The organism is Bacillus sp. UNC69MF (assembly GCF_000746035.1).
In the GTDB taxonomy this organism is placed as follows: domain Bacteria; phylum Bacillota; class Bacilli; order Bacillales; family Bacillaceae; genus Bacillus; species Bacillus velezensis.
This window is the reverse complement of the sequence record NZ_KN050798.1, coordinates 284,259-369,167: the sequence shown is the minus strand read 5'-3', so window position 1 is coordinate 369,167 and position 84,909 is coordinate 284,259. Positions and strand designations below refer to the sequence as shown.

The following is an 84,909-nucleotide window of genomic DNA, read 5'->3' as shown; positions in this document are numbered from 1 at the left end:
AATTTGCTCGCGATTTCGTCTACTTTTCCCATGAATGAGGTCGTGAACTTGTCCAGTTCGGCTAATATCGTCTCCGGGCTGAATTTGCTTGCGATTTCGTCCACTTTTCCCATGAATGAGGTCGTGAATTTGTCCAGCTCTGCTAAAATCGTCTCCGGGCTGAATTTGCTCGCGATTTCGTCTACTTTTCCCATGAATGACGTTGTGAACTTGTCCAGTTCGGCTAATATCGTCTCCGGGCTGAATTTGCTTGCGATTTCGTCCGCTTTCTTCATAAAGCTTGCAGCGAATTTATCCAGTTCCGCTATGATTGTTTCCGGATAAAATTTGGATGCGATGTCATTGACTTTTTTCATGAAGGTGTCTGCAATGGAGTCAAGCATTGAAAAATCGTTTTTCGGCGAAGCAGGAGCAGCAGATGCAGAAGCTTTTCCGACGTCCGGCATATTCTTTTGCATTGCAGCCAGCTGTGCTGTCACCTTTTCGTTTAACGATAATTGAATAACATTGTTTTTTCCCGTCAGCGAATCAATGCCCGCTGAAATTCGGCCGACTGTTTTCATGACGTGATCTATGACGCGTATAGTGACAGAGTACCCGTTCTTTAACGCAGATTGCATATAGCGTTTGATACGTTCCATGGCAGGGGTCACTTCGTCTGACGCATACAGTGAAACGGTAAATCCTTTAAAACCGGCAGCCAGATCCCGCAATCTCTCAAATGCCGCTGTCGCGCTGTCTTTTGCTCCTATTTTAATGGTTAAAGACGCAGGCAGACCCGCTAATTGGGCTTGCACCTTTTGAATGACGGCACTGGCTCCGTCTTCAGCTGAAATAGAGATCATTTGTGCGCCCAGCTTTCTTTTCATAGAGCGCTGGATGCGGTCAATTGTTCTTAAAACAGATTTACTCTCTTTGCGTATATCAATTTCACTTTGGCGTTTTGTCATTTTCCTGTATTTCTCAAGCGCTCTGAAGCCATTTTGGATTTTCCTTATTTTCTTTGAAACCCGATCTTCCAATTCAAAACGGGCGGTCAGCTTTGCCATGATGTCGCTCCCCCTTTCTTCGCTTGTTTTTCAAGAATGTCCAGCTTGTAACCGATTAAACCGTACAACAGCGCCTTAAAATGTCTCGGTGCTTCATATAACTCTTTCAGTTCTGATGGAGAATAATGAAGCTCATGCATCGCGTAATAGAGATACACGGCTTCCTTATTCCCATCTTTTATCAGTTTTTTGCTTCTTGCTCCAGATCTTCTAATTCATCTTCAAAACCATTGATCTCAATCGCTTTATTCAGCCAATTTGCATACTCACCGCCGACTGAAAGCACGCGTTTTGCCACCTCGACCGGATCTGCCGTTTTGTAAGCGTCGCGGAGCTCCTTAGACCGGAAATCAGGGTAAATCGTAGATTCAACCGCGATCCGCGCATAGAAGCGCTGGCTGTCTAAGTCTTTTACGCGGCCTCTGCCCTTCACATTTTTATATGTCGTGCTTTCCTTCTCCAGTTCATCAATGCGCTCAGTCGTAATGGCTTTAAAAATAAAAGGCACGATGTTTCCTTTTTTATCGACAAAACGCTTTGAAAGCGGAACCCGAATCTCCTCAGCCTCGACTGTTTTACCTGGCATAAAGAATGATAGATCATATACTTGTTCGTTTTTTTCGCTCATGATGAAAACTCCCTTACTCTATTTTTTATAAAAAACAGGCCTGTAAAAAGGCCTGTTTCACTCATACCGATCTTAATTAAAACGTTTCAGAAAGCTTTTCCGGCACATCGAAATCTTCAAAGGTAAACGGCACTTCTTCTTCGAGTGCTTCTGAGTCTACGTCCAGTCCGGCGATTTTTGCAGAATCAAAGTTGACGTCATACAGAGTGACGCGTTCTGTTCCGCGGCCCGATGATTTGTCATCAAGAACGGCTTGCAGCGTAAAATACGGGTCGCTGCCTTTTTTGACGTAATCCATCATAAGGACGGCGAATTTGGATGTGACCTTATAGAATGTTGCCGTGCCCGTTCCGTTGGCGCCTGTTGTTTTATGTCCCGTCATGCGGCGGCCCATGATGTTTACTTCTGATTTGTTTTTTTCCACGTTTGCTTCAAACGTTTTAATATGCGCCATCTCTTCTCCGTCGAGAAATAAACGGCCTTCTTTTCCTGAAATTGTGTTTTGCGCTTTTAATGCCATCTTAGTTTACCTCCACGTTAAAGTAGAATTTTTCTGCCGCATCCACAGGCTGTACAGCGAGATCGATTAAAAAGCCGTCGCGGTCTTCATTCAGCCCGATTATAATGTCTTTGTCTGAATCAAAGTTGGCGATGCCGCCCGCATCCTGAAGCGTAGTCAAATATTGAATGATCATCGTTTTGACGAATTGAAGGCCGTCATTTGTCGCAGGAAGATCGCTGCCCGTGCCTTTTTTCGATTTAATTAAGGCTTTCAGTTCACGTGTCAAATCGTTATTCACCGCATCAAGCACACGGACGATTTTGTTTTTCGCGAACTTTTTGTTTTTCTCTGCCGTAAATGTCACCAATGAGTTGATATCTTTTTCAACGCTGACTGACTTATCACGGGCATCATAAGAGAAAAGGAATTCACCTTTGGAAAGACGTTCGATCACTTCATCATGGGTCAGGCGGTGCAGCACATCGACGGCGCCTTCGTATTCAACGAATGTTAAGGATTGATTAAATGCGGCGCTGGCACTTGCGCCTGCCACCCAGGCGGTCGCATCTTCAGCTTTAATCTCGGTTCCGTCTTCCAGCAGCACACCTTCAGTAACATTGATAATGCCTTCATAATCCCCGCTGTAATGGGCGGTCACCCCTTGCACTTTCTGTCCCTGCGCATCGCGAAGGCGTTTAATGAATGCGGCAAATGTCGCTTTCAGCTGATCGTTTTCCGCGACAGGAAGAGCGATGACATCGAAATTCTCCGTTTCAGCAGCAGCTAAAAAATCCGTATAGTCTGAGTTGACCGGTGCTTTATCAGTTCCGCCCGCGAGACGGATGCCTGCCTGCGGGTTTAACGTTTCCCCGGATTCTTCCTCAGTGCCTGTCAGCGGGATGGAAGCCGACAGTTCGCCCGTTCCCGTGAATGTGACATAGCCGTTTGCTTTTAATTCTTCGGCTTTTTTCACCGTTTGTTTGTCAACTTCCGCTTCATCCATGTAAGTGGTCACATCGAAAGCGGTCTGATCAAGGACGTTTTCACTGATGCGGATGATGATGTCATTTCCTTTTGAACCGCCGTACAAAGCGGTTGCTTTAACACCTTGTGAAAGATCGGCGCTCGCTCTGATTCCCTCTGTCAGACGGTACATCAAAACGGTTTTTGCTTTCTTTTTCGCCTCACGAAGCAGAATCAGTGACGGATCTTCAATACTGAGCCCCACTTTTTTATTCAAATCTTCAATGCTTGAAATGGAAACGAATGTTTTCGCTTCCCCCCAGCCGGATGCGACAGGAAGGGCGACAATCCCGCGTTCACCGATCGATACCCGCTCCTGGGCGGTTGTTTTAAAGTTAAAATAGATCCCGGCACGTTCTTTTTCTTTTCCTTGCGTAAATGTTCCGCCGTTCATTATTGCATGACCTCCTTGGTTAAAAATGCTTCAATGTAAGACTTGGCTTGCGCTTTTGTCATTTGTTTTTGCTTCACGCCGAATAAAGCCCCCTGGAGAATCTCAGGTTTTACGCCGAAAAGCTCCTTCGCGTGCTTTGTTAAATCCGCCGTGTCATAAAGAACCGCTCGTTCCGCCGCTGCGGCATTTTTCTTTTTATGTTGTTTCACTTTTCTTTCACCCCGCTGTTAATGTCCACATCCCGCAGTGCGGGAGATGTTTGTTTCTGATAGTAGTAGCGGCTCGTCCAGCGGATTGTGATCACTGCCTCGCCTTTGTCTCCGACTCTTGTTTCGATACGGCTGATGCGGACGAAATCACCGGTATCCTCCCCTGATTCCGTAAGCAGCGGAATCAGCTGTCTTGATTCTCTCACCGCATCAGCGATCCGGTCGGCTGTATAGAGCGCCTGCACCGAGTCGGCATGGAACAGCTTCACATTCAGACTGTACGTTTTCTTATAAGTGGAGACTGTATCATTTTCGTCAAAAACAAATGGGGGCGGAATGTATAGTGACGGCACCTGAAATTGTTCAGGCAGTTCATTTTCATATACGGGCACGCCGCACTGCTGATACAAAAAAGCGGCGATTGAACCGGTTTCGCGATTCATCCGATATCTCCCCCCAACGTGTTAAGCCACTGATTGAAACGCTTGTCCAGCGATTCGGCGAAGAGTGTTTCATACAAAAGAAGGGCTTTGTCCCAAAACCCATTCCCGCTGATCCACTGTTTTTTGAGCGCCATTCCCGTTGAAGCTGACGGATCATAGATGAACCGGGAGCCTTGAAAATACCCGGGCACCCATCTGACATTTTCATCTGAGACGGTCCAATGTCCGTCATTTATGAATGAGGCATACTCTACATTGGTGCCGATTTCAAGGGTCAGTCCCCCGTTTTCAATGATCCATACATGATCCTGCGCTCCTTTTCGGAAAGAAGACAGCAGGTTTTCTGTTTCAATTCCTCCCGAATGAACAAGCTCCTCCCTTACCATGTCGAGAAAATCCTCTCCTGACTGTTCCAGCCATTCGCCTGCCTGACGGGCAAATTCTCCGGATGATGCCTTTTGCAGCGACCGATTCCATTGCTCAAGGTTTTTTATGCTCATAGTCTGTCATCTCTCACAGCGATAACCTCCCAATGGTGCTGTCTTGCTTTCTTCGGCATTTCCAGAATATACGCCTGTCCTTCCCAAATGATTTTGTCATTGACACGCACAGCGGCCTCTTTCGGAAAATGAACGAGAAACCGCTGATATACCTTATGATCAGGCGCAAGCTGAATAAGCTGCTGCTGTTTTTCAACAAACAGACACGGCACGTCTTCAGCGTCGGGCACTTCCGGATAAGAAAAGACAGGCTGGAGCTTTTCGGCGGGAATCCCGAAGCGTCCGGCCTTCGGAACTGACACCGTCTCATGATAAATATCGCATCTGTCAGTGAGCAGCCGTTCGTAGCTCATAAAGGTCTCACCTTTGCGTTTGCAGAAACCGGGGAATAACCCGGCGTGATATATTCACAGAGCAGATGGTGAACCGCCGGTTTTCTGATTCCGCCTTCACCTGCCACCGTATACGAGTAGTCGCCTATCTTTTCAGATTGATAGGCGGAAGCGGCTGCTTCATTCTGGTTGATCAGCGCAAAATATTGAGAAAGCTTTAATAACGCAAGCTTAATCTTTTCGGGAAGCGGTGAGTAAATAGGGTCAGTGAACGAATGCCCCGCCATTCTGGCCGCTTCCGCCTCCGCCTCCAGAATGTCCTGTATTAGAAGCGGCTCCGGCCTGTTTTTGACTTGATCATAAACTGAATATGAAACAACGTCAGACGGCTGAATTAACATAACTGCCACCCCCGTCTTATTCTTTAACGTTTACGATTTTGGCGCTTGCATCTTCTTCTTCAAATTTGCTGTCAAGTTTAGCCGTCAGTACGATAATAAATTTGCGGCTGCGAATATCTTTATCTACTTCGATTCGGATATTCCGTGAAAAACCGAGAATGATATTTTTCGGGTGAGTCAAAATGATGTCAGACGCATCGTACTGGGAATCACCTTCTCCAACCGAGTACGGCTGCAGATTGGACACTCCTTTGACCGGAACGCCGAATGCTGAAGACAAACCGCCCTGCACCGCAAGATCCCCCAGATTGGTCTGACGGTCAGCCACACGGTCTTTCCATTCAATCTCCATGCCTTGAGATGTGTAAAATCTGAATTCCTGAGGCAGGCGCAAATATTTTGCCGGAATGGCTTTTAAGCCTTTTTTAAATGTGGCTCTGGACAGTTCTTCCCCGTTTCCGTCAATGACGTGAGATACAGTCTGCTTACGGATTCCGTCAAGCTGTGCCAAGTACGGATCAGAAGAAGATGTATCGCCGTTTACGACAAGCTCCTCAATATCGACTGCCGCCCGCTCCGCCAAAATCTGCATGATCGTCTGCTGCAGACCGTCTTTTTCAATATTATTTTCAAGCGTGTCATAGGTGATATTAATTTCCGCAATGACTTCTTTCGTATTCAGCTGCACCGTACTTGTTGCCGGAACGGTCAGCTGATCGTCAGTTAAGGCTTTTCCTTCCTCAGCGGCACGCAGAATACGCTGGCCGAAACCGATTTTTTCAAATTTCTGCGAGTCATTTTCCATTTGAATCACACGCGATTCGCTGAAAATAGTCGGCGTGTTCTGCACCATGCGGATAAATGCTGAAGCTTGTGCGGGGTTCATTAAACCGCCGCTTTTTAAAGCGGAAAGTGACATTTCCGCCTTTCTGATGATATCTTGATTTCTCACTCTACAGTTCCTCCTTCTGACTGGGCTTAAAGCAGTCCGCTCCAAATGGATTTTTTAACAGGCTCTTGGCCGCCCGTCTCTTCTTCCGGCTGCTTTGATGCGCCTCTTACTTTTTCAAGCGCTTCAATGCGTTTAATAATCGGCGCGAGCATGTCCTCAACAAGCGTTTTCAGCTTTTCTTCATCAGACGGCGCAGCCGCCCCGTCTTTGTCTTCCGTGTTTTGGTCCAAGCTGTCAAGCCGCTTTAAAAGCGGGTGCAGCGCGTGTTCAATCGATTCTCTTACGTCTTCTTTTCTCATCTTGTTCAAGTCCTCTCCCTTGCGGTTTCTTGATTTGCGGTCACGGTCGAGAAATTGCTTGACCGCGCCGAATAAGCCGGCTTGCTTTTCTGCCGGCTCTTCGTAAACGTCAGCGGTTCCCGCCATGCTGTAGCCCGTAATGATACCGGCTTTAATCTGATCCCATACTTCATCGGAAGCTTTGGTGACAAGCACCCAAGATCCTTTCCGGATCACAGCATTCCCGATTTCAAAGTCATCCGGGGCGACGTACGACTCCACCACCTCGCCGGTCCCGCCTTCAAAATTATGATTTGTATCGATGTTGCGGGCGTCCGCCAAAAAACCGTGAGCAGCCTTTTCAATCTCTTCAGCCGTCATATAATCGCCATGGGCATCCGGGACATCCGGCTCGTAAACGATGCCGTAAACAAGCTTCTGCTCATCCGATTCGCTTTTTGTAAACACCTGCACCTTTTTTTCAAATGACGGAAGGCCTCCGGCTGATTTTGTAAAAAAGAATTCCGTTTGGTTCGCCGCCTTATCGACATAGCTCACAAAACTGATGACGGCATTTCTCAATTCTCTCGGCACGAGATGTTTTCACCCCCTTTCAGGATTGCTCCTTTTTCCCTTTCAGCACCGGCCGGCTGTAGTACTCTTCAGGCCATTCCTCAAGCGTCTTGCCGAGCACTCTTCCGGCCAGATCACGGAGGTCATTAGGAGAGACCGCGCCGGCGGAAATAAATGGTGTAAGCACCTTCGCAATTTCAAGCGGATCGCGAAAATCAGGCCCTTTTAATGTAAGCTGTACATCGTGGAGACCCAGTTCAGGCAAAAATAACGTGTTGAGCTTATTAATCAGCGTTTTCCGCTCCGGCTGAAACACCTGCTCCTCCGTTATTTTCCGTGCCGTATCGGCGGTGGCTTTGTTGTATTCCTGCGCCTCGCCCGTATAAAGCGGCGGGAGACGGAAAGCGGAGCGGAGTTTATTTCTGCTTTTGTCGTCATATTCAAGAAACAGCGCATCATCCTGCAGAATTTCCGCAAGTGATTTAATTTCCACAGACACGGGCGTAATGTCTTCGCCTCCGTGAAGGTCTTTTTCCTTCGCAATGCCTTCCGCCTCAATCAGCAGAAATTTGTGGGCATTTTCCACCCCTTCCAGGTCATTCATATAATCCTGGAGTTCTTTGTACGATGCTTCTGACAGCATGCCGTTTTCAACCGTAATGGCGGCCGGCACGTGACGGCCCTGCTTGAAATACATAAAATTCAGTTCTTCCGCTTTCCGGGCGCCGTACAGATTGACGATATTGCCGACCCAGCGCGGAATTCCGTAAGTGCCGCTGCCGATTTTTAAGTGAATGGCTTCATTTGCCCGGTATTCTTCAGACAGGGTCTTTACGTATTCGCCGGTTCTCATGTCCATCATGCGGGGATCGCCGTATTCCTTAAAAAACACTTTCCGACCGTTCAGCATCTGAACATATTTACGGAACCGTTTTTGCCTTTTAATCGTTTTGGATGCGCCGTTTTCTTCATATGAAAATGTAACTTCAACGGGATCAGTCACACCGCAGACGCGCATATGTTTCACATCCAGATATTCAATCCCCGCTGGTTTTCCCGCCCCGTCCCGAAGCACTTCGAGAAAACCGTTGCCCGTTTTTTCACGGTCTTCTATCGCATATCCGAGGATCGTCTCGGCCGATTCATCAAAATGAAGACATTTGTAAAAGCTCTCCAGCTTCATCCAGTTTTTTTCGGCCCGGGCCTTTTTTGACGGGGAGCAATCTGGGCTATTTACATCAAAGGTGTATTCCACATCAAACCCAAAACCCGTAATATTGACCCGATACGCGTCAATGCACTGCTGAAGAATCGTCGAGTATTCGGCGATTGTTTTCAGTTCAATGAGATTATAGGGCGGTGAAATGATGTCTTCGCCGTACAGATCGGCAAATTGATCTTCGTTCATCTGCCTTGCCTGCGGCGCGGCCATTTTTGATTTAAAGACGGTGGCTCTAACGTTTTGATAGTTCGGCAACGCCTACCTCCTCCTTTCCCGATTCGGACGTCTCCGTTTTTGTGATGCATCTTTCAGATCCGCCGCGTCATAGTCATCCAGCGCATACCAAATGGCTGAAAGTGTGTGGGGATCAATTGAAAACTCATCTTCCGACAGAGCGCCGTTTTTGTTTTTTGCGTACGTTAAGTTCTGCAATTCGCGGATCGTATGTTGACAGCTGTCTGAGCAATAGATGTGTTTGAACCGTTTCAGTTTTTTTGTATACTGAAGTCTTGAGCCCGGAAACTTTTTGGCCGCAACCATGCAAAAGCCCTGCCTGCGAAAATATTGGATGCTTTTCGGCTCAGCCGAATCCGCTTTGATCAGCTCTTTTTGATCCGCCAATTCCTGAAGCTCCTCAGCTGTCTGATCATCGGTCATTTTGTTTTTGTAATACTCCCAGAAAATATAAAGCTCTTTTTGATCCGGATCGACGGCAAGCCGGATGACCGCATTGTATGACTCTTCAAAACCGAAATCCATGCCGGTCCGAAACAGGGGGCGCCTGATGGAAGCAATCCGCTCCGTTACTTCGTTGTGCTCCATGACCTGAAACTGCGGAAACACGCGGATGCCATTGATGCCGAACTGTCCTTTGCGGGCGATCCGGTATAAATCGGGATCGTAATGCCGTAAACTGTCCAGCTGCTTAATATAGCTTTTCGGCAAAAACAGATTATCGCACGCTGTGGAGTGGTGGTAATACGTATCCCCCTTAACGACGGTGCCTTTTTCATACAGCGTCTGATCATCCAATACGAAGCGTTTTTTTTGCTCATCACGAAAAAAATGCCGGTACGTCCAATTGGAGGTGCCGACGGGATTTGTGGTGCATATCATATGAAGCGAAAGCTCGGGATGGCGCAGACGCCCGATCAGCTCCTTAAAGCCTTCATACTTCACTTCAGAGCATTCTTCAATCCAAATCAGTGAAATATGATGAATGGATTTCAATTTGGCCGGGTTGTCCATCCCTTTAAACATAATCCGGCTTCCGTTTGAAAATCTCAGCTGCATCGGTGAAGACACGGCTTTTACGGCATGTCCCAGCTCAAGCTCCCCGATAATATCTTCAAACAAGGCAAACGTAGAATCTCTGTGCGTATCGAAAACTTCCCGCACGACAAGCGCCGTCCGCTTTTCACGAAGCAGCTTCAGGATGATTTTCAGCGCGGTATGATAGCTTTTTGACGAGCCGTAGCCTCCGACGAGAAATTGGTACGTTTCATTCCAATTGAACAAATAATCTTCAAAGCGCGGGTTGACCGCTTTTTCAATCATGACCGTTCCTCTTTCCGCGTAATGACAATGTCAATCGGCTTTTGGCTGTCTTCTGTTTTTTCCATCTTCTGCTGTGCCAGCTTTAATTTTTCATTTTCGATTTTTTGTTTAAATTGATCAGGGAAAAGGTCAAAGTACAAGGACAGCTTTTCAAGAGCCTTCATCTTGTCGGCAAGCTTTATTGCAATGCCCTCTTTTCCGAGTTTTGCTTCTGTGACGATGGTTCCGTCCAGAAGGTGCGAATCTTTAACGTCAACGTAGCTGATTTCCTGCATAATCGGCTTATCATTTTCGTCAAAGAGCGGCCCTGATTTTCCGAAGGCCTGAACCTCTTTTTTTCCGAAGGTTACATAATCGGTAATGTCGGCGAAAGCGATTTTCACATAGACTTGAAGAACGTCCATCGCTTCGACAAACACTTTATTGACCATTTCCTTTTTCATGCGGCTGATTTCTTTGGCGACTTTTTCGTTTTTTAACAGCCTGCTTCCCGTCACATGCGCGCTTTCCGGTGAATACCCGGCTTTTATCGCAGATTGGGTGGCGTTAAAGCTTTTCACATAATAAAGACAAAACAGCCGCTGGCGTTCGTTTAACTCATCACCTTCGCCCGGGTTATTTTTTCCGCCGCTTTCCGCGTTCTTATGAAGCGCCTCGTCCCAGCGCCCTTCTTTTTTCCATCTGCCGATCGTTCTTGCGGATACGCCTGATTTGCCGGCAAGGGCGCGATTTGTGATGCGGCCTTTATGAGACTGATAGATTGTAAATGCCTGTTTTCTTTTTGCGTTTTTCATGCTACGGCATCACCGCCACCTCCGACATGATTGTCTATAATAAAAAGCGGCTTCTAATCGGGCCGCTTTTTGTGATCGTCTGTTCACTTCTAGGTGGCAAACGTATGACAACTTATGAAGCAGGCGATTGATTTCTTTGTTCCTGCTGTTTTTGTATTTTTAGAAGCGCCCGTTTGACCGTCGTCTGTACGGTTGATTTCTTTACATTCAGCAAGGCGGCGATCCGTTCATATGAAAAGCATTCCGCTTTGTGGAGCAGCAGCATTTCTTTTTCTCTATCCGTTAAAACGGCTAATGCGTCCCGCAGTCTGATTCTGTCTTCTTCAGTCACATTCCCGGAAGGTTCAAACATCAGCGCCTGCGAATAGGTTTCTATGATTCTCGGATCTTTAATCAGCATTCTCTGATAAGCGTCTCTGCGGTCTATCGCTCTTCTTATGCCGGGCTGCCGGCCTTTTTCAAGCCATTCGATGACATATTCCACATCTGTAATGATCGTTCTGATGATTTTTTTATCTTTCAGTTCTTCTGAAGTAAGCACCGTTTCATCGGCTTCCTCCAGCTGCTTGTACCACTTTTTCGTCTCTTTCAGCGTGCGTTTATATTCAAATAGTAAGTCTTCCATGCAGATCCTCCTCTTTTTCGGAACAAAAAAAGGACACCAACCAATGCGCAGCATGTACGCGATTGATCAGTGTCCGCAGGCTTTCCGTCTTGGACGTATTCTGTTTTTTTCGATTAATTCAATTTAAAGCCGATTTCATATTCGACCCGGGCCAGATCCCCTTTTCGCGTTTCGACAAGCGTTTTGCCGTGCTCCGGCGCTTCGGCGAGCCATGCTTCCTTCTTCAGTCCGTCTATAATAATCACCCGAACCTTGCCTTCTTCCAGCTGGCTTTGTAATGTTGTATGTTCAATGTCAGTCAGTTTTTTAGGATTCATGTTTTACGTCCTCCGTTTTTTTCAGGATGTTTACTTCATGTATGAGACTTCCGAGCTCATTTATGAACGCTTCTTTTTCTTCAGAACTTTCTCCCCGGAGCAGGCGGAGAGCCGTTTCGGCCGCCTCAAAAAGTTCCGGAGCCTTTGCCATCAATGCCGCGTTGATCTGCTGAGAGTATGAACTTAAGTTGAAAACGGCCGCGATGAGCCTTCCGTTTGAATAAGGGAACTTCTCTTTATCCGCTTCGCTGTAAGCGGAATAAATGTAAATGGGTTTTTCTTCTCCGCTGTGTACGGCCCGCCATGGAGCGGGGCTGTGTTTTTCTTGCAATGGTTATCCTCACTTTCCATCAGCCTCATGCCATGCTTCAATTTGCTTTTCTATCCGTTTCGCCCTGAACAGCAGGCAAAAAAGCCATTTAATATATTTATACACGTGCATCAAGCCTCGCTTTTGCGTCTTGAACCATTCGCTCAAGACGTTTAATGACCGGCGTTAAATCAGTGCCTGTTTTGCAGTTCGGGCAAGGGTGAAAGACAGCGCCGAAACCCGTTTCCGTCACAATGACCTTCTTCGGCCCGCACAGCTTACACATTATCTCGCCCCCTCTAATCTGTGGTTTACGTCAAATGAATTGCCATTAATGATGACTAAATAATCGCTGCACATCTCATAAATTCTTGTGCCCAAGGCTTCATCAACCTGCACCAGTCCGTCACAGGCCAGCTCGCTCGAGATAAGAACCGGCTTATGATTTAAATAGCGGTAATTCACGACGGCGTACATTTGTTCAATCTGCCAATCGGTCGCCCGGGGTTTTCCGTTCAGCGGTTTGAACAGATCGTCAATAAAAAGCACATCCGCCTGTTTCATACGGCCAAGCTTTGCATCAAGCAGATCAAAATCATTTTTTAAATCCGTAAATCCCTCCACAAAAGGAAAATACAGCACGGGTGTCTGCTTCTGTCTCATGACATAATTGCTGAGAGCGGTCAAAAGATGGGTTTTTCCCGACCCCGGACGCCCTAAAAGGGCAATGCTGTTTTTCCGGCAGTTTTTAATCTTGTCGAAGTTTTCAACATATTCAAGGGCGCACTCATATGCGTCGACGACTGCCTGAGGCTTGCCCCGCGTGATAAATCCTTTGAAATCCAGCTTCCGAAAGGCGCCTGTAATCTCACTTGCGCTGAGGATGCGCTCTGCTTTTCGTTCGGCGGCGCAGCGGCACTTAACCCACACATCCATTCCCAGCTGGTTTTTGAGATAACCGCCCTGATCTTTACAGAGCGGACAGTCAAAGCGGCTTTCGTCTGATTCTTCCGGTCTGTCCGCCAGTAATGGACGTTTTCCGTTTTTCAGGTCGGCCAGTATCTGCTCGATCGTTCGTTTTGTCATGTATCGTATTCCTCTCTTTTTTTGTTGTGATTGTCCTTCCCGCAATTCGTGCATTCAAGCGGTCTTCCATATACTTGGCGCAATAGCTGAAAGCCTTGATCGTTTCAGCTGAAGATGTGCGCCGCTGTTCAAAAGCGGTAAAGCATTCGCCGAGCCATTTGATTGCTTCTTGTGCTGACGCACCGAGGGAAACAATACGGGCGATGGCCTGATAATCCCGGGGCGACGGGTATACGCTCCGCCCCTCCTGTGCAGACCTTAATCTGATAAAATGGGCGGCAATGTCGTTAATCGTTTCTTCAGCAGTATGATTTTTTGTTATATCTATTTCTCTCCGGACATTTTTGTCCCGGTGATCCGCCGATATTGTCCGGTCAGTTGCTTCCGGGCGGGTCAATGTCTTTTTCGGCGTGAATCTTTTCGAGTGCTTTACGGAGACGATGAGTCCGTAAGGGGCGCGGACGGTTTTGATATATTCATGCTGTTCCAAAACCTCAAGCCACCGTCTGACGGTTTTTTCGCTGACGGCAAATACATCGGCCATCTCTCTTGCTTTTACGGGCTTATGACCAAGGACGATCCCCCACTTTACACCGTCTTTTACGTGTTCCTTTGTCGTTGAGCTGATGAACCATAAAAACAGCCAAATGGCGGACCCTATTTTGTCATAATGTTCTGAATTCAGTAATCCGGAATAGATGAAAAACGGGTAGCTTTTACGATTCATAAGGGACGTCTCCGTTTGTCTTCAGACCTATATAGCGTTCATACTGCAATCGGTTATCAAATCGGAATACCGGAAGTCCGCAAGCGGTAAAAGATATCGAACCGCCTGCTTTTCCTAAACATCTCTGGTCAGCCGGATTGCTGCTGAAACGGATGATTATCGGCTGCATCTCTCACCCTCCTGATCAATTTTTTATCGTATATTGATACATTTTGTATCCTTATGATGTTGATTATATACGATACATTTCGTATCATCAAGACCTTTTTGATACTTTTTTTATCATCTCTTTATTTTGATACATTTTGTATCTATAATCATAAGTAACTTAGGGTGTTGAAAAAAGAGAGGTCATTCGGATGATAGGCGGAAGATTAAAGAGTCTCAGAGGAAAGAAAACGCAGGAAGAAGTCGCAAATCATATCGGTGTCTCGCGCGCCAGATATTCTCATTATGAAAACGGCCGATCTGAACCCGATTACGACACGCTGCAAAAGCTTGCGGATTATTTCAAAGTGTCGACTGATTATTTGTTAACCGGAAAAGAACCTTCAGATGAAGACATGTTTGCCGATCCCGACCTGCAGATCGCATATCGGGACATGCAGGACTTTTCCCCGGAGAGCAAACAGCAGGCCATTGAATTCATTAATTATTTAAAAGAAAAAGAGAAAAACCGCAGGCCGAAACATAAATAATCCGCTCTTTTCCTTTAAACTGCTTAACGTTCAGCCGATATAAAAGCTGAATGTTTATTTTTAAAAGAAAAGGGAATTGATTCAAAGTCCGATCAGGGCTTTTCTTTCTCGCTTAAAAAAAGAACATATGTTCGAAAGGGTGTATTCAATTGGGCGATTTTTTAACACATCTTGAGGAATACGTCAAAAACTTATATTGCCGCATGGGAATGACCGCCCCTCTCCATATTGATATGCAGATGATTGCCAAGGAGCTTGACATTTGGATTCATTTTGAAGATACGCACAGTATGATGCTGAAGCGGGACGGCATGTACAGCATCGTCCTGAATCAAAAAAAGTCACCCGAAGAGCAATGGCAGGATTTTGCGCACGAACTGTGCCATGTGCTGAAACATACCGGCAACCATTTTCATATGAACAAGCTGTTCAGGGAACTGCAGGAATTTCAGGCCAACCATTTTATGTACCACTTCTGTGTGCCGACCTTTATGCTGTTAAACATGGAGCTTCCCCAGCGAAGGAGCCATGCCGTTATTTTAATCGCAGCCGCTTTCCGGGTGACGGCATCATTTGCGGAAAAAAGGCTGGAGCTGTTTGAACGGCGTAAAGCAGGTATTCAATTTCAGAAGCGGCTCGCTTGTCTGTTATCCGACAAGCGGCCGAATGTGTATTATGAAAGCGGACAGACACACTTGCATGCCGCTGAAGAAAAAACGCCGTATTTTATTGAAAATTAGCGATACTCTGCCGCCAGAGTGTCGGCATTTTAAATCGCAGGAAAGGTTTTTTGCATCATGACGCTGTTCTCACCGTGCTGCCCGCCAAGCACTTCTTGCACCGTATAGCTCCAGTAAATATAAGAACGGGCCCCCTGTTCATTTATCATAAAAACCGGCCTTCACGGCTTCTACATACCGAAAAAACAGATCGGTTGGCGTATATTTTTCTCCCCGGCAGCCAAAATTACTGAACAGCGCGTGTCTCTGCGCCGTGCTCACTTCCAATTGCAGCCCCATTTTCCTTTTTGTCCGATTGACAATGTTGCCGGGATTTACACCTGCCAGCCGATCATTCTTCTCTGTCAGCTCGGCATCAAACCCCGCTTCACGCAGCAGATCACAAATCAGTCTTGCTTTTTCCAGATCCGCGCCCCCGACGAGTGTATTTGCCTTTTTCAGATCATGATACCCATGAAAAGCCAATCCGTAATGATGGGCGGTCACTTTTTCTAAAGCCAGGGGTTCGTCAAAACGTGTGCTTGTCAAATGGAGAGAACGGTTATCGCACCGCTTCGTTCCTTCAAATAAATAAATTGAGCTTTGGTCAGAAAATGCCCGCACCAGCTCACTGACACCCGGCTCAATCCTGCCGCCGTGGGGAGCGAGGACGATACATTTACTTCCCTCTTTTTCTTCATAAATAATTCTGTATTCCGATTCAGCAGCAGATAGGGCTGCGAAATTATCATATCTATCTTTCATGTGTAACATGCTCTCCTTTTCCAGTCAGCACCAGTTTACTCTACTCACCTGGGAATGGAAACCTTTTTATAGTATGATTTGATAGAATACGTATCAGGGGGGGATATATCATGGGGTTCATCAATGGATTGCTGGGCAATGCGTCGACAATATCGACGGCTGAAGCAAAAGCAGAACTGGCTCGTATTCTGCTGGAAGGTGAGAATGTCAACGCCGCATTTAAGCTTGTCCGAGATATCATTGTCTTTACGGATAAGCGTCTTATTCTTGTTGATAAACAGGGACTCACAGGGAAGAAAACGGAGATTCAATCCATTCCGTACAAGAGCATTTCCAGATTCAGCGTAGAAACTGCCGGCCGCTTTGACCTTGATTCAGAGCTGAAAATTTGGATTTCAGGCGCGGAGCTTCCCGCTGTCTCAAAGCAGTTTAAAAAAGATGAAAGCATTTATGATATTCAAAAGGCCCTTGCAGCAGTTTGTATGTAAGAAGAAACGGAAGCCCGGGGGGCTTCCGTTTTATTGATTACAGTTTTTCTTCAATTTTCGCCTTCGTTTTCGGGCCGTAAATTCCGTCTGCCGTTAATCCGCTGACGGATTGAAAACGTTTTACGGCATTTGCCGTTTTCGGACCGTAAACGCCGTCCGCCCCATGATTTTTTGCTCCTTTATCGGGATAAAAATAAAGAGCGGATAAAGCGTTTTGCACTTGTTTTACGTTTGTCCCTTTCGTCAGCGGTTTCGTCACTTTGATCACACCGGATGGAAGCGGATAGGAAGACACAGCCTGACTTTTTGAAGAAGAACCCGTCTGAGCGAGCTTGATCACTTGTCCGACTGTAATGTGATTCGGATCGGTGATATGGTTGATGCTTTGCAGCGATTTTACGCTGACACCGTGCGATGCGGCGATTTCCGATAAGGTGTCGCCTTTTTTCACATGGTATTCAGACGCGGAAGAAGCAATAGAGGCTTTTTTCGCCGGCATACTCCCGCTTAATTTTTTTTCAATCTTCGCCTTCACTTCATCCCAGCGGCCTTCAGACAAAATGCGGTGCGGGCAGTACTTTCCGTTCCAGTCCTGATGCTTTCTGATTCTGTCAATCCCCCAGCCCCGTTCTTTCAAAAGCTGCGCCGCGAACGCAATCGCCAGTTCTTCTGCGGCTCTGTACCGTTCGCCGCCTGACTTGCTGTAACAGATTTCTATAGCAATCGACTTTCGGTTTCCGGTACCGTTCGTGCCGTCTCCCGAATGCCAGGCATTCCGGTCCAACGGAATTCCCTGGATCACTTCTTTGTCATCAACCGCAAAATGATAGCTCGTTGATTCGCTGTTTCCCGTCATATAGCTGATTTCATTAGCGGCGGATGCGTCGTTTGCCGTGTTATGAATGGTAATATACTCCGGCGTCATCGGATTCGGACATTTTAACGCATATTTATCAGCCGATACGAGCCGTTTTTTCACTTCAATCCCCACTCTTCATCTCTCCTTATGCCTTTTTCATCAATAGGTGGCATTCGTAGGACAGATAACTTGAGCATATAGACCCTGCGTTCGGATAAAAATGGAATGGATACGCACGCAAAAAATAAGACCCTTCCACAGAAGGGTCTTTATGTTATGTTTGGTTGCGCGCGGCAATATGGAATGTGCCGTCCGCTTGGTTTTCCAAATGGCTTTCATGGCCGATCACCTGTGTAAAGCTGAACCCGACAGCAACAAGCAGCAATCCTGACAACAGTTTAGATTTCATATAGACAATCTCCTCTCTGGATTTGTTTTTGGGCGTGCACCATTTTTTCATAAAACGTGAGCGCTTTTTCAGGCTGTCCGTGTTTCATGTAAAATTTGGCAGCGTCATGCGCCAATTCTTCCACATACGGATACAGCATGTGTTCTTCCAGAAAATCAAACGTGTGCCTGACGGATGCGTTATCCATTTCCTTGCCGTATAACGCATGTAAAAATTGGAACAGATTCACAAACAATTCATCATTGTATTCGCGGGCGATACTGAGCCCGAGGCGGTATTGCTTCTCTGCTTCGGCTGTAGTGTTCTGTTTATAAAGAACCTGTGTTAATGAGTAAATAGAATGCGGAAGATTATCGAACTTTTCTGACCTGCAAATGGAAACGGATGTCTCAAAATATTCGGCTGCTTTAGAGAGGTCTCCCATTTTTTCGTAACAGTTTCCGAGATTATATAAGGCTGAACTGATAAGACGGGGATTGCCTTCTTGTTTTGCAAGATCTAAAGCAAGTTCTAAGTGGGGCAATGCTCTTTCTGGATACTGCATGTCATCATAATTCCCTGCAATAACGAATTCACATTGGATTCTGCGGACGTTGTACGTCTCATACGATTGGTACGTTTCAAGGGCTTGAACGGCATAACTCATGGAGACGTAGGTTTGTTTCAGGTTGTAAAATATCTCGGCCATTTTAAAAGCAAACTCAGCTTTCTCGATGTCATCAGAAACGAGTGCAAGGTTTTTTTCAGCCCGTTTGTAATACATCATGGCGTTTAGGAACATTTTCTGTTTAAATTCGTACATTCCTCGAAAAAAATTAAAGTAGTAATCAAGCAGTCCTGTCAGTTTATACTGGTTGCCTTCAATGTCTTCCAATAATTCTGAAAACTCAGGCTGAGAAGGGTCCTCTTTTAAGGGCTTGATGTAATCCAGCATGACACGGTGTCTGAATTCCATTAATGAATAATACAGCAGCAGATCCTGATCTTCTTCCATATCCTCGATCTCTCTCTCTACTTCACGTTTGACGCGCTCCGCCTCAAGGACGTGAAACTGCCGGATATGGGTATACCATTCATTAATTTTGAGCCCGACAAAAGAGGACGGAATAGTCTGCTTCATCCTCAATAAATCCCCCCTTTTGGAATGACCGAGATATGTCATATTTTATCATATTTGCTAGAAAAAGAAGAACGCAAAAAGACCGCAATTGTCGAATTTCGGATATCCGCAACGATTTATCTCCGTCACAAGCTTATTGCTTGTTTCTTCCGTGCCGTTGATATAGCATATCCTTGCAGCTTTTTATTCTGTATTAAATGGGGGTTTTCACATGACAGCACAAAATCAATTGGTCAGCCACTTTCTGTCACATCGAAACGTGACGATTGAGCTGGCGGAAAAAATCAGCCGCGAACATTACGATTACAAGCCGGCAGAGACATCAATGTCCGCTCAGGAACTTGTAAAACACATGGTTTATTCTTTTCTTATGTTTGCAAACGTCATTAACGACGGAAACGCATCAGCCATCCAGAACAAACCGAAAGAAGAAGCAGAAACAGACCTCGTCAAACTGGCTGAAACGTGTACTGAAAAAACGACAGACATCCTGTCACAGCTGACAGAAGAGCAGCTGAACCGCGAAATTGACCTGACCGCCTCTTTCGGCAGAAAAGTGACCGGCGCGGCTCTCCTTCAGCTTGCCATGGAGCATGAAATTCATCATAAAGGCAATCTTTTCGTGTATGTCAGAGAAATGGGCCACACGGAACTTCCGTTTTATCAGCAAAAATCATAATCCGGCCATCCGCCGGTCTGCGACATAACAGCAGGCTGGCGGATTTTTTGTTCTGTATAAAATTTTCCGAAAATTTAATTGATTACCGCCTCTTAATCATATATAATCTGATAAAAATAGTAGGATTATTCAGGAGGCACACAGATGACAGTAAGCATTGTGTTTATGGGTTTCTTTGTCGGAACGCTTGTCGGATTGACGGGTGTGGGAGGAGCGGCGCTTTTGACTCCTTTACTGATCGTTTTGGGGATCAACCCCTCAATCGCCGTCGGCACTGACCTTTTATATAACTCCATCACCAAACTGTTCGGTGTCGTTTCTCATTGGAAGCAGCGCACCGTTCAATTTAAACTTGTCGGTTACTTGGCGCTCGGAAGCATTCCCAGCGCAACAGCCGCCATCGGTGTTCTTCACTTGTTTCCCGCTTTTCACCAGCATCAGGAGCAGATTATCAAACAGGCGCTCGGCTACGTACTGACCCTTGTCGCCATTTCCATTATCGCCCGCCTTTTTTTCGATAAAAAACTGCGGCCGAACCGCTGGCAGCAAAAAACGCTTGAAGAAAAGCGGACACTCATGATATTGATCGGCGTCATTTTCGGCTTCATCGTCGGCCTGACATCTATTGGGTCCGGCTCGTTATTTGCGATCGCCATGCTATACCTGTTCAGAATGAAAACGGCAGAAGTGGTGGGAACGGATATCGCACATGCCTTTCTGCTCGTAACTGCTGCCGGTCTGTTAAACGCAAGCTTCGGAAGCGTCGATTACCTGCTTGTATTGAATCTGTTGATCGGCTCTGTGCCGGGTGTGCTTCTCGGCAGCTTCTTTTCGCCGAAATTCTCACCGCGCCCCCTGCAGTTTGTGATGGCGGCGATTATTTTAATCAGCGGAATAAAATTAATATAAAAAAGCGTCCTTTACAGGATCGCTTTTTCATTTGGGAAATCCCCTTAATCCAAAGCCAGCGGGGTGGGAATTTCTTTATCAATTAATCTCAAGAGTGCAAATAGTTGTCCGGTTTTCCCTAACATCATACCAAGTCCCGAATGATCATTTCTTATTCCATTTTGCCAGCCATTTTTCAATAGGGTTTCTTTAAAATGGTTAACCCATATATTAATTGTATTCTCAATCTCTTGCTTGCGATTTTTAAAGAGAGATAAATCCTTAATAGCGTGAAGTACATCTATATTCCCCATCGTTCCATGGCATAATGAGTAGCCCTGACGGTGGGAATTTCCATTCAGCAATGTGTCATCTAAAGACTCATTAATATACCCGACGTGAATACGCCCGTCTACATTTTCATATATCCTGCTTCTTCCAAGAAGAATACCGCAAGACCCATGACACCACATTGCGGAAGAATAATCCGACTCATTTTTTCTGTTATCTCTCCATTTATTTATTTTAATATCAAAAAATCTATCTTCGTATTTGAGAGCTGATTCAATCAGTCTGAGTACTTCTTCAGATGCCTCAATATGCGCATAATATTCAGATAGTGCATAACAAATCCCAGTAATACCGTGAGAAAAACCTGCTAAAACAATATTCTTATCCGCGTCAGATTTCCAAAATGCTTCATTTCTATTTTGAATCGCTCTTTTGCAAATTTCTTTACAAACTGCCCTTGCCGTATCTTCCATTAATTCAGTCCGATAATACTTGCCAAGCTGAATCACAACCTTTAATATACCTGCGAGTCCGCCTATAAAATCAGTATGTGTTATTTGCGCGGTTTCCTGACGAAGTTTCTCTAAGTATGCTTTACACATACTATTCACTTCATTTTCCGAAAAAAGTCCGGTATCTCTCATTTTATTGACAAAATAGATATAAGAACTTGACCCGTAAAAAGCGGAGAAATTTGTTTTATAAATGCTGTGCTCATATATTTGATTAATTGAATTTACTATTTTACAAAGAATCGGCTTGACTTTTTCATCATTATAAATAAAATCATAAGCTGAAAAATAATGCCCTACTCCAGCTAACCCATCGTACAGCCCAAAACTCAGCGGGCCTACGGATAAAGTGCCATTGGGAGCCGAGACTATTGATACCCATTGAAGATATTTCTCCGATTCGATTGCTTGTTTTAATATACAATCTGTTTCTATTTGAATCAGCTCTTTGATTTGTATGTCATTTTTAAAATATCCAGGTGCAAAATCATCAATTTGATTTTTGCAAATGATATCCAAATTAGCCGCTGTAGAGCTTAAGGACATATTTATTAAGCTCACTTGCTGGTGCATGTCTTCTTCTGACATATTCTCTAAGCGAGTTAAAACTTCTTGTTTAGCGCTTTGTTTCATAATTCCTGTATCCGCCACGTATATTGAATTTGAATAAACCCTTTTTTCACTAATAGGAGCATTAAAATAGGGTATATCACCGATCATCATATCATTGATCTCAAATGGACTGATAGAATCAAATACATCATATTTTGTATAAGCATCCTTAATAAAAGATAAAACCCTTATCCTTTCTCCATAATCTTTTAAATACATAGGATGGAGGAGGGTTTCAAGAAATGAAGCGTAAACATATGTAGGTCTGACAATAATTCTAATGGGGGCATAATTTAAATCGCTTATAAGGTTCCGTATATATAAATCTTCTTTCAAAATAAAGTATATTCTTTTGAAACCTTCAATAAACTCTCTTTCAAATTCAAAGCATTCTGCTACATTATTTTTGTAAACAGGAAGGTTCCTTCCCCTTTTAAAGAGATATTGTTTCTTTCTCATAGAAATTTTATCTGTTTTTATATGAAGCACTTCTTCTTTTTCACCTTTTTGATTTTCTGTATTTATCAAGCCTCCTATATTAGTCAAACCGTTATCTTCCGGAAAACTCATATAGTTAAAAAGTGCAGATTTTAATATTGTTTTATTTACCTGTGCTGATGCCATTAAATTAACATTTTCCTTGTTCTCCTCAGAAAAAAAGAGGCTGCTTTGAAACAGAGTCTCAAGATCAACCAACACCGGTTTATCACGACATGCTATGATATTTTCAAAATGAAAATCTGACCCTTGAAAAGCATAAATAAATCCTAAATGCATTCCAAATTGGTAATAATAATTTCTTACCTGTTCAATATTATCGCACGGTTCAGCCTGTATATACTCTTGCCACCCGTACTCACCTTGATCCAAGGATAAAGGTGTTTTTAAATTAGTTTGATAATACTGATTGACATAATCAATGACCTTTTCATAAAAAACATCAATTTCCAGTGAACGGGGTTTATAAACGAGTTTGTTATTTTCAAATTCAATAATAACAACACTTTTACCGCCATTATGAACATCCCCTGCATTCATATTAATCTTTCTCATTTTTCCGAACGAAAGATTGAATTTTTGTTGGATGTTTTTATAGTCATTAATCCAATGTTTAATGATAGATATAGTGAAGCGTATAAAATCAGAAGTGGATCTGGAGATTAAATCTTGCAATACAGGATAATTATTGAGTATTTCTTCAACAAATGCGGAGTTTTTCAGCCTTTCTGAGAATATATCATAATTTTTAGATTCATTTTTTTCATCAAACTCGTCAAAAGTTTGATGAAACTCATGGATAAGTGTTTTCCCCGCCAAATAGTATATTTTTTTCTTATAATTAATTAATATCGATTCAACAAGACATCCCTTATCCAGCAGACTTTCGGATGGTATTCTATCTATTTCTTTAACAATCTGAGCTTTAAAAATACTTATATAATACTGCGCAAAACCTTCGAAATAATCCTCTTCTTTAAAAATATTTAACATAGAGTTTTCATAAACATAGTTATCCGAATTCTGTGTTTTGTTCACATTTATCACTTCCTTATATATTCTTGACTGTCTTTGACAAAAGAAAAAGAATATGTACGCATATACATATTCTTTTTCGGATATGTTTAGTCGTTACATGGACTGACAATGGACGCACACTTTGTCGTCGGACAGCCTGCTAAAGAGATTGGTATTGTGATGGTTGTCGGCGTTACGGTCATCGGGGTTGCATCTGATCCCCCTGCAAGGTTTTTTAATTCTTCTTCAGTCATTGGAGTCAGTGCTTGAAAATCTTTTTTCATGTTAATTCCTCCTATTGTTTGAGTTTTTTATAAATTTCAGTCGTTACATGGACTGACAATAGACGCACATTTAGTTGTAGGACAGCCTGCTAAAGAGATTGGTATTGTGATAGTTGTCGGTGTTACGGTCATTGGAGTTGCTTCCGATCCCCCCGCCAATTCTTTTAATTCTTCCTCAGTCATTAGTTCCAATGCTAAAAATTCTTTTTTCATTAAAAATCCCCCCGATTTGTTTTTTATACTTGCCTTTGCGGACATGCGCAGCCTACTGTGATAGTTGGACAAATATGATTTGTGATTGGATATGTTGTTATTGATACTGAGTTTTGCCCTCCAACAAGCTCTTTTAATTCTTGTTCTGATGTTTCATACAACGCGCTGAAGTTCTTTTTCATATTTCATATCTCACCTCCTTTCAAGTTAATAAGTCTGCTGCAGCTGCGATTCATATTTGGCCTTAATGGTCTTTAAGTTTCCATTTTCAATCTCGTAGACAGATTCGGAAAATTCGAGCCATTCGGTTCTATGAGTAATAGAAATTACAGTGATATCCTTTTTGTAAATGTTATTTAATATTTTTAATTCTGTATCCTTATCCAAATTGCTTGTTCCTTCATCTATAAAAAGAATTTGCGGATTTTTCGCTAATACTCTGGCTATTGAAATTCTCTGCCGCTGTCCACCTGATAAAGTAATACCGTTTTCTCCAATCATGGTATGATAACCCATGGGCATTTTTATAATATCCTCATGAATACATGCTTCTTTTGCAGCTTGTACAACTTCTTCCATTGTTATTTTTTCATTGAAATATTTTATGTTATTTATAATAGTGTCATTAAACAGATTGACATCTTGAACAATATAACCTAACGTTTCTCTCAGCTTAACCATATTAACGTCCTCTATTTTGAATTCACCGTAGCAAATTTCTCCTGCTGTTTTTTGATAAAGGCCGGCAATGATTTTAATCAAAGTAGACTTTCCGCTTCCGGTTTTTCCGATTAATGTGATTTTTTCTTTCGGCCGGATCATTAAATTTATATTATTCAAAATATAATCGTTTCCGTTGTAGCTGAAATCAATATTTTTCAAGCTGATATTATGAGCGGCCGGGTTAAATAGTTCATTGCTTTTATCATTGACTTCCTCATCTTTTTCATCCAGTACAGCCTCAACCCTGTCTACCATTTCTTCAACTAATTTAATAGACTCTAAACTGCCGATAATTGATCCCAACGGAGACATAAACCGTCCGGCAATGTTAGAAAAGGCAATTACCGCGCCTAGCGTAAGGCCTATAGATGCTGCTGACCAGGTACCCACAATTAAAATAAGTAATGGCAAAGATAGATTGATTGCATTGGAGACCGCACCCAGTAAGGATGAATAATTCATTCTTTTTGAGAAATAATCTAGTTGATGATTAAAGTTATAATTTAATTGGCTTTCAATATTCCTTGTCTCTCCTATTGTTTTTATAAACGTCATGGATCTTAAAATTTCAATTAGCTGGCTCTGAAAATTTGATTGACTATTTACTTCCTGTTTTGTGAACATTTCAATTTTCGGAAGTAAAATTTTAGTACTCATCACCTGTATACCTGCTCCCAATAAAACTATAAAAGCTAAAATCGGGGAATAAACAAACATGACTATGAAAAATACAAATATAAGACTGATATCTAATATCAAAGTAGACGCTAACCTGGAAATGACTTCACGAATCACAGCAATGTTATGGATTCTAGTTGAAATATCCCCAGCGGTATTCGCCTCAAAAAACTTTAATGGAAGACTGAATATTTTATGAATTATTTTATCAGTCATACTCTTATTAATTTTTAATTGCAGTTTGATAATAAATTTCATTCTGATTAAGGACAGACTAAAGAATAATACAATTGAAACAATAACAATCATAAAAAGCATTGGTATGGGAAGACTTTTCTCATTCCCGTCAATAAATGAATCAATAATATATTGAGTCAAAAAAGGGGTCATTAAGTTTAATGCTTGAAAAATAAAAGTGAAACTTATAATAAACCCCAATATTTTTTTATCTTTCAAAAGATATTTTCCGATCTTTCTAAATGAAGACACATCTTTTAATGACGAAGCAGACTTATCCTTTCTCTCTCGTTCGTTCTTTCTGATTAACATAATAGAAATGCCATTATAGAAGGTTTTGAACTCTTCTAATGTGATTGTCAGTCTGCCGGACGAAGGGTCTATAATTTTAACGCTATCTGTGCCAAATGCGTCGACAACTACAAAATGATTATGATTCCAATGAACAATTAGCGGATGGTTTTTATTTAACTCTTTAAGCTGCGTTATATTGTCTGTGCTGAATGCTTTAAATTCATAATCGAATGTTTCAGAAATCTTTTTCATTTCAATTAAATCAGTGCCGTCTCTTCCGATAATTTCTTTATTTAATTTTAATTTGTTAGGATTGATTTTTATTCCCTCTGCCCTGCTCAAAACCATGGCTAAACAAGTAATACCGCAATCAAATTGATTTCTTTGAAGAATAACCGGAAGTTTTCTTTTTCTAATTTTCATAAAAGTCTCCTAATGTATCCACACATCCTATTTCAAGATTAAGAATATTCGGCAATTTCACGTCTGCTGCATACAGCATTCCATATACGATTCCCGCCAAACCAAGCATTAAATTAGGCGTTTCAACATCCCTTCCCACTCCGCATTGGTAGAAACCTATATTTTTGTCTTGTACACTTTCCAAAATCAAGTTTTTTCCGATATTTACAAATTGACTTTCGCCAGTCTTTTTTCCATACTCGATCAATATTAAAGCATTCCCCATGTCCCCGTGACAAAGGCTTTGCTCTCGGCCAAAACCGTCATAAAAAATGTTAGAAACGGCTTTATTCAGATCTTTTTTGGCCTCTTCGGCAATATCAGGGTGTTTTGAATCTTTCAATTCTAATCTGCTTAATAGAATTCCAGGGGATCCATGGCACCATGCAGATGTTGCAGCTTCATTTACCGGTTTTCTCAGATCAAGCCAGTTACCGTTTACTTTTTTTGAATTTTCAAAAGCAAGTCCTTTTCGAATGTACATACTTATATCTTGATGTTTTGAATGTTTCTCGAGTAATTGAAGGGCATATATCATTCCAGCGTTTCCATGAGAAAAACCCGTTAAAGGCTTATTTGCAATACCTTCCCAAGTGACAAGATTCCCATCAAGAAAGGTCGCTTGTTTCATTAAGAATGAACCGCATTGTTCAGCCAATGATAAAAAGAATGTATCATTCTCTATTTCAAACGAACGTACCATTACAATAAGAGCCCCCGCTGTGCCCCCGATTATATCCAATTCTTTATCATAAGGAAGCAAAGATGGAATAAGCTGAGCGATTTGTTTTGCATCCTGTTTATATTTTTCGCGTTTAGTATACATATAGAAATTCATTAAAGTATATACAATTGAAGACACTCCGGAAAAAGCACCTACAGACATAGTGCTGTCTTCGTCCGGTTTCATCTCAATATCAATAAAACGAGAGATGACATCTTTCATAATTTTTTCGGCTATGTCCAGATATTTTTCTTTTTTCGTGACACGCCATAAAGCCAAGTAGGTAAAAGCCATCCCGGAAAGCCCGTCGTAAAAGGTATCACCCATAACAGACAAGTTCCATTGAATTTCATCGACTCCAATAGGAGTAGCGTTAAGCCAAGAATACGAACTTCCTTTATCTGTGTGTGCTTTGTAAGATTGATTATAAATATAAGCGGCCAATTCCTCTGCTTTTTCTATTAAGATACTTTCTTGGTTACTACTGAAAACATTTACATATTGTCCTGGTTCTTTTGTTATAAATTCTTTCAAAACAATTTGCCGGTCATCCTCCGAAGCAAGCATGGACAGTTCGATAACATAGAGCTGAAACTTTAAATCGTCTTTTGATAAATTTAAAATTCTTTCTTTTACACTTTGAGCTGGTGTTTTCGGAAAGTAATTTTCAATTTTCTTATTTTTTGAGCTTAGTAAGTCTTTCTCATTCAATTTCACTTTGAAATAAGGTATATCATTATTGATTAAATCGTTGAACTCATATTTAACAATGGATTGATATTCATCTTCTGGCTTTGGTCTCTCCCATATTTTTGATAAGAAAATTTCTCTATCAATAGAGTTGTGTAAAAATCTAGGATGAAAACTTAATTCTAATAAAGCAGAATACTTTATTGTCGGTTTTGATATAAACCGAACATATATCTTATTTTCGCTCTTTTCTATTATGCGGATCAGTTCCGAAGCATGTTTTAATATAGTCATATATGCTTTTGAAAAACCTTGCTTCAGTTCTTCGACATAATCTTTTGCATATACAAATTTATTCTCAAGCATAGGGTGATTATTAGCTGTATCAATTTCGACATAGTCTCGTTTGACCGACATTTCTGCTGTCTTTAAATTGATAAGCTGAGGAACTTTAATGATCGACTTTGCTTTCCCTTTCCGGCCTATTCCGCTGATGTCGGCTTTGCCCCCAAAGAAGAAAGGAAGCAGTCCTAATGCTCTGACAGATTCATGAAGCTGCGTTTCAGCTTTTTCATAAGCGTCCATCCCATCCTTTTTTTTCTGGTATGCAGGATGAAATAAGGATTCCAAATCAATGAGAACTGGATAGCTCCCGTTGGCAATGAGATTTTCCGAATGAAAATCAACGGCTTTCAATGCATATAACAAACCGATTTGAGCTCCTGTACGCTGATAAAAGTTTTGAATATCTTTTAGACAATTGCAAGCTTTAAAAGATATAAATTCAGTCCATCCATATCCGTCTCTGCTAAGCACATTCGGAGTACTCAATTTTATATCATGATCTCTAATTTTCTCATTCAAAAATTCAATTATCTTTTTATATAATAGATCAATTTCTAAACTTCTCGGCTTATAAATAAGCTTGCCTTCATTTAATGTTATTTTAGTAACCTTTCTACCATCAGAATGAGAATCACCCATTCCTACTTCAATATCCCTTAATTTGACTTGTTCTGAAAAACCAAATAAAGAGAGCAGTTCAGGCTGGTCCTTTTCAAAACGCGAGATAAATTCCAATATGAATTTTTTAAATTTTCTCAGTTCGTTTCCGATCACTCTTAATAAGACTGGATATTGTTGAAAAAAGCTTTTAAGATACTCCGGACTGCACAAAAGAGTTTTATTATAATAACCATATTTTTCTTTAGGAGTCTCCCCTGCCAAAAAACCTTTTTCCCGATTCATATTCATATCCAATACAAGTGTTCTATAGGATACTTTTAAAATAATTTTTTCTAATTGATTTGAAATACTATGATGAAAAAGAGCCGGTTGTTCCAGCAGATAGTCATAAGAAGGAAACTTTGATTTTTTAAGTAGATCATTGAAGTAAGAGGACACTTTTAACGCAAAAACGTGAAACATGATTTCTTCATTTACGTCTTCTTTTTTAATAGCTTGGTGAGCGATCCCTTTTTTTAGGTTTTCGAAAACATGAACTGTAAAAGCGGATTTATGTAGGGGGGTTTGATATAAGTTTTTCACTTTATCAATTGATTGAATGGATAACACATTATGAATGCTTTCCTGGGCCATTTGAATATCATTCTTATAGATTAATTCTAAGTTTTGATCAAACAGATTCTCATTTTCATCAAATTGAGAGACAGCAGCTTTTTTTTCTTTACTTAATAGAATATTAGTTAGCGAATTCATTTAATATTCATCTCCTTTTAAAAAAGAGGGAGACAGCTGGATCTCCCAGAGCATTGGAAATCTATTTTCTTATTTTCGGATTTGTTTTAACACCAGCAAGTGTGAGTAGGACAAAGACCGCATTCCCAAGTTAACGTACAAAGCTTACCATCATTTCCTTGAGAAATCCCCCGCTGTTCTGCGCCTCCTCCTCCGCTGATTTCATTTAAAGAAATTTCCTCAAGTTCTTCTCTTAAATCACCGGCAAAACGATACATTTTCTCATTCATTAATATTCCTCCCCTTGAGTTTTTGAAATATATTGGATTTGAATCCATATATTTCTATAAATCTATGATAAACGATCTTTTACCTATAGGCACCGAAAAGTCATATTCGGAAAAGCGCTTTTTTTTTGCGCGTTTCCGAAGTATAAGTTATAAAGAAAATCGGGATTAACTGTTCCGTTAATCCCGATTCACTTACTCATATATAGTTTTCATAGAAATTAATGAATATCGATTTGCTTTGATCAGTGCCTCTGTTCTGGATTTTACTCCGAGCTTGTTGTACACACCAGTAAGAATGTATTCAACCGCTCTTTGACTGATCAACAGCTTTGCTGATAATTCCCGGTTTGTCATTCCCTCCGCTACGCCCGCTAAGATATCTTGTTCTCTTTCATTTAAAGTAATATCTCTTATTCTATCTTCAAGCTTATCAATGTTGAACGTATTTGCTTCTGTTCTTCTTAATTGTTTAAAGAGATGAGTAGGAATAATGGTATCTCCCTCAATGACACTTTCAATTACTTTTATCATATGCTCTTCTGTTGAAGACTTACTTATGAACCCGGAAACACCAACTTCAACCAAAAGATTGAAATGGACAGAGATATCAAAACCAGTATAAATTATAATTTTTTGATCGGGACTCTCTCTAAGAATCATTTTTGACAATTCCATTCCATTTAACTCCGGCATATATAAATCAAGTAAAAGTAAGTCATACTCGTAATGCTTAAGGTGATTAAGTACTTCTTTACAGCAAGACAATATTGTTACTCCCATTTTATTGCTTTTTTCAAGAATGGCTTTTGTCCCTTGAGCAACACCAATATGATCATCAATTAATAGAATCTTTATCATGTCAGCGCTCCCTATTCATTTTTCGTACTTATTTCAAACCTTAACAGCAATCCTTCATTTACGCCTGAAGATATATTATGAATTCCATTCATACAATTTATACGCTCTTTGATCCCTGTCAGCCCAAAACTGTTTGTTTTTGAATTTACTTTATTCCAATCAATGCCGATTCCATTATCTTCGTAAACAAACATAAGACTTGTTTGTTTTTGAATCATCGTCAAAACAATATAACTGGCTTTTGAGTGTTTTACAGCATTAGTAAGCAATTCTTGAACAATCCGGTAAATGTTTATTGTGATATCTTCTGTAAAAATAGAATCATCTTTTACATCTACAAAGAATTCAATATCAAGCTGATAGTTGCTTTTATGTTTATCAATCAGGACTTGAATGCTTCGCAGAAGTCCCATCTCCATTAAAAAAGGTGGTCTTAAATCAAAACATTTTTCTCTTATATACTGGATATTGCCCAGCAAAATTTCTCTTATGTAATAAATATCCTTGTATTTCTCAACATGATACTCTAATTCTCTGCATACAAATATCAGCTCTTGAATGATAGAGTCATGAATATCCTGTGCAAGCTTGGTTCTCTCTATTTCTGAAATAGAAAATAAAACCTTAGAAAGTACAGCCGACTTACATTTATGTTGATTGTCTATGATAATTTCATCAATTTTTTTTTGAATTAATAATTTGTTCTGAAGTGCAGATGCTGTGCAGAATGCCAGCATTCGCAGCCAATCTGCTTCGTTTTCACGAATCTTTATAGGGTGTCCTTTATGTGATAAATGAATAAAAACAAATGTATCACACTTCTCCCCGATAAACAGAATTGATCCGCTGGCGGTTTCACGTATTTCTCCTATTTTAAAATTTGAAATGTTTATGTTAGGAACCTGAATGTGATTTCCTTTCAATTTTAATGTTTTTTTGTCAAAGTTTATAAGAGCAATCTGCTTTCCTGAAAACACACTTTGTATTTCATTGGTTAGTTCTTTTATCAATTGATCTGCATCGGATCCCTCTTGGCATAATTCTGAAAAACGGAACAGGCTGCGAAGATATGTCTTATTTCTGTCATCATAGGTAAAGCATAAACAACTACTGCCGAATATACTTAGAACAAAAAATAGACTATACTGTTTAAACTGTAATTGGCTGTCTGTTATAAGCAAAAGCATAAATAACAATAATAAGGAGAAAACAAAAGCCCTTGCAAACTGCTCCATATTAAGCTTCACCCAATTATCTTTCATTTGTATCCAAGCCCCTTACTAAGGAAAATAAGGGAATCCCTTTGAATCCCCTTAAAATGAAAAAGTTACTTTACACTTATTAAAATATAAACAGCAAAGGCAACAATGTATACCAGAAATGATCCAGTCATAAATTTTACAGGTTTTCTTGAAAAGTTTAGTACTCCTCTTAATCCGTCATTCAAAATCATTCCGAAAAAGGTAACCAGTGTAACTCCTAAAGCGAGCATTGAAATCACAAAAATAACTTGCTCCATTTATACTCATCCTCCATTTACATTCTGTTTTTTTTCGAATATACGTATAATCCTGATAAGGACACCAAAACATACAGCCCCATAATCAGTAATCCCCAAACTAAAAGAATTGAATCGGAATATCCCATATTACTTTCAAAAATTTGAATACTGAAACGATAAATAAAAGAAAAAGGAAAGACTATTGAGACATCACTTGCTAACAGTATCGTCATTATTAAAAAGGAAGCTACACCGGTTATCATGACAACCACTATATTTTTACTTAAGAAAGCAATTAAAGCTGCAATCGGAATGGTTAGCAGGCTCAAAGTAGTAGAAGTAAAAGATGTCGCTATTAATCTTAATAAGTCGCTTGCTGAGACATCTTCCCGAAAAAAGAAAAACAAGGTGGATAAGTGAATAATATGATTAACAGCTGAAATTAAAAACAAAAATAGAAAAGCTGCAGCTAGCTTTGATAATATCAATTTGAATTTATGATACGGATATGACATCCAATTCAGCATTGTCCTGTTTTTAAATTCTAAATAAAAATAAAAACCTGAAAAAATAAAAATAACAGTTGGAAAAAGGATCGAATACTGATTAAAAACAAACATATAAAATTTGTTCCAATCTGTATTTTCGTTCATAGCCAAAAGACCGATTCCGTTTATGAGAAATGGCAAAAAGCTTAGAAAGAAAATAACATAAATTGATTTCAGTCTTTTAAGTTTTAGAAACTCGTTACGCACTAACAGACTCATGACCTTTCTCCTTTGCCAGCAGTTTTAAATAAAGATCTTCCAAAGATAGCTTAAATCCGTCAATAGATTCCTTGTTAAATCCACAAGAATTTAATTTCTCTTTCATTTCCGACGGATGAATTACTGAAATAAACTCGAATTGCTGTTTATTCCTTGAAATAACATGATCCGCAAATTTCTCAATATCCGCCCAATTAATACTCGCTTCAGCTGGAATTTTGTATAAATAAAGATGTTGCGTATTTTTCATAAAGGCTGACTCGAAAATAATCTCCCCCTTATTCATAATAAGCAATTCATCGGCCATGAGATTAATCTCACTTAAAAGGTGACTTGAGATAACGACTGTGGTTCCATTTTTCATTACTTCTTGGATCAGCATTTCACGTACTTCTTTAATACCATATGGATCTAAACCGTTCGTCGGCTCATCCAGCAAAAGCAATGCAGGAGCATGCGCAACTGCTCTGGCAATTCCCAGCCTCTGTTTCATTCCTAATGAAGTTTGCGAAAACAGCTTATCTTTATGTTCAAAAAGTCCAACCTTTCCTAAAATCTCATTTATTTCTTCATCAGAAGCTGATCTTTTTAAATAGTTAAGATGTAATTTAATATTCTCAAAAAGAGTCAAATTTTCATAAAAGCCAGGAAATTCTATAATACTTCCGATAGACTGAATCACATCATTATTTGGATTGCGATATAAGTTATTTCCCTCAAAAATCACTTCACCTGAAGTTGGAGGAAATATGCCTAAAAGAACTTTAAGCAATGTCGTTTTTCCTGCACCGTTGGGACCTAATAAACCATATATTTTTCCTTTTTCCAATGTTAAATTTATATCATGTAAAATTTCTTTCTTTTTTATAGAAACATTGATACCTTTGGATATTAAAGCTGGATCAGCCTTTCCCACTTTTCATCATTCCTTTCCGTCTTGTTCTGTTTATAATATAAACTTACGAGGTTAAAAAGAAGATATAATCAAGGTTAATTTGCGTTTAAATTTCTCAACATAAAAAATACGTGAAGCCTCTACGGCTTCACGTATTCACTGCTGTTTGGATAAATTATAAAAATCGTTCCGTTTTGATTGCTCTTTATTTTATGTTCAAGCCCCATTTGTTTAAGCATCATATTAATGATCGATAAGCCAATCCCGGCGCCTTTTCTTTCAGATTTATTATTCATTCCCGGGCCCCTATCCTCAATTATGATTACGGGTTTGTTTTCAATTAGCTTTGTCTGTACGGAAACGTATTTTCCTGAATGAGCATGGCGCAAAACATTTTGAAAAATGTTATCAAGAATTCTCTTCAACCAAGTCTCGTCTATTTCCCATACGATGTTTTCCTTCAGATCAATATCTATTGTAAAGTGCTCTTTCTCAAAAATCGGATACCAAGCTGTTAACGAAGAACGTATTATCTTTAATATGTCACAACTCTTTTTATGAAGCGGCAATTTACCTGCGGCAAGAAGAGAAAATGATGACAAATTGTCAATCAGTTCGCCCATAAACGTTATTTTATCGTTTATGATCCCTAAAGAATGCTTTCCATTTTCACTGCTTATTTCATTCTTTAATGTAAATGTATGCCCTCTTATAACCGTAAGAGGGGTCCTTAAATCATGAGATAAATCAGCAATCAAGTTTTTTCGGATTTCGCCTTCTTCGCGCTCTTTTTGTCTGCTGTTCCTTAGTTCCTCAACCATCTGGTTGAATGAATATTCCACTTGGCCCAGTTCATCCTTCTGTTTAACTGTTACAAATTCCGGTATGCCGTCATTATCTTGTTTTTTCATATGATACCCCAAAGAAATTAACCTTTTTTGTATTTTCGCAAAAAACATCCATGAATTAATCACAAAAAGTGAACAGACAAAAATCAAGGCGATAAACCATATATAGGAATACTTAGCCCTCATAACCTCCCATTGAGATCCTATAATTGAGCGCGGAGTTTCTAAAAATGCATATCCGCTATCTTCACTCCCATTTACATAAGCACTCAGCAATAAATATTTCTTTTCGTTTTGTTCTATCATTTTAATCAATTCGCTAAGGTGAATAACCTCACCCTTTTTGGCCAACCGTTCTGAGTTAGAAAACATCACCTTTCCCTTATCATTTATCCATACAATATCAGAGTGTTTATATTGCTTCATGTGCGGGAAAGCAGACGTAATTTCCCGATTGGATTTCCCTGAAAAATCTTCCACATCAGACTTCCAATCACTTTCCAACTTGTTTGGTTCATAGTGTACTTGCCCTTGGTGATCAATCAAGTATGTTAATGTGACATAGTATAGAAAATTCACGCCTAAAAAGGCTATCGGAAAAAACAAAATTGAGGCAACGATATTAATAAGGTATTTGGTTGATAATTTCATTGTTTGATCCTGTATCCAATCCCTCTGATTGTTTCAAGAATTTCCGGCTCATTTGGATTGATCTCGATTTTTTGCCGTAAATGCCGGATATGTACCATCAACGTCTTATCCCCTTCGATATAAGGCTGTTCCCAAATATTTTCATAAATTTGTTCCTTTGTTAATATTTGATTGGGATGTCTAAGCAAAAGCAAAAAAATCCTTAACTGCTTATCAGTTAAAAATATTTCCTCATGACTTTGATGATTTAAAATTCTTTTTTCTTTCAAGTGAACACTTAAGTGTTTTAGCTTCAATTCATGAATGGCAGTCTTGTCAAATCTTCTTAATAATACTTCGATTCGAGCAGCCAGTTCATCGGGATGAAAGGGCTTTGTCACGTAATCATCCGCAAATCCTAAGCCTTTCAGCTTATCTTCCAGACCCGTTCTGGCTGTTAAAAGCAAGAGCGGGATCTGCGGATGTGTTTTTTTCATCCTTTGACCGATTGTAAATCCGTCTAAACCGGGCATCATTATATCAAGCACGATCAGATCAGCCTTTTCTATATATGTTTCGTAATTATAGGAAGAAGTGAGCCATATAATCATATAGCCCCGATCTTCTAAATCACCTTTTACAAATTGGCCAATTTCTTGGTCATCTTCAATATATAAAATGTTATTCATTAGGACCCCCTCTGAAATATGTGACTGAAAATCAATCTTCCATAATAATTATATATATTATAAAAATCTCCTTTATGTAAGGCACCATTCCATTATTATAACTTATAGATACTCACAATTCATCAAGGGGCAAAACGATAAGTCAACTCGAAAAGGCGGTCTGTTGTCAGATCGCCTTTTCCCTTATAATGTCACACCGGACTTAAAAATTGCAAGCTCCCGAAAATCGTTTTTTTCGTTATTGACGAATTCTCCGCTTGCAACTTTAATAATGTATTGAATAAAATCTCTTACAATGTGATCTTCTGTTGTTTGGTCTTCCGCCAATCTGCCCGCGTTGTAATCAATCCAATGAGGCTTTGATTGAGATAAATCGGTATTTGTTGATACTTTCACAGTCGGGACAAATGTGCCGAACGGCGTGCCTCTTCCGGTTGTAAACAAAACGATGTGACAGCCCGCCGCGGCGAGCGCTGAAGAAGCGATTAAATCATTGCCGGGCGCACTGAGCAGTGTCAATCCCTTTGTTTTCAGTGTTTCACCGTATGTCAGCACATCAGAAACCGGTGCAAGACCGGCTTTTTGGGTGCAGCCGAGCGACTTGTCTTCGAGCGTTGAAATGCCGCCTTCCTTATTCCCTGGTGACGGGTTTTCATAAATCGGCTGCTCATGCTTCATAAAATATTGCTTGAAATCATTGATCAATCGGACTGTTTTATGAAACACTTCTTCACTCGCCGCACGCTGCATGAGAATCGTCTCAGCGCCGAACATCTCAGGCACCTCCGTTAAGACCGTGCTCCCTCCCTGTGCAATCAAGTAATCTGAAAATCTCCCTAATAAAGGGTTTGCGGTGATGCCGGAAAAACCGTCCGACCCGCCGCATTTCAATCCGATGCTCAATTCTGACAGCGGAATCTCCTCACGTTTATCTCCCTTTGCCGCAAGGTGTATCTCTTTAAGAAGCGCAGTACCCGCTTCAATTTCATCTGTGACAGCTTGTGATTCGAGAAATTTCACCCGATCTCCATTCACTTCAGAAAGCGTTTCCTTAATCGCCGCAAGCTCATTATTTTCACAGCCGAGCCCTAAAACCAGCACACCGCCAGCATTTGGATGACGGATGGCGTTCATCAGCATTTGTTTCGTATTCTCATGATCATCGCCAAGCTGGGAGCAGCCGTATTGGTGCTTTAAAACCAGCACATTGTCAAAGGGCGCAATGTCTTTCGCCTCTTTTACGAAGCGCTGCAGGATTTTCTCAGCGACGCCGTTTACGCAGCCGACTGTAGGCACGATCCACAGTTCATTCCGGACGCCGGATGTACCATTTTCTCTTCTGTAGCCTTTAAATGTCCGGTTCTCATTTGTAAAAGGATTGTCCTCGAAGCGCGGTGAATACGTGTATTCTTGCACATCGGATAAATTTGTTTGCAGATTATGGGTATGAATATGCTCGCCGGCCGAAATCCGCCTTGTCGCACGCCCGATTGAAAAACCGTATTTAATGATGCTGCCGTTTTCTTCAATGGTTTGCAGCGCGATTTTATGCCCCCGCTTTACAGGATCCTTCACTTCAATCGTCAGTCCGTCTGTATGCAGCCGCTCCCCTTTGTTAAAATGGCGCATGGCGAGAAGCACGTTATCGTTTTTATGGATTTTTATGACCTCTTTCATTTCACTTCCCCCTTTTTTCCGCAGCATTCATGTAACGCATGCTTCATACCCCGCTTATGAATGACAGACAGAAAAAAAGCCGTTCGTTCAGTCAGCCCCGGAAGATGATTCAGATTCTCCCCCCACAATCGCTCTTCTCCTAATATGGCAGATGCCGCTTGAAACATATCATCTTTGCAACGGGACCGCGCCATTTGAAAACGGTTAAGAACCTCCTCGCCGTCTGCCGGTTTGTTCGGTCCGTTCCAGTATGAATAGATCATGGCGCTGAACGAAAATACCAGCTTCTCAGGTAGCCGGCCCTCCTGTTCGATATAAGCCTTCAGCGTCGGCAGGTTTCTTGTTTTGAATTTCGCGGCGGCGTTAAGGGTAATGCTTTGCAGATAATGGTGGATATAAGGGTTTTTAAACCGCTGTAACACATCTGCCGCGTATTGGATGACACCCTCCATTTGCAGCACAGGGAGGATTTCTTCATTGATCAGCTCTTCAATGAATCTGCCCGTCACCTCGTGCTCAGCCGCTTCCCGGACGGTTTGCAGTCCGTATAGTAAAGCCACTGGCGCCAATGCCGTGTGAGCGCCGTTTAAGATTCTCATCTTTTTTGTCCTGTAAGACGTAAGGTCAGACGTGATCAGTGCGTTCAGCCCGGCCTCAGCAAAAGGAAGCTCATTCTGAAGCTGTTCCGGCCCTTCTATCACCCACAAATAATAATGCTCACCAACCACAAGCAGACGGTCTTCGTATCCGAGAAAATCGGTAAGTTCTTCCGCGGTATCAACAGGAAATCCGGGAACAATCCGATCCACGAGGGTATTGCAGAAGATGTTCGCGTCATGAATCCATTGAGTAAAACCAGGTTCCAGCTCCCACAGCCCGGCATATTGAAGCACGGCTGCCTTCAGTTTCCGTCCGTTTTCTTCGACCAGTTCACATGGAAGCACAATGCACCCTTTCTCGGCGTCACCCGCAAATGCCTTATAGCGGAAATAAAGGAACGCCGCTAATTTCCCGGGGAATGTTTTTTGAGGTCTATCCTCAAGCCGGTCGCCTTTCTCAAACGTGATTCCCGCTTCTGTCGTATTGGAAATGATAAAACGAAGCTCATCTTGTGCTGCCAGCCGTTTAAAGGAATCATAGTCAGAAAAAAGATCAATGCCGCGGCTGATGGATTTGACGATCATGTGTTCTTCAGCCGGTTTTCCGTCCTTTATCCCCTGCAAAAAAAGCGTAAATAAACCGTCCTGCTCGTTTAAACGTTTGATTTTCTCAGAGCCTCTCGGCTGTACGGCGACAACGCTTCCGTTAAAATCCGTCAATTGATTCAATTGATCGATCTGCCAGTCAGCGAAAGCCCGCAAAAAGTTGCCTTCACCGAACTGAAGGACTTTTTCAGGATATTGAATGTATTCGCCGCACATCTTTTTATTCAGCTGCTGCAAGCTGTCCGCCTCCTTCTGTATTTATGCACACGTTAACATTTCTCCGTGTGAAAACCCGGATATTCAGACGGGCCGTTATGTGAGTTTTTTAATGGAATCTCTTATGATCACCTCGGTGTTTTCATATATTTTTTCCGCCGCCGTATCCGGGTCGGCGATTAGCGCCAAAATCTTCTCTGCGCCGAGTATGCTGATGTTTTCAACCGGGCGTTTTACTGTCGAAAGCCTCGGCGTCATGTATTGGGAAATGCCGATGTCATCAAACCCGATAACGGATATATCTTCCGGAACGTTCAGGCCTTTGGCGAAAATGGCGTTCATCGCCCCGATCGCCATATCATCGTTTGAACAAAAAACAGCCGTAGGAGGTGATTGAAGCGCCAAGAGTTTTTCCATCGCCTGACTGCCGCTTTCCATATCATAGCGGCCTTTTACACTGTATTCATGCTTAATCGGGATAGAATGATCAATTAAAGATGTCAAATAGCCTTCTTTCCGCTGAGAAGTTGACCTGAATCCTTCCTTTCCCTCAATGATCGCAATATCTCTGTGTCCGTTTGCGATCAGGCAGTCGACCGCCTGTCTGGAGCCTTCTTTATCGTTTGACAGGATATTCGTGATGCTCCGGTCATCAATGTCCCGGTTCAGCACAACAAGCGGGATGTTTTTCTCGCGGATATAATAAATAAATGAATTATCACTGTCGCTTTGGCTCATTAAAATGATTCCGTCATATCTCATGGGCGTAATGGTTTCAAAGCTTTTCAGGTCGTCAATCGCGCGGACGAACAAATTGTATTCCTCACTGATTGTGCGGTTTACACCTTTGATGGTATCGGAAAAAAAGCTGTGTGAGGTTCCGTTTGTGATGCTTGTAAAAAACAGTCCGATCGTATGGGACTTTTGCATGGCAAGGCTTTTTGCATTTACATTCGGTGTGTAATTCAGCTGTGAAGCGAGCTCTAATATTTTCTGTTTTGTATGCTCTTTAATGTAGGGGCTGCCGTTAAGTGCCCGGGATACGGTTGTGTGGGATACGTTGGCGAGTTTTGCGATATCTTTTATGGTTACCATCGTTTTTCCTTTCTTTCTGTATGCTGGCATTTATTTCTATTGTACCATTAACGGACAGTCCATAAAATCACTAAAGTTAAGGTTTTGCATGATGTAAGTCCTGAACGAGCTCGGCATGCTGCCGGTCCGTCAGTTTATACATTAAACCGATAATCAGCATGGCGCACGCTAAAGCGAAAGCCGGGTACAGCAGCAGAAGCCCTTTAATCCCGATCAGCGTGCCTTTTGTCTGAGATGCATTCGGGATATAGCCAATAACGCTCAGCCCGATGCCTGAAAGAAAACCTGATAAAGATTGGGCGAGTTTTCTGGAGAAGTTGAAAAGCGAATATGTCGTCGCCTCCTTCCGTTCACCCGTCTTCCATTCTCCGTAATCAATAATGTCCGACACGAGCGCCCACGTAATGCCGTTTGGTATGCTGATCCCGATAAAAGCAATGCTCGCTAACGCCGTAAAGATAAATACGTTTGACGGGAGACAGAAATTCAGCGCATCAGCCGCGGCGCTGACGGCAAAACCGATCATCACCGTTTGCTTTTTTCCGAAACGTTTGACGAGTTTCGGCATAAACAAAACACCTAAAAATGAAGAACCGATGATGATAAAACTCATGTAGGACATCAGCTCCGCATTGTTGAGATTGTACTGGGCGAAGTAAACAAGCATAGCGGATTTAATGTTATATGCCGATATTGAGAAAATCGTCATGAAAACGACGGTCAGAAGCGGTTTGTTGCCGATAAAGCATTTGAAAACCGACATGACGGACAGCTTTTCTTTCGGCGCTTCACGGACGATAATTCTTTCTTTGCAGTTTCGGTAGCAGATCATAAATCCCGCGATTCCGATTACGGCCATCATTCCCATGACTGCCGGGTAGCCGATGTGAACGTTATCAAAATGAACAAGAATCGGGATGACGATGACACTTGTAATGAGCAGCGCGCCGAGGGAGCCGATCTGGCGGAATGCGGAAAGCGCCGTTCTGTCCTCCGCATCCTGTGTAATGGCCGCGCCGAGAGAGCCGTACGGAATATTGACGAAAGAATAAGCGACCCCCCACAGCATGTAAGAAGCATAGGCGTACACAAGCTTCCAGGTGACGCTCACGTCCGGTGACACAAAAATCAATACGGTCATGACCGCAAGAATAATACTTCCGAATAATAAGTACGGCCTGAATTTCCCCCGAGGTCCGATCTTTTTTCTGTAGTCAATGGCCGAGCCGACAATCGGATCAGTCACAGCCGCAAACAGCTTGCTGACCAAAAAAATACTGCCGGCGAACGCTGCCGGAATGCCTGCGACATCTGTGAAAAACTTCAGCAAATAGATCTGCCCGAGATCAAACATAAATCCGTTCCCAAAATCTCCAAAACCATAGGATACTTTTTCTTTCAGACTCAGCTTATGCTCCTTCACTTTTGCCGCAGGTGCTGTCACGACAGGCACATTACTCATAGGCCACCTCTTTCATTCCATTTTTTAAAAGCGGAAATATTCCTCAGCATTCCGGTAACAAATCCCCTCGACAATCTTTCCTAAAAGCTCCATATCGTAAGGCGCTTCGCCTTGTTCCGCCCAGCCGCCGATCAGCGTGCAGACAAGCCGCCTGAAGTATTCATGGCGGGGGTAGGACAGGAAACTTCTTGAATCCGTCAGCATCCCGATAAAACGGCTGAACAGGCCTATGTTTGATAACGCTTTCATTTGCTGGAGCATTCCATCTTTCGTGTCATTGAACCACCAGGCTGTGCCGAATTGAATTTTCCCCGGTGTTTTCCCATCCTGAAAGCTGTTGATCATGCTGGCGATAATATAGTTGTCATTCGGATTCAAAGAATACAAAATCGTTTTAGGCAATTGCCGCTTTTTTTCGGCGGAATCTAACAGCCGGGCAAGCGGTTTTGCGATACGTTCATCATTAATTGAGTCATATCCCGTATCAGGACCGAGGCTGCTGAACTTATTTGTATTGGTATTTCTTAACGCGTTAATATGGAACTGCATCGCCCAGTCCAGTTCGGCGTAAAGACCGCAAAGATATTGCAGCGTCCGTGTTTTGAATTTCTTTTCATCTTCAAAAGATACATGCTCTCCGCTTAATCCGGCGGCAAAAATCCGGGCCGCTTCCTCTTCGGTCGTCTCGGCATAAACCATTTGATCTAACGCATGATCCGACACTCTTCCCCCGGCATTGTGAAAAAAGCGGACGCGGGATTCTAACGCATCTAAATACGATTGGTAGGTGGTGACAGCCATTCCGGAAGCGCTCTCCAGCGAACGGACCCAATCGGCAAAACCCGGGCTGCTGATGTCCAGTCCTTTGTCAGGCCGAAATCCGGGCAGCACTTGAACCGGAAAATCACTTTCTTTCAACAGTTGGTGGTATGTCAGCGCATCGGCAGGATCGTCGGTTGTGCAAATGACTTTGACATTTGATTTCAGAATGAGATCCTTTGCGCCAAACCCGTCTCCCTGCAGGAGCTCATTCGTTTTTTTCCAAATTGCCGCGGCCGTTTTTTCATTCAATACGTCATAAATGCCGAACCAGCGCTGCAGCTCTAAATGCGTCCAGCTGTACAGCGGATTGCCTATCGCCATCGGCACCGTTTTTGCCCAGGCGAAAAACTTCTCTTCATCTGAAGCGTTTCCGGTAATGCAGCGCTCTTCAATGCCGTTGGCCCTCATGATCCGCCACTTGTAGTGGTCACCGTAAAGCCATGCCTCCGTAATCGTTGCGAAGGTTTTATTTTCATAGATTTCCTTTGGGCTTAAGTGACAGTGATAATCAATGATCGGCATGTTTTCAGCGTATTCCCTGTACAGCTTTACGGCCGTTGTACTATCCAGTAAAAAATCATCACCCATAAAAGCTTTCACACTTTCATCCTCCCTCTTAAAAATGTTAACGTTAACAAAATGGTTCTTTTTTATTTTAGCTTCCTCTTTCTCACATATCAATCATTTTTATTTTATTTTTCAGAAAATTGTATCCGTTAACATTTTCATACAAAAAAAGACACTGCCGAGAAAGTCCGGCAATGTCTTCTGTGTGATTTTAAGGATTAGTAAGCGAGGCTGAATAATCCTTTGATATGTGTTAAATAACGTACGTTACTTGCTTCTTTCATTAAAGATGCCGGAAGACCTTTCAGCGGAGTAGAGTTCGCTCCGATGATGGCAACCGCGTCTTTACGTCCGAGGCTTGCAAGCGTACCAGAGTTTACAGGCTTGAATGTTTCAAGCGTTTTTCCTTCTAAGTAAGCGAACAGGTTGTAACCGACAAGTTCACCCATCTGCCAAGCGATTTGCGCTGTCGGCGGGTACGGACGGCCGTCCGGCGCAAAGTATACAGCGCTGTCTCCGACAACGAATACATCTTCATGAGAAGTAGATTGTAAGAAATCGTTAACCGTCGCACGGCCGCGGTTCACTTCAAGGCCGGATTCGCCGACTAACGGGTTGCCTTGTACGCCGCCTGTCCATACAAATGTGTTGGCAACGACTTTTGAACCGTCTTTCAGATCAATAACGTTTCCTTCAACATTTGTAACAGGAAGACCTGTTAAGAACTCAACGCCGCGTTTTTCAAGACTTTTTGTCGCGCGTTCGATAAGGTCATCAGGAAGAACAGGAAGAATTTTCGGACCTGCTTCTACTAATTTCAGTTTGATTGCTTTCGGATCTACGCCGTATTTTTTCGTAAGGTTCGGCATGATGTCAGCAAGCTCACCGACAAGCTCAACGCCTGTTAAGCCGCCGCCGCCGATAAGGATTGTTGCATCAGCTTCGTTTTTCGTTTTAGCGTATTCACGCACACGGTCTTCCACGTGTTTGTATACTTTGTTGGCATCAGCCGCAGATTTCAGCACCATGCTGTTTTCTTCGAGTCCAGGAATGCCGAAATAAGCCGTAACAGAACCAAGTCCGACAACAAGCGCGTCATAAGTCAGCTTAGAACCGTCAGAAAGGGCAACTTCTTTCTTATCAACTGAGAAAGAATTGACTTCTGCGATTTTAATGTCGACGTCTTTTCCTTTCAGAAGTTTTTCAAGCGGCATAGCAACAGCCTGTTCAGACACGTTGCCCGCTGCAAGGCGGTGCAGTTCCGTAATGATTTGGTGAGTCGGGTATTTGTTCACAACGGTTACGCGTGCTTCATCTTTACTGTAATGTTTGCGAACGGTTAAAGCAGAAAGAACTCCGCCGTAACCAGCGCCTAAAATGACAATATGTTTTGACATCGTATATCCTCCGTCCTTTATATCAATTTGAATCTGAGATTATTTTTGTTTTTCGTTCATGATTTCAAGATAGCTGTTAGCAAAACGGAACAGCTTTTGAGCTTGAGGATCTTTCAGCATGCGCAGCAGGCCGAAAAGTCCGATCGTTTCATTGCTTGCATCCGCGCGGTCTTTTGCTTCGATCGCAGTAGCCGCCACTTCTTTCGCTGTTTCTTTCACCGGCTCAAGAATTTCTGTAAGCGCACCCACTGTATCGCTCTTCAATACTTCGTCTGTCGCTACAGACTGTGCAAAATCATAAGACTTCGTTAAAATATTTACTAACTCAGTCAGTTTTGGAAGCTGATCCACTAAAACAGTCAGTGATTCTTGAACTTCAGGTTTTAGCAGCTGATCAATAAGATCGCGTTGGCCTTGGCTGACAGATGCATTTGTTTGATCGATTGTTTCTGGCATATCCGATTCTCCTTTACTATAAGCAGTATGCTGATTTTTTTGGAAAGGGTAGCCTTTCCCCCTTCATGCAGAAAAGCATGAAAAAGCAAGATTGTGAATTCATGCACAATCATTTACAAAAATAAATGTTTACTACCCAGTTTTTCACTTTGCCATATCCAGTATTATTTTTATATCAACAAAAACAATTGAATAAGTCAAAATTTCTTTTTCCTCTCTGAAAATAGCAAACATAAAAAACCCCAATTTGATTTACTCTTATATAATAACACTTTTTGAACAAAATTTGAACGTGAATTGTTTCGTTTATGAAATTATTTATATGGCGGGGGTGTAATAACGTTTCTTTTAGGCTATTTTTTTACAGACCATCCGCTTTTCCCCTGTCATTTTTCCCACAATTTTAATAGCGGGCCCGTTTTTCCCGTAAAGGGGTCGCATTCCGGGAGGGGGACACGGCTGATTTCTTCTGAAGTTCTATCATTTTTCTCCGTTTTTGTATCGTACTGCCGGCCGCCCGGATAAGCCCCGATCACGGTAAAATCAAAACTGCCCGACAGTTTTTTATGTCCGGTGCCGGCCGGAATGACCGCTGCGTCCCCCGTTTGAAGAACGGCATCCGCTCCTTGTTCCCCGCCGAACCTCAAAACCGCGTTTCCTTTTACCGCGACAAGAACTTCGTGCGTGGTGCTGTGAAAATGGTGATACGGAAATACTCCGCCCGTCCAGCTGTTCGACCAATCGTGCCGGCTGAGGACGGACTCTGCTTTCTGCACCGTTTCTTCATTAAATACCGCTTTATAAATAACAAGCGGAAGATTCGGGTTATTCGGAATGCGGCCGTCATCTTCAAAATAAAGCACTTGAATATCCTCTTTCTGCATTGTTTTCACCTCCGTATATGTCTGTTTCCCATTCATCATTTGTTAAAACGCTATTTTCTCATATTCCATTGCGAAGCCTGCCGGTGAATAGTATAGTATAAAAAAATATGTGTCAAAATGAGGGATTTAATGAAAGCCATCGTGATCGGAATATTGGCATCTCTGTTTTTTGCAGTCACATTTATTTTAAACAGGGCGATGGAGCTTTCCGGCGGAAGCTGGATGTGGAGCTCTTCCCTGCGTTTTCTTTTTATGGTTCCGTTTTTATTTTTGATCGTTTATGCGAAAGGAAAATGGGCGCCGCTCTGGCATGAAATCCGGAAAAAACCGTTTTTTTGGCTGAAGTGGAGTTTTACCGGGTTCGTGCTTTTTTATGCCCCGATTACGTTTGCGGCGGCATATGGGCCGGGCTGGCTGATCGCCGGCACGTGGCAGATTACAATTGTCGCGGGTGTGCTTCTGTCGCCGTTTTTCTACGAAACAAAACATTCACCGGCGGGCCCGGTTTCCGCCAGACAAAAGATCCCGCTGATTTCGCTGGTTACTTCCGTCATCATCCTGATCGGAGCCGGTCTGATTCAGCTTCAGCATGCGGGTTCTCTGTCCGGCCGCACGATACTATTCAGCGTGGTGCCGGTCGTCATCGCCGCTTTTGCCTATCCGCTCGGCAACCGCAAAATGCTGGAACAATACGGCGGAAAACTCGATACGTTTCAGCGGGTGCTCGGGATGACGCTCGCAAGCCTTCCGTTTTGGCTTTTGATCGCCGCTTTCGGCTGGCATAGAGACGGGCTTCCGTCAATGGGACAGTCATTCCAATCCTTTATCGTCGCACTCAGCTCTGGCGTTATCGCAACAGTATTATTTTTCCGCGCCACCGATATGGTGAGGAATGAGCCGCAGAAGCTCGCTGCTGTTGAAGCGACGCAGTCCGGAGAGGTTCTTTTTGCACTGATCGGCGAAATCGTCTTTTTATCCGCGGCGTTTCCGTCACTTCTTTCATTTGCCGGACTGTTCATTATTATTGCGGGAATGGTCATGCATACATTCGCTTCCCGGCAGACAGACCAGAAAACGGCTGAGCAAACGTCAGCCAATCTCACCGGTTCCTGATTTTTTTACGAAAGGTGTCCTCCTGTATGAAAGAAGAAATTCCAGCAATATCTTTTCTGTCAGCCGGCAAACGCTTTGAACAAAACAATACGTCCTTTGATGTCCTAAGCCGTGTAACCGGACATATTCAAAAAGGTTCTATCACGGCGTTGATAGGCCCTTCCGGCGCGGGAAAAAGCACATTGCTGTCACTGTGCAATCTGATGAATACACCTGATGAAGGGGAAGTGCTTGTATTCGGAAAAGAAATAAGACACTGGGACATCAGAGAGCTCAGAAAAACCGCGGGCCTTGCATTTCAATCAGCTCCCGTCCTCGAGGGAACGGTGCGGGACAACCTTCTGCTCGCAGAAAAACTCCACGGGGCACAGCACTATACGCCTGAAGAGCTCGCAGATTTTACAGACCTTCCGCGCGTGCTTCTGGATCGGAATGCAAAAGAATTATCCGGAGGCCAGCGGCAGAAGCTCTCATTAGCGCGAACCCTCGCCGGACTGCCGTCCATCCTGCTGCTGGATGAAATCACCTCGGCGCTGGACCCGTCATCCGTTCTCATCATTGAGAAACTGATTACGAAACTCCATCGGCAAAAACAGCTGACGGTCCTGTGGATCACCCATAACCTTGAACAAGCGGAACGGTTATCCGATACGGTATGGTTTATGGCTGAGGGTCGGCTTTTAGAGACCGCGGAAACGAAAACGTTCTTTAAGGAACCGAAACACGAAAAGGCCCGGGCGCTTTTACAAGGGAGCGGGTGCTGATATGAATGATCTTTCTCTGTTATTGACAAGTATATTTGTCATTATCGCTTTATTCCTGTCTAAATCTTTTAAAGCCGGCGTCGAAAAGGATATGATCGTCGCAACCGTCAGGGCCGTCATTCAGCTTCTCATCATCGGCTATGTGCTGTCATTGATTTTTCGCGGTGATCACCCGATATTTATCATATTAATGGTGCTTCTCATGCTCACGGCCGCTTCGCACAATGTCTCCAAACGGAAAAAAATGCGGATCGGCTCATTTTGGCGCGTTTTTCTGACACTGGCGATCGCGGAAACCGTGACGCAGGGACTTTTACTGACCCTTCACATCATTCCGTTCACTTCAAGATATGTCATTCCGATAAGCGGCATGGTCATCGGAAACTCCATGGTGCTCTCAAGCCTGTTTTTAAGCAGGCTCAGTTCGGAAGCAGACCTGCGGAAAGAAGAAATCCAGCTGATTCTCTCTCTCGGAGGAACGCCTAAGCAGGCCGTCCGGCAGATATTGACGTCCAGTATGAAGCTCAGTATGATCCCGACGCTTGAAAGCCAGAAAACATTGGGTCTCGTTCAGCTTCCCGGCATGATGACGGGGCAGATTTTAGCGGGGGCTGATCCGATACAGGCGGTGCGCTTTCAGCTGCTGATCGTTTTTACAACGATGGCCTCCGCTCTTCTTACATGTATCATACTCAGCGCCTTGACATATCCTTCCCTTTTCACGGAACACTGGCAATTAAAAAAATTCAGCAGGGAAGCGTAGGCTTTTTTCCCTGCTGAATGATGGTCTATGACAAGGTCAGAGATTCATAGTAACGGGATAATTCAATAATCATCGCTCCCATCCGCTCAATGTCCGGAGCAAGGACCCTCTTTACCCCTTCATCCCGGATCGCTTCAGCCGTCACTTTGCCGACTGCGGCGGCAAGCACTTGTTTTTCGAATGCCTGCTGCAATTCTTTTGTGGATCCTTTTTCTTTTGCATAATCAAAGAGAGAGCGCACTTGAATGGCTGTTGTAAAACATACGGCATCGACCTCTCCGTTTAACAGCTCTCCCAGCAGTTTATCAACCGTCTCCCTTTCAGGCGGAATATGCTGATACGGCAGAACAGGGAATACCTCCGCTCCGTTTTTCTCAAGGAACTCCGTTAAGACCGGCGCTTTTTCGCCATGAAGCTGTATCATGACTTTTTTATCTTTAAAGTCAAATCGTTCCAAGGAGCGGATCAGCCCTCTTGTTGTACCGTCTTCATCTGAGGCATGCGGCGTGATGCCGAGCTTTTTTAAGGCCGCATATGTTTTATAGCCTCTGCAGCCGATTTTCGCTTCATGAACGGCCGCTAAAAATTCTTCTTTCAGACCGATTTTTTCCGATACCGACAATAACGTTTCCGTACCGATGCCTGTGGTGAATATTACCCAGTCGGCTTTTTGCCCGGCAAATGTTCTTACGTCGGGTTCAATTTGATCCTCCGCCAGGTATACGGTTCCTTGGAGGGAACGGACGACCGCCGTTCCGCCCTGCTTTTCTATTAATCTTGTGATCTCTTCTGTTTTCCGCGAACCGCCGATGGCAATCCGTTTCCCGTTCAATCCTTTTCCCATCGCTGTTTTCTTCTTCCCTTCAGATGCCGGGCGCCCTATGGCAGGCCGTCATTTATTTCTATTATTGTTACGCAATCAGCCGGGAAAATCAAGCTATGCTCCCGTTGAATCCCCCGTGCAGTTGCTGTATCATTAACCGGGCAGAACGATTTGATTCGCGGAGGGATTTTCAATCATGGAAACAAAAAAAGAGTTCGAGACAAAAGGATACGATACTTCGGTCATTTATGAGTTCAATGAATATCCTGATGTTCACAGCGGCCGATGTGACAATTGCGACTACACGCTGTTTAAAAGCTCAGTGAAGGGCGGAAAATTTTTGAGGGAATGCCGGAGATGCGGCATGAAGAAAAACATATAACAAAACAGGCAGCCGTCTTCCGGTGCGCTGCCTGTTTCTCAATCAATTTTCGACGGCCGCCTTTTTCAAAAATTCTTCAATGGCGCAAACAGCCTGTTTGGGGCCGCCGGTTTCTTCTATTTTCTGCTGCATGCTTTTCACGCGGCTGAGGATGTTTTTATCGCCGTATACGTTTTGAACGTCTTTTTGCAAACGGGCCACAGTGACTTCTTTCGGCGGCAGATGCACGCCAAGCCCCAATTCATCCACACGCTTTGCGGTGACCTCTTGTTCGTGCATTTGCGGAACGACAACGAGCGGGACACCCGCATTCATCGCCTCCATTGTACTGTTCATCCCGCCGTGAGATACGAACAGCTTTGCTTTCTCCAGCACATCAAGCTGAGGAACGTGCTGGCGGATGATAAAGTGATCGGGGACATCCGAAAAACTTTCCGGATCAATTGTTGTGCCGACTGACATAATAACCCGCCAGTCCGAGTCCCGAAACGCGTCAATACACATCTGGTAAAATTCAGGCCAGGCGTTAAACGCCGTTCCCAGTGAGATGAGCATAAGCGGACGCTCATCGGCTGCATCAATTTCCAGACTTCCCGTATTTGTGCGTTCTCCAAGAGACGGACCCACAAAACAGAATCGTTCATCAAAGGTTTCCTGTTTCGGCTGAAAGGCCCTTGGCATAAAGACAATATTCAGTTTTTCAGGCATAAAAAATTCTTCCATTGTCATCCGTTTCAATTGTTCATTTTCAATCTGCTCCTGATATTCTTCTATCGCCTGTTTGGCCGCTTCCAGTGTTTCTTCGTCTCTTCCTAATTGAAAATACTCATTCATTGCATAGCTCGGGCAGAACTTTACGGCCGGGATGCCGCCATTATCCGCAAACAATTTTCCGGCAAGCGCTAAAAAATCAAACAGGACGATGTCAGGAAGGTCGTCTTTGTACAGCTCTTCCAGCTGCGGAAGCACTTCAACCGCTTCTTCCAGAAACATCACAAACGCGTCATTTTTGTTTACCCGTTCTTTTATCGTCTCCGGGTCCGCCTTTATGCTTGTGCGGTATAAAACGGGAATGGCGCCCGTTTTGGCAACGGAAGCTTCGAATTCCTCAGTCGTAGCGAATGTCACTTTATACCCGCGATTGACAAGTTCCTCGGCTACGGGCAGCGTGGGATTGACATGACCGTGAGCGGCCACATTAATAATGGCGATGTGTGTTTTTCTCATCATTTTTCTTCTCCCTCATTTTCGTTTATCTCCGCTTCTAAAGACTCCAGCCCGTACATGACACTGTTTCGGATCGGCTCAATCCGGACCGGCTCAAGGTGTGAAAAGGCTTTTACAATTCCTTTCAGCGCCACTTCCGCTTCAAGTCTGGCAAGCGGAGCGCCTAAGCAGAAGTGTACGCCGAATCCGAAGGAAAGGTGCGGATTCGATTGGCGATGAATATCAAATACGCCCGCCTTCTCAAATTTGTTTTCATCACGGTTGGCAGATGCAACGTAGCAGAGAACGATCTCCCCGCTTTTCAAGCGGCGTCCGCGCAGTTCAGTGTCGTGCCGGACCGTCCTTCTGACAAACGGAGCGGGAGCGCGAAAACGCAGCGTCTCTTCCACCGTTTGCGCGATGAGAGAAGGGTCCTGTCTCAGCTCTTCATAAAGGCCGGGCGTCTCTAATATGCTGTAAAACGCATTTGAAATGAGATTAGTCGTTGTTTCATTTCCCGCCACTAAAAGCAGGTTGCAAAACGGGATCAGATCTTCTGCCGTGAGCTTCTCTCCCTCTTCTTCCTCTTTTATCAAAATAGAAATAATGTCTTGGCCGGGCTGTTTTCGTTTGCTTTCTATTATTTCCGCAAAAAACGCCGCCAGCTCCGCCTCACATTGGTCACGTTCCTGCTGATTTTTCTCCGCCGCTTCAGGACTCGCATCTTTCGGCATGCTGACGAGAATGTCCGACCATTTTTTAAACTGATCCATACGTTCGGACGGAACGCCTAATAATTCTGAAATCACCATGACCGGCAAAGGGTAAGAGAGATCTTTAACGATATCAATCCGCCCTTTGTTCTTTGCCTGTTTCAGGAGATGATCGGTAATGTCTTTAATTCTCGGCTCCCATTCCTTCAAGACGCGGGGAGTGAAAGCGCGATTGACGGCGGATCTGATTTGGGTATGCTTCGGCGGGTCCATATTCAGCATGGACTTTGCAATCGAGCTTTTCACATCAGTCATGAGGCTTGAGAACGTCTCTTTATCACTGATGACTTTTTTGACATCATCGTATAAAAACACACTCCAAACCTTCGTTTCTTCATCAAAGTGTATAGGGCTTTCCCGTCTCATTTTTTCATACCAAGGAAAAGGGTTGTATACGTCCAGGCCGTTTTTTCCTTTCATCAGGGTTCTTTGGATGGCTTGTCTCGTGCTCCTCAGCTTACTCATGTTTCATCACTCCTGATTGTTTCATATTTGAATAGTTGACGTGCCTTGAATTTTATCCTAGCACATATTTTCAATTTTTTTCTATTCATAACCTTAACTATTAACATAACACAACAAAAGTCATGAATCCGGAGGTGAAATTTCTCCCAAGAAAACAGGAGAAGCACGCAAAAAACCCGAGCCTTCGGCCAGGCTCGGGAGATATGTTCACTCATTCGTCTGCGGTTTCTGGTGCTGCTTTTGGTCTTCAGGAGGCTGCGTATTTCTTTCCATATCGTCCGTATCAGCGCCCATGCCTTTCAGGAAAGAAAACAGCAGAGTGACGGCCTTGTTGATTTCCGGGTCTTTTAAAGCGCGGACGATATCAAAATACCCGGTCTTCCTGCCGCTGTCTTTTTCCTCGACGGCCTTTGTGACCCCCGCATTGATTTTAACGATAAACGGCTCAAGCTGTTTTACATCGAGCATGCCGAGAACGCCGCTTAACAGCAGGAGATTTTTCAGCATATTGGCCGTTTCCGGAGTATTCGCCTTCTTCACGAGGATATCCATCACTTTGTCTCCCTGGCCGAAGAGCCCGCGCAGAAGCGCCAAAACGCCGCGCTCGTTCATGTGCTGAAGAATGTGCAGAGATTCCAAAATCGCGTCTTTATTTCGTAAAAGAGCCGTCTCGATCTCTTCTAAGTCCTTTTTTCGTTTGTCTTCTTCTGTGACGGTCTGTTTTCGGATGCCGCTGATTGCTTTAGCCATTTTGCTGTTTCCCCCTTTTTACGGCGTCTCCCGGAAATACATAATCTTTACGCGCCCATTTCCGATCAACCCGGACACCGATCTGCGGCTGCGGGTTTCCGTAACGGAAATTGATTTTCGGAAGCGGATTAACGCCTTCTTTTTTCAAAATCTCCATCTTCGCTGATGTTTCTTTATAAGCCGGTGTATCGGTATCCTTATCGGCATAGCTGCTTGTCAAAAGGTTAATGGCAGCGTCTTTTGAATCGTTCATCGGGAGATAGACTTGTTTGCCTTTTACCCTGTCTGTGATGACGCATTTGACTTTCACATTTCCGTACGGTGATGTCAGACGGACAAGCGTTCCGTCTTCCAGCCCTCTTTCTTCGGCGAGTTCGGGCGAGACCTCAAGGAACACACTCGGTGTTTTTTCGGATATTCCTTTTGATCGGTAAGTCAGATTCCCTTCGTGAAAATGCTCGAGCAGCCGCCCATTATTCACATGGATATCATATTCTTCATCAAATTCTTTCGGCTCGGTCCACTGAACGGGATATAGAATCGCTTTGCCATCTGAAAACGGGAACTTGTCCGTAAATAAAAGCGGTGAATCGGTTCCGTCCGCTGCAACCGGCCATTGCAGTGAATTGTAGCCTTCGAGACGTTCGTAAGTGACGCCTGCGTAGAGCGGCGAAAGCATTGCCGCTTCTTCCATAATGTCTGCCGGATGTTCATAGTGCCAATCAGCGCCCAGACGGTTGGCGATGTCCGTAATGATCTGCCAATCAGGCTTTGAATCGCCCAGCGGTTCAAACACTTCGTAAAGGCGCTGCACCCTCCGTTCCGTATTCGTAAACGTGCCTTCTTTTTCAAGGCTCGGGCTTGCCGGAAGCACGACATCGGCGAACTCGGCCGTACGCGAAAGAAAGATATCCTGCACAACGAAGAAATCAAGCTTTTCAAATGCGGCATGAACATGGTTAATATTGGAGTCGACAAGCCCCATTTCTTCTCCTTTTAAGTACATGGACTTCAGTTTTCCTGAGTGGATGCCTTCGATCATTTCATGATTTGTCATTCCGATTTCTTTCGGCAAGTCTGTTCCCCAGCCCTGCTCATACTTTTTGCGGGCTTTTTCATCCGTTACTTTTTCATAGCCGGGGAAGCTGTCAGGCATACTGCCGAAATCACTGGCTCCCTGCACGTTATTATGGCCCCGAAGCGGATATGAGCCTGCGCCGGGCTTGCCGTAATTTCCGGTCACAAGAAGCATGTTGGAAATGGCCGTGCTCGTATCACTTCCTCCGATATGCTGGGTGACACCCATCGCCCACAGTGCGCACACGCTGCCGGCTTCATGAATCATCCGGGCCACTTTGATTAGGGTATCCTTGTCCACACCGGTATGTTTTTCCGCATATTCCATTGTATAAGGTTCAAGGCTTTTCACGAATTCATCTAATCCGTTCACTCTCTCCTTCAGAAATGCAGTATCCGCCAAATCGTGATCAAGCAGATATTTCGATACGGCATTCAGCCAGACAATATCTGATCCGGCACGCGGCTGGAAAAACACATCGGAGCGCTCGGCCATTTCATGTTTTCGCAAGTCAGCGACGACGAGCTTCTGTCCGTGCAGTTTATGAGAACGTTTAATGCGTGTGGACAGGACGGGGTGAGACTCAGACGTATTTGAGCCGATAATCAGCACGAGCTCAGCTTTTTCTATATCTGTAATCGACCCTGAATCACCGCCGTATCCGACCGTTCTGAACAATCCGGCCGTGGCGGGAGACTGGCAGTAGCGTGAGCAGTTGTCGACATTATTTGTGCCGATGACGGCTCTTGCAAGCTTCTGCATCACGTATGATTCTTCATTCGTGCATTTGGAAGATGTGATAAAGGCAAGCGCGTCCGGGCCGAAATGTTCTTTTATATCAGTAAATTTATCAGCGATCAGCTGCAGCGCTTCATCCCATTCCGCCTCCCGAAACGAATCTCCTTCCCGGATAAGCGGTTTGGTAAGGCGCTTTTCACTATTGACGAAATCCCAGCCGAATTTCCCTTTTACACACGTCGAAATTCCGTTTGCGGGCGCCTCAGCCTGAGGCTCGACCTTTAAAATGTCTCTTCCTTTCGTCCATATATCAAAACTGCAGCCGACACCGCAGTAAGTGCATACGGTTTTCGTTTTTTTGATTCTTTCATCCCGCATGGCCGATTCCATGTCCGATATGGCCAAAATCGATCCGTACCCGGTTTCGACCCCTTTTGTGATGTCAATCATCGGCCGAAGCGTCTCTTGGTTAATGCCTGTTAAATACCCCGCTTCGCCTTCCATGCCTTTTTCCATCATGGCATTGCACGGACATACCGTCGAGCAATGTCCGCAGGAAACACATGATGATTCATTGATCGGCACATCCTGATCCCAAATGACCCGCGGGCGTTTCCGCTCCCAATCAATGCTTAACGTTTCGGTTACCTGTACGTCCTGACAGGCTTCGACGCAGCGTCCGCACAAAATGCACTGGTCGGGATCATATCGGTAAAACGGATTTGATTCATCTTTAGGATACGGTTTTTGATCGAACGGAATGCTTTGATGATTGATTTTCATTTCCTTTACGGTATTATGTACTTCGCAGCTCCCATTGTTGTAATCACAGACCGTGCAGTACAATTCATGGTTGTGCAAAATGTTGTCCATGCCGATAATCTGCGCTTTTTTCACATCGGACGAAAGCGTATCGATGACATCTCCGTCCTTTATTTGCGCGGAACACGAACGCACCAGTTCCCCGTTAACATTGACGATACAGGTATCGCACGTTTCAATCGGCCCGAGACTCGGGTGATAACACACATGCGGCACGTCAATTGAACTATTGTTCAAAAGCTGCAAAACGGTTTGACCGTCCGGCGCTTCCATTTCAACCCCATTGATTGTAACCTTCTTTGTATCAGCCATTTTCTTTTCCCCTTTCTGTACCCCTCTATACATCCTCTATGATTCCCAGCCGGCCTTTCACTAAAACATCTCGTTTATCTCAGGAAACATACGGGTATGAGCGGTAAAAAGGAGGCGTTCACATATGTTGAAGAAAAAAACACTCGCCACGGGATTATCGGCAGTGATGCTCACGGGATGCGCATTCGGCGCAGAAGCATTTTCGGTTATACAGCCCGTCCATGCCGCAGCCGCTTCAAAAACAGAAAACCAACGTGCACAAGAACTGGTGAACAGCCTTTACCAATCGGCATTTAAAGGGGAAATGCCGCAAAATGTGAAAGGCCTGAAAATCAACCAAAGCACAAGACAGGACGTTTACGATAAAATCGGCGAGCCGGAACAAAAAGCAGACAGCCGCAATCCATTTGATTTATACAGCTGGAACATGGGAAACCCCGGTTATGGATTTTCCTATCATAAAAACGGAAAAATCTCGGAAATACGCTATTTCGGAACGGGGGTCGAGCGGCGCTTAAACCTCGGCAGCGTCACACCTGACGTCTTAAGCAAACAAATCGGCAGCGCTGACAAAATCCTGACAGTGCCAAAAACGGGCGAAACAGATTACGTCTACCATACGGGGCAGTATGAGCTCCGCTTCGTCATCGGCAGTGACCAAAAAGCAGACCACGTCAACCTAAAAGCCAGATAACGCAAAAAAAGCGGACTCCCGGGCCGTTTTTTCATAGACAGCTTCTCCGTCGTTCCTTACAATACATGGGAGTACAAAAAAAGGGGAACAGCGTGAAGTGAATAGACATCCATTAACATACGGAATATGTACCGTTTTTATCATCGCCCTCGGTTTGCTGTCCAGAACCGCATACATCACCGCCCTATTGCCCGGCATCATAAACGCTTATTTAGGAGATGCCCTGTGGGCGGCAATGATTTTTACAGGATTCGGGCTTTTGTTTCGGCACATCCGGACGGAAACAGCCGCATTTTTGAGCCTCTCGTTTTGCTGTCTGATTGAATGCAGCCAGCTGTATCACGCGCCTTGGATTGACGCAATCAGAAGCAGCACGCTCGGCGGGCTGATCCTCGGCTGGCAATTTGTCTGGAGTGATATTTTCGCCTATACCCTCGGGGTATGCGCCGCCGCATTTTTAGAATGGGCCGTAAAAAGAAACCGCCAGTCCCCTTCATAATCGGAGCATGCCGCCGATATGAAGGGATAAGGAGGTGGAAGCTATGGATATCCCTGCGTTATCAATCGCTATGCACCAAGCATCTCTGGCGCAGAATGTAAATATCGCTTTAACAAAAACGGTCATGCAGCAAGCACAGGCTGCGGCGGAAGAAACAGTGAAAATGCTGCCGTCCCAGCACCCGACTGCCGGACATTCAATTGATGTGAAAGTGTAAAAAAAGATGCCGGATGATAACCGGCGTCTTTTTTTTGCCCGTTGTACGTACACCATACCGGGCATACAGGAATAAGGTAAACGGAACCAAACATTTGAAAAGGAGGTTTTCCTCTTGTACGATCCTTTCTATCATGAATACACAGCCGAGAGCCACGAACGGGTGCCATATCATTATCCGCGGCCGCCTTATTATTTCCCCAGACCGTATCCATACTATCCGCGGCCGCCTTATTATTATCCTAGACCATATCCATACTATCCGCGGCCGTATATCCCGTTCTATCCTTGGTATTAATGTTTGAAAAGAAATGACTGCAGACAGGAGGCTTCCCCTGTCTGCTATTCAACTTTGACCGACAGGATATACGGGAGGGCTTGAACTTTTTCCATTACCGCCGCTTTCCCGCTTTTGCTTTTCACCCTTCCCTTCACTTCAAGCACCGCCTTATTCAATTCATAGGACGTAATAAGAATTCCTTTTTCCTCAAGAGAAGTTAAAATATCATGCATGACGGCTTTCTCCTCAATCCTGAAACTGACAGACAAAGAATGCGCCGCCGGTTTAAACAGAAAATTTAACAGTTCAAGCCCGATTAACGCCAAAATCGTGCCGCTGATGCCGATGACATACATACCTGCCCCGATCGTCAGCCCGATGCCCGACGTAGCCCAAATCCCCGCGGCCGTCGTAAGCCCCCGCACGACATGCCGCTGCAAAATAATCGTGCCGGCTCCTAAAAATCCGACGCCGCTGACGACCTGCGCCGCCACCCGGCTCGGATCAAAGGACGTATGGCTGTTGGATAACAAATCAAAAAAGCCGTATTTGGAAACGATCATCATCAAGGCGCTGCCGACGGCCACTAAAAAATGCGTCCTCAAACCGGCTTCCTTCGCCCTGAATTCTCTCTCCAATCCAATAAGAGCCCCAAGCAGACCCGCAACCGCCAGACGAATCACAAAATCAAGTTCCATCCCTCTCTCTCCTTTCCTTATCTTCTTACCCGCTTTTTATCCCCCGTATCTTTTTCAATCAGCACAGGACTGCCCTGCTGAAAAAAACTGCATTTGAATATATACTTTGGTTCTTTATCATATTGTCAGTGCCCTTATTTATATGCGGAAGGTATTAAGCTGGCGTTTCCAAAATAAAGGAAATAACTTATTGAGAGTATATGAAACAAGTTTATTCGTTGAAGCTGCGGCCGCTTGTCTCTTCCAATCTTCTAAAAACAGAACGAATGCCGCTCCCTCATACTCAAAAATTGCTTTCAATCCGCAAAAATATATCGTAATATAAGATATAATCTTAATAAACGATAGAAGGTGGATGATGATGTCAAACGAAATCATGCGATTAAATGACCTCTGGACAGATATTTATTACCGGCTCCGTTATCAGCACCATGAAAAAATCACTCACCAAGGTGTACGGATTCTGCAAGTCATTCAAAAAGAGAAGGCAGTCGGAATAAAAGACATTGCCGAAGCGATTCAAGTATCACATAATACCGCTTCGGAACATATAAAGCGGTTACTGCAGAAAAAGTACGTTTATAAAACCAGAAGTGTTGAGGATGAGCGGAAAGTCATTTTAAAACTTACCAGTTTGGGGGCGGATGTCCTTTACCGGCATTCCGGTCTTGATGAAGAAAAGCTTAAACAGCTTCTTTTTGACAGCATGAATAATGAAGAAAGAACACTTGTCCTAAAAGCATTCAGTTTGATGAAGGAGCGTGCTGAAGATGTTTACGATCGTTAAAATCATTGTCTCCGCTGCTATTATTGGGATTATCACTGAAATATCAAGAAGAAGCCCGAGTTATGGAGGTATAATAGCGGCTTTACCAATTGTCAGTATGCTGAGCATGGTTTGGCTGTACATCCAAGGCGAAACGAAGGAGACATTAAGTCATTTTGCATTCAGCGTGGCTTCCGGCATCCCCTCCACAGTCATTATGCTGGTCATTATCGGCATCGCCCTTCGCCATTCACTGTCTTTCATTGCCGCATCAGGGCTTGGACTTACAGGATGGCTGGTTTTCTTGTATGCTCAGGATTTTATCGTGAAACATATAAACAGTCAGCAATAAGCACCTTAGCGCTTCTTTGGAAGAAATACGAGGAATTAAAAAAACAGGGATACCCCTGTCTTAAAAGTGACTCCGATTAAAAAGCGAAACCCCTTTCTTCACGAGAAGCAGACACCGCCGAACACAAAAACATCCCGTGTTGCGAACGGAGTTCGCAGCCTGTACAGCCATATCGGCATGAAGAACCGGCTGATCTCTCAAACAGAATGTCCGGCAATCACCTCAAAAAACGAGGTGAAATCTGTCAGTATCCCGTCATCCGCCAGCTGTTTTTCTTCAAATAGCGCGCGGTTTTTTCCGAGCGGGTCAATGGCCATAATCTTGCCTGCACCTGCTTTTTTCGCCGCTGTGAGCCCCGAAAAGGCATCTTCAATGACTAAGCATTCTTCAGGCCTGAGGCCTAACTTTTCCGATGCGATGAGAAAAATATCCGGCGCCGGTTTTCCGGGGAAGCTCCCGTCATCAAACGTGACTTTGTCAAAATCAAACCACCGATCCAACTGAAAGACGTCAAAGTAAAACTCGACATTTTCCTTTACCGTAGCCGTGGCAATGGTCATCGGCGTTTCTGATTTTTTCAGATGGTTCAATACGCCGGTCAGTCCCTTCGTCAGCTTTAACTCATCTTTGTTTTCAAGGCATAATTCTCTGTAGTAGGCTTCTTTTTCAAAAGACAGCTTCTTGATTTCTTCATTTGTTAAATCGCCGGAAATAAAATACGTCAGGATTTCACTGTTTGTTCTCCCGTGAATGTTAACGAAAATGTCTTCATCAGAAATAGTTTTCGGCGCGTATTTTTTCACCATGAAAAACCATGCTTTTTCGTGCAGATGCGAATCTTGAAACATCGTGCCGTTAAAATCAAAAATAACCCCTTTCATCGAACCGCCCGCCTTTTTTATTTTTTTGCGATTTTGACATCTACATATTGCTCATAATGAATCTGAACATCTTTCATCACTTTATCATCCGTAATCAGATAATCCATATCGTGTAAGTTATAGAACACGTAAAAATCTTCCCGGTTGAATTTTTTATTATCCGCCAGCAAAAATTTCGTCCGCGAATTATTCAGCGCGATTTGATGGGCTTCCCCTTCTTCAATGCTGTAAGAAGAAATCTCATCATTATGTATGCCGTTTGCGCTGATGAAAGCTTTCGTAAAATTGAATTTCTGCAGATTGCCGTTCACGATGGGCCCGACGAAGGCACCGGTATTTTTTCGGAAATCGCCGCCAATCAGAATGGTATCCGCAGTGTCACCATGCTTTAAAATATCAAATACGGGATAGTTGTTTGTGATAATCCTGATTCGCTTATGCAGCAGGTGTTTGGCTAAAAGTTCAATCGTCGTGCCGGGCCCTAAAAAAACGGTATCGCCGTCATTTACATATGAAGCTGCGAGTTCCGCGATCTTCCCCTTCTCATCCATTTGAACACCCAGTTTTTCATTATGCGATAATTCGTGATCAATGGAATAAGATATGCTCTGTGCGCCTCCGTGAATACGTACGATTTTTCCGGCCTTATCCAGCTCGTCCAGATCTCTTCTCACTGTCATATCAGAAACATCCAGTTCATCGATAATATCACTCACCGTAATAAACCCCCGCGAGTTTACGATGTCGATGATTTTTAAAAGACGCTCTTTTTTTAACATGTTCAATCATCCCCTCAACTTTACACACAATCTAACACACCGCGGCACTCCGGTCAACAAAAACAAACACTAACAAACAACATAATCAACATATAAAACAACAAGAAACTTATAAAACCCCTATGAACACAGATGTTATTTCTTTATGAAGCTATTGACAACAAAAATGTATGCGTTTACTATTAAACAAAAGATAACAATTACAAACATTAACAAACTTCAATTCCCACATTGGCGAAGGAGGATTCAGTAATGCTCAAATTACCTCATGACTTTATTTTCGGCGGGGCGACTGCGGCATATCAAGCGGAAGGCGCCACAAAAGAAGGCGGCAAAGGGCCTGTGGCCTGGGATGAATTTCTTGAAAAACAGGGAAGATTCAGCCCTGATCCGGCAAGTGATTTTTACCGCCAGTTTCCGGAAGATATTAAACTATGTGAAAAATTCGGAATAAATGGCATCCGCCTTTCTATAGCCTGGACGAGAATTTTCCCTGACGGCACGGGCAAAATCAATCAGGAAGGTGTTGATTACTATCATCGTATTTTCTCAGAGTGCCATAAACGCAACGTCACCCCTTTTGTCACGCTGCATCATTTCGATACACCGAAAGGATTATTTGACCAGGGAGATTTCCTCAACCGCGCTGCAATAGAAGCGTTCGTCAGCTATGCGGAGTTTTGCTTTAAAGAATTCAGCGAAATCAGATATTGGAGCACGTTTAACGAAATTTATCCCACAGCCACCAACCAGTATTTACTCGGGGTTTTCCCGCCATCAATTAAAAGTGATATCACAAAAGTCATTCAATGCCTCCATCATATGATGGTAGCGCATGCGATGACCGTCAATCTTTTTAAAGACGGCGGCTATCCGGGAGAAATCGGTGTCGTCCACTCATTGGAAACAAAATATCCCGCCAGCGACTCAGAAGAAGACCGCCGCGCCTGTTTTCTGGATGACGCGTTATCAGTGAGATTTCTCCTCGACGCCACCTACCTCGGCTATTACTCCGAGGAAACCATGCGGGCTCTGGATGAAATCTGTGAGGCAAACGGCGCTTCATACGAGTTTTCAGACAGTGACTTTGACGTGATGAAAAAAGCTTCAACGCGCAATGATTATCTCGGCATCAATCATTATCAATGCCATTTCGTCAAAGCGTACGACGGAGAAACCGTTATTCACCATAACGGAACGGGCGATAAGGGCACTTCGGTCTATAAAGTAAAAGGAATCGGCGAAAGAATTTACAAAGAAGGCCTGAAGCGCACCGATTGGGACTGGCTCATTTATCCTGAAGGCATGTATGACATGCTGATGCGCATCAAACGGGACTATCCGCAATATAACAAAATTTACATTACCGAAAACGGCATGGGCTATAAAGATGAGTTTGAAGACGGCATCATTATGGATAAGGCAAGAATCGACTATTTAAAAGTCTATTTAGAAGCCGTCAGTAAAGCGATTAGCGACGGGGTCAATGTAAAGGGGTACTTCTTATGGTCCTTAATGGATTTATTTTCATGGACCAACGGCTACAACAAACGTTACGGTCTTTTTTACGTCGACTTTGACACCCAAAAACGGTATCCGAAAGAATCGGCCTACTGGTACAAACTTGTAAGTGAAACAAAAACAATCATTTAACGATCATACATGGTGAAAAGAGTCTCTTTTCATCATGTGTGCCGTCTTTAGGAGGTTTTTTCATGACAAAGGAAGAATTGCAGATGCTCGGTTTTGAAATCGTCGCCTATGCCGGCGACGCCAGAAGCACTTTATTGAAAGTCCTGAAAGAAGTCCGTGCCGGAAACTTCGAAAACACGGAAGCAGCATTGAAAAGCGCCGATGAAAATTTAACCCTCGCCCACAATGCGCAAACGAAAATGTTAGCTGAAGAAGCTGACGGCAAGGACATGGAATTAGGGTTTATTTTCGTTCACGGTCAGGACCACTTGATGACAACCCTTTTGCTCCGTGATCTTATTCAGGATTTTATAGAACTCTACCGAAGCCGCCGATAAGGAGTGGAAAAATGAACGGTATCATCAAGCAAATCGAAAAGGGAAAACCGTTTTTTGAAAAAATCTCAAGAAACATTTATTTAGGCGCGATCCGCGACGGCTTCTTAACGGCCATGCCTGTTATTTTATTCGCCAGCATTTTCATCCTCACCGCCGCTGTGCCGGAAGTGTTGGGTTTCACTTGGCCTAAAAGTGTTTCTGAATGGCTTTGGAAAGTTTATAACTATTCAATGGGCGCCCTCGGTCTGATCGTTGCGGCAACAAGTGCGAAATGCCTGAGTGAATCAATGAACCGAAAAATGCCGAAAAACAAAGGGATCAACCCCGTTTCAGCGATGCTTGCTTCAGTCGTCGGGTTTCTCATTTTAAGCGTCACTCAAATCGATGGCGGATTCTCCACGGAATACCTCGGCACAAAAGGTCTTTTAGCCGCTTTTGTATCCGCTTTCATAACAGTGAACGTTTACAGATTCTGCGTGCTGAAAAATATTACGATTAAAATGCCTAAAGAAGTACCGGGTACCATTTCACAAACATTTAAAGATGTTTTTCCGTTCGCTTTTTCCGTTTTGGCCATGGTGATCGTTGATTTATTGATCAGGAACACGCTGAACGTATCGTTTGCGGAGGCTCTCTCCTCTCTCTTATCACCGTTTTTTACCGCCGCAGACGGTTATTTCGGGATTTGTGTCATTTGGGGAATGATGGCGCTGTTCTGGTTTGTCGGCGTTCACGGTCCTTCTATTGTGGAACCGGCCATCGCAGCTATTATTTACGCAAATGTGGAGGCGAACCTGCAGCTTCATAATGCAGGTGAGCAGGCGTCCAACGTGCTGACCGTCGGACTCGGGAACTTCGTCGGCACAATGGGAGGGACCGGAGCAACCCTTGTGGTTCCGTTTATCTTTCTTCTTTTCGCGAAATCCAAGCAATTGAAAGCAGTCGGAAAAGCATCCGCGGTTCCGGTGTCTTTCGCAGTAAACGAACCTCTGCTCTTTGCTGCGCCGATCATTTTAAATCCTTATTTTTTCATTCCGTTTGTTGTAACGCCGATGGTGAATGTCTGTCTGTTTAAATTTTTCGTGGATGTCATCGGAATGAACAGTTTTATGTATGTTCTTCCGTGGGCCACCCCGGCGCCCGCCGGCTTGATTCTCGGAACCGGCATGGGGCTCTCGGCTTTTGTGCTGACGGCTGTATTAATCATTGTCGATTTCCTGATATACCTGCCATTCTGTAAAGCTTATGACAAAGTATTAGCGGCGAAAGAAGCCCAACACACCGAGCCTGAAACCGCGCCGCAAACATTACAGCCCGCCATGGCCGGCGCCTCCGAAGACGCGTCCTCCGTCATCAGCACAAATCTTCAGGAATCCTCATCCTCCTTGGAACACAGCACCAATGTGTTAGTGCTGTGCGCCGGAGCGGGAACGAGCGCCATGCTTGCGAACGCACTGACAGAAGGAGCCGAAGAATATAACGTGCCGATTACCGCCTCAGCAGGCGCCTACGGATCCCATTACGACATCATGAAAGACTTCGATATGATCATTTTGGCTCCGCAGGTCGGCTCTTATTACGATGACATTAAAGAAGATGCGGACCGCCTGCAAGTGAAACTCATCGCAACGAAAGGAGCGGAATATATCAGCCTCACCAGAAATTCACAAAAAGCCATTCAGTTCATACTGGAGCATACCTCAAAATAGAATCGGAGGTTTATCATGGATGCCAAACTTTTAAAATCAAGATTCGAAGACATTTTCAAGAGAAGTAACGGAGAACTGTTTTTCGCACCCGGCCGGATCAACCTGATCGGGGAACATACGGATTATATAGGCGGCCACGTTCTTCCATGCGCGATCACGATCGGAACTTATGCCGTATGCGCAAAACGCGGAGATCACCAGATCCGGTTATACTCAGAAAACTTTCCTGACAGCGGCATTGTCTGCCTTGATCTTTCCGCCACAGCATACAAAAAAGAAGACGGCTGGGCCAATTATCCGAAGGGGATGATCCATTACCTTCTTAAAGTCGGCGGCCAAATAGACAGCGGAATGGATATTCTTTTTCACGGTACGATTCCAAACGGAGCCGGTTTAAGCTCCTCCGCTTCTATTGAAATGTTAACAGGTTCCATTTTAAGAAAGTTATTCAGCCTGGATGTTTCCGATACTGAACTGGCGCTTATCGGAAAAAGAGTCGAAAATGAATTTATCGGCGTGAATTCAGGCATTATGGATCAATTCGCAGTGCAAAAAGGCAAAAAGAACATGGCCATTCTGTTAAACTGCGATAAGCTTGAGCACGAAATGATTCCGGCTGCTTTTAACGGATATAAAATCGTCATTATGAATACGAACAAGCGCCGGGAGCTGGCGGCTTCAAAATATAATGAACGCCGCAGCGAATGTGACGAGGCTCTTTCAGAACTGCGGCAATATCGGAATATCGCCTCACTTGCGGAATTGACGGGAGAAGAATTCAACGAACTCGAATCCCTTCTCTCCTGTGAAACTTTGCGTAAAAGAGCCCGGCACGCGGTCAACGAAAACGAGCGGACCCTCTCAGCCGCGGAGGCTCTCAAATTGAATGATTTGAAAACGTTCGGCGAGCTGATGAATGCGTCCCACCGTTCGTTACGCGATGATTATGAAGTGACCGGTGACGAATTAGACGCGCTCGCTGAAGCAGCCTGGAAAGAAGGAGCACTCGGAGCGCGGATGACGGGAGCGGGGTTCGGCGGCTGCGCCATAGCCATTGTGGAAAGTGAAGAAACCGCCGGCTTTATCCGGGCCGTTTCATCTCACTACCGCAGCAGGACAGGTCTTGAAGCTTCTTTCTACATCGCGGATATAAGCGATGGCGCGGCTGAATGGAGGGAAAAATAAATCATGGCGATTCTCGTTCTCGGCGGAGCCGGCTATATCGGTTCTCATGCGGTTGATCAATTATTAAACAAAGGATTTGAAACGATAGCTGTGGATCATCTGCAGACAGGCCACCGGAAAGCCGTTCATAAAAAAGCAGTTTTTTACCATGGAGATATCCGTGACAAACCGTTTCTTCGCTCTGTGTTTGCGAAGGAGAACGTAACAGGCGTTCTCCATTTTGCCGCTCAATCCCTTGTCGGCGAATCAATGAAAGACCCTCTTTCATATTTCAATAATAATGTGTACGGTACGCAAATTACACTGGAGGTCATGCAGGAATTCGGGGTGAAACACATTGTGTTTTCTTCATCCGCCGCTGTATACGGCGAACCTGAAAAAGTGCCCATCACGGAAGACATGCCGGAAAAGCCGGAAAGCGCATACGGCGAATCAAAACTCATGGCAGAAAAAATGCTGAAGTGGTGTGAAACCGCCTGCGGCATAAAATATGTCTCGCTTCGGTATTTTAACGTTGCCGGCGCGAAAACAGACGGTTCCATCGGAGAAGATCATCATCCGGAAACCCACCTTATCCCTATCCTTTTACAAACCGCGCTCGGTCAGCGCGAGGAGGTTTTGATATTCGGCACTGACTATGATACAAAAGACGGCACGTGCATCCGCGATTATGTCCATGTTTCCGATTTAATCGATGCCCATATTCTCGCTCTGGAATATTTGCAAAACGGCGGAGACAGCGGCATTTTCAATTTAGGATCAAGCAGCGGGTTTTCCGTATCAGAAATGGCGGAAGCGGCCCGGCAAGTGACCGAAAGAGACATAAAAGTAAGAGCGGCCGCAAGAAGACCCGGTGATCCAAGCACCCTCATCGCTTCCAGCGATAAAGCGCGGAACATTCTGGGCTGGAATCCGAAACAAACGGACATATCGGAAATCATTGCGTCAACATGGAATTGGCATCGGCAACATCCAAACGGATACAAGGACAAATGAAATGGAGGCGGCGGTCATTGAAGTTTTTGAATCAGTGGCAGGGTTTCTGAAAGAAAGCACTGTCTTAGGCGACATAAATGAAACAGATGTGATTTATACAAGAAACAGACTTCTCGATCTGCTCGGACTGACGGATTATGCAGAACCGAAACATATCAAGAAACAAAACAGGCTTCACTATTTGGACGAAATGGTGAAAGACGCGGTAAAACGGTCAATCATTAACGATACGCCGGCTGAAAGAGACATGCTGGGAAGCAGAATCATGGACGTGATCACACCGGCCCCTTCTCTGATCAACGCCGCATTCAGCAAATTGTTATCAGATTGCCCGAAAAAAGCAACAGATTACTTTTACCGACTGAGCCAAAACAACGACTATATTAAGACGCGGGCCATTCGAAAAAATATCGTGTACCGCTCATCAACACCTTTTGGGGAATTGGACATCACCATTAATTTATCAAAGCCCGAAAAAGACCCTAAAGACATCGCCGCGGTAAAAAACAGTCCGGAAAACCGGTATCCGACATGTCTGCTCTGTATGGAAAACGAGGGGTATGCCGGAACACCGCATCACCCCGCCCGTTCAAACCACCGCATCATCAGGCTTGACTTAGCGGGAGAACAGTGGGGGTTTCAATACTCCCCTTATGCGTATTACAGCGAGCACGCTATCTTTCTTTCAAGCGTGCACAAGCCGATGAACATCAGCCTCGACAGCTTCAGAAGGCTTCTGGCCATAACGGAAATCTTCCCGCATTATTTTGCGGGATCAAACGCAGACTTGCCGATCGTAGGAGGCTCCATTCTTTCTCACGATCATTATCAAGGCGGCGCCCATGAGTTTCCGATGGCAAAAGCGGGTTCCCTCTACCCTTTTCATATACGTCATTTTCCAGACGTTCAGGCCGAAGCCGTGAAGTGGCCGGTATCAGTGATCCGCCTTCGCGCAAAAGATCCGGATTTGCTGACAGATGCCGCTGCGTATGTTTTTGAAAAGTGGCGGGAATATTCAGACGAAACCGTCAGCATCATCGCAAAAACGAATGAACCCCATAATACCGTCACTCCAATTGCCAGACGCAGGGGAACGGATTTCGAAATGGATCTCGCTCTCAGAAACAACCGCACCTCCGAAGATTATCCGGATGGCATTTTTCACCCGCATCAAGATGTCCATCACATCAAAAAAGAAAATATCGGTCTGATTGAAGTGATGGGACTCGCCGTTTTACCTCCCCGCCTGAAAGATGAGCTGGCAGAAGTGAAAAAGTATTTACTGAATGAACCTCATGACATCAAAGACATTCATCTTCCGTGGGCCGAAAACATCAAAGCGGATGAAGACGTGACACCGGAAAATGCAGCCGCTGTTTTACAAAAAGAAACCGCGAATGTATTTTTACGCGCGCTGACCGATGCAGGCGTTTTTAAAATGACACCCGAAGGAATTAAGGCGTTTCAGCGTTTCACGACGTTATTGGAGAATGGCAGCTGAAACATTCAGAGTGAAATCAATCAACAATCTTTTTTATCAGGAGGTATTGTGATGTTCAAAAACCGATTGAAACGTGTATTTGTAAACGCAATCTGTCTTTCTCTCATTTTCACTGCTTTTACATTCTTTGAGAAGTCTCCTAAAGCAAAAGCGGATGTCCCGTTTGCCTATGGCGCTGATATAGGATGGCTGAAACAAATGGAGGACGAAGGTGTGCGCTGGCTGGATGACGGCGGAAAACAGAAAGATGCCTTGCAGATTCTTAAAGATCACGGAATAAATGCCGTGAGACTGAGAGTGTTTGTGAATCCGCCAAGCAGCTATTATTGGCTGAAAGACGGCACAACATGGACCATGCTCGGCTATAGTGACAAAGCGGGCGTACTTGCAGCGGCAAAAAGGGCAAAAGCGTTAGGAATGAAGGTAATGGTTGACTTCCATTACAGTGATGTGTTCGCTGATCCAGGCCACCAGATCAAGCCGAACCAATGGACCGGCTATTCAAACAGCCAGCTGCAGGCAGCCGTGTATAACCATACGTACGATGTCATGAAAGAACTTAAAAATCACGGCATCTCCCCTGATTGGGTGCAAGTAGGGAATGAAATGAATTCAGGAATTTTACTGCCCGACGGCAGCACGAACGATTTCAGCAAATTGACCGCCTTACTGAACAAAGGCTATGACGCCGTGAAATCCGTCAGCCCGGCCACCAAGGTCATCAGCCATTTGGCACACGGCACGGACAACAGCCTATTCAGATGGTGGTTTGATCAATTCTTTAAAAACGGAGGAAAAACCGACATCATCGGCGTTTCGTTCTATCCCTATTGGGAAGGTAAGCCGTACTGGGAGCTCACCAGCCATTTATCATCTAATTTGAATGACATCGCCTCACGCTACAACAAGGAAGTCATGGTGGTTGAACTGGGCGGAGATGAAAATAATCCGAAAGATTCCTACTGGACCATAAAAGACACCATAAAACTGGTGAAAGCCGTTCCGAACGGCAAAGGAATCGGCGTATTTTACTGGGAACCCGAAGCTCACTCCAGCGTTCTGTCAGACGCGTATCCATTAGGCGCAACCGCCAAAGTGTCTAAAAACGTCTTGAAATACACAACCACAATTGACGCTTTTCATGACGCCGCAACAGGAAAATGATTGATGCGAATCTCAAGCAGGCTCATTGCGCAGCCTGCTTTTTTATAAGGCTGTAGTGTTGGCCTGTTATGAAACAGAGCAAGTAACGAATACGGAAAGAAAAATACTCGAAGACCCACGTTTCGGTTAAAAAGCCGCTTTTTAAATAGAATACTTCTTCTCTTCCCCCTCCTTCTTATTTCTGCGCACTATCTCTCAGTTCCTAAATAATAACTTTACGATTGTTGAAAAAGAAACAAACATTTTATAATATTGTGTAAGCACCACCGAGCAGGAGGACGGGACATGGACAAAAAAGAACAGCTCCTCACGGATTTCAGGGACTTTTTTAACAAGATGGTGTGGCTGAATAGGCTGAAGATGGAAGAAAGCCTTAAGGGGCATAAACCTTCTGAAGTGCATTGCATCGAATTCATCGAAAAAATTGAAGACGCCAATGTGACAAAACTTGCGGAGTCCCTTTATATGACAAGAGGCGCCATAAGTAAATTAACGAAGAAGCTTATCAATAAAGGCCTTATCGAAAGCTATCAGAAGCCGCTTAACAAGAAAGAAATCTATTTCAGGCTTACTGAGCAAGGAAAAGTCATTTATAAAATTCACGAGGAATTGCACAAAGAGTTTCAAGAACGGGACAAAATCGTGTTTGAACAAGTAACTGATGAACAATTTGACACGATGCTGAACTTCGTGGAAACATACAGCAGGCATTTGGATTCAGAAATAAAGAAACTTGGTGCAGACATGAAATCGGAATAAATATGAATAAAACCATAGGCAGCCCTTCTCCATGAAAACGGGCTGCCTTTTTATATCCCTCTTATTGTTGACAAAGAAACAAAATCACTCTATTATTTTGTTGACGAGGAAACAAAGACAGCAATTTTGAGAGGAGAGTAATATGTCAACACATAAAAGAAAGGAACTTCGGGTGCCAAAAGAAGTTCTCACAGCCGCCTGGGCTATTGCACTGGGAGCAATCGCTCCAATGCTTGACTCTACGATGGTAAACATCGCCATCGGCAAACTGACCAAAGACTTCAACACGACATTGGATACCATTCAGTGGTCCGTTACAGGCTATGTCTTAGCACTTGCGATTGCAGTACCCGTATCCGGCTGGCTTATGAATAAATATAACGGTAAGAAAATCTTCATCGGCTCAGTCATCGCCTTTGGTGTCATTTCTGTTTTTGCGGGGATGAGCCGTGACGTTTCCAGCTTCATCTTCTTCCGTTTGCTTCAAGGATTCAGCGCCGGTATTATGACTCCGCTTATGTCAACACTCTTGGTTAAAACGGCAGGTCCGGAAAACCTGGGAAAAGTGATGGCAATCGTCAGCACCCCTATGATCTTCGGCCCGATCTTAGGACCTGTCATCGGAGGCTTCATCGTCCAAGGCGCTTCATGGCATTGGATTTTTCACATCAACGTGTTCATCGTTTTGATTGCTGCACCGCTTATGATGAAAACCATTCCAGACTTTGAACCATTCAACAAAGATCGTAAACTCGATATTTTCGGGATTATCAATTTGTCATTAATGAGCGCGGCATTGATGTACGGTATTACGAAAGCGGCGGATCATGCATCATTTAACAATAGCGACACCATTTTATGGGCGGGCATCGGTCTTGTTTCAGCAGTCATTTATCTTGTATATAATCAGATCAAGAAAAACCAAACCGTGCTGCCTATGAATTTGTTTGCAAACAAAAGCTTCTTATCATCTTCGATCGGGTTGTTCTTAGCGAATGTTGCCATCATGGGGCCGATGTTAATACTTCCGCTGTTTTTTCAAAACATTCGTCATTTCACGGCAGCCGGAGCAGCACTCGCTTTAATCCCTCAAGGAGTCGGAATGCTCGTGACTCGTCCGCTGATCGGAAAAATGATTGATAAGATCGGTGCGAAATACGTGGTTACGGTCAGTCTTGTTCTTTCGCTGATCGGATCTATCCCGCTTATTTTTATCACCGATAACACAAGTATGATTTGGATTTCCGTCGTATTATTTATCCGCGGCACCAGTTTTGGAGGAATTATGCTCCCATTGATGAGTGACGCTTATACAGGCCTTGACAGCAAACAGCTTCCGGAAGCAGGTGTCGGTATTCATATGATTGAAAACCTCGGTTCCAGCTTTGGGTCAGCTGTGATCGCAACCGTTACCGCAACTGTCATACAAGGATTGCAGCCGACGATTCCGAACAGTTTAAAAGGCTACCATGCCGGATTCTTAGTATCCGTCATCATCCTTGCCGCCATCTTCATTCCAAGTCTGTTCCTTACCCATAAAAAGACTGCGATATAAAGAACTTTTTAAAGTAAAAAACCCTTGCACAGCAAGGGTTTTAGTGAATGAAACTGATGATGGTTGCCGGCAGAGTCAGCCAACAATAGACAAAGCCTTTTACTCATTCACATTGCTTTTCATTAACCATTCTACTTCCGTTAATTCTTGTTTTTGAACGTCTTTTGTATGTTTTTTCGTAAAATGGACTTTAACAGCTTCTTCGTTTTCCCAAATCTCCCAAAGCATGATTTTGCGTTCTGATGGTTCGAGCGGATAAGCATGGAACTGAATACAGCCTTCTTCTTTGTTCGTTTCTTCCTCAAGTTTTTTGAACTCTTTCATTATTTCATTAAGGTCTTTATCACTGATGATTTTTAAGCATGCCGTTATGTAATGCATCGAAATTCCCCCTCTTCCCATCTTTTTATGGCTTTACATTATAACATTTATCGAAAAACGAAACCGGCATACCGCATTCTCAACATATAAAAAACCGTCCATAAAAAATGAACGGCAATGTTTATTTAAGAGCATTTAGAGCGACTTTTGCCGCCTCAGCGATAAGAGCATTATTATAATTGGCATCTTCCGTAAACCGGTTTGACAGGATTGCCAAAACAATTGGGGCTCTGTCAGGTGGCCAAACGATCGCAATGTCGTTTCGTGTGCCGTAGCTTCCGGCTCCGGATTTATCGCCGACTTCCCATCCTGCAGGAGCGCCTGCCCGAATCAGTTTGTCGCCGGTAGCGTTGCCCCGCATCCAATCTGTTAAAATCGTGCGCTTGTCAGCCGTGAGAGTGTTACCCAAAGCGAAAGTCTTAAGGTCAGTTGCCAGTGCTTTTGCGGTGCTTGTGTCACGACGATCCCCGGGAATCGCCGAGTTTAGATCCGTCTCGAATCGATCAGCTTTTGTTACATGATCCCCGATCTGTTTCAATGACTTTTCAAAACCTTTGGGGCCGCCAAGCTGCTGCAGCAATAGGTTCCCGGCGGTATTATCGCTGTAACGGACAGCGGCTTCTGAGATTTCTTTCAGGCTCATGCCTGTATCCAGGTGTTTTTCTGTGATTGGAGAATATGTAACAAGATCATCTTTGGTGTAGCGGATGATGTCATTAAGTTTTTCATTTGAGCTTGTCTTCAGAACAGCAGCTGCAGCCAGAACTTTATAGGTTGATGCGTAAGCAAACCGTTCATTCGGCCGATAGGCGATTGTCTTGTTTGAACCTGTATCAATCGCATAAACCCCAAGCCTGGCATCGAATTTTTTCTCAAGCTGAACAAATTTCTGATTCGTCATACAGCTTGTCATTTTTGTGTTTTCTATGGATTTTGCTTCAGCATGCGCTGAGCCGAATAAAGGGTTGAAACCGGTAAAGCTTAAACATAAAAGTCCAATGCATAGTCCAACTTGGATTCCCGCTTTATTTTTCACATTCAGGCCTCCTTATTATAATAATTTTGTATACATCTTCTAATTAACATTACAAACAGGATGAAAGTCAATATATTTCCTGTAAGATGATTAAATCCTGCATTCTGACTCCTCCCCTTATTAAATGCGCCGCCCTCGCCGCGTCTGAATGTTTGCATGTCCGCTTCGTGTTCATCATCTATTTGTTATCCCTCCGTGCAAATAAAAACGGACACTAATCACAACACAGTGAGCTGTGCAATGATCAGTGTCCGCAGGCTTTCCGTATTGGACCTATATATGTTTCTCTTGCAGACTATAAAAATCATAAGTAAGTTAACAAACGCATTACCTTAATCCTGCCAGTCAAAAAATTATATCATTTTATATATTTCAATAAGATTATTATCTGGATCTCTAAAATGAGCCACTCGTGCACGCCATTCCTGACGATCATGCGGTTCATTGACGCATTTAATCCCTTGCTTGTGCAGATAGTCATACGTTTTATCAACATCTTCTACCTTAAACTGAAGCAAAAATCTTGATTGCGCATCTCCGTCTAAAGATTTTCTTTCTTCTCCAACTATTTCAGCCATATTTTCTCGAGATAAAAGCTCTATTTTCGTTTCTCCATTATCGAAAAGTGCATACTCCATTTCCTTCTCTAACCAACTGATTGGAAGTCCTAATGAATCTTTATAAAACTCGACGCTTTTCTTAAAGTCATTAACCAATAGTCTAATTTGCAGCAATTTCATATTGAACGCCTCCTATCATTTTACTGGCCATTCATTTAATCATACAATAGGGACCTGACAGCATTATGTCAAGTTTCCATAAATTTTTTTCCATACTGCACCTAAATTTCGGATGAAAGCCTTCGAAGATTCATGAAACTGCGTTTGATCAATTCACATTCTTGGTTTGAATTTTCCTTCACTTCACCGTGGAGGCTCCGGCCGTGTAAGTCGCGCATCCGTAAACATCCGGCCGCCGCTCCTGTAAGTAACACAACTGATAAATGATTGACTGAATCGTTTTTTTACCGTCATTGCTTCCCCTGTTTTTTGTATTCTGCGATTTCCCTAGGGGTAGCCTTCCGGACTCCGTCTGTGTCTGTCCTGTTTGCCACTTGAGCGCCTTCCATGTTTTTTATCTCGCTGACTACTCCCAAATGCTCTAAATACACATGATCACCAATCTTGAAACGATTCAGTTTGGCCCGCTCCTCTGTCATGCTCCTGTATTCAGTCGCGGCTTTCATTTTTAATTCAGCCAGACACATTTGACAAAGGGTTACTGTTACAGAATTGCCGTTAAAATCAGTAAACGAAACCGATCTGACAGATTCCTTTCCCGGGTGCATCGTGCATGTTTTCTTCATAGGCGATGGCCGTGTAAATTCAATCATTCCGCTTCCTCCTCAAAAAAGTCGCTTCGTCCCTCTGACGTAACAGCAGATGAATGGGAAGTTCCATGCACCCGCATTCAAACCGTCACGACACATGGAGATTGCCTTTCCTTCGCCGTCTGACGGATATTCATACATCTTTCATAGCTGTAAGCCTATATTCCTTTATATTCCCAATGCTTGCCGTACTTCCCTGTTAGGATGAAGTTTCTAAAGCTGTTGACCAGTTGCCCAGGTTGGTTCCATGCGGAAAGCAGTTTGGACCGTCGTATCCTAATTCATTCGAGTGAATTTCAGCCATCTAATATGTGTTTATGCTTTTTAAAGGAGGTGCATCACATGATGTTCTAACAACCGATTCAACCTAAAGCTAACTCTTCCCCAATTCCCGATCATAAAATAAGTAAATTTACCCAGAACAAATTAATCATTTTGCACTTTCAAAATACTTATTTGTCTTTTTCTTCATTCTTCCATGGTAATATCTTGTTGAAGTATTTCGAATGAAAGGATTATGGTCATGAAAGTTTTCGAAGCAACCACCCTGCTGGCCGCTGCCAAACAGCGCGCGGGTGAATATAAAAAACTGCGCGGTCATATGGTCAAACTAAAAAAAGCGTTTCAAGGTATGGCTGACCTCGGTGACAGCGACTTTTCAGGCCGGGGCGCTGACAATATCAAAGCCTTTTTCCAGGATCACGCCGGCGTCACAGACAGCTGGCTTGATCTGATCGATATGAAAATCGCATTTCTCACAAGCCTTCCCGGCAAGGTCGAAGATGCCGGACTTTCCAATTCGCATGTGGAGGAATCATTTCTGGAGCACGAGCTCACCATGGCCTCAGTAAATCAAAGGCGATTATGGAAGAGCAGAAAAAGGACATGCGCTCCATCCTCGGAGAGATCGAAGACATCATCTCGCTTGATCTGTTTTCAACGGAAAGCACAGATCAGAAGCTCTCTTCAGCTGACAAAAAAAGAAACGAAACGATACATAAGCTCGGGAAGCTTGATCACGATCTAACGAAGGAATACACAGAAACCGAAGCGAACGAACAGTTCATCCAAGCCGACTTTCAGCAGCTCCAAAACGCCACAGGCAAAGGAAAAAGCGCCGCGCCGCTTCACTACAACGCCAAAGCGTACCGTGAAAGTGATATTCATAAGAAAAAAGGCGATATCGCAAGACATTCGGATGCTTATTTGACGATTAAAAAGGAAGAGGCGAAAGAGCGAGCGATCAAGGATCTGAAGAAAAAGCTGGCCGCTGGTGTCACCGATCCGGATGAGTATTTGGAAATCGCGAAGAAGATCGGCTATGAAAACCTTGAACCCGCTCAGGTGCAATATGTGATGCAGCTTGAACAAGCAAAACAGCTCGAAGAAGTCGGAGAAACGGCTTGGGATATCGTTAAAGGAATAGGCGTCGGCCTTTATGATGTCGGGAAAGACACAATAACAGGCATCAAAGATCTGGCTGTCGGCGCATGGGATTTTTACCATCTCTCCGATGAACAAAAAGTCGCTAAAACCATATCGGCTGTATTGAACACGCCCTCCTACGCAAAAATCATATGGACAAACCTGGCGGATTCATGGAATGATAAAATGGTTAACGGGGATGCGTATTCAAGATCACATTACATCACCTACGCCATCGGGAGCATGGTGGGACTCAAAGGTTCCGGTTCAGCTGTAAAAGTAACAAGCAAGCTCGCAAAAACAGGCGCCGCCAAAGTGGATAACGTCTTGGAAGCTGGAGAAAAAGCGGCTGTCAAACATGTAAAAACCGGGATCAAAAAAGGAAAAGACTATATCAATTCCTTTTCGAGAAATAAGTACCAACCCGCACTTGCCGGAATAGCACAGGATATTGAAAACACTCACAATGTGAAGAATACTCCTTTGTTGAAAAGTATTATTGAAGATCAGAAAGAGAGTGTGCTCAGAAAATCTGTGTCTTCTGACAATAGCGGCATACATAGTGTTAAACAAGGAGACAGCAGTCCTCTCGCACCAGGCGGTGGCTTAGCTGCTCATGAAGCAAAAGGCGGGCATCTTATAGAAAGACATGTTGGGAAAACAGATAAAGAATTAATAGAAAGACTGAAAACTGATCCTAACCCACATATTACAGCTTCATCTACTTTTAAAGATAGGGCTACCGCTGAAAGAATTGCTAATTCAGTTTTAAACGATCCAAAAAATATAAAGAAAATCGAAAATTGGATTGATGATCCTAAAAAACCTAAATTAATGTTAAGATACAAGGGCGATGGAGAAATAATCGGCAAAAGTGTATCAAGAAATTCAGAACTAGTAGAAAACGTCACAAACGCAAAAATTATACTCAAAAAAGATAATAACGGTAACTTTATTCTTACAGGATATCCAACCAAATAGAAAGAGAGGAAGTATCATGGATGAAAGGTATGATTTCTTAGATGAATTAGAAAATTTTTTAGGTGCAACATTTCATCAAGATATCCAATCCCCTGAACACGCCTTAGACGAATTTATTGAGGAAATTAGTAAAGAAGGTTTGCTATTTACAGTAAAGTATTGCGAAGAGTTTCTAAATAGCGATCTAACTAAAGAAGAAAAGGAAGACATTATAAAGTGTAATGCAGAAATATATTTCCCGACAATTGGCTTACCGCCTATAGAATGGTTAAAAAGTGTAATAGAACAACTAAAAGAGGCTATTTAAAAGAAACACTGAAAGGTCCCCATTTTATGGAGGGCCTTTTTATATTGATACCGAATTTTTCGGCTTTCTTATCCGGATAGAAATGCAATACCGACAGTGCGGTTTGGATCTACTTGACGGCATCACTAGCTGAACTTTTCAACAATTTTGACCCTAAAAAGAGATACGGCCCACAATTCGACGGTATCCTGTTCCGTTACTCCACCAATGCTCTTAGACATATAGACTAGACGAATCGTTCACCCAGCTTCTGACATCGTGAAATGCGACTAACGTCTTAAAAAAAACGCTAATGTATTAATCGTCCCCGGCGCAAGCCTTTTCTTCATATGCTCGTCCTTCTTAAAATAATGGTCCTCGAATTTAACCCACTCGTCTTGACTGTACACGATATACTTACGAATTACCTCTCGGCTCATTTCGTGAATGGACCGCCCGATCCCCTTACGATCCAAAAAATCGAAAGAACCTGTAATTGTCTTCGTATTGGTTGAGCGTTGATTGCGCCCGCCCCTCTGATTTCCGCGAAACTGTACGAAAAGCACATCGAGATTGCTCGTAGTCTTCCGTAAAGTACGTTCCTTTTTGACGCGTTTTCCTGTTCTATTTGCGGACATATTACCGCCTCCATTCGGTTAAGTCACCGAAATAAAAACCGCTACCTTGTCGTTGGTAGGACCGCTACCCTGCGCCTTAATACGCCTAAGTCATCGACCAAGTCAACGCAATAAAAAACGGCTAGAAACGTTGATATAACGCCTCTAACCGCCGTGGATGATTCCGACTGGGCTCGAACCAGCGACCTCTACCCTGTCAAGGTAGCGCTCTCCCAGCTGAGCTACGGAATCATGATATGTATGTGTTGCTGGGTATGTTGTTGTCTCTCTGACATTTATAATTATATATCCTGATTTCTCATTCGTCAACACTTTTTTTATCTAAAATAAAAAAAGGGCGCGTCGCAAAATTGACGGCGCCCTTTTCGTTTATGATCTCACTTGGGCAGGGGTTATTTTTTTCAATGCCTGTTCGAAGTCCCGCTCTAAATCTTCGGCGTTTTCGACTCCGACGCTCAAGCGCAGAAGGCCGTCTGTGATGCCGCGTTTCTCCCTCTCTGCTTTCGGCATGGCGGCATGCGACATGGCTGCAGGGTATGAGAGAATGGATTCGACGGCGCCGAGGCTGACGGCAAATACCGGAAGCGATACGTTTTCGACCAGCTTTTTGACGGCTTCTTTGCTTTCCAATTCAAAGGACAGGACGGCGCCCGCTCCGCTCGCTTGCCGTTTATGGGTATCGGCTCCCGGGTGTCCGGCAAGGCCGGGATAGTAAACGTTTTTGATGGCGGGATGTCCGTCAAAATAGGCAGCCAGCCGCTCAGCCGTCCGGCTCGCTTTTTCCAGTCTGACCTGCAATGTTTTTAAGCCTCTCAATACGAGCCAGCAGTCCTGAACGCCGAGCACCGCTCCAAATGAATTTTGCAGCTTATACAGCTGATTGCCGAGCTCTTCATCTTTTACAGCGGCAAGGCCTGACAGCACGTCGCTGTGGCCGCTTAAAAATTTCGTCGCACTGTGAAGCACGATATCTACGCCGAGATCAAGCGGACGCTGCAGAGCAGGCGTCATAAAAGTATTGTCAAGGTATGTCAGACAGCCGTGATCCTTTGCCAGTTTGACGACGCCCTTAATATCCGTGATGCCGAGCGTCGGGTTTGACGGTGTTTCCATATAGATGGCTTTCGTATTCGGCCGGATGGCGCGGGCGACCGCTTCTGTGTCCGTCATATCGACAAAGGTATGTTCAATTCCGAAACGGGACAGAACCTCAGTCACCATGCGGAATGTTCCGCCGTACACGTCCTCCGTGACGAGAACATGGTCGCCTTGGGATAAGAGCAGAAATGCCGTCGAAATCGCCGCCATTCCCGAGCTGAAAGCAAAACCTCTCGTTCCGCCTTCAAGACCTGCGATCGTTTCTTCAAGCGCTGCTCTTGTCGGTGTGCCTGAGCGGCTGTAGTCATATGTCCCGAATTCTTCAAATGAAGACTGATGGAATGTGGAAGCATGCTGGATCGGGACGCTGACGGCTCCGGTGGCTCCGTCTGTTTTAAATGGATTGTGCACGAGCTGGGTTTCCAGCGTCCAATTGTGATTACTCATATGACACGGCCCCCTCTTTTACTTGCTGTAATGCCTGCTTTACATCCCGCTTCAAATCCTCTGCATGTTCAATGCCCACTGAAAATCTCAGCAGACGGTTGCAGACGCCGTTTGCGATACGGATGTCTTCCGGAATGTCCATGTGCGTCTGTGTCGCGGGGTATGTAATAAAGCTTTCCACCCCGCCGAGACTTTCTGCGAAACAGATCGTTTTCAGCGCCTTTAAAAACGGATTGATCCATTCCTCTTTTTGCAGCCGGAAAGACAGCATCCCGCCTTTTCCGGGATATAACACGTCGGCGATTTCTTCTTCCTGTTCTAAAAATTCCGCAAGTTCACGGGCGTTTTCTTCATGACGGCGCATTCTGAGTCCGAGTGTTTTCATCCCTCTCATTAAAAGCCACGAATCAAACGGCGGGAGAACGGCTCCGATCGCATTTTGGTGATTAAACATGATCTCGCCGAGCTCTTCATCCTTTACGACAGCAAGACCGGCAAGGAGATCATTGTGCCCCGCTAAATATTTTGTGGCGCTGTGAATGACGATGTCCGCTCCCAGTTCAAGCGGGCGCTGGAGCACCGGGGTATAAAACGTATTATCCACAATTAAAAGCAGGCCGGCTTCTTTCGTAATCCGGGCGATTTTTTCAATGTCCGCCTCCTGCATTAACGGGTTTGTCGGTGTTTCAACAAATACCGCTTTCGTGTTTTCCGTTATTTTGGAGCGTAAACAGTCTTCATCGCTGAAATCATCGTAAATAAAGCTTAAGCCGTATTTTCTCCATTCGTTTTCAAACAAACGGTACGTGCCTCCGTATAAATCGGAGGATACAATCAATTCATCCCCGCTTTTAAATAAAGCCATAATCGTTTGAATGGCTGCCATTCCCGAGCTGAAGGCAAAGCCTCTCGCACCGTTTTCCAACACGGCGATAGCGTCTTCAACGAGCTGGCGTGTCGGGTTTTTCGTGCGCACGTAGTCAAAACCTGTAGATTCTCCTATTCCTCTATGGCGGTAAGCGGTGGACAGATAAATCGGCGGACTGACCGTTCCCGTTGCTTCTTCGCTTCTATTTCCGATTTGGGCTAATTTTGTATCAACATGCTGCGTCATCAGTAAGCACCATCCTTTTTCAAAAATAAAAAAGCCCCCTCTTCATAAGAAGAAGGAGCTTTTCTCTTCCTCTTATCTTCCAAGCATGTGAATCGCTTGCTGGATTTAGCACCTTGGCACTTTGCCTTCCCGCGGCAAAGCAAACCGGTTGCTGAGGTTTCAAAGGGCCAGTCCCTCCACCTCTCGTGATAAGAATATTGTTTTGTATTTTCTGATTGTTCTATATTAACGCACTATAAAATGAATTTCAATAACTTTTTATTTATCTGAACTCTCGCAAGAAGTGCATCTGAAGAAAGAAATTTCTAATAATTCATGGTACAATAGGAAAAAACCATCAAGACAAGAAGCGGCCTGGAGGAATGCGAAGTGGCATCAAAAAACGGAATCATTCATGAGAAAAAACTTTTCTCCCATGAGCTTGAAGAGGAAATGACCGTTTTGGTCTACCTGCCCGCCACCTTCTCCCCCCTGTATAAATATCATACGGTCATCGCTCAGGACGGCCATGATTATTTCAGATTAGGGAGAATCGGGCGGCAGGCGGAAGAGCTTATGTCAAAAGGGGAAATTGACCGCTGCATCATTATCGGCGTCCCTTATAAAAATGTGCGGGAGCGAAGAAACACATACCATCCAGAAGGGTCTAAGTTCGCCTCATATAAGCGATTCATCGCAAATGAGCTCGTTCCTTTTATCGACAAAGAATACCCGACTTATCAAGTCGGATACGGCCGCACCATGATCGGGGATTCCCTCGGCGGAACCGTTTCGCTCATGACGGCGATTGACTATCCGAACATGTTTGGAAACGTCATCATGCAGTCTCCGTATGTTGACGGGCACGTGCTGGATGCCGTCCGGCAGTCGGAGGATCTCAAACAGATTTCCGTTTATCATCAAATCGGAGAAAAAGAAACCGGCGTTCACACGACAGACGGCCAGGTTCTTGATTTCACCGCGCCGAACGAAGAGCTCAAACAGCTGCTGGAAAGCAAACAGTCTGAATACACGTATGAAACCTTCGACGGGGATCATAAATGGACCTACTGGCAGCCGCTCATCACGCCGGCGCTGAAAAAAATGCTGTAACCATTCATTTAAGGAGGGAACTTTCATGAAATACGGTATTGTTTTATTTCCATCAAAAAAATTACAGGATCTCGCAAATTCGTACCGGAAACGCTACGACCCGAGCTACGCGCTCATTCCGCCGCATCTGACGCTAAGAGATCCGTTTGAAGCGACAGAACAGGAAATCGAGCAGGTCGTATCACAGCTGAGACAGACGGCGAAAGAATCGCATCCGCTCGTTCTGAAAATCACAAAATACAGCTCGTTTTCTCCTGTGAATAATGTGATATATATGAAAGCAGAGCCGACGGAGGAATTAAAATCTCTGAGTGAGAAATGCTACTCAGGAGCATTATCCGGCGAGCCGGAATACAGCTTCGTTCCGCATGTCACGGTCGGCCAGAAGCTGTCGTCAGATGAACATTCCGACGTACTCGGACAGCTGAAAATGCTGGACATTTCCCACGAAGAAGTCATCGACCGTTTTCACTTGCTCTATCAGCTGGATAACGGCTCATGGACTGTGTACGAAACATTTTTATTAGGCGGAGGAGAATAACTGTTTGGAATCCATCATCGCAAAAACTGAAAAACAGCTGAACGACGCTTTTTTCGTCAGAAAAGAGGTCTTTGTTAAAGAACAGCACGTTCCGGAAGAAGAAGAGATTGATCAATTCGAAGACACGTCAGAGCATATAGTCATATATGACGGCGGCCAGCCGGTCGGAGCCGGCAGATGGCGCTTGAAAGACGGGCATGGAAAATTAGAGCGCATCTGCGTGATGAAAAGCCATCGTTCTTTAGGCGTCGGAGCCATCATTATGCAGGCGCTTGAAAAAGCGGCGGCAGCCAAAGGCGCCGACAGCTTTATCTTACATGCGCAGACGCAGGCGGTTCCGTTTTACGAAAAACAAGGATACCGCGTCACATCCGGCGAAGAATTTCTCGATGCGGGCATCCCCCATCTGGAAATGATAAAGGAACACAAACGATAAAATCAAAAGCACTCCTGTTGATATGGCAGGAGTGCTTTTTTTATGAAAATAATACTATTTCATGAATTTTATTGCATTTTATGGAAGGTTAATGTATGTTTAGTATGCGAAGTATTACAATTCATACAAAAAGTACAATTCATATTTCGGAGGGATAAACATGACGGCACCAAAAGGAAAACACATATTCGGGACTGTTAAAGTGGGTACAAAAGGACAGATTGTCATTCCTAAAGAAGCAAGAGATGTTTTCGATATAAATCCGGGGGATTCACTGCTTATGCTCGGGGATGACCAGCAAGGTATCGCACTTGTTAAACAAGAACTCTTTTTCGAGTTTGCAAAAGATATTTTAAACGCTAAGCAAATCGATGAAGATAGCGAGGATGAGTAAATGCACGCGATTGAGCTGAAGCAATTAACGAAACATTATAAAGAAACCGCCGCCGTTGACCGTCTTGAGTTCTCAGTTGAGAAAGGGGAATTTTTCGCTTTACTCGGTGAGAACGGAGCCGGAAAAACGACATTAATCAGCATGCTTTGCGGACTCCTTTCTCCGGATGACGGTGATGCATCAGTGCTTGGACACAGTATTTTGACTGATTTGGATAAAATAAAACCGAAATTGAATATGTCCCCGCAGGAAACAGCCATCGCTCCTCATCTAACCGTACGGGAAAACTTAGAGTTTATAGCCGGAGTCTACGGAATTCCGAAAAAAGAAGCAAAAAAAAGAACAGATGAGATGCTCGAATTGTTTCAATTAAAAGAGAAAGAAAGAGCAAAAACAAAAACATTATCAGGAGGAATGCAGCGCCGCCTCAGCATCGCAATGGGAATGATCACCAAGCCGGATATTTATTTCTTAGATGAGCCGACATTAGGGCTTGACGTCCGTTCACGCCGCGAGTTGTGGAAAAATCTTGAGGCATTAAAGGGTGACATGACGATTATTTTAACGACACACTATTTAGAAGAGGCTGAAGCCCTGGCAGATCGTATTTGCATTTTAGAAAATGGGACCCTAAAAGCACTGGGTACGGCGGAGGCTCTGAAAAAGCAAACTCATTCAGCTACATTTGAAGATGCCTTTTTAGCGATTTGTGACGGGGAGGCGGGTCTTTATGCTTGATTTCGCCATTCGCAACCGCAAAGAAATTTTTCGTGACCCCCTGTCTATTATCCTTGGAATCGCACTGCCTGTTATTCTATTGTTTCTGTTTACGGCGATTGAAAAAAATGCGCCGCTTGATACCTTTAAAATTCAGCATTTAGCACCCGGACTCATTGTTTTCGGTTTTGCTTTCCTTACGATGTTCTCTGCATTGCTGATCGCAAAAGACAAACAGACCGCCCTTTTGACCCGTTTGTTTGCTTCCCCTTTAAAAACAGCCGATTATGTCATCGGTTATGCAATACCGATGCTGCCGTTAGCCATTTTACAAATCGTCATTTGTTTTATCGCAGCAGCGGCTGCCGGTTTATCCGCCGAGTGGATGAATCTTCTCGCAGGTATCGCTGTCTTGCTGCCGATTGCGATGATGTCCGTTTTCTTCGGTTTATGTTTAGGGGCTGTGTTTACGGACAAACAAATTTCAGGCATCGGAACGATTTATATTACACTCGTGCAATTTCTGGGCGGGGCTTGGATGGAGGTGAGCCTGCTCGGTGACACATTCAAACATATCGCTTATGCCTTACCGTTTATTCACTCGATCGAGCTGGCCCAGGAAGTCATATCCGGAGATTATTCTTCCTTTCATCAGCATATTTGGCCGATAGCGGGATATACCGTTTTGGCGCTTGCACTTGCTTTCCTCAGTTTTATGAAAATCAGGAAGAGATAAAAAAAGCCGGCACTCCGTAATGGGAGCGCCGGTCTTCTTTATTACGTTTCTTTCAGAAGGTTTATCGTATGCGGCAGCAGACGGTCATCCCCCGGACTGCCATGCCCCGGAACGACAATGCTGATGTCCTGATATCTTTTCATGACTTTGCGGACGGCGCGCGGCCACTGATCCGGATAAAAACCCGGAGTAGGCACGATTTCCTTTGTTTCTAAAGCCTTGATTAAGCATCCGCCGAATAAGAGCTTATCCTCAGGCAGCCAGACGGTAATATTGTCTTCCGTATGCCCTTTTCCCGGATAAAACGTTTCAATTTTCATATCGCCAAACTGCAGCTTTGTCACGTTTTTCAAATCTCCGAGCGGCCGGTCATATCCCTGCTGTCGGGCGAAGTCGGCGGTCAGT

The 84,909-nt window shown here is 43.8% G+C and carries 91 protein-coding genes, 1 tRNA gene, 3 pseudogenes and 1 riboswitch (1 of these 96 cut by a window edge); of the genes and pseudogenes, 32 read left to right on the top strand and 63 right to left on the bottom strand.

Translation table 11 applies throughout. The annotated features are described in order from the left end of the window. The 22 genes and pseudogenes from BR62_RS19750 to BR62_RS0114025 form a co-directional block, all read right to left on the bottom strand. A pseudogene (locus tag BR62_RS19750) lies at positions 1-1,049 on the bottom strand (transglycosylase SLT domain-containing protein); the annotation flags it as partial. After that, positions 1,037-1,189, bottom strand: coding sequence for a hypothetical protein (locus BR62_RS19600; protein ID WP_015239684.1), 153 nt, complete (start codon positions 1,187-1,189; stop codon positions 1,037-1,039). The gene BR62_RS19600 and the pseudogene BR62_RS19750, both read right to left, overlap by 13 nt. Before the next feature lie 41 nt (positions 1,190-1,230). Next, the gene (locus tag BR62_RS0114115) at positions 1,231-1,677 is read right to left on the bottom strand and encodes a phage tail assembly chaperone (RefSeq protein WP_003154836.1); all 447 of its coding nucleotides are present in this window, start codon (positions 1,675-1,677) and stop codon (positions 1,231-1,233) included. Positions 1,678-1,753: 76 nt separating this feature from the next. Then, the gene (locus tag BR62_RS0114110; protein WP_003154837.1) at positions 1,754-2,197 is read right to left on the bottom strand and encodes a phage tail tube protein; all 444 of its coding nucleotides are present in this window, start codon (positions 2,195-2,197) and stop codon (positions 1,754-1,756) included. A gap of 1 nt (position 2,198) precedes the next feature. Continuing rightward, the gene (locus tag BR62_RS0114105; protein ID WP_025284608.1) at positions 2,199-3,596 is read right to left on the bottom strand and encodes a phage tail sheath family protein; all 1,398 of its coding nucleotides are present in this window, start codon (positions 3,594-3,596) and stop codon (positions 2,199-2,201) included. Beyond that, positions 3,596-3,805 carry a YqzN/YkzM domain-containing protein gene (locus BR62_RS0114100; RefSeq protein WP_007610809.1) on the bottom strand — a complete coding sequence of 70 codons (210 nt, stop codon included), beginning with the start codon at positions 3,803-3,805 and terminating at the stop codon, positions 3,596-3,598. Before BR62_RS0114100 ends, BR62_RS0114105 begins: the two co-directional genes overlap by 1 nt. After that, a complete protein-coding gene (locus BR62_RS0114095) occupies positions 3,802-4,248 on the bottom strand; it encodes a hypothetical protein (RefSeq protein WP_032871277.1) in 447 nt (148 codons plus the stop codon). Before BR62_RS0114095 ends, BR62_RS0114100 begins: the two co-directional genes overlap by 4 nt. Continuing rightward, the gene (locus tag BR62_RS0114090; protein WP_025284607.1) at positions 4,245-4,748 is read right to left on the bottom strand and encodes an HK97 gp10 family phage protein; all 504 of its coding nucleotides are present in this window, start codon (positions 4,746-4,748) and stop codon (positions 4,245-4,247) included. The genes BR62_RS0114095 and BR62_RS0114090 overlap by 4 nt, the downstream gene beginning before the upstream one ends. Next, on the bottom strand, positions 4,745-5,101 hold the full coding sequence (locus tag BR62_RS0114085) for a DUF3599 family protein (RefSeq protein WP_007407272.1): 357 nt from the start codon (positions 5,099-5,101) through the stop codon (positions 4,745-4,747). Before BR62_RS0114085 ends, BR62_RS0114090 begins: the two co-directional genes overlap by 4 nt. After that, positions 5,098-5,481: a protein YqbG gene (yqbG, locus tag BR62_RS0114080; RefSeq protein WP_032871274.1), complete on the bottom strand. Its 384-nt coding sequence runs from the start codon at positions 5,479-5,481 to the stop codon at positions 5,098-5,100. Before yqbG ends, BR62_RS0114085 begins: the two co-directional genes overlap by 4 nt. A 16-nt stretch (positions 5,482-5,497) precedes the next feature. After that, positions 5,498-6,433 (bottom strand): phage major capsid protein, encoded by a 936-nt coding sequence (locus BR62_RS0114075; RefSeq protein WP_007407274.1) that lies wholly within the window; start codon positions 6,431-6,433, stop codon positions 5,498-5,500. 26 nt (positions 6,434-6,459) lie between these two features. Continuing rightward, a complete protein-coding gene (locus BR62_RS0114070; RefSeq protein WP_007407275.1) occupies positions 6,460-7,305 on the bottom strand; it encodes an XkdF-like putative serine protease domain-containing protein in 846 nt (281 codons plus the stop codon). Positions 7,306-7,324: 19 nt separating this feature from the next. Next, on the bottom strand, positions 7,325-8,716 hold the full coding sequence (locus BR62_RS0114065; protein WP_094031916.1) for a phage portal protein: 1,392 nt from the start codon (positions 8,714-8,716) through the stop codon (positions 7,325-7,327). 48 nt (positions 8,717-8,764) lie between these two features. Beyond that, complete coding sequence (locus tag BR62_RS0114060; protein ID WP_032871272.1) at positions 8,765-10,063, bottom strand: PBSX family phage terminase large subunit; 1,299 nt, start codon at positions 10,061-10,063, stop codon at positions 8,765-8,767. Further along, positions 10,060-10,857 (bottom strand): terminase small subunit, encoded by a 798-nt coding sequence (locus tag BR62_RS0114055; RefSeq protein WP_007407278.1) that lies wholly within the window; start codon positions 10,855-10,857, stop codon positions 10,060-10,062. The genes BR62_RS0114060 and BR62_RS0114055 overlap by 4 nt, the downstream gene beginning before the upstream one ends. Before the next feature lie 112 nt (positions 10,858-10,969). Continuing rightward, complete coding sequence (locus tag BR62_RS0114050) at positions 10,970-11,482, bottom strand: sigma-70 family RNA polymerase sigma factor (protein ID WP_007407279.1); 513 nt, start codon at positions 11,480-11,482, stop codon at positions 10,970-10,972. A 113-nt stretch (positions 11,483-11,595) separates the two neighbouring features. Then, positions 11,596-11,799, bottom strand: a complete 204-nt coding sequence (locus BR62_RS0114045) for an XtrA/YqaO family protein (protein ID WP_032871270.1) — start codon at positions 11,797-11,799, stop codon at positions 11,596-11,598. Next, on the bottom strand, positions 11,789-12,130 hold the full coding sequence (locus BR62_RS0114040; protein ID WP_015239676.1) for a hypothetical protein: 342 nt from the start codon (positions 12,128-12,130) through the stop codon (positions 11,789-11,791). Before BR62_RS0114040 ends, BR62_RS0114045 begins: the two co-directional genes overlap by 11 nt. A 97-nt stretch (positions 12,131-12,227) precedes the next feature. Further along, positions 12,228-12,395 carry a hypothetical protein gene (locus BR62_RS19745; RefSeq protein WP_003154863.1) on the bottom strand — a complete coding sequence of 56 codons (168 nt, stop codon included), beginning with the start codon at positions 12,393-12,395 and terminating at the stop codon, positions 12,228-12,230. Further along, positions 12,395-13,195, bottom strand: coding sequence for an ATP-binding protein (locus BR62_RS0114035; RefSeq protein ID WP_014417520.1), 801 nt, complete (start codon positions 13,193-13,195; stop codon positions 12,395-12,397). The genes BR62_RS19745 and BR62_RS0114035 overlap by 1 nt, the downstream gene beginning before the upstream one ends. Next, positions 13,095-13,922 (bottom strand): hypothetical protein, encoded by an 828-nt coding sequence (locus BR62_RS0114030; protein ID WP_025284603.1) that lies wholly within the window; start codon positions 13,920-13,922, stop codon positions 13,095-13,097. The genes BR62_RS0114035 and BR62_RS0114030 overlap by 101 nt, the downstream gene beginning before the upstream one ends. Further along, the gene (locus BR62_RS0114025; protein ID WP_007407285.1) at positions 13,912-14,091 is read right to left on the bottom strand and encodes a hypothetical protein; all 180 of its coding nucleotides are present in this window, start codon (positions 14,089-14,091) and stop codon (positions 13,912-13,914) included. Before BR62_RS0114025 ends, BR62_RS0114030 begins: the two co-directional genes overlap by 11 nt. Before the next feature lie 190 nt (positions 14,092-14,281). On the opposite strand from BR62_RS0114025, the gene xre reads away from it, so the two are divergent. Beyond that, positions 14,282-14,620 (top strand): HTH-type transcriptional regulator Xre, encoded by a 339-nt coding sequence (gene xre, locus BR62_RS0114020; RefSeq protein ID WP_003154871.1) that lies wholly within the window; start codon positions 14,282-14,284, stop codon positions 14,618-14,620. Positions 14,621-14,769: 149 nt separating this feature from the next. Beyond that, positions 14,770-15,360: an ImmA/IrrE family metallo-endopeptidase gene (locus BR62_RS0114015; RefSeq protein WP_007610775.1), complete on the top strand. Its 591-nt coding sequence runs from the start codon at positions 14,770-14,772 to the stop codon at positions 15,358-15,360. A 138-nt stretch (positions 15,361-15,498) separates the two neighbouring features. Here the strand turns inward: BR62_RS0114015 and BR62_RS0114010 are convergent, their stop codons facing one another. Then, entirely contained in the window at positions 15,499-16,104 is a 606-nt protein-coding gene (locus BR62_RS0114010; protein ID WP_015239671.1) for a poly-gamma-glutamate hydrolase family protein, read from the bottom strand. Between the two features lie 110 nt (positions 16,105-16,214). On the opposite strand from BR62_RS0114010, the gene BR62_RS0114005 reads away from it, so the two are divergent. Then, complete coding sequence (locus tag BR62_RS0114005) at positions 16,215-16,592, top strand: PH domain-containing protein (protein WP_007610770.1); 378 nt, start codon at positions 16,215-16,217, stop codon at positions 16,590-16,592. 37 nt (positions 16,593-16,629) lie between these two features. Here the strand turns inward: BR62_RS0114005 and BR62_RS0114000 are convergent, their stop codons facing one another. From BR62_RS0114000 to BR62_RS0113990, 3 genes are all read right to left on the bottom strand, one after another. Beyond that, positions 16,630-17,583: an N-acetylmuramoyl-L-alanine amidase gene (locus BR62_RS0114000; protein ID WP_015417280.1), complete on the bottom strand. Its 954-nt coding sequence runs from the start codon at positions 17,581-17,583 to the stop codon at positions 16,630-16,632. A 142-nt stretch (positions 17,584-17,725) separates the two neighbouring features. Continuing rightward, a complete protein-coding gene (locus BR62_RS19595; RefSeq protein ID WP_003154881.1) occupies positions 17,726-17,860 on the bottom strand; it encodes a PhrA family phosphatase inhibitor in 135 nt (44 codons plus the stop codon). Continuing rightward, positions 17,850-18,986, bottom strand: coding sequence for a Rap family tetratricopeptide repeat protein (locus BR62_RS0113990; protein ID WP_087920760.1), 1,137 nt, complete (start codon positions 18,984-18,986; stop codon positions 17,850-17,852). The genes BR62_RS19595 and BR62_RS0113990 overlap by 11 nt, the downstream gene beginning before the upstream one ends. Positions 18,987-19,191: 205 nt before the next feature. Here BR62_RS0113990 and BR62_RS0113985 point away from each other — a divergent pair, with 205 nt between their 5' ends. Together BR62_RS0113985 and BR62_RS0113980 are read left to right on the top strand one after the other, a co-directional pair. Next, positions 19,192-19,659, top strand: a complete 468-nt coding sequence (locus tag BR62_RS0113985; protein ID WP_025284602.1) for a DinB family protein — start codon at positions 19,192-19,194, stop codon at positions 19,657-19,659. 144 nt (positions 19,660-19,803) lie between these two features. Then, positions 19,804-20,568, top strand: coding sequence for a sulfite exporter TauE/SafE family protein (locus BR62_RS0113980; protein WP_007610763.1), 765 nt, complete (start codon positions 19,804-19,806; stop codon positions 20,566-20,568). A 44-nt stretch (positions 20,569-20,612) separates the two neighbouring features. Here BR62_RS0113980 and BR62_RS0113975 read toward each other — a convergent pair whose 3' ends face one another. From BR62_RS0113975 to BR62_RS0113885, 21 genes are all read right to left on the bottom strand, one after another. After that, positions 20,613-23,498, bottom strand: coding sequence for a type 2 lanthipeptide synthetase LanM family protein (locus tag BR62_RS0113975; RefSeq protein WP_032871267.1), 2,886 nt, complete (start codon positions 23,496-23,498; stop codon positions 20,613-20,615). 86 nt (positions 23,499-23,584) lie between these two features. Beyond that, on the bottom strand, positions 23,585-23,761 hold the full coding sequence (locus tag BR62_RS19740) for a class II lanthipeptide, LchA2/BrtA2 family (protein ID WP_017417596.1): 177 nt from the start codon (positions 23,759-23,761) through the stop codon (positions 23,585-23,587). Positions 23,762-23,797: 36 nt separating this feature from the next. Continuing rightward, positions 23,798-23,974, bottom strand: a complete 177-nt coding sequence (locus BR62_RS19735; protein WP_017417595.1) for a class II lanthipeptide, LchA2/BrtA2 family — start codon at positions 23,972-23,974, stop codon at positions 23,798-23,800. A 207-nt stretch (positions 23,975-24,181) separates the two neighbouring features. After that, complete coding sequence (locus tag BR62_RS0113970; RefSeq protein ID WP_032871265.1) at positions 24,182-26,329, bottom strand: peptidase domain-containing ABC transporter; 2,148 nt, start codon at positions 26,327-26,329, stop codon at positions 24,182-24,184. Continuing rightward, on the bottom strand, positions 26,319-29,501 hold the full coding sequence (locus BR62_RS0113965) for a type 2 lanthipeptide synthetase LanM family protein (protein ID WP_032871263.1): 3,183 nt from the start codon (positions 29,499-29,501) through the stop codon (positions 26,319-26,321). Before BR62_RS0113965 ends, BR62_RS0113970 begins: the two co-directional genes overlap by 11 nt. Before the next feature lie 86 nt (positions 29,502-29,587). Then, positions 29,588-29,770, bottom strand: coding sequence for a plantaricin C family lantibiotic (locus tag BR62_RS0113960; RefSeq protein ID WP_032871261.1), 183 nt, complete (start codon positions 29,768-29,770; stop codon positions 29,588-29,590). A gap of 192 nt (positions 29,771-29,962) precedes the next feature. Further along, complete coding sequence (locus tag BR62_RS0113955) at positions 29,963-30,628, bottom strand: response regulator (protein WP_032871259.1); 666 nt, start codon at positions 30,626-30,628, stop codon at positions 29,963-29,965. Between the two features lie 11 nt (positions 30,629-30,639). Next, positions 30,640-31,890 carry a sensor histidine kinase gene (locus BR62_RS0113950; RefSeq protein ID WP_032871257.1) on the bottom strand — a complete coding sequence of 417 codons (1,251 nt, stop codon included), beginning with the start codon at positions 31,888-31,890 and terminating at the stop codon, positions 30,640-30,642. Positions 31,891-31,955: 65 nt separating this feature from the next. Continuing rightward, on the bottom strand, positions 31,956-32,147 hold the full coding sequence (locus tag BR62_RS0113945; protein ID WP_003154894.1) for a hypothetical protein: 192 nt from the start codon (positions 32,145-32,147) through the stop codon (positions 31,956-31,958). A gap of 17 nt (positions 32,148-32,164) precedes the next feature. Further along, positions 32,165-32,896: an ABC transporter permease gene (locus BR62_RS0113940; protein WP_032871255.1), complete on the bottom strand. Its 732-nt coding sequence runs from the start codon at positions 32,894-32,896 to the stop codon at positions 32,165-32,167. Next, complete coding sequence (locus BR62_RS0113935) at positions 32,877-33,812, bottom strand: ABC transporter ATP-binding protein (RefSeq protein WP_081906120.1); 936 nt, start codon at positions 33,810-33,812, stop codon at positions 32,877-32,879. Before BR62_RS0113935 ends, BR62_RS0113940 begins: the two co-directional genes overlap by 20 nt. 119 nt (positions 33,813-33,931) lie before the next feature. Further along, the gene (locus BR62_RS0113930) at positions 33,932-35,290 is read right to left on the bottom strand and encodes a HAMP domain-containing sensor histidine kinase (RefSeq protein WP_025284598.1); all 1,359 of its coding nucleotides are present in this window, start codon (positions 35,288-35,290) and stop codon (positions 33,932-33,934) included. After that, complete coding sequence (locus tag BR62_RS0113925; protein WP_015417275.1) at positions 35,287-35,958, bottom strand: response regulator transcription factor; 672 nt, start codon at positions 35,956-35,958, stop codon at positions 35,287-35,289. Before BR62_RS0113925 ends, BR62_RS0113930 begins: the two co-directional genes overlap by 4 nt. A gap of 183 nt (positions 35,959-36,141) precedes the next feature. Further along, the gene (locus BR62_RS0113920) at positions 36,142-37,635 is read right to left on the bottom strand and encodes a UxaA family hydrolase (RefSeq protein ID WP_032871252.1); all 1,494 of its coding nucleotides are present in this window, start codon (positions 37,633-37,635) and stop codon (positions 36,142-36,144) included. Next, complete coding sequence (locus BR62_RS0113915) at positions 37,632-39,077, bottom strand: tagaturonate reductase (RefSeq protein ID WP_032871250.1); 1,446 nt, start codon at positions 39,075-39,077, stop codon at positions 37,632-37,634. Before BR62_RS0113915 ends, BR62_RS0113920 begins: the two co-directional genes overlap by 4 nt. 75 nt (positions 39,078-39,152) lie before the next feature. Continuing rightward, positions 39,153-40,151 (bottom strand): LacI family DNA-binding transcriptional regulator, encoded by a 999-nt coding sequence (locus BR62_RS0113910; RefSeq protein WP_032871248.1) that lies wholly within the window; start codon positions 40,149-40,151, stop codon positions 39,153-39,155. Between the two features lie 76 nt (positions 40,152-40,227). Continuing rightward, positions 40,228-41,613 (bottom strand): MFS transporter, encoded by a 1,386-nt coding sequence (locus tag BR62_RS0113905; RefSeq protein ID WP_032871247.1) that lies wholly within the window; start codon positions 41,611-41,613, stop codon positions 40,228-40,230. 24 nt (positions 41,614-41,637) lie between these two features. Then, positions 41,638-43,035, bottom strand: coding sequence for a glucuronate isomerase (uxaC, locus tag BR62_RS0113900; RefSeq protein ID WP_095352218.1), 1,398 nt, complete (start codon positions 43,033-43,035; stop codon positions 41,638-41,640). A gap of 185 nt (positions 43,036-43,220) precedes the next feature. Next, positions 43,221-44,399: an NAD(P)/FAD-dependent oxidoreductase gene (locus tag BR62_RS0113895; protein ID WP_012117352.1), complete on the bottom strand. Its 1,179-nt coding sequence runs from the start codon at positions 44,397-44,399 to the stop codon at positions 43,221-43,223. 39 nt (positions 44,400-44,438) lie between these two features. Next, positions 44,439-44,855: a DUF1641 domain-containing protein gene (locus BR62_RS0113890; RefSeq protein WP_003154908.1), complete on the bottom strand. Its 417-nt coding sequence runs from the start codon at positions 44,853-44,855 to the stop codon at positions 44,439-44,441. A gap of 386 nt (positions 44,856-45,241) precedes the next feature. Continuing rightward, positions 45,242-45,739 (bottom strand): cupin domain-containing protein, encoded by a 498-nt coding sequence (locus BR62_RS0113885; RefSeq protein WP_025284592.1) that lies wholly within the window; start codon positions 45,737-45,739, stop codon positions 45,242-45,244. Positions 45,740-45,868: 129 nt separating this feature from the next. Here BR62_RS0113885 and BR62_RS0113880 point away from each other — a divergent pair, with 129 nt between their 5' ends. From BR62_RS0113880 to BR62_RS0113870, 3 genes are read left to right on the top strand one after another with little or no spacing between them, the layout of a single operon-like run. Then, the gene (locus BR62_RS0113880; protein WP_032871245.1) at positions 45,869-46,852 is read left to right on the top strand and encodes a DMT family transporter; all 984 of its coding nucleotides are present in this window, start codon (positions 45,869-45,871) and stop codon (positions 46,850-46,852) included. A gap of 26 nt (positions 46,853-46,878) precedes the next feature. Continuing rightward, positions 46,879-47,616, top strand: a complete 738-nt coding sequence (locus tag BR62_RS0113875) for an ABC transporter ATP-binding protein (RefSeq protein WP_025284590.1) — start codon at positions 46,879-46,881, stop codon at positions 47,614-47,616. Between the two features lies 1 nt (position 47,617). Beyond that, on the top strand, positions 47,618-48,379 hold the full coding sequence (locus tag BR62_RS0113870) for an ABC transporter permease (protein WP_015239663.1): 762 nt from the start codon (positions 47,618-47,620) through the stop codon (positions 48,377-48,379). Positions 48,380-48,404: 25 nt separating this feature from the next. On the opposite strand, the gene BR62_RS0113865 is transcribed toward BR62_RS0113870, so the two are convergent. Beyond that, a complete protein-coding gene (locus BR62_RS0113865; protein ID WP_032871243.1) occupies positions 48,405-49,223 on the bottom strand; it encodes a uroporphyrinogen-III synthase in 819 nt (272 codons plus the stop codon). A 175-nt stretch (positions 49,224-49,398) separates the two neighbouring features. On the opposite strand from BR62_RS0113865, the gene BR62_RS0113860 reads away from it, so the two are divergent. Continuing rightward, positions 49,399-49,584 carry a DUF8096 family protein gene (locus BR62_RS0113860; RefSeq protein ID WP_003154919.1) on the top strand — a complete coding sequence of 62 codons (186 nt, stop codon included), beginning with the start codon at positions 49,399-49,401 and terminating at the stop codon, positions 49,582-49,584. A gap of 42 nt (positions 49,585-49,626) precedes the next feature. Here BR62_RS0113860 and BR62_RS0113855 read toward each other — a convergent pair whose 3' ends face one another. The 4 genes from BR62_RS0113855 to fdhF all read right to left on the bottom strand — a co-directional run bounded on the left by BR62_RS0113855 (position 49,627) and on the right by fdhF (position 55,728). Next, on the bottom strand, positions 49,627-50,811 hold the full coding sequence (locus BR62_RS0113855) for a macrolide family glycosyltransferase (protein ID WP_032871621.1): 1,185 nt from the start codon (positions 50,809-50,811) through the stop codon (positions 49,627-49,629). Further along, positions 50,811-52,028, bottom strand: coding sequence for a cytochrome P450 (locus BR62_RS0113850; protein ID WP_032871240.1), 1,218 nt, complete (start codon positions 52,026-52,028; stop codon positions 50,811-50,813). The genes BR62_RS0113855 and BR62_RS0113850 overlap by 1 nt, the downstream gene beginning before the upstream one ends. Before the next feature lie 207 nt (positions 52,029-52,235). Beyond that, positions 52,236-52,778, bottom strand: coding sequence for a helical membrane plugin domain-containing protein (locus BR62_RS0113845; protein ID WP_012117344.1), 543 nt, complete (start codon positions 52,776-52,778; stop codon positions 52,236-52,238). After that, positions 52,771-55,728: a formate dehydrogenase subunit alpha gene (gene fdhF / locus BR62_RS0113840; RefSeq protein WP_007407311.1), complete on the bottom strand. Its 2,958-nt coding sequence runs from the start codon at positions 55,726-55,728 to the stop codon at positions 52,771-52,773. The genes BR62_RS0113845 and fdhF overlap by 8 nt, the downstream gene beginning before the upstream one ends. A 124-nt stretch (positions 55,729-55,852) precedes the next feature. Between fdhF and BR62_RS0113835 the strand changes: the two genes are divergently transcribed. From BR62_RS0113835 to BR62_RS19285, 4 genes are all read left to right on the top strand, one after another. Next, positions 55,853-56,422 carry a YjgB family protein gene (locus BR62_RS0113835; RefSeq protein WP_007407312.1) on the top strand — a complete coding sequence of 190 codons (570 nt, stop codon included), beginning with the start codon at positions 55,853-55,855 and terminating at the stop codon, positions 56,420-56,422. 97 nt (positions 56,423-56,519) lie between these two features. Beyond that, on the top strand, positions 56,520-56,921 hold the full coding sequence (locus tag BR62_RS0113830) for a ribosomal maturation YjgA family protein (protein WP_007407313.1): 402 nt from the start codon (positions 56,520-56,522) through the stop codon (positions 56,919-56,921). Between the two features lie 43 nt (positions 56,922-56,964). After that, positions 56,965-57,138 carry a YjfB family protein gene (locus BR62_RS19290; protein ID WP_007407314.1) on the top strand — a complete coding sequence of 58 codons (174 nt, stop codon included), beginning with the start codon at positions 56,965-56,967 and terminating at the stop codon, positions 57,136-57,138. 114 nt (positions 57,139-57,252) lie between these two features. Beyond that, positions 57,253-57,435: a hypothetical protein gene (locus BR62_RS19285; protein ID WP_076851211.1), complete on the top strand. Its 183-nt coding sequence runs from the start codon at positions 57,253-57,255 to the stop codon at positions 57,433-57,435. Between the two features lie 283 nt (positions 57,436-57,718). Here the strand turns inward: BR62_RS19285 and BR62_RS20075 are convergent. Further along, positions 57,719-58,115 (bottom strand): annotated as a pseudogene (locus tag BR62_RS20075) (MgtC/SapB family protein); the annotation flags it as partial. Between the two features lie 361 nt (positions 58,116-58,476). Here BR62_RS20075 and BR62_RS0113810 point away from each other — a divergent pair. Next, positions 58,477-58,902: a MarR family winged helix-turn-helix transcriptional regulator gene (locus BR62_RS0113810; protein ID WP_015239656.1), complete on the top strand. Its 426-nt coding sequence runs from the start codon at positions 58,477-58,479 to the stop codon at positions 58,900-58,902. Further along, positions 58,886-59,233 carry a DUF3147 family protein gene (locus BR62_RS0113805; protein WP_007407319.1) on the top strand — a complete coding sequence of 116 codons (348 nt, stop codon included), beginning with the start codon at positions 58,886-58,888 and terminating at the stop codon, positions 59,231-59,233. The genes BR62_RS0113810 and BR62_RS0113805 overlap by 17 nt, the downstream gene beginning before the upstream one ends. A gap of 197 nt (positions 59,234-59,430) precedes the next feature. Here the strand turns inward: BR62_RS0113805 and BR62_RS0113800 are convergent, their stop codons facing one another. Continuing rightward, positions 59,431-60,114 carry an HAD family hydrolase gene (locus BR62_RS0113800; protein WP_007407320.1) on the bottom strand — a complete coding sequence of 228 codons (684 nt, stop codon included), beginning with the start codon at positions 60,112-60,114 and terminating at the stop codon, positions 59,431-59,433. 17 nt (positions 60,115-60,131) lie between these two features. Then, positions 60,132-60,893 (bottom strand): DeoR/GlpR family DNA-binding transcription regulator, encoded by a 762-nt coding sequence (locus BR62_RS0113795; RefSeq protein ID WP_007407321.1) that lies wholly within the window; start codon positions 60,891-60,893, stop codon positions 60,132-60,134. Positions 60,894-61,145: 252 nt separating this feature from the next. On the opposite strand from BR62_RS0113795, the gene lacG reads away from it, so the two are divergent. From lacG to BR62_RS0113750, 9 genes are all read left to right on the top strand, one after another. Further along, the gene (gene lacG, locus BR62_RS0113790) at positions 61,146-62,546 is read left to right on the top strand and encodes a 6-phospho-beta-galactosidase (protein WP_032871238.1); all 1,401 of its coding nucleotides are present in this window, start codon (positions 61,146-61,148) and stop codon (positions 62,544-62,546) included. A 62-nt stretch (positions 62,547-62,608) separates the two neighbouring features. Beyond that, positions 62,609-62,923, top strand: a complete 315-nt coding sequence (locus BR62_RS0113785; protein ID WP_007407323.1) for a PTS sugar transporter subunit IIA — start codon at positions 62,609-62,611, stop codon at positions 62,921-62,923. Between the two features lie 11 nt (positions 62,924-62,934). Further along, the gene (locus BR62_RS0113780; RefSeq protein ID WP_032871236.1) at positions 62,935-64,632 is read left to right on the top strand and encodes a PTS lactose transporter subunit IIBC; all 1,698 of its coding nucleotides are present in this window, start codon (positions 62,935-62,937) and stop codon (positions 64,630-64,632) included. 15 nt (positions 64,633-64,647) lie between these two features. Further along, positions 64,648-65,817, top strand: a complete 1,170-nt coding sequence (locus tag BR62_RS0113775; RefSeq protein ID WP_032871233.1) for a galactokinase — start codon at positions 64,648-64,650, stop codon at positions 65,815-65,817. Positions 65,818-65,820: 3 nt separating this feature from the next. Beyond that, positions 65,821-66,813, top strand: coding sequence for a UDP-glucose 4-epimerase GalE (gene galE / locus BR62_RS0113770; RefSeq protein WP_032871230.1), 993 nt, complete (start codon positions 65,821-65,823; stop codon positions 66,811-66,813). Position 66,814: 1 nt separating this feature from the next. Beyond that, entirely contained in the window at positions 66,815-68,314 is a 1,500-nt protein-coding gene (galT, locus tag BR62_RS0113765; protein WP_032871227.1) for a UDP-glucose--hexose-1-phosphate uridylyltransferase, read from the top strand. A 51-nt stretch (positions 68,315-68,365) separates the two neighbouring features. Then, entirely contained in the window at positions 68,366-69,478 is a 1,113-nt protein-coding gene (locus BR62_RS0113760) for a glycoside hydrolase family 53 protein (protein ID WP_032871225.1), read from the top strand. Between the two features lie 285 nt (positions 69,479-69,763). Further along, entirely contained in the window at positions 69,764-70,237 is a 474-nt protein-coding gene (locus BR62_RS0113755; protein ID WP_007407329.1) for a MarR family transcriptional regulator, read from the top strand. Positions 70,238-70,379: 142 nt separating this feature from the next. Further along, complete coding sequence (locus BR62_RS0113750) at positions 70,380-71,792, top strand: MDR family MFS transporter (protein ID WP_032871222.1); 1,413 nt, start codon at positions 70,380-70,382, stop codon at positions 71,790-71,792. Between the two features lie 99 nt (positions 71,793-71,891). On the opposite strand, the gene BR62_RS0113745 is transcribed toward BR62_RS0113750, so the two are convergent. From BR62_RS0113745 to BR62_RS0113730, 4 genes are all read right to left on the bottom strand, one after another. Continuing rightward, positions 71,892-72,173: a putative quinol monooxygenase gene (locus BR62_RS0113745; protein WP_007407331.1), complete on the bottom strand. Its 282-nt coding sequence runs from the start codon at positions 72,171-72,173 to the stop codon at positions 71,892-71,894. A 121-nt stretch (positions 72,174-72,294) separates the two neighbouring features. Further along, positions 72,295-73,215 (bottom strand): class A beta-lactamase, encoded by a 921-nt coding sequence (gene bla / locus BR62_RS0113740; protein WP_156097788.1) that lies wholly within the window; start codon positions 73,213-73,215, stop codon positions 72,295-72,297. A gap of 347 nt (positions 73,216-73,562) precedes the next feature. After that, positions 73,563-73,949, bottom strand: a complete 387-nt coding sequence (locus BR62_RS0113735; RefSeq protein WP_007407334.1) for a VOC family protein — start codon at positions 73,947-73,949, stop codon at positions 73,563-73,565. A gap of 290 nt (positions 73,950-74,239) precedes the next feature. Beyond that, a complete protein-coding gene (locus BR62_RS0113730; RefSeq protein WP_025284574.1) occupies positions 74,240-74,602 on the bottom strand; it encodes a hypothetical protein in 363 nt (120 codons plus the stop codon). Between the two features lie 520 nt (positions 74,603-75,122). On the opposite strand from BR62_RS0113730, the pseudogene BR62_RS0113725 reads away from it, so the two are divergent. Beyond that, positions 75,123-77,005 (top strand): annotated as a pseudogene (locus BR62_RS0113725) (ribonuclease YeeF family protein). 16 nt (positions 77,006-77,021) lie between these two features. Then, on the top strand, positions 77,022-77,312 hold the full coding sequence (locus BR62_RS0113720; RefSeq protein WP_015417243.1) for a contact-dependent growth inhibition system immunity protein: 291 nt from the start codon (positions 77,022-77,024) through the stop codon (positions 77,310-77,312). Positions 77,313-78,087: 775 nt separating this feature from the next. On the opposite strand, the gene BR62_RS0113710 is transcribed toward BR62_RS0113720, so the two are convergent. From BR62_RS0113710 to BR62_RS0113700, 3 genes are all read right to left on the bottom strand, one after another. Then, positions 78,088-78,160: transfer RNA gene (locus tag BR62_RS0113710), tRNA-Val, on the bottom strand. A gap of 138 nt (positions 78,161-78,298) precedes the next feature. Then, positions 78,299-79,474, bottom strand: a complete 1,176-nt coding sequence (gene metC / locus BR62_RS0113705) for a cystathionine beta-lyase (protein ID WP_032871215.1) — start codon at positions 79,472-79,474, stop codon at positions 78,299-78,301. Beyond that, complete coding sequence (locus tag BR62_RS0113700) at positions 79,467-80,588, bottom strand: methionine biosynthesis PLP-dependent protein (RefSeq protein WP_032871212.1); 1,122 nt, start codon at positions 80,586-80,588, stop codon at positions 79,467-79,469. The genes metC and BR62_RS0113700 overlap by 8 nt, the downstream gene beginning before the upstream one ends. A gap of 69 nt (positions 80,589-80,657) precedes the next feature. Further along, positions 80,658-80,783, bottom strand: a riboswitch (SAM riboswitch). A 174-nt stretch (positions 80,784-80,957) separates the two neighbouring features. On the opposite strand from BR62_RS0113700, the gene BR62_RS0113695 reads away from it, so the two are divergent. The 6 genes from BR62_RS0113695 to BR62_RS0113670 all read left to right on the top strand — a co-directional run bounded on the left by BR62_RS0113695 (position 80,958) and on the right by BR62_RS0113670 (position 84,504). Beyond that, complete coding sequence (locus tag BR62_RS0113695; RefSeq protein ID WP_007409075.1) at positions 80,958-81,680, top strand: esterase family protein; 723 nt, start codon at positions 80,958-80,960, stop codon at positions 81,678-81,680. Between the two features lie 25 nt (positions 81,681-81,705). After that, complete coding sequence (locus tag BR62_RS0113690; protein ID WP_007409076.1) at positions 81,706-82,221, top strand: YjcG family protein; 516 nt, start codon at positions 81,706-81,708, stop codon at positions 82,219-82,221. Positions 82,222-82,225: 4 nt separating this feature from the next. Next, complete coding sequence (locus tag BR62_RS0113685; RefSeq protein WP_012117312.1) at positions 82,226-82,657, top strand: GNAT family N-acetyltransferase; 432 nt, start codon at positions 82,226-82,228, stop codon at positions 82,655-82,657. 160 nt (positions 82,658-82,817) lie between these two features. Continuing rightward, complete coding sequence (locus BR62_RS0113680; protein ID WP_007409078.1) at positions 82,818-83,051, top strand: AbrB/MazE/SpoVT family DNA-binding domain-containing protein; 234 nt, start codon at positions 82,818-82,820, stop codon at positions 83,049-83,051. Continuing rightward, positions 83,052-83,789 (top strand): ABC transporter ATP-binding protein, encoded by a 738-nt coding sequence (locus BR62_RS0113675; RefSeq protein ID WP_007409079.1) that lies wholly within the window; start codon positions 83,052-83,054, stop codon positions 83,787-83,789. Continuing rightward, positions 83,782-84,504: an ABC transporter permease gene (locus tag BR62_RS0113670; protein ID WP_015239588.1), complete on the top strand. Its 723-nt coding sequence runs from the start codon at positions 83,782-83,784 to the stop codon at positions 84,502-84,504. The genes BR62_RS0113675 and BR62_RS0113670 overlap by 8 nt, the downstream gene beginning before the upstream one ends. Before the next feature lie 41 nt (positions 84,505-84,545). Here BR62_RS0113670 and bla (BR62_RS0113665) read toward each other — a convergent pair whose 3' ends face one another. Beyond that, positions 84,546-84,909, bottom strand: partial view of a subclass B1 metallo-beta-lactamase gene (gene bla, locus BR62_RS0113665; protein WP_032871210.1) — the 3' portion only. The gene runs 386 nt beyond the window's last position; 364 of the gene's 750 nt are visible here — the last part of the coding sequence; its start codon lies off the right edge, out of view; it ends in the stop codon at positions 84,546-84,548.

Excerpts from the sequence above, each read along its gene's own strand:
- BR62_RS0114050 (WP_007407279.1), bottom strand. The coding sequence starts at position 11,482 with ATGGAAGACTTACTATTTGAATATAAACGCACGCTGAAAGAGACGAAA.
- BR62_RS0114110 (WP_003154837.1), bottom strand. The coding sequence starts at position 2,197 with ATGGCATTAAAAGCGCAAAACACAATTTCAGGAAAAGAAGGCCGTTTA.
- BR62_RS0113965 (WP_032871263.1), bottom strand. The coding sequence starts at position 29,501 with ATGAATTCGCTAACTAATATTCTATTAAGTAAAGAAAAAAAAGCTGCT.
- yqbG (WP_032871274.1), bottom strand. The coding sequence starts at position 5,481 with ATGTTAATTCAGCCGTCTGACGTTGTTTCATATTCAGTTTATGATCAA.
- BR62_RS0113940 (WP_032871255.1), bottom strand. The coding sequence starts at position 32,896 with ATGAGTCTGTTAGTGCGTAACGAGTTTCTAAAACTTAAAAGACTGAAA.
- BR62_RS0113720 (WP_015417243.1), top strand. The coding sequence starts at position 77,022 with ATGGATGAAAGGTATGATTTCTTAGATGAATTAGAAAATTTTTTAGGT.
- BR62_RS0113925 (WP_015417275.1), bottom strand. The coding sequence starts at position 35,958 with ATGAATAACATTTTATATATTGAAGATGACCAAGAAATTGGCCAATTT.
- BR62_RS0114090 (WP_025284607.1), bottom strand. The coding sequence starts at position 4,748 with ATGAGCATAAAAAACCTTGAGCAATGGAATCGGTCGCTGCAAAAGGCA.
- BR62_RS0114055 (WP_007407278.1), bottom strand. The coding sequence starts at position 10,857 with ATGAAAAACGCAAAAAGAAAACAGGCATTTACAATCTATCAGTCTCAT.
- BR62_RS0113860 (WP_003154919.1), top strand. The coding sequence starts at position 49,399 with ATGGAAACAAAAAAAGAGTTCGAGACAAAAGGATACGATACTTCGGTC.
- BR62_RS0113750 (WP_032871222.1), top strand. The coding sequence starts at position 70,380 with ATGTCAACACATAAAAGAAAGGAACTTCGGGTGCCAAAAGAAGTTCTC.
- BR62_RS0113805 (WP_007407319.1), top strand. The coding sequence starts at position 58,886 with ATGTTTACGATCGTTAAAATCATTGTCTCCGCTGCTATTATTGGGATT.
- BR62_RS0113810 (WP_015239656.1), top strand. The coding sequence starts at position 58,477 with ATGTCAAACGAAATCATGCGATTAAATGACCTCTGGACAGATATTTAT.
- BR62_RS19735 (WP_017417595.1), bottom strand. The coding sequence starts at position 23,974 with ATGAAAAAAGAATTTTTAGCATTGGAACTAATGACTGAGGAAGAATTA.
- BR62_RS0113970 (WP_032871265.1), bottom strand. The coding sequence starts at position 26,329 with ATGAAAATTAGAAAAAGAAAACTTCCGGTTATTCTTCAAAGAAATCAA.
- BR62_RS0113945 (WP_003154894.1), bottom strand. The coding sequence starts at position 32,147 with ATGGAGCAAGTTATTTTTGTGATTTCAATGCTCGCTTTAGGAGTTACA.
- galT (WP_032871227.1), top strand. The coding sequence starts at position 66,815 with ATGGAGGCGGCGGTCATTGAAGTTTTTGAATCAGTGGCAGGGTTTCTG.
- BR62_RS0113955 (WP_032871259.1), bottom strand. The coding sequence starts at position 30,628 with ATGATAAAGATTCTATTAATTGATGATCATATTGGTGTTGCTCAAGGG.
- BR62_RS0114045 (WP_032871270.1), bottom strand. The coding sequence starts at position 11,799 with ATGAATCCTAAAAAACTGACTGACATTGAACATACAACATTACAAAGC.
- BR62_RS0114005 (WP_007610770.1), top strand. The coding sequence starts at position 16,215 with ATGGGGTTCATCAATGGATTGCTGGGCAATGCGTCGACAATATCGACG.
- metC (WP_032871215.1), bottom strand. The coding sequence starts at position 79,474 with ATGAGTAATCACAATTGGACGCTGGAAACCCAGCTCGTGCACAATCCA.
- BR62_RS0114010 (WP_015239671.1), bottom strand. The coding sequence starts at position 16,104 with ATGAAAGATAGATATGATAATTTCGCAGCCCTATCTGCTGCTGAATCG.
- lacG (WP_032871238.1), top strand. The coding sequence starts at position 61,146 with ATGCTCAAATTACCTCATGACTTTATTTTCGGCGGGGCGACTGCGGCA.
- BR62_RS0114030 (WP_025284603.1), bottom strand. The coding sequence starts at position 13,922 with ATGAATCGTAAAAGCTACCCGTTTTTCATCTATTCCGGATTACTGAAT.
- BR62_RS0113930 (WP_025284598.1), bottom strand. The coding sequence starts at position 35,290 with ATGAAATTATCAACCAAATACCTTATTAATATCGTTGCCTCAATTTTG.
- BR62_RS0113890 (WP_003154908.1), bottom strand. The coding sequence starts at position 44,855 with ATGCCAGAAACAATCGATCAAACAAATGCATCTGTCAGCCAAGGCCAA.
- BR62_RS0113670 (WP_015239588.1), top strand. The coding sequence starts at position 83,782 with ATGCTTGATTTCGCCATTCGCAACCGCAAAGAAATTTTTCGTGACCCC.
- BR62_RS19600 (WP_015239684.1), bottom strand. The coding sequence starts at position 1,189 with ATGCATGAGCTTCATTATTCTCCATCAGAACTGAAAGAGTTATATGAA.
- BR62_RS0113920 (WP_032871252.1), bottom strand. The coding sequence starts at position 37,635 with ATGAAAGAGGTCATAAAAATCCATAAAAACGATAACGTGCTTCTCGCC.
- BR62_RS0113960 (WP_032871261.1), bottom strand. The coding sequence starts at position 29,770 with ATGAATGAGAAAATGTATCGTTTTGCCGGTGATTTAAGAGAAGAACTT.
- BR62_RS0113780 (WP_032871236.1), top strand. The coding sequence starts at position 62,935 with ATGAACGGTATCATCAAGCAAATCGAAAAGGGAAAACCGTTTTTTGAA.
- BR62_RS0113795 (WP_007407321.1), bottom strand. The coding sequence starts at position 60,893 with ATGTTAAAAAAAGAGCGTCTTTTAAAAATCATCGACATCGTAAACTCG.
- BR62_RS0113800 (WP_007407320.1), bottom strand. The coding sequence starts at position 60,114 with ATGAAAGGGGTTATTTTTGATTTTAACGGCACGATGTTTCAAGATTCG.
- BR62_RS0113835 (WP_007407312.1), top strand. The coding sequence starts at position 55,853 with ATGTTGAAGAAAAAAACACTCGCCACGGGATTATCGGCAGTGATGCTC.
- BR62_RS0114115 (WP_003154836.1), bottom strand. The coding sequence starts at position 1,677 with ATGAGCGAAAAAAACGAACAAGTATATGATCTATCATTCTTTATGCCA.
- BR62_RS0113845 (WP_012117344.1), bottom strand. The coding sequence starts at position 52,778 with ATGGCTAAAGCAATCAGCGGCATCCGAAAACAGACCGTCACAGAAGAA.
- BR62_RS0114095 (WP_032871277.1), bottom strand. The coding sequence starts at position 4,248 with ATGAATCGCGAAACCGGTTCAATCGCCGCTTTTTTGTATCAGCAGTGC.
- galE (WP_032871230.1), top strand. The coding sequence starts at position 65,821 with ATGGCGATTCTCGTTCTCGGCGGAGCCGGCTATATCGGTTCTCATGCG.
- BR62_RS0114025 (WP_007407285.1), bottom strand. The coding sequence starts at position 14,091 with ATGCAGCCGATAATCATCCGTTTCAGCAGCAATCCGGCTGACCAGAGA.
- BR62_RS0113910 (WP_032871248.1), bottom strand. The coding sequence starts at position 40,151 with ATGGTAACCATAAAAGATATCGCAAAACTCGCCAACGTATCCCACACA.
- BR62_RS0113865 (WP_032871243.1), bottom strand. The coding sequence starts at position 49,223 with ATGGGAAAAGGATTGAACGGGAAACGGATTGCCATCGGCGGTTCGCGG.
- BR62_RS19745 (WP_003154863.1), bottom strand. The coding sequence starts at position 12,395 with ATGTGTAAGCTGTGCGGGCCGAAGAAGGTCATTGTGACGGAAACGGGT.
- BR62_RS0113735 (WP_007407334.1), bottom strand. The coding sequence starts at position 73,949 with ATGAAATTGCTGCAAATTAGACTATTGGTTAATGACTTTAAGAAAAGC.
- BR62_RS0113950 (WP_032871257.1), bottom strand. The coding sequence starts at position 31,890 with ATGAAAGATAATTGGGTGAAGCTTAATATGGAGCAGTTTGCAAGGGCT.
- BR62_RS0113675 (WP_007409079.1), top strand. The coding sequence starts at position 83,052 with ATGCACGCGATTGAGCTGAAGCAATTAACGAAACATTATAAAGAAACC.
- BR62_RS0113775 (WP_032871233.1), top strand. The coding sequence starts at position 64,648 with ATGGATGCCAAACTTTTAAAATCAAGATTCGAAGACATTTTCAAGAGA.
- BR62_RS0114065 (WP_094031916.1), bottom strand. The coding sequence starts at position 8,716 with ATGGCCGCGCCGCAGGCAAGGCAGATGAACGAAGATCAATTTGCCGAT.
- BR62_RS19290 (WP_007407314.1), top strand. The coding sequence starts at position 56,965 with ATGGATATCCCTGCGTTATCAATCGCTATGCACCAAGCATCTCTGGCG.
- BR62_RS0113730 (WP_025284574.1), bottom strand. The coding sequence starts at position 74,602 with ATGATTGAATTTACACGGCCATCGCCTATGAAGAAAACATGCACGATG.
- BR62_RS0113895 (WP_012117352.1), bottom strand. The coding sequence starts at position 44,399 with ATGTCAAAACATATTGTCATTTTAGGCGCTGGTTACGGCGGAGTTCTT.
- BR62_RS0114035 (WP_014417520.1), bottom strand. The coding sequence starts at position 13,195 with ATGACAAAACGAACGATCGAGCAGATACTGGCCGACCTGAAAAACGGA.
- BR62_RS0113855 (WP_032871621.1), bottom strand. The coding sequence starts at position 50,811 with ATGAGAAAAACACACATCGCCATTATTAATGTGGCCGCTCACGGTCAT.
- BR62_RS0113785 (WP_007407323.1), top strand. The coding sequence starts at position 62,609 with ATGACAAAGGAAGAATTGCAGATGCTCGGTTTTGAAATCGTCGCCTAT.
- BR62_RS0113690 (WP_007409076.1), top strand. The coding sequence starts at position 81,706 with ATGAAATACGGTATTGTTTTATTTCCATCAAAAAAATTACAGGATCTC.
- BR62_RS0113880 (WP_032871245.1), top strand. The coding sequence starts at position 45,869 with ATGAAAGCCATCGTGATCGGAATATTGGCATCTCTGTTTTTTGCAGTC.
- BR62_RS0113875 (WP_025284590.1), top strand. The coding sequence starts at position 46,879 with ATGAAAGAAGAAATTCCAGCAATATCTTTTCTGTCAGCCGGCAAACGC.
- BR62_RS0113885 (WP_025284592.1), bottom strand. The coding sequence starts at position 45,739 with ATGCAGAAAGAGGATATTCAAGTGCTTTATTTTGAAGATGACGGCCGC.
- BR62_RS0113870 (WP_015239663.1), top strand. The coding sequence starts at position 47,618 with ATGAATGATCTTTCTCTGTTATTGACAAGTATATTTGTCATTATCGCT.
- BR62_RS0113680 (WP_007409078.1), top strand. The coding sequence starts at position 82,818 with ATGACGGCACCAAAAGGAAAACACATATTCGGGACTGTTAAAGTGGGT.
- BR62_RS0113980 (WP_007610763.1), top strand. The coding sequence starts at position 19,804 with ATGACAGTAAGCATTGTGTTTATGGGTTTCTTTGTCGGAACGCTTGTC.
- BR62_RS0113905 (WP_032871247.1), bottom strand. The coding sequence starts at position 41,613 with ATGAGTAATGTGCCTGTCGTGACAGCACCTGCGGCAAAAGTGAAGGAG.
- BR62_RS0114085 (WP_007407272.1), bottom strand. The coding sequence starts at position 5,101 with ATGAGCTACGAACGGCTGCTCACTGACAGATGCGATATTTATCATGAG.
- BR62_RS0113755 (WP_007407329.1), top strand. The coding sequence starts at position 69,764 with ATGGACAAAAAAGAACAGCTCCTCACGGATTTCAGGGACTTTTTTAAC.
- xre (WP_003154871.1), top strand. The coding sequence starts at position 14,282 with ATGATAGGCGGAAGATTAAAGAGTCTCAGAGGAAAGAAAACGCAGGAA.
- BR62_RS0114060 (WP_032871272.1), bottom strand. The coding sequence starts at position 10,063 with ATGATTGAAAAAGCGGTCAACCCGCGCTTTGAAGATTATTTGTTCAAT.
- BR62_RS0113985 (WP_025284602.1), top strand. The coding sequence starts at position 19,192 with ATGACAGCACAAAATCAATTGGTCAGCCACTTTCTGTCACATCGAAAC.
- BR62_RS0113850 (WP_032871240.1), bottom strand. The coding sequence starts at position 52,028 with ATGAGTAAGCTGAGGAGCACGAGACAAGCCATCCAAAGAACCCTGATG.
- BR62_RS0113760 (WP_032871225.1), top strand. The coding sequence starts at position 68,366 with ATGTTCAAAAACCGATTGAAACGTGTATTTGTAAACGCAATCTGTCTT.
- BR62_RS0113745 (WP_007407331.1), bottom strand. The coding sequence starts at position 72,173 with ATGCATTACATAACGGCATGCTTAAAAATCATCAGTGATAAAGACCTT.
- BR62_RS19740 (WP_017417596.1), bottom strand. The coding sequence starts at position 23,761 with ATGAAAAAAGATTTTCAAGCACTGACTCCAATGACTGAAGAAGAATTA.
- BR62_RS0114105 (WP_025284608.1), bottom strand. The coding sequence starts at position 3,596 with ATGAACGGCGGAACATTTACGCAAGGAAAAGAAAAAGAACGTGCCGGG.
- BR62_RS0113700 (WP_032871212.1), bottom strand. The coding sequence starts at position 80,588 with ATGACGCAGCATGTTGATACAAAATTAGCCCAAATCGGAAATAGAAGC.
- BR62_RS19595 (WP_003154881.1), bottom strand. The coding sequence starts at position 17,860 with ATGAAATCTAAACTGTTGTCAGGATTGCTGCTTGTTGCTGTCGGGTTC.
- fdhF (WP_007407311.1), bottom strand. The coding sequence starts at position 55,728 with ATGGCTGATACAAAGAAGGTTACAATCAATGGGGTTGAAATGGAAGCG.